Below are 89,217 nucleotides of genomic sequence, written 5' to 3'. Positions count from 1 at the left end.
CCATAGTAGTGTTGACCATCGTGCCTCTCCTTTGTCTCTCAGTTACTCCTTTGAGAAAAGGATGGCACGGTGGTCCTTGCTTTGCTAGAGGGTTTTCGGTTTATACACCACTACCGGGGACTCTAACGTAACCTTCTGCCATATAGACTTTTGATGCAACCTTGTAGTTGCCCGACACAGAGTACCCCCACCAACCATTAGTGTTCCACCTATAAGTAGCTTGTTCAAATTGCATATGACGAATCCCGGTATTATCCGAATCAAAATGCCATAAGGACATCACACCCGGATCGCCATATGGGCTACCATATGAAATTGTTCCCCTTCTAGCTGGTTGCTGGAATTCCCCTAAATCAATACCAGAGGGTATCAAGAACAAGTCTGAAGCATAAACAGTCCCATTATATTTTAAATACTGGCATTGGCCTGGCAATGGAATATACTTATCATAATTCACCGCAGAAATATAGCTAACAGCCGTATATCTAGGAGTACTCATGCCAGCCGCGAAACACCTCTGGCTTCCTGGCGATGGTTCGACATCTGGCATGTAGTCTAACGCCCCCAGGGGATCTCCCTCGCTGGTATGCATATAATATGGCCCATAACTTGTTCTTTCTGCGCAGAATTTGTTGCTAGACCATAAGCGAGTAGCAAATGACTTCCCATCACCGACATAGTTATTTACATATATTGTTCTCCTGCTGTATGGCAGGACGTTTGTTATTGGAAGGTCACCATAAGGAGGCGGGCCAGTACATCCATCTTCGGTAACAAAACGTGCATGTATCGTTATCGTGTTTTGGGTACAATTCTGAAGCGCAATGTAGCAATGATGCCCATTCGCAGAATCGACATAACCTTCCGCAAGGCAATGGACATATAGTCCATCCTCACCGGGATTTGCACAGCATCGAGAGGATGAACCTTCATTTCCTTTATAAGTCGTTCTTTCTGCTGCCACATTATAGTTGCCGCTAACTCTTGTGCAGAATTCTAAATTTGCATATAGATATGAATTTGGGCTAATAGTACGACGGCCCCGGGGCTCCAAAGTAAGGGTAACCGTCCTGTTCATATATCCGTTGCAATCATAGAAGCGCACATAGACGGTGTTTGCATTTACATCGTGCACATTATTGAGAGCAATATAGCTAATGTATTCGGCACCCGTATAACCTTCTGCGAGAAAAACGTTAGTTGACGTTACGCCATTCCCCGAAGTTGCATGGGCACCATGCGCCGTTTCCGGTGGAGATGCATGAACATTATCAATTGGACTGCCAACTAGCAACAGGAATAGCAGAGAGATGAAGACAAGAACGATAGACCACAGAACCCTATCCTTTTTCATCATAACCCCCAAGTGAATAGATGAACGCATTCAACACGGAATCATGTGCTTTTTGCGTCCCCATACGCCCCTTATGCATCGACTGCCGGAGCAAACCGACCGCTTTGAAGTTAAATATATATATATATATGGGGGGGTGGTGTCAAGGGCTCTTGAGTAGAATATCTTGTTATCGCATTGGGGAAAATTATCTGACTACAATCGGTCTGTCCTTCTATCCGCAGGTGGCCTCGCACCCGTGGCAACCCTGCTCCGGTTTCCCATCCACCCAGATGCGGCGGGCGAGCTGGTAGGAGGGGCAGCGGGCCTTCCATGGCGTGGTGGCCGTGCGGGCGCAATGGTGGCAGGAGACCAGGAGCTGCGTGGCGAACTGCGCCGCGAAGAGGGCGGCGTAGGCCGCGAAAAGTCTCCTGTCGCCCCAGGCGGCGGTGAGGGGCAGCGCCATCATGCCCCCCATGGACAGGCCCTCCGCGGCATAGCCCACCTGGGTGAGGGTGCGGTCGGGCTGGGCGGGAAACATGCGTGCGGCCAGCACGCCCAGGTTGTAGAACTCGCACTTCTTCCCGTAGTGTTCGCAGCGGGTGCAGATGAGGTACTTGCAGAGGGTGAACCAGGAGACGGTGGCGGCAGCCCACAGTGGAAAGAGCTTACGGCGGTAACGGGCCATGAGGTAACCGCCGGTGGCGATGGCGGCCAGCCCCGCCGCGCCCTCCACCGCGATGGCCGCCGGAGAGACCTCGCACCATTCCTTGACCGGGACTACCTTTATCTCGGCCCCCTTTCCATTACTGCCTTCTCGCCCCGATGGGGACGATCTCATCAGGGCCAGCGCCATCCGAAAACGGCAAAGCCGTGATCAAACCGGTTTCGCGCGCGGCCGCGCGCGGCCGTGTCATGCTCACCCGTTCAACGTCTCCAGTGCCCGGCGCATACGGTCAAGGGATTCCTTTTTGCCCAGCACCGCCAGGAGATAATGCAGGCCCGGTCCCCTGTCCCTGCCCGTCAGTGCCACCCGCAGGGGCATGAAGATCTCCTTGGGCTTCAGGTCCCGGTCCGCGAAGTGCTGTTTGATCCCACTGATGGCGTCGTCCGCGTCCTCGACGCTGCCGATGCTCATGCCCTCCATGACCTCGACCGCCTCGGCGATGACCCTCGCCGCCACCTCCCCGCGCATCCATTCCGCCGCGCGCCCCTCCGGCACGGCGGGCGGCCCGTAAGGCTCCAGGTAAGTGGGAAGGTCGCCCAGGGTGGTCAGGTTGTCCAGCACGGACTCGACCATGACCGGGAAGCGGGGGCCGCCGGACCAGTCCGGCGCAAAGGCAGCCGCCGCCTCCAGCAGGTGCTCCAATGGCATACCGCGCAGGTGCTTTCCGCTGAGCCAGTCCAGGCGCTGCTTGTCGAAGACGGCCGGGCTGGAGGAGAGGTCGCCGATGTCGAAGAGGTGCAGCAGCTCGCCCGTGTCCAGCACCTCCCTGCCCTCCGGCGGCGACCACGAGAGCAGGGCCAGGTAATTGGTGACGGTCTGCGGGAGGTAGCCCATCTCCCGGTACTCGCGCACGGCGGTGGCGCCGTGGCGCTTGCTCATCTTGGAGCCGTCGGGCCCCATGAGCAGGGAGTGGTGGAGAAAGATGGGCACCGGGTACCCCAGGGCGTCGTAGAGCATGACGTGGCGCGCGGTGTTGGTGAGGTGGTCCTCGCCGCGGATGACGTGGGTGATGCCCATGGTTGCGTCGTCAACCACCACCGTGAAGTTGAAACCGGCGCTGCCGTCCGAGCGGACGATGATGAAGTCACCCACCACGCCGGGGGGGAAACGCACGAAGCCGCGCAGCAGGTCCTGGAAGGCCACCTCTCCCTCGGCGGCCCGGAAACGCAGCGCCGGCAGCCTCCCCTCGGCCTCCCGCGCCTCTCTCTCCCGCGGCGTGAGGCCGCGGCAGGCGCCGTCGTAGATGGGGGTGCGCCCCTCCGCAAGCGCCCTACGCTTGCTCTCCTCCAGCTCCTCGGGGGTGCAGTAGCAGGGGTAAGCCCGGCCCGCTTCCCGCAGCCTTGCGGCATGCTCGCGGTAGATCTCGCCCCGCTCGCTCTGGCGGTAGGGGGCGTGCGGCCCCCCCATATCCGGCCCCTCGTCCCAGTCCAGCCCCAGCCAGCGCAGGTCGTCGAGGATGGCCGCCTCCAGGTCGCGGCTGGAGCGGGTGGGGTCGGTGTCCTCTACGCGCAGCACCATCACCCCGTCCTGTCCGCGCGCGAAGAGCCAGTTGAAGAGCGCCGTGCGCGCGGAGCCGAGGTGGAGCATGCCCGTGGGCGAGGGAGCGAACCTTACCCTGATCATCATGCCGCCTTCATCTCGATATCTGCGCTGTGCCCCATGCGGCGATTCTATCACAAGTGATGGGTCGTCCATGCGCCGCGCGGCTTCAGCATGGAATCGTCCGGGGGGTTATGCGGGGAACACCTCGACCTCGAGGTCGCCGTCGTCCTTGAGCTCCCATTCCACTTCGCTCTCGATGTCGAAAGCCTTTTCGTAGAGCCCCTGGGTCGAGCCCACCACCAGCAGGGGCAGCGCGACGTTCTCGATGCGCGCCCGCACTCCTTTCTTCCCCATCTTCAGCTCCCTGAGGTTGCCCAGGCCCCTGAGGGCCATCTGCACGCGCATGTTCTCCTCGCTGACGACCTCGGAGACGCCGACGAAGCCGGAGCGGATGAAGCGCTTCTGGGCCTCCACCACCACGCGCGGTATGGTGTCGCCCAGCTCCTCCTCCAGTTCGTCGAAGATGGGGTCGATCATGGAGGGGCCGGTCAGGACCATCCTGCGGCCGCTGGCCGTGCTGCGGATGGAGCCGTTCTCCTGGTCCCACTTGTATTCCCCCAAAGCGGTGGGTGCGCCGCAGCCGGCGCACTTCTCGAAGGCGATATCCCCCGATTTGTATTCCTGTTCGTAGCCCTTCCACATCAACCTCTCCTTGAGGTCGGGCGGGTTCTCGGCCTCGCGGATGGTTATCCTGTACACCCCCGGCTTCGTCTCCTCGTATTCGATGCCCGGCTCCAACCCTATGATCGCTTCGATGGAACCCGCGAAGTTACCCACGGAAAGGGGAACGGAGTACGGACGTTCGGCGAGCACGGAGATGAAATCGGCATCGTCGTGCATGTAGCGCACGTCCTCCAGGGAGAGCTTGCCGTACCCCATGGCCCGCCAGATGAGGAAAGTGGAATCGAAGACGATTTTCAGGTCCATGTCCCCCGACCGGATCAGGTCCTTCAGGTCGTCGGCCACGATGCGGTCCATGTAGCTGCGGGTGGAGCGCCGCGAAGCGTCGACGACCAGCCGCTGAATGGGCGTGCCTATCAGGTCGGCGATGCCTTCGAAGAGGGGGTCGAGGTTGCCGCTCTCGAAGAGCACCAGGCGGTGCCTCGACTCCCGGCTGGCCTGGATGACGCCGCTCTCCATCCAATCGTGCTGGCTGCTGATGTACAGCGGTATGCCGCACTGCGGGCAGACATTGATATCGGCCATTACGCAGCTCCTGTTACCATAGAATATCCATGGTGCCGGTGGTTTTGACGCCCCTGGCGAAATCCTTCTCTATTATTTTCGCCCATTCCGGCCCCGATATTGAGCATGGCTGCTTCTCCAGGTCTTAGAAGTCGCACATCACATTTCCAGTGCGGCGTTATCAAGGTTTATTTAGTGAGCGTGCACATAAGCTGGTCAATGGAATATTACATTACCCGCTGGAAGCGTACAAGCTTGTCTTTTTATCAGCCCAATACGTCTAGGGGACAATCACCCATGTCGCGCGGCCGCGACACCACCGAGGACGAAAATGCTGGTCGCTATTTTCAGGGCAGGTCCTGGATTTCAAATACCATAATGTGGTATGGATTCTGAAGAAGCTGCAAACGATGGAGTATATTTTCGCATCGATCACCGAGATACCGTGGTATCCAATATCCAAGACCCTAGGTCGGGCTTATGGTGCCCTCGACCATGAAGCGCACGTGCTCGCCGATGTCCACGGCGTGGTCGGCGATGCGCTCGAAGAAGCGGGCCACCATCACCACCCGCACCGCCACCTCCAGGTCCTCCTCGCGCCCCCGGTCGAACTCCTTGAAGAACTTGCGGTTGAGCTTGTCCACGGCGTCGTCCATTGCGTCCAGCTCCAAGGCCATCTCCACGTTGCGGTCCTTGAAGCATTCTATGGAACGCTCCACCAGGCGGATGGCGCGGCGGGCCATCTCGTCTATTGCCTCGCGGATCCAGGCGCTGAGGTAGTCGGCGGGGATGTGCTTTACCGCAACGGCGATGTCCTCGCAGAGGTCGGCCATGCGCTCGAAGTGTTGAGCCATGCGCATGATGACGATGATCATGCGCAGGTCCACCGCCACCGGTGCCTGGCGGGCGATGAGCTCGAGGCCCCCCTCCTCCAGGCGGTCGATGTAGGCGTCGAAGACGTCGTCGCCGACGATGATCGCCTCCGCCAGCTCCCGGTCCAGGTCGACGAAACACAAGCGGGTCTTCTCGATGGTCTCCAGCAGGTCGCTGCCCATGCGCAACGTCTCCGCGTAGAGCTCATCCAGTTGTTCGTGGAAGCCCTTTCTTATCTCCAAGTCATCACCCCATCATGCCTATCCGAAGCGTCCCGTTATATAATTCTCCGTCCTCTTATCGGACGGGTTGGTGAACATGGTGTTGGTATCCCCGAACTCAACGATGCGGCCGGGCTGTCCCTGCTCCTCCACCAGCATGAAAGCGGTGTAGTCGCTCACCCTTGCCGCCTGCTGCATGTTGTGGGTCACGATGACCATGGTGAAGTTCTTCTTCAACTCGGCCATGAGGTCCTCGATCTTCTGGGTGGAGATGGGGTCGATGGCCGAACAGGGCTCGTCGAAGAGGATCACCTCCGGCTGCACCGCGATAACCCGCGCGATACACAGCCGCTGCTGCTGCCCGCCGGAGAGGCTCTGCCCCGAGCGGTTGAGGATCTTCTTCACCTCGTCCCACAGCGCGGCCCGCTTCAGGCTGTCCTCCACGATATGGTCGAGCTTTTCCTTCTCCACCTTGCCCGCCAGCCGTGGCCCGTAGGCCACGTTGTCGTAGATGCTCTTGGGGAAGGGGTTGGGCCGCTGGAAGACCATGCCCACCCGCCGCCGCAGGCCTATGACGTCGTACCCGGGCCTCAGGACGTTCTCGCCGTCGAGGGTTATCTCGCCCTCCACCCGGCTGCCGTCTATGAGGTCGTTCATGCGGTTCAGGCAACGCACAAGGGTGCTCTTGCCGCAGCCCGAGGGGCCGATGAGGGCGGTGATGCAGCAGGAAGCGAAGTCCAGGGATATGTCCTCCAGGGCCATGAAGTCCCCGTAGTACATGGTCAGGTTCTTCACCTGCATCTTATAGCCGTTGGCGCTGCCTTCCAATCTCAACCTCCCAGTGACTTCCTCTTACTGTAATACTTCGACAGCCACCTCGTCCCGAAGTTTATCGCGAAGAGCAGGATGAGCAGCACCGCCGCGCCGCCATTGACGATGGCGCGGTAGTCGGGGACGATGGCCTCGCTCTGCACGTACCAGATATATCCCGCCAGGGGCGCAGCCGGGTCGAAGGGACTGATGGGGATGGTGCGTACGAAGACCCCCACGGTGAAGATGACCACCGCCGACTCGCCCATGATCCTCCCCAGGGGGAGGATGGTGCCGGTTATGATACCCGGCCAGGCGGTGGGTAGCACGACCTTCCTCACCGTGGTCCAGCGGCTGGCCCCCAGGCTCATGGAGGCCTCGCGGTAGGTGCGGGGTACCAGGCGCAGGGCCTCCTCGGAGCTGCGCAGAAGCACCGGCAGGTTGAGCAGGGCCATGGTCAGGGCCCCCGCCAGCAGACAGGTCCTCCAGTCCAGGTAGAAGAGGAAGAGGGTCATGCCGAAGAGGGCGAAGACGATCGAGGGCACGGTCCCCAGGCTGTCCAGGCAGAAGCGGATGAAGCGGGTGAAGCGCCCCTCGCGCGCGAACTCCGACATGTAGATTGCCGCCCCCACGGAGACGGGAAGCGCTATGAGCATGGTCAGGAAGGTCAGGTAGATGGTGGAGACGATCATGGGCCCGATGCCGCCCCCCTCCTTCAGGGCCTCGGGCTTGCCGGCGAAGAAGGACGGGTTGATTGCGGTCATGAAGCCGCGGATAAAGATCTCGATGACGATGAAGGCGAGGATGCCCAGGGCGACGACGCCGACGGCCCAGAAGACGGCGGTGGCGATGCGGTCGGCCCTCCTGGCGTCCACCCTACGCCTCCTTCTTGCGCGTGATGAACCTGATGGTCAAGATGAGGACCATGGCCAGGACCAGCAGTACCAGGGCCTGGGCGAAAAGCGCGGCCCGGAAGTCACCCACCGCTTCACCCATGTTGGTGACCAGGTTGGAGGTGAGGGTGCCGGTGGGCTGGAAGAGGTTGAAGGTCAATTGGCTCGAGTTGCCCACCACCATCTGCACCGCCATGGTCTCGCCGATGGCCCGCCCCATGCCCAGGATTACCGCCACAAGGATGCCCTCCCTGCCCGCGGGCAAAAGCACCTTGCGGATGGTCTGCCAGCGCGTGGCGCCCATGGCCACGCTGGCCTCCTTGAGCTCGATGGGCAGCGAGCGCAGGGTCTCCGCGCTCAGAGCGGTGATGGTGGGGAGCACCATCACCGCGAGCACCACCGAAGCCGCGGCGATGCCGTAGCCCGCGGAACCCGTTACGCTGGCGATGAAAGGCACAAGGATGATGAGCCCGAACCAGCCGATGACTACCGAGGGGATGCCCGCCAGCAGCTCCACCCCCCGGCGGATGGCGCTGGCCACCCTCGGGGGGGCTATCTGGTCCAGGAAGACCGCGGTGCCGATGCCCAGGGGCGCCCCCAGCAGCAGGCCGCCCAGGGTGGTGAGGACGGTGCCGACGAAGAAGGCGGCCATGCCGTACTGGCCTTTGTCGGGGTTCCAGGAAGCGGAGAAGAGGTTGGTGATGCCGATATTGGTGAAGGCGGGCAGGCTCTCCTTGAAGATGAAGAGGAAGATGAGCAGGATGGCCAGGAACGACATGGAGGCGCAGACGATGAGCAGCATCTTGATATATCTCTCTCGCGCCATGCCTACCCCTATTCGTCGTCAAGCTCGATGACGGGGATGTATTCCTCCGCCACCACCCCCAGCTGGAACTCCTCCGAGAGGATGAAGTCGATGAACTCCCGCGCTGACGGCTCCGGCTCCCCGTGAGTGTACATGTGCAGGTAGCGCGAGAGGCTGTAGCTGCCGTCCCTGGCGCTGTCGGTGCTGGCGATCACGCCGTCGTAGCGCAGGGGCTTGATGCTGTCGTTGACGTAGCCGATGGAGAGGTAACCGATGGAGTTGGGGGTGGCCGCCACCGTCTCGCGCACGATGCCGTTGGAATTGCTCTCGATGGCCGACTTCACCACTTCCTCTCCTTCCAGGGCTTCCTTGTCGAACATCTCCCGCGTGCCGGAAGCCCTGTCTCTCACCACCACCAGGATGGGTTCGTCCTCGCCGCCTACCTCCCGCCAGTTGGCGATCTCGCCGGTGAAGATCTTTCTGACCTGCTCGGCCGAGAGGCCGTCCACCGCGACGCCGGGATGGACCACGATGACGATGACGTCGAGGGCTATGGGGAAGTCCAGCATGGTGCCGTCGTCTTCCTCCGGCTTGATGTCGCGGGAGCTGTTGGCGATGTCCACGATGCCCTCCTTGGCCTGGGCGATGCCCACGCTCGAGCCCCCGCCCTGCACCAGCACCGTCTTCTCGCCGTGGAGGTCCATGAAGCGGTCGGCGCCCTCCTGCACCAGCGGGAGCAGGGTGGTGGAACCTGATATCCTCACCACGTTGGTTCCCCATACGCTGCAGCCCCCGAGGAGCACGGGGGACATGAGAAAGAGGCTGGCTGCGGCTGCCGCGATCGACTGAAATGAGGTTATGCGCCCCCGCCCGAAAACCACAGCATTTCCTTTCAAGCCGCATACCGGGACACGAGATTATGCTATCGTTCGGCGCCGAAATCCCATCGGCTCGGGTCTCAACCGAGACAAGTTTATCCCGAGGTAATGACAAGGTCAATTCGTCGAGATTACCACGGCGCAGGTTCGATCGGAGCCGCTAGAGACCGATGCCATTCCCGTGCATCGTTCCTGCTCATATATGCCGCTGCCGTGCCTTGAGGGAGCGAGCCGGGACGGATAGAGCATGGTATGTACAGGATGTGTGGCGGAGTCGTTCCGGTTCTGGAACTCCTTGATCAGGGGTTGATGGTTCCCTCGACCATGAAGCGCACGTGCTCGCCGACGTCCACGGCATGGTCGGCGATGCGCTCGAAGAACCTGGCGATCATCACCACCCGTACCGCGACTTCCAGTTCCTCCTCCCGCATGCGGTCGAACTCCGTGAAGAAGCCCCGGTTCAGTCTGTCAACGGCATCGTCCATGGCGTCCAGCTCCCCGGCCATCTTGACATCGCGGTCCTTGAAGCACTCGAGCGAGCGCTCTACCAGGCGTATCGCCCTGCGCGCCATCTCGTCGATGGTGCCCCGGATCCAGGAGTGGACGCTGTCGGCGGGGATGTTCCTCACCGCCGTGGCTATGTCCTCGCAGAGGTCGGCCATGCGCTCGAAGTGCTGGGCGACGCGCATGATCACGATGACCAGGCGCAAGTCGACCGCCACCGGCGCCTGGAGGGCGATGATCTCCAGGCCGCCTTCCTCGAGGCGGTCGCGGTAGTCGTCGAATATCGCGTCGCCGGCGATGAGCTCGTCCGCGGTCTCACGGTCGAGCTTGAGGAAGCACAGCCTGGTCCTCTCGATGGTCTCGAGAAGGTCGCTCCCCATGCGCAGCAGCTCGGCGTATAACCCGTCCAGCTGTCCGTGGAAATCCCTCCTTATCTCGAGCTCCATGCCGCCTTCCCCTCCTCGCCCTATCCGAACCTGCCGGTGATGTAGCGCTCCGTCCTCTCATCCCCGGGTTTGGTGAAGATGGTGTTGGTATCGCCGCACTCGACGATCTTCCCGGGGTCCCCCTGTTCCTCGATCATGAAGAAGGCGGTAAAGTCGCTCAGGCGCGCCGCCTGTTGCATGTTGTGGGTGACGATGACAATGGTATAGCTGGCCTTCAGTTCAGACAGCAGGTCCTCGATCCTCTGGGTGGCGATGGGGTCCAGTGCCGAGCAGGGCTCGTCCAGGAGTATGACCTCCGGCTGCACCGCCAGCACCCGCGCGATGCACAGCCGCTGCTGCTGACCGCCGGATAGGGCCAGGGCGGAGGTGCGCAGCTTGTCCTTTACCTCCTCGAAGAGGGCGGCGCTCTTCAGGCTCTCCTCGACGATCCCGTCCAGGACCTCGCGGTCCCTGATGCCGTACAGCCGAGGCCCGAAAGCGACGTTGTCGTAGATGGTCTTGGGGAAGGGGTTGGGTTTCTGGAAGACCATGCCCACGCGCTTGCGCAGCCCCACCACGCTGTAGTCGCGGTCGTATATGTCGTCACCGTCCAGGGCGACGCGCCCCTCGATGCGGGCCCCCTCCACCAGGTCGTTCATGCGGTTGAGACAGCGCAGGGCCGAAGATTTACCGCACCCGGACGGACCTATGATGGCAGTGATACAGCATTTCCTTATATCCAAGTTGACACCTTCCAGGACCTTGAAATCGCCATAGTACAGGTCCATGTCCTTGAGCTCGAACTTATAGCCGTTTTCAGACATCCTATTTCACCATTCCCAATCTCTTCTGATACATGCGCGCGATCAGCCTTGCCCCCAGGTTTAAGACCAGCACCACCAGCAGCAGGAAAGCCGCCTCTCCATTGGCCACGCGCATCCAGTCGGAGACAAGAGCGCCTTCCGTGTACATATGCCATATATTGGCGGCCATGGGAGCCGCGGGTTGCAGGGGCGAGACCGGAACCTTCCTCACGAAGAGGCCGACGGTATAGATGACCGCCGCGCTCTCTCCCACGATCCTGCCCATGGTCAACACCACACCGGTGGTGATCCCCGGCATGGCGCTGGGGAGCACTATCTTCTTCACCGTCTCCCAGCGGCTTGCCCCCAGCCCCATGGCGGCTTCGCGGTAGGAGTAGGGCACGGCCATTATCGCCTCCTCGGTGGTGCGCATGACCGTGGGCATGTTGAGGAGGGCGAGGGTCAGGGCCCCGGCCAGCAGCGAATAGCCCAGGCCGAAGTAGATGACGAAGAGGACCATGCCGAATATCCCGAAAACAACCGACGGCACGGTGGCGAGGGAATCGGCGCCGAAGCGTACTATCCCGGTTATCCGTCCCTCTCTGGCGAATTCGGTCATATAGACCGCCGCCCCGATCCCCAGGGGGACCACCACGGCGATGGTCAGTAGGGCCAGGTAAAAGGAGGATACGACCATGGGCCAGATGCCGCCCCCCTCCTTCATGGCCTCCGGTTTGCCGAAGATGAATCCGGGGGTGAGCGCCGTGGCGATGCCCCGGTAGAGGATGACGAAGATGATGAAGGCCAGTATGCCCAGGCCTGCCAGCGCTAGCGTCCACACGACAGTGGTCGCGACGCGGTCGTATATCCGCGCTTTTTTTTCGTTGCGGGCGATGCTCCCCTGGATGATCTTCTCAACGCGGTCGTCCTTGAGCTCACGGACGTATCCGGCGACCTCCACTTCCGGTCCTTCGATCTCCACTTCGGACTCCAGGTCGATGCTCACCGCGCCGCTTCCCTCTGCCGCGTTACCGCCCTCACCAGCAGGATGAGCAGCATGGCCAGGAGCAGCAGCACCAGCCCCATGGCGAACAGCGACGAGCGCTGGACCCCCGTGGATTCACCCATCTCGATGAGTATCTTCGTGGTCATGGTATGGGTGGGAGTGGTGAGGGACGTGGGGAAGGCGGTGGCCGGTCCGATGACCAGGGCCACGGCCATGGTCTCCCCGATAGCCCTGCCCATGCCCAGGATGATGGCCACCAGCAGGCCCGGCCTGGCCGCCGGGAGCAGCACGCGCCGGATCATCTGCCACCTGGTCGCCCCCATGGCCAGCGCCGCCTGTATGTGGGACTCGGGGACCGCCTCCAGCGCGTCCTTGGATATGGTGGCTATGGTGGGGATGACCATGATGGCCAGGATGATGGAGGCGGCCAGGACGCCTGTGCCGGTGCTGTTGGTCGCGCTCCTGATCCACGGCACCATGACGGTGAAGCCCAGCCAGCCCAGGACGATGGAAGGGACGCCGGCCAGAAGTTCGACACCCCTCGTGGCTATCGACCGAACCCGCCGGGGGGCCATCTGGGTCAGGAACAATGCCGAGCCGATGGCAAGGGGGGTACCCAGGAGCAGCCCCCCGACGGTGGTCGCTAGAGTGCCCGCGAGAAAGATGAGCATGCCGTACTGGCCGCTCTGGGGATTCCAGGTGGCGCTGAAGAGGTTGGCGGGGCCTGCCTCGGTGAAGGCGGGAACCGACTCCCTGGCCACGAAGAAGATGATGAGGATTATCCCGAGCACCGTAATCATGGCCAGGACGAAGAGCGTCTTCTTGACGATCCATTCCCTGTCGATCACACCCTGCAAAGCAAGCCCACCTCGCCCTTTATCGTGTGCGGTCGGAACCCCTGTCGAATGCCGAGGTCCCCTAGATCTCGGTCATTGGTATGTACTCCTCCGCCACTACCTCGTTCTGGAACTCGTCAGAGAGCACGAACTCGATGAAGGCCTCGGCCAGGCCGGTTGCGCTTCCCTTGGTGAACATATGCAGGTAGCGGGAGAGCGGGTAGGTCTTGTCGACCGCGGTCTCCTTGCTTCCCTCGACGCCGCCATACTCGAGAGCCTTGACCGAGCTATCCAGGTACCCCAGGGAGATATACCCGATGGAATACGGGGTCGAGGACACGGTCTGCCTCATGATGCCGTTGCTGTTGGTCTCGATGGCACCGGCCATGGGCACTTCCTTCTTGAGGGCTTTCTCGTCGAACATCTCCCTGGTTCCGGAGGCCTCGTCGCGCACGACCACGTTGATGGTCTGATCGGGGCCGCCGACGTCCTTCCAGTTGGTGACCTTGCCGGTGAAGATGTTGTAGACCTGATCCGCGGTGAGGCCCTCCAGGGGCACGTCCTTATGCACGATGACCACGATGACGTCCAGCGCTATCTCGTGGTCCATGAGGCCGAGGTCCTTCTCCTCGTCCTTGAGCCCGCGGGACGCGTTGCCGATGTCGACAACGCCCTCGGCGACGTTGGAGATACCCACGCTGGAGCCGCCCCCCTGCACGTTGACGGTCACGTCGGGGTTTTCGTCCATGAACATGTCCGCGGCTTCCTGCGCCAGGGGCAACACGGTCGTGGACCCGGAGAGCTCCAGGGTCCCGGAGAGTGCTGGCTTCTCCGGCTCGGCGGGCTCCTCACTATTGTCACCGCAACCCGCAGCGGCGAGCATCAATGCCAGGGCTACCGCCAGCGAGACCGCCATGATAAGGCTTAGTCTCTTCTTCGTCATTCCTTTCCTCCTTTTTCATTGCTTCTTGCATACCTCGACACGTTTAATCCTGATGCCTTACGATTTATCTGAAGGCGCCGCTCGCAAGCATCGTAACGCTCGCACACGGAACATAGGGGATCGAGAAAACGCGATACCGGCCCTTCGATACCCCCCATGATGGACGATCCTCCATCGCCCCACCATATGTCCCTGATAACCTTTCCAAGCATCACCGTTGCCCTGTGATCTTCTGCTCCAGCTCGGCATCTCATCGTGTAACCGGAATTCCTCATTACACCAACTATTGAAAAAGCCACGGATTAAAAACGGGTACAATATCGTTAAATTCTTGGCGAACGGGAAGTTAAATCGAGGTAAACTGGCAGCTCAAGGGCAGATATATGCTCGAGTCGCATGCGTTTCCGTCATCCGGCCCGATATCGATCACCCCACCGTGCAGATCCGCGATGTGTATTGCCAGCGACATGCCGGGGTGTAGACATTTCGGGCTATTGCCACCATCTCGAGGCGCGTCGACGAGCACACGCCCGACGCCGGCAGTGATGCGCTTATGAGCGCCTCCTCTCGGTTTGGAAACGCTGATGATCACAGCGTCTCCGTCAGTGCGTTGAGAGATGAGGACCCTTTTTCCACTGTTCTTCTTGATGGCATCGTCTATAAGGTTGCTCAGGGCCACCCTCAAGAGGCCCCGGTCGCCCCGCAGGGAGACACCTGGGTCGTTCATATGGGTCTCCAAGGTGATACCGAACCTCTCGGCGAGGAGGGATTTTATCGCCAGGGACTCCTCCAGGAGCTGGTGTACCGGGATATCTTCCAGTATCGTTCCCATTCAGACCCCACATCTCTCGCGGATAGGTGGCTCTGCCGGGCTTGCAGGCAGATGTTCACGTATATGAATATAAAGCCGGTAGATGAAAGAGGGGTAAAAAATAGGAGAAATCTTCCTTAACGGAAGATTAACTCCCGGTTAAGCCACGACACGCTGTCGACGAGGCAGGTGCAGGGTAAAGGTGGAACCCTCGCCCTCCATGCTGCGCACGCCTACTCTACCTCCGTGCAGGTCCGCGATGTCCTTGACCACCGACAAGCCCACAAACTCGGCGTCGATCTCTTCGACATCGTGCATGCCGGGGACTCGCGAGCGGCAGAAAAGGTCGCGTATGCTGCGCAGATCCTCGTAGGGTATCCCCCTGCCGTTATCGGTCACGACGAAGGTTTCCCTGCTGGGGTCGCTCTGATAACCTATCGTAACCTTTCCCCCCGGACGGTTGTTCCGGATGGCTGTCTCGATAAGGTTTGTCAAGGCAGCCCTCAGTAGCCGGCGGTCTCCGCATATGATGGCCCGCGGGTCATCGAGTTCCGCCTCCAGGGTGACATCATGGTCACTCGCAGCCGTGCTCTTGAAGTCCAGGCAATCCTCTACGAGTTCCCCTACTGCTATCTCCTCTATAAGCATCTTCTTCCCTCCTTTCCTTTGCTTTCTCGGTTGTCGGCCCGGTCGCATACCGAGGCGTCCTCCTACAGACCATTTAGACGCATGGTTGTTAATAACAGGTTCAAACCGTGGAAAATGTAGGTTAATTTACCGTTAAATCGGGGTAAACCGCGCTTTTAAGTATCCGGGAGAGATATGGTAAAGGTCGAGCCTTCTCCCTCCACGCTGGCCACGGTGACCGTGCCACCGTGGAGCTCGGTTATGTGCTTGACGATCGATAGGCCCAGTCCGGTGCCGCCGGTCTCTCTCGAACGGGCCTTGTCGATGCGGTAGAACCTCTCGAAGACCCGGGGGAGGTCCTCGCGAGGTATTCCCAGCCCGTTATCCTCGACCTCTATCTTCACGCCGCCATCCGCTTGACCGGCAAGCATACCCACCACGACTCTGCCACCGGACCGGTTGTACTTGATCGCGTTATCGATGAGGTTGTTCAGGGCGGTCCTCAGCAGCCTGCGGTCTCCTTCTATCCTCACGTCCTCCATATCCGGCCTGATCTCCAGCGCCACTCCGTACTCCTCGGCTAGTTTCTCCTTGGAGTCCAGGGATTCCTGCAGGAGCTCGAGCAGCAGGAAGCTATCGACCTTGATGGTCGCTTCCCCCGCCTCCAGCCGGCTCAAAGTGAGCAGGTCCTCGATGAGTTGCGAGAGACGGGTGGCCTCGAGGTCCAGGTTCCTGAGGAAATGCTCCGCCTTGTCCTTGTCCTCAACCGCCCCGACAAGGAGTGAATCGGTGAGAGCCCGGATGGTGGCGACCGGGGTCCGCAGTTCATGCGAGACGTTGGCCACGAAGTCCTGCCTTATCTGGTTCAACCTCTTGAGCGCCGTGATGTCCTCGATGGCGCTGACGGTTGCCACAACATTGCCCTCCGATCCTTTCACGGGATTTGATTTGAGGTGAAGCGAGATCCGCCGGGGATATATGAGCTCTATCTCCTCGTCCACGCTTTCCCCAGCGACCGCACGCGCCACTGCAATGTCCAGTTCGCGGCTGGACAAGGCTTCGATGATGCGGCGACCCACGGCCTTCGCTCCCTCCGCACTGAGGATCCTCTCGGCTGCCGGGTTGAGCAGCACTATCCTGCTGTCCGCATCGGTGACCATCACCCCCGCCGAGATGTTGGAGAGCACCGCTTCCAGTTTTCCGCTCTCCTCGACCGCCTCGTCGATGCGGCGGCGCACCTGCTCGGCCATGGCATTGAAGTCCCGTGCCAGCTCCGATAACTCCTCGATGTCCGGCTCGGCCACCCTGCGATCCAAGTTCCCCTGTGCCAATCCAGAAGCCGCCCCTTTCATTTCGTTGAGGTCCGCGCTAACAGTCCTCTCCGTCCATATACTCACTGCTACGATAACCAGGAGTACCACGCCAAAGGCGGCGAGGAAGATCAGCCATACCTGGGTCACCACGGGCATGAGGTCCTCTTCCTCTACGGCGACGCGGGCGGCTCCAGCTATCTCTCCGTCCACGACGATGGGAGCGGCTGCATAGATGTAATCTTCATCGAGGGTACGGGATTCCCGCCGCGTCGATTCCACCCGGCCTTCGAGCGCGCCCGCGACCTCCGGGCGACCGGCATGGTTCTCCATCTCCGAGGCCGGCACCTCGGAGTCGCCCAGCACCACGCCAGCCGTATCGATGACCGTCAGCCTCGTCGGCAGGTCCTCCGCCAATCCCTTTAGATGGGTATCGATATCATTGAGGGCTGCGTCGTCGTCGAAGTAGACCGCCATCTCGCGGGCGAAGATGGTCGCCTGCCTCTCGAGGTTTTCCTGCTCCCTCGAGATGGTATACGAACGTATGGGTATGATGACCAGGAGGCCTGCAGCGATGAGGACAGCTGCGATGAGGAAAGCATACCTGAATATCAGAATGCGCCTGAGGCTTTTCATCAAACCTGCCCGCCAGCCTCGAAACGGTACCCGATGCCCCGTACCGTGATGATGCGTTCCGGATTGGCCGGATCCTTTTCAATTTTCTCTCTTAGGCGGCGTATATGCACGTCCAGGGTCTTGGTCTGGCCGTAAAAATCGCCCTCCCAGGCTTTATTGAGGAGGTACTCGCGGGCCAGGGCCTTGCCGGGATTGCGCAGGAAGAGCTCCAGGAGGCGATACTCCATGAGCGGCATTTCCACTACCTTGCCTTCCACCACGACCTCGTGTCTTTCTTTGTCGATGACGATGTCCCCGACCTCCAGGCGTTCGCCCGTCCTCTCGGGATCATCGGTCTTGACGCGCCGCAACACCGCGCGCACGCGCGCGATCAGCTCGCGCATATTAAACGGCTTCGTGACATAGTCGTCCGCTCCCATCTCCAGGCCCAGGATCTTGTCCACATCGGAGTCCTTGGCGGTGAGCATGATAACGGGGACCGTGCTCTCTCTCCTGATCGCACGGCATAACTCCATCCCGTCCATACCAGGTAGCATGAGGTCCAGCAGGATGAGATCATAGCCGCCCCTCTCGCACATGCGCCAGCCGGTCTCGCCATCCAGGGCTATATCCACCTTATAACCCTCTTTTTCCAGGCTGAACTCGACCGCCTCAGCCAGCGGCTTTTCGTCCTCGATGATCAGGATCCTCTTCAAACACTCACCTTTCATGCCGGCGCTTTCCGTCCTTAATATTATCCCACTTCGCTCATTTTCAGGCTTTGTCCTTCCAGGGCACCCCCGGCCTGCAACGCTCCAGTGGCCATGCGAACCGAGAACGAAAATGGAAGAAGGGGCTTTTCAGCCCCTCCTTCATGTGGGAGAAAGCGGGCTACCTGAGCAGCCCTGAGATCATCCTGGCTATCTCGGTGTTGTCGATGTAACAACCACGTACCCGATCGTACTCATCTGCATAGCAGCGGAACAGATGAGATGCCATGCCCTTGGCATAGAACGGGATGAGTGCATTCGTGTGGTCACCGCTGTTCCACTCTACTCCCGGCACGTTGCTGGCTCCGTTGTTGACGACAGGCTGCATGTGCTGGGCGGCCGCTGAGCCTGGACCACAGAGGTAGCCGGTCTCGTGGTCACCGGTGACGATGAGCAGGGTCTCGCCCCAGTTGCTATTGCACCGTACCCACTCCATGACCGCTTCCACGGAATTGTTGAAGTCTATCTCCTCTTCGATCAGGCGGCCGGTCTGGTTGGCATGGCCCGCCCAGTCGACCGCGCCCCCCTCGATCATGAGGAAGAAGCCGTCTTTATCGTTGTCCAGGATATTGAGGGCGCCCCTGGTCATCTCTACCAAAGTGGGTACGCTCTGGTTGAGGGGGACGGCATAAGGAGCGGCCTTACCGTCGCCGCCGCGGGCCTGCTGGAGGGTCGTATATGCCTGGGCAACCCCACAGACACGCTTCGGGGCCCTTCCCTTCATCAAGGCCTGGAACTCGGCGCGGGTCTGGATAAGCTTCCAGGCATCGTCCATCTTGCCGTTGTGGTCCGCGTCGATGCCGCAGCCGGCGGTTCCCGCCACCAGAGCATCCCAGACGGCCTGCCCTCCGACGTACCTGTAATCGTTCGGGGAGACTTTAGGTTGTCCGTTGTCGTCGAACCAGGGGTGGCCACAGCCCATAATGACGTCGGTAGCACTGCTTACGATCATCTCCTGGCCAATGGCGGCATAGTTATTACGGGAAGCGTTGTGGGCGACGAATCCAGCAGGGGTGGCATGGCTCCATTCCACGCTGGTGATGACTCCGGTAGCCATCCCCAGCTCCTCGGCTCGCTGGGCGGTATGCTCTAGCTGGACACCGTTTATATCCACACCGATGGCGCCGTTATAGGTCTTGGTGCCCGTGGACATGGCCGTAGCGGCAGAGGCGGAATCGGTGGAGTTGCCTTTCACGTAGTTGAAATCGTTCCATGCAAGCTCCGAATCGTAGCCGGGGAGACTGTACGGGCCTCCTGCGGGTCCCTCGTACTCGTAGGTGCTCATGCCGACCCTCACCGGGAAGTGCTCGTAAGCCTGGGCTTTCTTCCTGCCAGCCTCGTAATAGTCCGTTGCCTCGATCTGATTGTATCCGCAGCCGTCGCTGATCATGACGATTATGTTCTTGACCTTGCTGCATCTTCCGCCCATGGCCTGCGTTTCCTCGAGCGGCATGGTCACAGCGAGGGCCGCCAGGAAGATCACCATGGCCAGGGCAAGAGCCACAATGATGCTGGCGGTCTTCATGGTTCTCCCGTGAGAATACATCTGGATCTCTCCTTCCACATCTGGGATTATCTCTTCGTGCCGATCGCGCATATGTGCCAGGCATCACCCCTTTCAACTTTTTGTCCCACTCGAACACCACCAACTTAGGAGGCCCAGATTAATCCTGGGTGTAGCCCTGGTTACGTTTTGTTAAAGAACGGTGAAAGCACAAGTGAAGCCACACTTCAGGCTGCTTCGGACATCGGAGAGGGCGGTGCCATACGGAAGCTGAACGAGCTCTGAAGCTGACGCGGCATCTATTGCGGAGGCGCTATCGCGGTGGACAAAGGGCGCCATGCGGCACGCCCTTGTGGAGGAATCAACTTTTCAACAAGAATTTAAAGCCAATTTACCTCCCATATACCCATATTTAATCTCGCAATGCTGGACTAGGGCTGATGGAGATGGCCCGACGATTCGAGAAGGAGGTGAGAGTTGAGGATGGAGGAAGGGCTGTTCGATTACATCGATGATAACCTGTCCGAGCGGCCGGACCCGGAGACTCAGGAAACACACGAGCATTCCCAGCACTGGCTGGACGGCTATTATCCGTTCAAGGATCGCGACCGTGGAGAAGCAGAGGAACAGTACGAGGAGTACGGCGTAGATATCCTGGAGAAACCTGGGATCAACGGTTTCAACGACGGGATGATAGATAGGGCTGTAGGTGAATAAGGAGAAGTGGAGAAGGACGGACGATCATGGTGAACATGCCGCAGAAGGCAAGGGCCTCGGCTCCCATTGTGGAAGGAGGAATGAGATGACGAAAGAATATCTGAGGGCTTCATATTTCGTACAGGAACTCGAAGAGGCGAACGGCAACATGCACTGCGATCTTGTTAACATGGCCAGGTATGCGAACATATCCCTCGGTATTATGGCTAAGACGTCCTCGAGCCAGGACCTGGATATCGATCTCTATTTCCATATCCGCAGGACCCTGGATAAACTGCAACGCGAGGCGAACCGCCAGAGCGGACTTCTCGATGCGATGAAGAAGGAACTGATGCATGCAAGGGATGATGATCGCAGCGTCGTTCCGCCATGCGTATTGTTCGATTACGAAAAAACGGGAACGGGCTAAGGACTGGCGGCAGGCCCCCGGTCCGCTTGAAGCGCGGCGATGGCCCCGTCCCACCACCGCGGGTCGCGGACGATCCAGGCCGCCGCGTCCTCATCTCCCCTGTCGTTGATGAAGTCCACGCGAAGCAGGTCCCTGGCCTTGGTCTTCTTCAGGAACCAGCGGGGATGGGAGACGGCGCGTACGGATCCGCGGGGTATGAAGAGAGTGCGCTGGGGGGCGAGCATGCGGAAACGGATACCCCCGGAGGTCAGCGCCAGCAGCCCGTTTCCCCTCACCTGGGCCAGGCCCTCCGAGAGCAGGCCGAAGTAGTTGCAGTCAGCCACGTGATACACCTTTTCCCCGGCGGTGTCGGAACGCAGGGCGGCGACCGCCCTTGCCCGCAGCCTCCTTATGAGCAAGAAGGCGACGGCGTATATGACCGCGAGGATGACTATGCACAGCGCGAGCACCAGGAGAACGATCTTTAGGGCCTGCATATTCATCACCCATGTTTGTATCGTTCAGAGCACGATAGAAATGAAGGATGTTTATGTCTTTTCGTAAGAAGAAAGGAGGGGCGGGAGGACCCACCCCTCCTTACCGAGGCTACTTTATACTTTTTCCCACAGGGTGGCGTTGCCGTTGCCGAAGCCCCCGCAGAGGGTAGCGATGCCGCGCTTGGCGTCGGGGAAATCGGTCTTCATGATGTTGTTGAGGGTGATGACGATGCGGCATCCCGACTCACCCAGGGGATGCCCCAAGGCCAGCGCGCCGCCCCACACGTTGATGTTGTCGAAGGGCGCGTTCTCGCCGATGCCCAGCTCGCGGATGACCGCCAGGGACTGGGTGCCGAAGGCCTCGTTCAACTCCCACAGGTCGATGTCGTTGACGGTGAGGCCCTTGCGCTCCAGCAGCTTCTTCACCGCCGGCACCGGGCCGTACCCCATGACCGTGGGGTCGCATCCCGCCATGACGCCCCCTCCGTAGCGGAGGTGATAGGATAGGCCTAGCTTGTCCGCCCTCTCGCGGCTCATGAAGAGGGCGGCGCAGGCTCCCGCCGTCAACGGCGAGCTGATGGCCGCGGTGACCCTGCCGTCTGGTTTGAAGGCCGGGTTCATGCTCGCCATCTGCTCCAGGCTCGGGTTGTCGCGGATCCACTGGTCCTTGTCCGCCATCCATTCGTTACCGTCATCGTCAAGGGCTTTGACCGGCACGATCTCGGCCGCGAACTTGCCCGCGTCCCTGGCCGCGGCAGCCTTGAGGTGGCTGTGGTAGGCCATGAGTTCCGCGTCGGCGCGGGAGATGTCGTAGAGCTCCGCTATCTTCTCGGCCGTGGGCCCCATGGGCAGCTCGGCGGGGTTGTAATATTCCGCGATGCGGGGCGGGAAGTCCATGCCCATGGCCATGGGCACGTTCATCATGTCCTCCACACCCGAGGCGATAAAGATGTCACCCTCGTCGGCCATGATGGCGCGGCAGGCGTGCTCGATGCAGGACATCCCGCTGGGGCACTGCTGGTTCACGCCGTTGGTGGCCACGCTGTCCGGAAGTCCGCTGGCCAGCCAGCCCAGGCGCGCGATGTCGTTCTGCATGCCGGTCTGGTTCGCCGTGCCGCAGAACACCGCCTCCACGTCCTCCGGCTTTACCTGGGGATTGCGCTCGAAGAGGGCCTTGTAGACGTAGGTAAGGAGTTCGTCGGGGCGCAGGTTCCTTGCCCAGCCCTTCTCGGCGTGGGCCCTGAAGTTGGGGGTCCTCACGCCATCAACCAGGACGGCTTCTTTGATCTCTGCCATGTCTGATCTACCTCGCTTTCCGCTTTTCCTACGGCCTGTTGCAACAAGCCATGGCCTGATGATTTACTCCTCTGGTTACCGAAAGGTAGCGCTATTATATCAGATTTGCGGGCCGCGATTTACACTTATTGAGTTATGGGTCTACGCTAAGAATACAGGGCCCTGCGCTCTTCCTCCATGGCCTCGAAGGCGGCCCGCGCCTCCTCGGCCGGGAGGGCGTAGAGCTCGCCGTCCGGCCGCTGCAGCACGCATCCCGAGCTGTGCAGCAGCCTTACGTTCTCCCTCGTCTCCTCCCTGTTCCCCCAGCATATTATCTGGCAGCTGCCGCAGGTCATGTACTGCCTGGTCTGACCGAGGGCGACATGCTGGTAGCCGCCGGGCATCTCCGGACGGCGGTAATAGAGCTCGACAGCCCGGAAGAACTCAGCCAGCAACTTCTCATGGTCCTCGGGGCCGGGGACCTCGAAACGGCCCGGGGACCAGGTGGACCATTTGCCCGACCTCGCAAGACCATTGAAACCTCCGCAGGTGAACTCGCAGAGCATCTGGTCCCTGCGGGCGGCGTGGGTGAAAGTGACCCCGCCCAGGGTCACGGACATCTCCTGTTTGTTGTCGAACATGCCCAGGGCACAGCTCTTGTAGCAGAGCTTGCACATGTCGCAGAATCCCTCTTCCTCGGGGATGGGCTCGGTCGGATCGAGCTCAGCGTCTGTGACGGTGGTACCCAGGATGATGGCGGTCCCGTGTCCTTTGATACCGACGTTTCCGGACCATCCGAAGGAGCCCAGACCGGAGCGCACGGCGATATAGCGGTGGCTGATGTCCGGGTGCAGCTTCACTTCCCAGCCCTCCTCGTCCTGGCGGTACTTCATGTTGGCCGCAGTGCCCTTTGCCTGGAAGCCCTCCTTCTTCAGCATCTCCGCCAGCTCCCAGGAGAGGTCCTTGGAACGGATGTTGGTGGAGAGATTGTCCTCCTCGTGGGGAACGCGGTCCTGCTTGGCCAGGAAGGCGCGGACATGATCGCGGTCCAGGGGCAGGGCAAAGCCGACCGCGGAGCGAGCCCCCTCCATGCGGTAGGTGATATCCGAGCTGGGCGGACCGCCCGCGAGCGTCTCCGTGGTGGCGATACCCACCGCCAGCGCCCCGCGTTCCTTAAGGAACTCCTCGATCAAGGATTCCAGTGTCATGGCCGCCTCCCCTCTCGTGCCGGATACCCACTTGATTATGCGCTAACCACCCTCACTTTACCAAGGTCAACGATGAAACCAGCCGTCCCTTGCCCTTTCAAAAACATGCGTTAATGTGCGGTGGGAGTCCGCCGGGACGGCCGCCGGCGGCGGGTCAAGTTTGCTGCGTGCGCGGTCGATTTCAACCTTAGCTCATGTAACGGAGGGGGTCGATGACTTGAACATAAGCTTATGTCCTGAATGTGGGGTCCCGGAGCAGATCACCACGAACTACCAGTGGCTCAACAGTGGGGTCATGGTCCAGCGCAACGACATCTCGCGGCGTGTAGGTTTCCTGGAGAGCGAGAACCTCGACCCCCTCTACACGGGCATAGGAAAGATCATAGGCATGCCCATCGACCGCCTGGTCATCGACATCTCCCGCAGGGGCACGGTCGAGTATTTCAATACCCTCATCCCGCCCGAGGCGAGGGGGATGGTTCGGGGTGAGAGCCTCGGACCGGACTCCGTAGCAGCGTTCATGACCACCACCGGCCAGCTCAACGGCTTCGGAAAGTACGAGATCGTTGATATCCGCTATATAGGGAACGCAGACGACCACACCGTCATCAACGTGAGTGAGCCCTTCTCCCTCCTGCTCATCGCCGGTACCCAGGCCGGGGGCTGCGAAGTCGTATCTGGCAGTCCGCACGAAGCTTCCTTCCGTGAAGTGTCCCCTGGCGTCTACGAGGTGACCGCCACCGTATCCTCGCGGGACGAGCGGCTCGACGAGCGCATGCCGATAAAGGAATACCGCCACCGCGAGGGTGATATAGAGTTGGAGAAGTGCGCCACCTGCGGAGGGCCAGTCGCCCTGGCGGGGTTCAGGTGGCTCCTGGACCGCGGCATCATCTCGAACGTCCATACCCGCAGGCGCATGGCGATGATGGGCCCCGAGGTGCAGGACCCGCTCTTCGAGGAACTCGAGAGGGAGCTGGGGGATACGGTGCCGGCGGTGGTGGTGGAGGCGCAGAGGCGCTTCGTGAAGACCGGCTTCTACTCCATCGAAGAGATCGGAGACGAGGGCGACTTCCGCACCCAGCTGGCCCTACGCGGCTTCGGTAACCTGCGGGAGATCAGTGTGAGAGCCAGGGGCATGCGCATGCGCGTGGACAACGCCGCGTGCTACCTCATGACCGCGGGCATCGCCCAGGGGCTCTTCGAGATGGCCTTCGACGTGGATTCCTACGTGGAATGGGAGCTCTCACGGGATGGCGACCTCGAGATCGAGGTCACACCACACGGAGTGAAGCAGACGGTGGAGGTCTGATCCACCGCCGCGAGGGGGACGTGGAGAGATGGCGATCGATACCTGTAGTGAGTGCAGGGTCCCCAGGTACATCACCTCAGACCACCGCTGGCTGAGCAGTGGCGCCATCGTCCAGGCCAGCGCCGAGAAGACCCGCCCTTATTTCCTGGAGTGTGAGAACCTGGATCCGCTCTTCGGCGGCATCGAGGGGATCATCGGCGAACCCATCGAGCCCATAGTCATCGCCGTAAAACAAATGAACGTAAAGACCTATATCGAGGGGATGCTGCCGGAAGAGACCAGGGAGATGCTGTGGCGGCGCGAGATAGACTGGAGGCCCATCAACGACACCCTGAGGCTGGTGGCGCGCCTCACCGGATACGGCCGGTACGAGGTGGTCGACTACCAGAGCTTAGGCGCCGACGACGATTTCATAACCGAGTCCATCTCGGACCCCCTGTCCATCCCCTATGCGTGCGGGACCATGGCCGCCGCCTTCGAGATCCTTTTCGCCAGGGAGCTGGGCGTCCTCTACAGGAAGGCCTCCCCGGACCTCATCGAGATAATATGTTTTCCCGAGGGGCACGCAGAGGAATACAAGGGCCGGTTTCGGATGGATTCCTACGGGCAACGTGAAGGCGCCATCGAGCTGGAGAGGTGCGCGTCATGCGGGGGTCCGGCGGCCCTCACCGGGTACAAGTGGTATACGGACCGGGGCGTGATCAAGAACACCCATACCGGCAAACGCATGGCTGTCTTAGGCTCAGAGACCGACGCCATCTTCGCTGAGCTGGAGGAACGGTTCGGTAAGATCATCCCCCGCGCGGTTGTGGAGGCGCAGCGGCGCTTCGTGAAGACGGGCTTCTACTCCATAGAGGAGGTCGGCGACGAGGGCGACATCCGCACCCAGCTGGCCTTGCGCGGCCTCGGTGAACTGCGCGAGATCAGGATGGGGAAGCGTGGCGTGCGTATGCGCCTGGACAACGCCGGTCTTCACCTCATGGTGGTGGGGCTGGTGCAGGGCCTCTTCGAGATGGCCTTCGGGATCGAGTCCAGCGTCGAGTGGGAGCTTTCCACAGACGGCGACCTGGAGGTGGAGGTCATCCCCAGGCGCGCGAAAACAGACTTCCTCGACCCCGCCACCCTGTAATGGGGTCAGCCCCTGACATGTGACATTTTTCGATCTGACAAGATTGAAGAAGATACCGCTATTAGAAATGTCACATGTCAGGGGCTGACCCCATCAGCGGGTGCGCATGGGGATGAGGGAGCGTAAGAGCGCCCTGTCCTCGAGGTCGAAGGTCCGCAGCGCCAGCAGCGCCGCGACATAGACGAGGAGGAATGCGCTGACCATCTGCGGCAGAGGGAGCACGTTGCGCAGCGGCAGCATGCCGGCGGCGGCGATGAGAGACGCCAGCAGCGGCTTCCAGAAGTTGAACGTGCGCGGGTGTATTCGGAGGTGCCTCCAGGAGAAGAAGATGGTGATCCCGAAGAGGCACGCCTCGGCGACCAGGGTGCTAACCGCGGCCCCCACCACCCCCAGCAGCGGCGCCAGCAGCAGGCACATCCCGGTGTTGATGGCCGCGCAGAGCAGGATGGCGATGACCGAGAAGCGCTGCTTGTATTGCGAGTTCATTAGGTCGATCAACGGTATGTAAGCGTAGCTGAACAGGGGGATGGCGGCCAGTATCCACAGGGCGGTGCTGGCGCCGCTATACGACTTCCCATAGACCAGCGAGATTATCTGGGGCGCGCAGATGGCGAGCAGCGCCGCGAAGGGCAGGCTCAGGCAGGTCAGGTACTTCACCACCAGGCGGATGGCGTCCCGGTGCCTGCCGTCCTCCGATTTACCCACCCTGGCCAGGAAGGGGAAGATAGCGGTCATGCAGGTAGCGGGGATGATGGCCGTCATCCAGATCACGCGGTAGGCGGAGCTGAAGAGGCCTGCCTGTTCGTCCCCCTTGAAAAAAGAGAGCAATACCGTGTTGGAATACCCGAAGAGGAAGGTTAGGACCCCGATGACGCCGAAGGGCAGAGCCCCCAGTGCCATCTTCTTCCAGAACGCGAGGTCGAAGGAGAAGACGGGCTTCCCAAGCTTGCGGGTGAGGATGATGAAGTCCATGGCCATGGAGATGGTGGCCCCCACCATCATGGCGAAGGCGATGCCCATGAGTCCGTAACCGTTGAAGAGCAGTGCCGTTCCCACACCGAAAGTGAGCAGGATGTCGACCATGTCCACCAGCGCCTGGTATTTCATCACCTCGAAGGCCTGAAAGATGGCGTCGAAGAAGCGCCTGAGGCCTGTGAACACCAGCAGGCTCAAACCGATGAGGAAGAGGGGGATACGCGTGTCCGAAGCCCGGGGTGCGAAGACCAGGATCATGGCCACGATTCCCATGCTCGCGAGGCCGGTGATGAGGCGAAGGACGCTGAGGTCGCCGATGTATTTGGCCACGTCTTCCCGGTGGTTGGTTAGCTCCCTCACCACCATCTTTGGCAGGCCCATCTCCCCTACGATGACCAGGATGGACGCCAGGGCCAGGGCGAAGGAGAAGGCGCCGAAGCCCTCGGTGCCCAGTTCCCTGGCGATGAAGATGGTGAAGAGGGGCATGAGGACGGCCCGGAAGACCCCACCCCCGGTGATCAGGGCTATGTTCTTGGCGATCCTTTTCGCGTCGCTCAGCGTATTTCCCTTCGTCTCTTCGCGGTTAGCCGGTTCACGCGGAGCGCGCAAGCCCTGACTCCCGATTGTCCGTCTCGTCCTCCCGGCCGACCCGGCCGGTGCGTCCCATAACTATGGGCGCATGGGTCTTCTCTGTCAATCGGAAGAATCATGAGAAACCATTAGGGGTCGTATCCCCCCTCGACCCCACATCTCTCCTCGAGCCAGTCCGCGATGCGTGGGAACACCTCCTCGCGGGCACGCAGCCCCAACAGGAGATCGATATGGCCGTATCCCTTGCAGCAGATAAAGTCCTTTACCATGCTGGAGACGCGCTGGAAGCCGTAGTCGTGGACGGTCCTGGGGTTGACCGCGTCCTTCTCCCCTGTAACGAAGAGGACCGGTGCGCTCACCAGGTGGATGCTGCGCGTGTAGTTATGGGGCTCGCCCGGAAAATCCCCCAGGATGGCCCTGCTCTCGAGGAAATCCCCCGTGAGGGCGGCATCCACGAACTGGTAGGCCTCGTTCATGGAGATGTCGCTGATGCCGGAGAGCGCGGTCTCCAGGAAGGTCTCGTCGCTGAGGTTGCGCATGTTGGCGAAGAACGAGAAAAGGATCCTGAATAACCTGGGTCCCAGGCGTGGCATGCGCTGGATCAGCCCGACCGTCGCTTCCTCTGCCCGCACCTGCTTCCTGCTCGCGGCAAGACGCCAGAGCGCCATCCTGATACCCCGCAGCCACATCCTGGTGAGGGGATTGCGGATTGCCCAGAAATGCCAGCAGTCCCTGGGCCAGCGGAAACAGGGCGGCCCGCCCATGGAGATATGCGCCACCACAGCCTGGTTGTGCTCCGCGGCCAGGGCGGGGTCCGGGACGATGCGCCTGCAGCCGTTCTCCTCCCGATAAGAGACGCCCATGAGGTAGACGAAGGACACCACCGAACCCATGCTGTGCCCGACCAACACCGGTTTTCGCCCCGTCTCGCGCGCTGCCGTATCGACCAGGGCCGCCACGTCGTATATCCCCTTGTCCTGCACGCAGTGGGAGAAGTCCCCACCGTCGCTCTTGTAGGGTTCCCGTCCCGTCCCTCTCAGGTTGCTCACCCAGACGTCGTATCCGCGGCGGGCGAAGTAGAGGGCGAAGTTGCATTCCTCGAAGGCGAGGTCGTACTGGAAGCCGTTGGAGCAGATGCCCGCGATGAGGATGAGGGGGACGGCCCCGGGATTGGCGTAGCGCTTTCCCCGCAGGATGATCCCGTCCGCGGTCTCCACCTCGAAGAGCCGGGGAGTGAAGTCCCCGGGGGAGAATCCCGGATAGCGTGCGACCGGCGAGGCCATGGCAGTTCACTTCCCGGTGGCGAAGCCGGTCAGGAAGGCGACCAGCCGGCGCATGAAACCGGGGAAGAAGCGGTGCAGGTAGTAGAGGATATACGCCTCGCGCCCCGTGAGCAGGAGGAACTTGTCCCGGGCGATGGCCTCCACGACCAGGCGCCCCGCCTCCTCGGCGTCCATGCCCTTGTCCTCCAGCAAGCGCTCGAACCTCTCGGTGACCTTCTGCTGCCTCTCGTTGCTGGCGTAGGCGCGGGTACCCTCCGCGATATTGGTGCTCACCGCCCCGGGGCAGACCAGGGTCACCCCGATGCCGTGGCGGCGCACCTCCGACCACAGCGCCTCCGAGAAGCCGCCGATGCCGAACTTGGTGGTGGCGTAGGCGATGTGGAAGGGAAGGATCACCAGGCTGGAGAGGGAGCCGACGTTGACCACGTGGCCCTCGCCCCGCGCGATCATCTGCGGCAGGAAGAGTCGGGTTCCGTAGATCTCGCCCATGAGGTTGATGCCCGTGATCCACTCGATGGTGTCCAGGGGGATATTGACCAGTTCTCCCCCCACGCCGACCCCGGCGTTGTTCACCAGGATATCGACCCGGCCCCACTCCGCGAGTACCTCCTCCGCCATCCTCTCCATCTGCGCGCGCGATGAGACGTCCACCTGCCTGGTGATGCATCTCGCCCCCATGCCCTCGATGGTGGACGCCACCTCGCGCAGGCGGTCGGCGTTGAGGTCCACTAGCACCAGGTCGCAGCCGGCGGCGGCCAGCGCGAGGGCCGTGCCCCGCCCCAACCCCGAGGCGCCGCCGGTGACCAGGGCGACCTTGCCGCGGAACCATTGCGGGCCCCTGGCGCGGGACGGCCTTTTCTTAGACATATCGCACCTCCGTTCGTATCCCGTGTCTTCACGTCACGGCAACAATACAAACCCGAACAAATTTGTCTTCAGTATTCGGCTTGCTCCTGTTAAGCTAGGTACGGAGTTTTTCGCAAACCGGCGCGGCGGCCTCCGCGCGCAAGGATGTAAGGAGCGTCTCCCATGGCCACAAGGAAGATATTCTTCACCGGTTATCCCGGCTTCATCGGTCGTTGGCAGGTGAGGAGCATCCTCGCGGACGACCCGGACGTGGAGTTCATCTTCCTGGTGCAGGAGAAGTTCATGGCCCGCGCCGCCGAGGACATATCCGAGCTGGAGAGGGAGGGCTCGGCCGAACGGGGCAGCCTGCGCGCCGTGGTGGGCGACGTCACCGACCCCCACCTGGGCCTGAGCGCGGAAAGTTATGAGTCCCTCGCCGCCTGGGCCACCGAGGTCTGGCACCTCGCGGGGGCCTTCGACCTCTTCGTCCCCGAGGGCATCGCCCGCAGGATAAATTACTGGGGAGTGCGCCACATCGTCGATTTCTGCAAAGCCTGCGGCGACCTCTCTTTTCTGGTCCACTTCAGCTCGGTGGTGGTGCATGCCGAGAGGGAGGGGCTGATCACCGAGGACGAGCTGGACGCCGGGCAGGACCTCATCAATAACTACTTCATGACCAAGTTCTGGGGCGAGGTCGAGGTGCGGCGGGCCATGGAGGAAGGCCTGCCAGCCATCATCATCCGGCCGGCCGGGGTGATGGGCGACTCCAGGACGGGGGAGACGGACAAGTTCGACAACATCTATCTGACCTTTGGCGTGCTCGCCCTCCTCGGCAAGTACGGCATACCACCCGTGTACCTCGGCAAGGGCACGACGCGGCCCAACTTCGTCCCCATCGACTATATCGTGGATGCCGTCACCGTGATCACCCGCAATCCCGCCGCCGTGGGCAGGTGCTTCCACGTCGTGGACCCGGACCCCCCCACGGCGAGGGAGATGTTCGACGTGATCTACGAACTGACCGCGGGCAAAAAAGCGAGGATCACCGTACCCACGAAGGTGGTGGACTTCATGGCGAACAAGCTGGGATGGATGTTCAAGCTCTTGAACATCCCGCCCGATTCCATGACTTACGTCAATCATGTTGGCCTCTTCGACGCCAGCAACACGCTGGAGATGCTGCGGGGCTCGGGTATCTCCTGCCCGCGCATCCGCGATTACTACCCCAGGCTCTACGAGTGGTGGCTGGCCAACCGCGACCGCCCGGACATGTCTCCAAAAATGTAAGCGGTCAGGTCTTGGGTGTTGGATTCTGGTGTATTACAACGATGCTGGTAAATACCGCTGTTCTTTACTTAAAATACTTCGGTATCCAAAATCCAAGACCTGACCCCATAGACTAGAACTTCCGCGGGTATGCCAGGTCCCCCTTGTGCAGGGCCTTGTAGAAGTACCCGAAGTCGTAGGGCACGCTCACCCTGATGGCGCCCCGCTTGCACATGGCCTGGCAGTCGTTGCAGGCCATGCAGTCGGGCTGCACCTTCTCGATCATGTGCGCCTTCCTGTACTTGCCGACCCCGGCCACGTAGAGGCTGTTCGCCGGGCAGATGAGGGCGCAGTTGCCGCAGCCGTTGCACTTCTTTTCGTCGATGACCACCCAGCCGGCGGTGCCATGCGCGGGGTTGTCGTAGGTGGGTATGGTCATCCTCTCTTTAAAGGTAAGGTATGCCATCTTTCAACCTCCCTTAGAACACGGTCCGCTTGCGGCCGTCTTCCCACCAGTCGATCTCCCGCAGCTCGCGCTCGACCATGCCGTCCGGGTTTCCCACCGGGTAACCCAGGGCGATGCCCTCGACCAGCTTGTACGGGAAAGAGACGCCCAGCTTCTTGTTCCACTTGGTGCCGAACTTGAAGACTTCAACGAAACCCACCCAGCAGGTGCCGAGGCCGAGGCTGTGTGCGGCCAGCACCATGTTCTGGCCGCAGATGCCCACGTCCACCGGGGGTTTGGCCGCCCCCCGCTTGTCCATGAAGATGAGGATGACGGTGGGGGCGCCGTGGAAGAGCTTGAGCTTGCCGTCGGCGATGAGGGCGGTGGCGCCGAAGGGGATGGGGTGCATGAGGTTGGGCAGGATGCGGGCCCCGATCTGGGAGTACAGCCACGCCAGCCTGCCCAGGGGGCTCTCCTGCCAGTTGAGGAAGAACTTGAGCACGCGGCAGCGCAAGCGCACGTACTTCTCCATGCTCTCGATCATGTCGCGGTCGCGCACCACCACGAACCTCCAGGGCTGCGAGTTGCCCGCCGAGGGGGCGAACCGGCCCGCCTCCAGGATGCGCCTCACGAGGGCCTCGGGCACCTGCCTGTCCTTGTACTTGCGCACGCTGCGCCTCTCCAGGATGACCCTCTCCACCGGGTTCCAGTCCATGCCCTCGTGCCAGCTGTACATCTCCGCGTACTCTGACGACCTGGCTGGGGCCTTCTCCTCCAGGTCCGCACTCACGTCCATGGTCTCGGTCATGTCTCCCCCTTTCCTATTCCTCGAAAACAAGCGCCTCGGGAGCGGCGGGCGCCACCAGGCACTTGAATAGGTTCAGCCGGTTGAGCTGGTTGGTGCCCTCGTATATCTGCAGCAGCTTGGAGTCGCGCAGGAACTTCTCCGCCCGCATGTCGTGCCGGATCCCCGCCTCGCCCATGAGCTCCACCGCCAGGTGGCAGTTCTTGATGCCCAGGTCGGTGGCGGCGAACTTGGAGAGGGAAGCCCAGCCGGAGGCGCGCAGGGCGTCCTCCTCCTTCTGCCGGTCCATGATGATCTTGCGGAAGGCCTGCTGGACCGCCGCGAGACGGTTGGCGAAGGGCATGACGCGGTCTAAAAGCGCGGTGGGCATCATCTTCATGTAGTAGTACATGGGCTTCAGGTTGAGCAGAGCGGCCATGCCGTAGAGGCCGGTGATGTGGTTGCACTCCATGTAGGTGAGGCGCGCCAGGGCCGCGTTGGCGTACATCTCCGCCAGCAGGCACTGCGCCCACTCGTGGTTCACGAGCAGCTTCCCACGCACCTCCGTCTCGCGCGCGAAGGCCAGGGCCTCCTGGAAGGCGCCGCGGGCCACGCCGGCGCCCATGGCCCCCACGCCGGGGCGGGTGAGGGTGACCACGAAGTCGATCACCTGCTGCGCCGTCTCCCTGGGGGAATGCTTGAGCTTCTTTATCTGCTCCGCGTTGATGATCACGTCCTCGTCGGGGATGAAGCAGTCCTCGAAGATGATCTCGCTGGCGGGGCAGCCCTTTTGGCCCATCTTCTTCTCCATGCGGCCGTAGACGAAGCCCTTGGCGTCATTGCGCACCGCGAAACACATCATGGTGTCCGCCGGGCGGCTGGTGTCCTCGAAGGCGGTGGAGATGTGCCAGGTGGAGACGTGGCCGTTGGAGATGAAGACCTTGGTGCCGTTGACCACGTACCCCCCGTCCACCTTGCGCGCCAGGCACCTTACCCGCGCCTTGTGGAGGAGTTCCGTCTCCTCCGCGTCGGTCCCCGCCCCCGGCTCGGTGACCAGCCCGGCGATGAGGCAGGGCTCGCCGCTCTTCTCCCCCGCCACCACATCGCGGCACACTTTGTCGGTGATGCGCGTGTTCCAGCCGGCGAAGAGCACGGACATGCCGAAATACTCCACGCCCATGAGGTTGCCGATGCCGGCGCACTCGGAGCACAGCTCCTCGACCACCGGGATGAGGGAACCCAGGTTCCACCCCCTGCCCCCGTAGATCTTGGGGATCCAGTTGGTATAGAAGCCCCAGCGGTTTATCTCCTTGACGATGTCCCACGGCACGTAGGTGGGGTCCTCATGCATCTTGCGGTCCAGCTCCAGGGCGTAGGGACGCGCCACGGACTCGTTGAAGCGGCGGGCCAGGGCCACCGCCTGCCGTATCTCGCCGCTGACGCCGCTGGGCATCTTGCCCACCGTGTCCAGGCTGCACATGATGTCCTCGAGCCTGGGGTGCTTTTCCAGCAATGTCGATGAGGTCAATCCTTCGATCATCTCTCTACCCCCTTATCCTCACCACGCCGCTTCGCCGTCCACGACGCGCTGGATGAATTCGAGCCGGCGCATGTGGGTGATGCCCAGGAGCGACTGTATCTGCTTGGCGTCACGGAACCTCTTCTCCTGCGGGTAATCCTTCATGTAGCCGTAACCGCCCAGCGCCTGGATGCCGTCGGTGGTCGCGTCCGTGGCCATCCCGCCTACCACGAGGGCAGCTGCCCGCGATTGCTGCTGCCAACCCGGTTCCTCCCTGTCCACGGCGCCGGCGGCCTTCTCCACCAGCATGTCCGCCGCCCGGGCTTTTACCGCCATGTCCGCGAGGATTATCCGCAGGCCCGACCAGTCCACGATATGCCTGCCTCCCTGCTCCCTTTCTTTGCTGTACTCGAAGGCCCCCGTGAAGGAACCCTTCATCGTCCCCGCGGCCATGGCCGCGGCCGCCACCGAGAGGCGGTCGACGGCCGCCTCGTAATAGGCACTCCCTTCACCCTCCGTGCCCACCAGCGTGCCGATAACGCCGCCGAGGGCGAGGTCCACCGCCGGGCATGAATGCATGCCCAGGCTGAGCACGGGCTCGCTCACCTCCACGCCCTGCGACTTCAGGTCCACCAGGAAGAAGGAATACCCGTCCGGCCCCTCCGTCTTCGCCGGCAGCAGGGCGCGGTTCACCACGCCGCCGAGGACCACGTATGGTACGTCGCCGCTGAGTTCATAGCCGCCGGCGTCCCTGGCCGCCCTGGCGCAGTGGTCCACCTCACCCGGGTTGTTATAGGAGGGGAATGCGATGAGGCTCTGCTGGAAGGAACCGTCCTCGGAGGCCATTTCCGCGAGGAGGCTGGCGCCCCCCGCCTGCCTTATTATCTCCTGTGCCAGGGCATTGGTGAAGATGGTCGCCCCCAGGCTGGCGTCCGCCTGGCAGATCTCGTCGAGCACCAGGCACAGGGCTGAAACCGGTTCCGCCGATCCCCCCGCTTCCTCCGGCAGCATCACCGCGAAGAAGCCCACCTCCAGCGCCTTGGACAGGACGCTGTCGTAGAGCGGCGCGAAGGGGAACCTGTCGTGCTCCTCCCGCTCGTCCACCAACTCCTTCGCCGCGAAGTCCCGCGCCATCTCGTCGAGCAGCTTCAGTTCCTCGCTCACATCCGCTTTCATTCCATCTACCCCCTTCGTTTATCTCCCCACGCATGCGTGCCGCTGGTGCGCAGATCACGCGTGCCAGGCCTTGACCTCGCTATGCTCGCTTCACGCTCGCTCCGTCTCCTTCAAGGCGACTGGCACCGTGCCGCCGCCCTCCGGGCGTCGTTATATACGTTCGAGGATGTGGACGCACATCGCCGCTTCCCCCATGCCCAGGAACCCGCCGCCGTTCTCGGCCAGGGCGATGCGGGCCCCCTCCACCTGGCGCGGCCCGGCGGCTCCCCGCAACTGTTGTACCAGTTCGTAGACCTGGGCCAGGCCGGAAGCGCCGATGGGGTGGCCACGGCATTCCAGCCCGCCCGAGGGATTGACCGGCAGTCTGCCGCCCAAGGAAGTGGCGCCCGACTCGGCGAAGGGGCCGCCTTCGCCCACCGGGCAGAAGCCCATGGATTCGTACTGCGCCAGCTCTCCGAAGGCGGTGGCGTCATGCACCTCGGCGACATCGATGTCCTCGGGCCCCAGGCCCGCTACCTCGTAAGCGCGCTTGCTGGCACGCTCCCCGATGCCGGCGATGCCGCTGTCGGGAAGAGAGCCTGAGACCAGCACCGAAGCGCGGATGCGCACAGGCCTGGCGCCGGGGAACCTCGCGAGGGCCCGTTGGGAGCAGATGATGGCCGCGGCGGCGCCGTCCCCGATGGGGGCACACATGGCCCGCGTCAGGGGGTAGGCGACCTGGTAGTCCTCCAGTACCTCCTCCACGGTCATGTCCATCTGGTACTGGGCCATGGGGTTCATGGAGCCGTTGTGGTGGTTCTTGGCCGCGATCACCGCCAACTGCCGCTGGGTGGTGCCGTAGGCCTTCATATGCATGCGCGCTCCCATGGCGTAGATGTCCATGAAGGCGGTGTGGCCTCCGCCCTCTTTCTTCCCCTTCTCCTTGCCCTCCGCCTCGGCCTCGGCGGCTTTTTTGGCGGCGTCGGCCTGGAATGCGGCGATCATGCCGTGCACGAACTCGACGTCCGCGCCCGAGGCGAAACCCTCGAACATCTTGGCCTTGTCCTCGGGGAAATAGACCTTCTCCGCCCCGACCGCCAGAACCAGGTCGTAGAGGCCGGCCTTCACCGCGGTCCACGCCCCGTGGATAGCGGTGGAGGCGCCGGCGCAGGCGTTCTCCACGTTGGTGATGGGGATACCCTGTATGCCCAGGGGGGAGAGGGCCACCTGGCCCCGGATGCAGTGCTGCATCTGGCTCATGCCCCATCCCGAGTTGGAGAACCACGCGGCCTCTATGTCTCCCTTGTCCGCCTGGACGTCCTCGAGCAGGGCCTGCACGGCCTCCGCGGTCAGCATCTTGATGGTCTTCTCCGGGTATTTCTTGAAGCGGATCATACCGGTGCCTAGGATGTATACGTCATCTGCCATGTCAGCCCGCCTTCCTTTCCCTGTCGTAGGTATCCGCCGTGACGCCCAGGTTTTCCAGTTCCTTCTTGATCACGCGGTGGGTCTCAGTCTTGGGGAGTGCGTCGATGACGCGGTAGTATCGCGGCACCGCGAACTTGGCCAGCTCGCTCGCGAGGAAGTCAGGCAGGGTGGCGGGGTCGATGCTCTTCCCCTCCACCGGCACCAGGGTCACCATGATCTCGTCCTCGGCCAGCTCGGAGGGGACGGCGTAAACCGCGCACTCCAGCACGTCCGGGTGCTTGAGCACGGCCTGCTCCACCTCGTAGGCGGAGACGTTCTCCCCTTTCACCCGCATGGACTCGGTGTTGCGGCCCACGAAGTAGACATATCCTTTCTCGTCCCTGTACACCAGGTCGCCGGTGTACAGCCATCCGTCGCGCATCTTGTCGCTGGTGGCTTCGGCGTTCTTGTAATATTCCACCGCGCCCTTGCGCTCCCCCACGTAGCAGATGAGCTCGCCCGGGGTATGGGGGGGCACGTCACCGCCATCGCTGTCGATAACCCTGATCTTGGCCCCCAGGGGCTTGCCCATGGAGCCCACGGGGGCGGTCTCGAAGTTGACGATGAGCACCCCGCCGCCGTCCACGGCGCCGTACCCCTCGTAGATCTTGACCCCGAAACGCCGTTCGAAGTCCTCCCACATGTCCGCGGGACAGCCGGCGGAGAGGATGAAGCGCACCTTGTTGTCGTCATCGTCGGCCTTCTCCGGCTGCTTCATGAGTATGGGCATCACCGCCCCCAGGCCGTTGAAGGTGGTGGCCCCGAAGCGCCGAACCTCTTCCCAGAAGCGGCTGGCGCTGAACCTCTCGCCCAGGGCTACGCTGCCCTCGCAGTGCATGGCCGGCGTCACCGTAAGGAAGAGCGCGTTGGCGTGGAAGAGCGGGTAGCAGGTGTAGGCCACATCGCTCTTGTTGGTGAGAAGGCGCCCCACTATGGAGATGGCCTTGACGTTGGTGTTGTTGTAGCGGTACACGACCCCCTTGGGCAACCCGGTTGTGCCCGAGGTGTACATGAGCACGCAGAGGTCGTCCGGGTCGTATCTCTCCCTGGGGGTGGAGGCGTCCGAGCCCGGGCCGTAGGCCGTCGCCAGGTCCTCCATGCCCCCGGGCAACTCGAAGTCCGCGGGGGCGCCCTCGCCGTTGACGATGACCTTCTCTATCTTTGGAAGCTTTTCCGCCACCGCCTGGTAATAGGGGAGCAGATCGTGGTCTATGACCACCATGGAGGCGTCGGAGTTATCGATGACGTGGGCCAGCTGATCGCCGCGGAGGGCCACGTTCACCGGCACCGCGTACATGCCCAGCTTCTGCTGGCCGAAGAAGACGTCCAGCCAGCGGGGGGAGTTCTTCATGATGATGGCCAGGCCCCCGCCCGGACCTCCGCCTTTGCTCCTCAGATAATTGGCCACCCGGTTGGCGTTGAGGTCCATATCGCGGTAGCTGATGACCTGGTCCCTGAAGTACAGGAACGGCCGGTCACCGAGCTTCGCGGCCTTTTCCTCAAGCAGCTCCGCGTGGGACATGTCCCGCGCGATGGAGAGGCCCTTCGCCTCCCTGATACTGCGCAGGTTCTCCTTGAGGGTACCCCTGCGGCGTTCGTCCGCTAAGAATAGGGCGAGGGAGCGCAGCAGCCGCCATCCCACCCAGGCCCTCTTCAGGTACATCTTCCGCTCCTCCGGGGTCATGCCATCACCTCTTTCCAGGACGATTATTTTTCCGATGGGCCCCGTCCATCCCTTTCCGTGGCACGTACGGGCCCGATATCCTTCAAGGCCGTGAAGGGGCCGTCCTCGTTCGGCGCGTCCATCCCTTTGGGCGCCTCACCCACTGGCCCTCTTACATCCGCCAGTTGCAGCATGTTCGCGTACTTCTCCACGAACATGGGGTCATCTATCTCCGCCGCGTCCATCTCGGCCATGAGGATGAGGGTGAAATATGCCCCCACGTAGAACCAGGCCACGATGCGGGGGTCCACGTCCTTCCTTATCTCCCCCATCTCCTGCCCTTTCCTGAGCATGTGCTCGGTGGCCCTGATGTTCAGGTTGATGAAGTCCTCCAGTTCGCGGCGGAAATCCTCGTCGAAGACGTTGTTGAGGACGAAGGCCAGGAACCTCCGCATGCTGGGGTTCTCGCGCACGAAATCGATGTAGCTGCTCGATACGCGCTTGAGATATTCGAGCGGCTCGTTCCCGTGTTCCCTGTAGATCACTTCGTAGCGGGCGATGAGGAGGTCCTCGATGTAGCGGCAGCAGGCCAGGAAGAGCTCTTTCTTGCTCGGGAAGTACTTGTAAAGGGTCCCCTCGGCTACGCCCGCTTCGCGGGCCAGGAGCGCGGTGGTGGCTTTCTCGTAATTGGTTCGCGAGAAGGCGTCAATGGACGCGAGGATGATGTCGCCAGTGCGGTTGCCCTTTCCCATACCGTCCGCTCCATCCCTGCCTGGGTAGAGGTCTCCCTTTTCAGGAGAGGAAAAATGTCTTCGAACCTCGAAAAAGTGAGCGCTCACCCGCCTAACAGCCGTACCTATTTATACAACAATGACCGGACCCTGTCAATACACATAAGTATCTTGGTGTATGGAAAACGGGCGATGCCGGGATATATTAATATATGCAATAGCGGCGGGGTCACTGCGGCAAGAGAGGGGAGAGCATGGAGAGAGAAGAAGCCCTGGAGCTCCTGCTGGCCAACCTGAAGGCTGAGAACCTGCTCAAGCACTCATACGCCACCGAGGCCGTGATGAGGAGGATGGCGGTGGAGAAGGGTGAGGACGAGGACCTGTGGGGCCTTACCGGACTGCTGCACGACCTCGACCTGGAGATAGTCGGCGACGACATGTCCGTTCACGCCGCCACCGGCGCCCGCATGCTGGAGGACAGGGGGGCTCCCGACGAGATGGTGAGCGCGGTGCGCATGCACAACGCCGAGGGCCTGGGACTGGGCGAGAGGACGACGGTCCTGCAGCACGCCCTGGCGTGCGGAGAGACGGTCACCGGCTTCATCGTCGCCGCGGCCCTGGTGCGGCCGGACAGGAAGCTGGAGGGGGTCAAGGTGAGCTCGCTGCGCAAGCGCATGAAGGAGAAGGCCTTCGCCCGGGGAGCGCGCCGGGAAGTGATCCTGGAATGCGAGCAGGCCGGCTTCGAGCTGGACGGATTCCTGGCCCTGGCCCTGGAAGCAATGCAGGGCATCTCCGACGAGCTCGGCCTCTAGGTGGTCTCCAGCAGGACGGTGGCGATGGCGGCGATGCCCTCGCCGCGGCCCGTGAAGCCCATCCCTTCCGTCGTGGTCGCCTTCACGCACACCCGCCCCGTCTCTATCCTCATGGTCGCGGCCAGGAGAGAGGCCATGCCGCCGGTGTAGGGCGCCAGGCGCGGTTCCTGGGCCACTACCACACAGTCGGCGTTCACCACCCTGTAACCCTTCTCCCTTACCAGGCCGACGACTTCCTCCAGGAGGACGATGCTGGAGATGCCCTCGTAGGCGGGGTCGGTGTCCGGAAAGTGCGCACCGATATCGCCCGCTGCGCAGGCCCCCAGCAGAGCGTCCATGAGCGCGTGCACCAGCACGTCCGCGTCGGAGTGTCCCTCGAGGCCACGGTCGTGCGGCACCTCCACCCCGCCCAGCACCAGTCTCCTTCCGGCTGCGAAGGCGTGGGCGTCAAATCCCAGGCCTATCCGGTTCTGCAACCCCCAGACCTCCCTTCAAGAGCAGGGCTTCCGCCAGGACCAGATCGCTGGCGTAGGTTATCTTCAGGTTGGTAAGTTCCCCTTCCACCACCCTGACGCGGTAGCGGTATCTCTCCAGCAGGGCCGCGTCGTCGGTGGCCCACACCATCTCCCGGGAAGCGCGTTCGTGCGCGTCGAGGAGCGCCGCTGCGCGGAAGCACTGTGGCGTCTGGACCGCCCAGAGGCGCTGGCGGTCGGGGGTCCTGAGCACCCACCCCCCCTCGACCTCCTTCACCGTATCCACCACCGGGACGGCGGAGATTATCCCCTCGCAATCGCAGTCGCCCAGGGCTTTTATGACCCGCTTGAAGAGCGCCGGGGAGGCCAGGGGCCGCGCGCCGTCGTGCACGATGATGATGTCCACCGGCGCGGAGAGGGCACGCAGGGCGTGCAGCACCGACTCCTGTCTCCGCTCCCCCCCCTCAACGACCCTGACCGCTTTCTTTCCCCCGTAGGGTGCGGCTATTTCCTCGCTGGCGCGCCCGATATCATCGGCGTTGACCACCAGCACGATCTCCTCCACCTCGGGGACGGAGGCGACGTTCAGGAGGGAGCGCGCCAGGACCGGCGTTCCGTCCAGCACCAGGAATTGCTTGCCCTCTTTCCCGCCGACCCTCTCCCCGCGCCCCGCACCCGCGATGACCGCGGCCGCTCTCATCGCCATGCTCAGTTCTCCTTGAGAGCGGCGAAGATCATCCTCCCCGCCGGGGTCTGCAGGATGCTGGTCACCAGGGTCTCGACCTCACGCCCGATATGTTTCTTGCCGCCCTCGACCACCACCATGGTCCCGTCGTCCAGGTAGCCCACACCCTGGCCCGACTCCTTGCCCTCCTTGAGCACCGTGAGCACCAGCGGCTCCCCGGGCAGAACGACGGGTTTGAGCGAGTTGGCGAGCTCGTTTATGTTCAGGACCCGCACCCCCTGGAGCTCGGCGACCTTGTTGAGGTTGAAGTCGTTGGTCATCACCGGCTGGTTCAGAAACTTGGCCAGGGCCACCAGCTTGGAATCCACCGCGGAGAGCTCCGGGAAATCCTGCTCCTCGATGCGCACCTCCACGCGGTCCTGCCTCTGCAGGGCGTTGAGCACGTCCAGGCCGCGGCGGCCGCGGTTGCGTTTCAACGGGTCCTCGGAATCGGCGATACCCTGCAGCTCGTTTAGGACGAAGCGCGGCACCACCAGTTCGCCCTCCAGAAAACCGGAGTAGCAGATATCGGTGATGCGGCCGTCGATGATGACGCTGGTGTCGAGTATACGGGCGGGGGCGGTCGCGGGAGCCTCGTCATCCCCCGGTGGACGCACGCGGGAGGGCTTGAAGAAGTTGAGCAGGTCTTCCTTCTTCTGCACCGCTATGACGTACCCGATGACCCCGCAGACGGCGTAGACGATCAGGGCGAAAGTCCACCCCCAATCGGAGAACCACCCCCAATCGGAGCGGAAGAGGATGACCGAGGGGAGGAAGGCGACCAGGAACCCGGCGATGACGCCGACGGTCCCCATGAGGAGGTCGGTGCCGGGGACGTCCTGGATAGCGTGCTGGAAACGGTTGAGGAGCTTCGCGACGTATCTTCCCGCGGCCCCCCCGAGGACGAACCCCAGTCCCACACAGACGAATATGGAAACGATGAAGCCGATAATATAATAAGTGGAACTGTAATCCGCCAGGTACGTCTCTTTGAACAGCTCTCCCAGTGCGTATCCCCCGACTCCCCCGAGGATCATGAAGATGATTCGGACGAGCAGGACAACCATGAGATCCGTGTTTCCCTCTTGGCTGGGGCAACCCTCCTTTGGCCTTTATTTCGCCGGGGGATGATGAAAGATGATAAACCCGACGATTGCTATTGATTATAGCTTCAAGGGGCGAAAGAAAACAGCCTCAAGATGTAGGAGAGAAGACCTCCTCGATCATGCGCACTGCCTCGTCTACCTCGACCTCGACCGCGTACATCAGCTCGCTGGCCAGTATATCCCGGGCCTGGGTGAGCATGCGCTTCTCCCCCGAGGAGAGGCCTTTCTCCATGTCCCGGAGGGTGAGGTTCCTCACCACCTCCGCCACCTGGAAGATGTCCCCGCTGCGGAGCTTGTCGCGGTTCTTCTTGTAGCGGTGGTTCCAGTTGGTGGGCATCGGGCTCTGCTCTTCCCCGAGGACGCAGAGCACCTTCTCGACCTCGTCCCTTTCGATGATGTTGCGCAAGCCCACTTGCAGGGAGCTGTCCGCGGGGACCATGACCTTCAGGTTCCCCTGGCACATGCGCAGCACGAAGTACTTTTTTGTCTCTCCCTCCACGTCCTTCTCGGAAATGCCCTCGATGACCCCCGCTCCATGGTGAGGATAGACCACGACGTCTCCTACACAAAACATCCTCATCACCTCTCATATCCGGCGACAGCTCCGCGGTCCTCTCCCGCAGATGGAAACATCTCTCTGATATCAGGGTGGTTATGCGTGAGGTATCATCTCACAGGCCACTGCTGACGTATGACTCTACCGGCTGTCTTCGAAAAACATCGTCCGTTCTTCCGGGGTTCGCCGCATAATATCAACCATGCGCTCAGGTAAGGCTGTAGACGCCCAGGGTGTTGATACGGTCGTTCTCCCTCTCCAGAACGCATTTGAGATCCAGTCCCAGCAGGCAGCAGGTGGCCGCCAGATAGAACATTGCGTTTCCCAACTCCGTTTCGATGACGTCCGCGCAGTTGGGGCAGAGCTCACCCTCGATATGGCTCTTCACGTAATTCGATACCTGGGAGAAATTTACATCGTCGGGGAGTTCCTGCTTGCTGGCGTCCACGCTCAGGCACCCACAACTGGTCACCGTCTTGGCCAGGGCCCGGTTGACCCTGGTGGCGGCGTCCTGGAGTTTGGTCATCACGTCGAGGATGCTGCGATTGCGCACGAGATACTCGGAAACGGTCTTCTGGAATTCCGCGCAATCCGCTTCTCGCATCTCGATAACCTCCGTCCCTTTCGACTAAATCAATTATAGGTTCGGGTCTGCGCGAGGTCAAACGCCGGTGCGGGCCTGTGAATCATACAACCTTTCTACTTACCATAATATGGGTGAAAAGCACGGGGCGACGGGCGTCGCTCGAGCGATCCCGTCGCGGCTCTATATGTACCTCTCGACCAGGGACGATTCGGCGATACGCCGCAGCCCCTCCTTGATGGCGCGGGCGCGCGCCTTGCCCACTCCCTCGACCTCGTCGAGCATCTTCTCCGAGGCCTGCATGATGTTCTGCACGTTGGAGAAGTTCCTGACCAGTTTCTCCACGATGGAGGCAGGCAGGCGTGGTATGCGCTCTAGGATACGGTAGCCGCGCGAGGACAGCGGCCGGTCGAGCTCATCGTGGGCACCCGAGTAGCCGAGGGCCTGAGCCACGTTGGTCAGCTGTAAGAGTTCCTCGTCGCTGAGCCGGGCGAGGCTGCGCTCTACCGCCTCCAGGGACTTACCCCGTTCCTCCACACGGAAATCGCGGATGACGTTCCTCTTCTCGCGCTCCACCCCCGACATCAGCTCCTCCATCTGGAGCTCGATGAGGCGGCCTTCCGTTCCAAGCTCCGCCAGGTACACCTGGATCTCGGCTGCTATTCGGTGCATCATCTCCGCCCTCTGCAGCACACTGACCACGTCCTGCAGGCTCACCAGGTCCTCGAACTCGAGGGCGCTGAGGGTGGCCGATACCTGGTCCAGGCGGGCCTTGTATTTCTCCATGGTCTGCAGGGCCTGCCCCGACTTGCTGATGAGCACGCGCACCGAGAGGATGACGTGGACCCAGTCGTTCTTGTACATGGTCACCCGGTTCATGCGCTCGGATACCGCTATCACCAGCTTGCCGGTCTGCCGCGCCACCCTCTCTGCGGTACGGTGACGTGTCCCGCTCTCCGAGGTGGGAATGGAGGGGTCGGGCACGAGGTGGACGTTGGCGAACCTTATCTTTGTCAGGTCCTTGTCCAGCACCACCGCGCCGTCCATCTTGGATACCTGGAAGAGGTTGGCGGCGGAGAAATCCCAGTCTACCTCCACTCCCCCGTTGACGATCTCCAGCACTTCGCTGCTGTCGTCCACCACTATCAGCGCTCCGAGGTGAGAGGCCATGAGGCGGTTCAGGGCATCCCGCAGCTCCGAGCCCGGCGCGACCAGCCGCAAGACCTCGAGATATTCCATGTCACGCAGATAATCCTCCAAGTCGGAACGCTCCCTTGTTGATGCGGAATCACCTTAAATCCTTTTCCCCGGCCCCTTCTATATTAAACAAAGAGAGCGGACCGTTCCAATGCCGCCGGGGCGAGGCGCCGGTCAAGCTATGGCGAGGATGCCCAGGGCCTGGCTCACGTCCCTCACCTTCACCAGCTCGAGGCCCGGGTGGACCTCCAGGGGTTTCGCCTTGTCGGAGATGAACATGACCCCGGATCCCAGGCGCGCCGCCTCCTGCATCCTCTCCGCGGCCCTGGAAACCGGCCGCACCTCGCCGGTGAGTCCCACCTCCCCCACGAAGACCGTCCCGGGGGAGATGCTCTTGTCCCGCCGGGAGGAGGCGATGGCCATGCACACACCCAGGTCGAGGGCGGGCTCGCTCACCCTGAGGCCGCCGGAGATGCCCACGTAGACGTCCCGGTCCGAGAGATTGATCCGGGCCTTGCGCTCCAGCACCGCCACGTCGATGGCGAGCCTGCGGTGGTCGATCCCCGTGGAGACCCGCTTGGGGGTGGGAAGCCGCGAGGGCACCACCAGCGCCTGCACCTCCACGAGCAGGGGGCGGCGGCCCTCCATGACCACCACCGTCGCCGTCCCGGACACCTCTTCCTCGCGGCTGTCCACGAAGAGGTGCGATGGGTCCTCCACCTCGCGCAGGCCCTTGTCGGTCATCTCGAAGATGCCCAGTTCGCTCACGGACCCGAAGCGGTTCTTCACCGCCCGCAGCAGGCGCAGGGAGTCGAAGCGCTCGCCCTCGAAATAGAGGACGCAGTCCACCATGTGCTCCACCGTCCTGGGGCCGGCCAGCACGCCCTCCTTGGTGACATGACCGACCAGGAAGACCACGGCATCGATCTCCTTGGCCAGGCACTGCATGCGGGAGACGCACTCACGCATCTGGTTGACGCCTCCGGGCACGGAGTCGATGCCGGGGCTGCGCATGGTCTGGATGGAATCCACGATGAGCGCCTGGGGCCCGATACGGCGTGAAGCATCCGTGAGGACGTCCACATCCGTCTCGCACAGCAGCGCGAGGTCGGGGCTGAGGGAACCGGTGCGGCGGGCGCGCCCCCCTATCTGGGCCGCCGATTCTTCGCCGCTCACCAGCAGCACCCCCACCCCCTGCCGCGCCAGCGACGAGGCCGCCTGCAGGAGCAGGGTCGACTTCCCGATGCCGGGCTCGCCTCCCAGAAGAACGAGGGAGCCAGGCACCGCTCCTCCCCCCAGCACGCGGTCGAACTCGGCGATGCCGGTGGAAAGGCGCGGCCGCTCCTCCTCGACGTCGCCCAGGCGCCGCGGTTCCACCGCCGCTCGCGCGGCCCCGGAGCCCGCGGCCTCCCTGCTCTCCTCCCGCATGGCGCCGAAGGTCCCGCAGGAGGGGCAGCGGCCCAGCCACTGCACCGAGGCCTCTCCGCACTCCTCGCAGACGTAATGGGACCGCTCCGCCTTCACCACAGCACCTCTCGAGAATAACCCGGCCTGCGCCGCCGTAGTGATTATACTTCCCGGCACCGTCAAACCCCGGCCCGGGCACGTCCGGGGCCTACCATCGGCCCGCGCCACCACGCATCACCCAGCGGTATGCTTACATAAAACAGCACTACAATAGCAAGTTTACATATGTATTACTTTATGTTAGCCTGGGAGGAGAGGAGGATGACCATGAACGGTCGGGGCAGCCACGCGAGGGGGGCAAAGACGGTCGTTTCCATAAGGATCGACCAGCACACGCTGTCGCTACTGGACGAGTATTCCAGATCGATCAACGAGAAAATGTCCTCCGTGGCGCGGGGATTCATCGTCGAGGGACTGGAACGTGCCGGCATGGGAATATCGTCCGGCGAGCTGCACGAGCTGACCAGGCTCCGCATGAAAGAGGAGCTGGCCCGGCCAGCGGGGAAGATCGAGCTGGAGGTCCGCAAGGGGAGCCTCAAGGACCCGCGGCGGGCGCGTCAGGACCTCACCTTCTGGCTCGGCCGTCCGGCCGAGGAACGCGTCGCGGCCGTCGACCACCTGAGAAGGCAGCGTCATGGAAGTGGAGAACGATTTCAAAGAGTTGCTCGTGTCGTTCAACGAGCATGAAGTGGAATACGTGATCGTGGGGGCATACGCCCTGGCATATCATGGGGTTCCACGCTACACGGGAGACATGGACATCCTCGTCCGCCCTTCGCCCTCCAATGCGGAAAAGGTCCTGTCCGCGCTGGAGGATCTCGGGTTCGGTTCCCTGGGCCTGCGAGCGGGCGACTTCCTGAAGCCGGACCATGCGGTCCAGCTCGGCGTCTCCCCGGTGCGTATAGACATCCTCACCTCGCTGACCGGCGTCTCCTGGCGGGAGGCCTCCGCGGGGAAGGTCGAGGGATCGTACGGCGGCATCGCCGTGCATTTCCTCGGACGGGAACAGATCATCGCCAACAAGCGGGTGCTGGGCCGCAAGCAAGACCTCGCCGACCTCGAAGCCCTGGGCGAGGAGTGACCGTGCCGGATAGATCAGTGAAGATAGAATCCCAGCCCAGGGAACTACCGGGTCGGTCTCCGAGAGGCTTTGCGAGCGGGACCGTTACCCGGAGGCCCCGGGCCGGAAAAGCATCGGTGGCAAACGCCTTTACCCCCGTGCTCGGGACACTCAAGTGGTCTGCAAGAGGTCGGCGCCGCTCTCGGGTGCTTCCACCTTCTCGAAGGTGATACGGCCCTCGTCGGCGGCGGCGATGAGGATGGTCGATCCCGGCATGTACTCCTTGCCCAGGACCTTCTCCGAGAGCGGGTCCTCGATGAGCTTTTGGATGGCGCGCCGCAACGGGCGTGCGCCGTACATCGGGTCGTAACCCTCCTTCAGCAGCACTTCCTTGGCGTCGTCGGAGAGGATGATATCGATCTCCTGCTCGGCCAGCTGGTCCTTCACCCGCTGCATAAGCAGATCCACGATCTGCTTGATCTCGCCGTGGCTGAGCTCGTGGAAGACGATGACGTCGTCGATGCGGTTGAGCAGCTCGGGGCGGAAGGTCTTCTTCAGCTCGGAGAGCACGCGGTCCTTCATCTTGTCGTAGTCCATGCCTCCCTCCGTCCGGGTGGTGAAACCCAGGGAGGTGCCCTTGCTGATGTCCCTCGCCCCCAGGTTGGAGGTCATAATGACGATGGTGTTGCGGAAGTCCACCTTGTGCCCCTGGGAGTCGGTGAGCCTGCCGTCCTCCAGGATCTGCAGCAGCATGTTGAAGGCGTCGGGGTGGGCCTTCTCTATCTCGTCCAGGAGCACCACGCTGAAGGGCTTGCGGCGCACCGCCTCGGTGAGCTGGCCGCCCTCCTCGTATCCCACGTAACCGGGAGGGGAACCCACCAGGCGCGACACCGCGTGCTTCTCCATGTACTCCGACATGTCGATCTGGATGAGGGCGGACTCGTCGCCGAAGAGGAACTCCGCCAGGGTACGGGCCAGCTCGGTCTTGCCCACGCCGGACGGCCCCAGGAAGATGAATGAGCCCCCGGGGCGCTTGGGGTCCTTGAGCCCCGCCCGGGTGCGACGGATGGAACGCGACACGGCGATGACCGCCTCGTCCTGCCCCACCACCCTCTCGTGCAGGGCGTCCTCCATGCGCAGCAGCTTGCTGCTCTCCTCCTCGGTGAGCTGGCTGACGGGTATGCCGGTCCAGGAGGAGAGGATGTCCGCGATATCGTCGTCGGTGACCTGCAGCTGGTGAGAGCCCAGGGGGATCTTCCAGTCCTCCTCCAGCTGGTCCATCTCGTTGATGATGTCCTTCTCCCTGTCGCGCAGGCCGGCTGCCTTCTCGAACTCCTGGCTCGCGATGGCCGCCTGCTTCTCCTGGCGTATCTGCTGCAGCCTCTCCTCGAGGTCGCGGAAGTCGGGCGGCGCCGTCATGGCGTGGATGCGCAGCCGCGAGGCGGCCTCGTCGATGAGGTCGATGGCCTTGTCCGGCAGGAAGCGGTCGGAGATATAGCGGCTGGCCAGGCGGGCCGCCGCCACCAGGGCTTCGTCGGTGATGGCAACGCGGTGGTGGGCTTCGTAGCGGTCGCGCAGCCCCTTCAATATATCTATGGTATGGTCCACCGTCGGCTCCTCCACCAGCACCGGTTGGAACCGCCTCTCCAGTGCCGCGTCCTTCTCCAGGTGCTTGCGGTATTCGTCCAGGGTGGTTGCGCCGATGGTCTGCAGCTCGCCCCGGGCCAGCGCCGGCTTGAGGATGGAGGCGGCGTCTATGGCGCCCTCCGCCGCCCCGGCACCCACCAGGTTGTGCAGCTCGTCGATGAAGAGGATGATGTCGCCGCGGCTGCGGATCTCCTTCACCACCTTCTTCAGGCGCTCTTCGAAATCGCCGCGGTAACGTGAGCCGGCGACCAGGGCCCCGAGGTCGAGGGTATAGAGCTGCTTGCCCCCGAGCATGTGCGGGACCTCGTTGTTGACTATCTTCTGGGCGAAGCCCTCGACCACCGCAGTCTTGCCCACCCCTGGCTCGCCGATGAGCACGGGATTGTTCTTGGTGCGGCGGGCGAGCACCTGCATCACCCGTTCTATCTCCTTGTCCCTGCCGATGACCGGGTCCAGCTTACTCTGGGAGGCGAGCTGGGTGAGGTTGCGCCCGAACTGGTCCAGGAGCAGGTTGCCCTGGGCGGGCGCCTCTCCGGAAGGGGCCACCTCCTTGGTGCCCGCGGCGCCCGTGAGCAACTGCACCACCTGGTTGCGCACGCGGTCCAGGTCCGCCCCCAGCTTGGTCAGCACCTGAGCCGCCACGCCCTCGCCCTCGCGGATGAGGCCGAGGAGGATGTGCTCGGTGCCGATATAGTTGTGCCCCAGCTGCAGGGCCTCGCGCAGGGAGAGCTCCAGCACCTTCTTGGCCCTGGGAGTGAAGGGGATGTGGCCCGTGGGGGCCGAGCTGCCGCGTCCTATGATCTCTTCTACCTGGTTTCGCACGGCCTCCAGGCTGATGTTCATGGACTCCAGGGCCTTGGCGGCGACGCCCTCCCCCTCCTGGATAAGCCCCAGCAGGAGGTGCTCCGTCCCGATATAGTTGTGGTTGAGCATGCGGGCTTCTTCCTGGGCCAACACCACGACCCTGCGAGCCCGGTCCGAGAACCTCTGAAACACCTTGTATACCTCCAAAAACGTATTCTAGACTTTGATTATCACACCTATTCTCGGTCTTTTCAAAGCCGTTTCGCCATGTGATATCTCATGTCCCGCGGCCGCCGGCGCGATCCCCCGGGCCCGCGCCGCACTACCCTCCGTTATGGAATCGTCAACGCCGTCCACAACCTTGAAGGCCCCCGGGCAGGCCGCGCATGTCCCTCCTCCGAGTCAATTATTCCCCGCGCGCGGTCCAAGGCCTTCAATGCCTATGACGCCGCTCCCCCCGCACGAGGTCCCGTGCCTGGCGGGGCCGTGCAGGGGGAAACGGATGCGTGTTTCCGCGTCCGGCTGCATGGGCCGGTTTCAGGCCTCGGACCGGAGGTGTGGGAAGAGGATGACCTCGCGGATGGAATGGGAGTCTGTGAGCAGCATGACCAGGCGGTCCACCCCCAGGCCCAGGCCGCCCGTGGGCGGCATGCCGTATTCCAGGGCGCGCAGGTAGTCGTAGTCCACCAAGTGGGCCTCCTCGTCTCCCCCCTCGCGCTGCCGCGCCTGTTCCTCGAAGCGCTCCCGCTGGTCGATAGGGTCTATGAGCTCGGAAAAGGCGTTGGCCAGTTCGCGTCCCGCGGCGATGAGCTCGAACCTCTCGGTGAGCAGCGGGTCGTCGCGGTGGATACGGGCCAGCGGGGAGACCTCGCGCGGGTAGTCCATGACCAGGGTCGGTTCCCACAGGTTGGGCTCGACCAGTTTCTCGAACAGCTCGGTGGCGACCTTGCCGGGGCCCCACCCTTTCTCCAGGGGCACTTCGCATTCCGCCGCCAGGGCGCGCAGCTCCTCCTCGGGGGTATGGGTGCCGACCTCACGCCCCACCGCCTCGCCCACTGCGTGCATGAGAGTGACGCGTCGCCAGGGCGGCGCCAGGTCCAGGGGCCTTCCCTGGTAGTCGAAGGCCAGGGCGCCCTTGACCTCCCGCACCACTTGCGTGAGCATCTCCTCGAGGAGGTCCGCGAGGTCGTGATAGTCGGCGTAGGCCCAGTAGAACTCGAGCATGGTGAACTCGGGGTTGTGCTTGTAAGAGATACCCTCGTTGCGGAAGTTGCGGTTGATCTCGTACACCTTCTCCAGACCCCCCACGATGCAGCGCTTGAGGTAGAGCTCCGGCGCGATGCGCAGGTACAGGTCCTGCCCCAGCGCCTGGTGGAAAGTGACGAAGGGCCGCGCGGTGGCCCCCCCGGGGATGGGCTGCAGCATGGGGGTCTCCACCTCCATGAAACCCCGGGCGTCCAGGAAGCGGCGCAGCGCGGCGATGGTCTCGACCCTGGTCTCGAGGTTGCGCCTGACCGCGGGGTTGACCATGAGGTCCAGGTACCTCTGGCGGTAGCGCAACTCGACGTCCTTGAGCCCGTGCCATTTCTCGGGCAGCGGGCGCAGGCTCTTACTCAGCAAAGCGAAGGAAGCGACGCGCAGCGTTATCTCGCCCCGCCTGCTCTTGAAGACCTCGCCTTCCACTCCGATCCAGTCACCGATATCCAGTTCCTGAAAAAGCCCGTAGGCGGGTCCCCCCAGGGAGTCCACGGAGGCCATGAGTTGCATCCGCCCCCCACGGTCCTCGATATCGGCGAAGCAGGCCTTGCCGTGGCGGCGCAGGGCCATGATCCTCCCCGCCAGGGACGCGGTATGGCCGCTGTCCTCGCCATCGGCGAGCGAGTCGAAGCGCTGGTGGACCTCGGAGGCGGACTCACGGCGGTCGTACCTGAGCGCGTAGGGGTTGATGCCGCGGGCGCGCAGCTCGTCCAGTTTCTCCAGGCGCCTCCTGACCAGTTCGCCCTCGGCCTCCAGGGCCGCGGTCAAGCCGTCGTCGGTACCCCTCCCGCCACTAGTGTTCGCATCCACGGCGTTAACACCCCATGCCTTTCAGATCATCTTCGGCTTGCCAGCTGAACCGCCTGCGACTCCGCGAGAGGCTCGCGCCGGGCCGCCGGCCGCACCAGCGTGGCGGCGGGCACCGCCGTGCGCGTTCCATGCGCGGATCAGCGCTCGATATGAAGGATTCGGTATTTCAGCGCCCCGGAGGGTACCTGCACCTCGACGATATCGCCTGCCTTGTGCCCCATGATGGCCCTGCCCACCGGCGACTGGTCCGAGATGCAGCCCTGGTCCCCCCGCGCCTCCGCGGCGCTAACCAGGCGCAGGCGCATCTCCTCGCCCCTCTCCAGGTCCTCGAGGCTCACCGAGGAACCGATGGCCACCACAGAGAGGTCGATCTCGGAGTCCTTGACGATGCGCGCGTTGTCGAGGATGTTCTCTATCTCCTTGATGCGCCCGTGCACAAAGGCCTGCTCGTGCTTGGCGTCATCGTACTCGGAGTTCTCCATGATGTCGCCGAAAGCCCTGGCCTGCTTGATGCGCTCGGCCACCTCCCACCACTTCACGTTCTTGAGGTGATCCAGCTCCTCCTGGAGTTTCTGGTAGCCGTGCTGGGTGAGGACGATGTCGTCCTCCCTCTCCTCGCGGTACTCGCCTAGGACCGGCCTGTCTATTCTCTCATCCATGTTCCGTCCTTGTCCTGTCTTGCATATGGGTAGGATAATCACTGTTCGGGGATGACAAAAAGCTATTATATGCCAGCCCGCGATGGCAGTCAAAGCACCGGACCCTCTCTCCGGCCACAGCCCTGTCCTCGCCGCGGCGCGGTCCCGGCTATGCCGCATAAACGAAGAGTGTGACGGGTATAATGTCTTCGGGAATGAACAGACGTACCGAAGGAGCGATCAAGCTGCTCGACGAACTCTTCCGCCCCTCCGCCCTGGCGGTCGTCGGGGCCTCGGACAAGCCCGGCAAGGTGGGCCGAGTGGTCCTGGAGAACATCATCGATTCCGGATACCAGGGCGCCGTCTACCCCGTGAACCCGTCCTACGAGGAGGTCTTCTCCCTCAAGTGCTACCCTTCCGTGTCCGACCTGCCCGAGGCGCCGCAACTGGCGGTGATCATCATCCCCGCGGCCGCGGTGCAGAAGGTGATGGAGGAATGCGGTGCGCGTGGGGTGAAGGCGGCGGTGATCATCTCCGCCGGCTTCAAGGAGTCCGGCCGGGACGGCTACCGCCGCGAGACGGAACTGCGCCAGGCGGCGGAGCGCCTCGGCATCGCGGTCCTGGGGCCGAACTGCCTGGGCATCGCGGACACCTCCACGCCCCTCAACGCCACCTTCGCAACCAAGGCGCCATTTCCGGGCAAAGTGGCCTTCATGTCGCAGTCCGGCGCCCTGTGCACCGCCGTCCTGGGGTGGTCGGAGGAGAACCACCTGGGGTTCTCCCGCTTCATCAGCCTGGGCAACAAGATGGACCTAAATGAGAGCGACATGCTGGAGGCCCTGGAGCATGACGATAACACCTCGGTCATCGCCGCCTACCTGGAGGGCATATCCGAGGGCGAGAGGTTCCTGAAAGTAACCACGCGCGTCAGCCGCTCCAAGCCCATCCTGATCTTCAAGGCGGGGGTCACCCAGGCGGGCGCGAGGGCGGTCTCCTCCCACACCGGCACCCTGGCCGGTTCCGAGAACGCCTATGCGGCCGCCTTCCGCAAGTGCGGCGCGCTGCGGGCGAACACCGTGGAGGACCTCTTCATGCTGGCCCAGGGTTTCGCCTCCCAGCCTCCCCCCGCCGGCCCCAGGGTGGGCGTGATCACCAACGCCGGCGGCCCGGGCATCATCGCCTCCGACGCCCTGGAGCGGGCCGGGCTCAGCCTGGCCGCCTTGAGCGAGGCGACCACGCAGGCCTTGCGCGAGAAGCTCCCGGAGGCCGCCAGCGTCTACAACCCGGTGGACGTCCTGGGTGACGCGGGCGAGGACCGTTACCGCCTGGCCCTGGAAGGGGTGCTGGCGGACCCGGGGGTGGACGCCCTGCTCGTCATCCTCACCCCCCAGGCCATGACCAGGGCCACTGAGACCGCGCGCGTGGTGGCGGAATGCGCGCATGGAGCGGGGAAGACGGTCTTCGCCGTGTTCATGGGAGGACTCGAGGTCAACGAGGCCGAGGGGATCATGCGGGAGGCGGGCATCCCCAACTTCCAGTTCCCAGAGGAGGCGGTGGAGACCCTGCGCAACATGAAAGCCTACACCGATTTCCTCTCCCGCCCCCGGCAGACGAACGTGCGCTTCGACGTGGACAGGGAAAGGGTGCGCGGTATCTTCGAGACCATCCGAGCGCAGGAGCGGAACGAGCTCATCGAGGCGGAGGCAAGGGACGTGCTGGACGCGTACGGGCTGCCGGTGGCCCGCACCGTCCTCGCCACCAACCTCGAGGAATGCATCAGGGCGGGGCGGGAGATAGGCTACCCCGTGGTGGTCAAGATCGCCTCCCCCCAGATCCTGCACAAGACGGACGTGGGGGGAGTGGTCGTGGGCATAGAGAACACCGACGAGCTCATCTCCGCCTACGAGGGGGTGACGGCCAACGCCCGCAAGTTCTTCCCGCGCGCCGATATCTGGGGGGTGCTGGTGCAGGAGATGCTGCCTCCATCACGGGAACTCATCGTGGGCATGAACCGCGACAGCCAGTTCGGCCCCTTGCTCATGACCGGCCTGGGCGGCGTCTACGTCGAGGTGCTGAAGGACGTCAGTTTCCGCCTCGCCCCGGTGAGCGAGGAGGACGTCATGGACATGTTGCGCGAGTTGAAGAGCTACTGGCTGCTCAAGGGAGCGAGGGGGGAGCCGCCCGCGGACATAGACGCGGTGATCGAAGCGGTGCTGCGCGTTTCCCAGCTGGTCACCGACTTCCCCGAGATCAACGAGATCGACATCAACCCCCTGCGGGTTTTAGAGGACGGCAAGGGCTGCCTGGCCGCGGACGCCAGAATCGTTCTGGAGGAGTGAGGGATATGGTCTGTATCTACTTTGCCTCGCAGGTCGGCCTCTCCGGCCTGCACACCACGTGCATAGGCCTGGGGCGCCGTTTCCAGGAGGAGAAGCTGAAAGTCGGTTATATGAAGCCGGTGGGCCATCGCTATTTCACCGTGGAGGGGCGGGTTACCGACGAGGACGCCGCCTTCATGCAGCGCACCCTGGGACTCGAGGAGGACCTGTCCGACATCTGCCCCGTGGTCCTCACTCCGCAGGTGGTCAACGCCGCCTACATGGAGGGCACGAAAGACCTGCTCGAGCAGGTGAAACAGGCCTTCGGCCGCGTCAGCGCCGGCAAGGACGTGGTGCTGGTGCAGGGCGCCTACACCTCCCAGCAGGGACGCTTCCTGGGCCTGTCGGCCTACCAGCTGGCCCCCGTCTTCGACGCCCGGGTCATCCTGGTAGAGCGCTTCGACGACGCCTTCCAGGCCGACAATGTGCTGGCCGCCAGGGACGATTTCACGGGCAACCTCATGGGGGTCATCTACAACATCATCCCCTCCAACCGGGAAAGCTTCGTCGCCGACATCCTCGCGCCCAGCCTGGAGAGGCTGGGCATTCCCGTGCTGGGGCAGATCCCCTTCGACCGCCTGCTCTCCTCCATCAACGTCGGAGACCTGGCGGAACTCCTGGACGGGCGCGTCCTCGCCGGCGAGGCCAACCTGGACAACCTGGTCGAGGACATCGTGGTGGGCGCAATGAGCCAGGAACACGCCCTTTCCGTGTTCCGCAAGCTCCGCAGCCCGTGCGTGGTCACGGGGGGGGACCGCAGCGACATAATGCTCGCGGCCATGGAGGCCAAGGCACGCTGTCTCATCCTCACGGGCAACCTCTATCCCTCCAGCATCATCCTGGGCAAGGCGGAGGAGCTGGGCATCCCCGTGATCATGGTCGGCATGGACACCTTCACCACCGCCGAGCGCGCGGACATGATCATCAGGAGCGCCCGTACGCATGAAGCGAAGAAGCTGGAGAGGCTGGGAGAGCTGATCGACTGCTGCGTGGACCTGCCGCGCCTGCGCGAACTCGCCGGCATCTAACCCCTGATGGCCACCAGTAGGGGGTAGGGGTTGACGGCGCTGCCGCCGCCGGGGTGCCACTCGAAGTGGAGGTGGGGGCAGCCGCGCGCGTTTCCGGTGTCACCCACGTAACCCACCACCTCACCAGCGCTGACCCGGCCCGAGGCGCCGTAGTCCTGCAGGTGCATGTAGTAGTAGAGGTGCCCGTTGTCTCCGTAGAGGAATATGTACAGGCCGGCGTTGCCGCCGCTGCGCTGCACCACCGTGCCGCTGGTGATGGCCACGCAGGGGGTGCCGTAATCGGCCATGATGTCGCAACCCTTGTGGGTGCGACCCACGGAACGGGGAGCGCCCCAGTCGTTGGTGAAGCTGCAGGGGCCGGCCACGGGGAAATAAAGGCCGTTGACCGGGCCAACGCTCCAGTTCCCGCCGCCGCCGCCGCTGTAACGGCTGCTCAGCATGGAGGCGACCTCGGAATCGATGCCGGCCAGGAGGGCCTTCTGTTCGTTGAGCTTGCTCTGGATGGAGTTCCGCTGGCTCTGCAGGCTGCTCGAGTATGACTGGTAGGCGGCTTTGTCGCTCTCCAGTTGTGCCCGCTTGGTCCTGATCTCCGCCATGAGGTTCTGGGTAGCCACGATGGCCTCGGCGTCATGATTGCCGATGCGCGCCATATAGTCGTAGGAGTTGACGAAGGTATCGAAGTCGTCGCATTCCAGCAGGACGTCCAGGGCGCTGACGTTGCCCTCCTTGTACATGGACACCAGGCGGTCGGCGAGTATGCCCTGCCAGCGTTGGTACTCGGCCTCCGCCGCGTTCAGCTGCGCCTGGTTGGCCTCGATGTTCGCCTCCAGGGTGGCGAGGCGGGACTGGGTCTGGTTGAGCTCCGACGTGAGCCGGTTGAGTTCGGACTGCAGGGAGTTGAGCTGCGACTGTACCTGGCGAGCCTGCTCCTTCTTGTCGCTGATGGAGTCCGCCCCCGCCGGGGGCATGGACTGTCCGAGAAGGAGTATCAGGACGGCGAGCAGGAGTACGGAGCGGAGGTAGGTTGTGAGAGTCCTTGTCGCCCTCACCCTGCCTGTATGATCCACGCGAAAACCACCTTACTGGACAACTCTACATTGATATTGTAGGAAACCTCCCGCGAGGCCGTCAAATGACCCCTCCATCCATATGGGGGCCGATTATCAATATCTTGTTATCCTCTTCCGTTCATACTATCAATATATTGTTATTCCAGGGTGCCATCCGCCTCCTCCCGTGGAGGAAAGCGGCCGCGCCCGTTCGGTCATGAGACCCGTTTCGCGACGGGTTTGTTCCGGTTGGGGGCCAGGTAAGGCTCGCGCCCCGGCGTGTAACCAGATGGTCTTCCCATACCGCTCCGTCTTTACCCCGTAGGGCGTGGGCCAGCATTTATACCGGCCCCAGCCGCCACCGCGTAAGGTTGGCTCCAGGCCTTCAGATATCCGAACGGCATAGCAGACCCATGCCACCAGGGCCACGCTCTCTGAGCGTCTTGGAGGTCAGATCCCCATCTCCACCATGCGGGGGCGGCCGTTGAGGTCGGGGTGGACCTGCGCCGACTCGTACCCCAACTCCGCCGCCACGCGTGCCAGCTCGTGCACCTGGTCCTCCGCCCCCTCCATGAGCAGGCGGCCGCCGGGGGCCAGCCAGCGCGGCGCTTGGGCCATGAGCCGCAGGTGCACCTCGGTGCCGGCGGGACCTGCCACCAGGGCGATGCGGGGCTCGTGCAGCCTCACCTCCGGCGGCAGGGAGCGGTAGTCATCCTCACGGATGTAGGGAGGATTGCAGACGATGAGATCGATGGTGCCGGCGAGCCCGCCATCGAGGGCGTCCAGCAGGTCCCCCAGGTAAAAAGAGACCGCCTCCCCCAGGCGCAGGCGCCGGGCATTCACGCGCGCCGCCTCCAGCGCTTCCGCGCTGATGTCCGTGGCATGCACGGTGGCGTGCGGGCACTCGCTCGCCAGTGAAAGGGCGATGCACCCGGAGCCCGTACCCACGTCCACCACCACCGCGCGCCCCGGCAATGCCATAACGATATCCATGGCCCGGCCAGCCAGCATCTCCGTCTCGGGGCGGGGGATGAGCACGCGGCGGTCTACCGCCAACTCCAGGTAGCGGAACCCCTTGCTGCCGATAATGTACTGCAGCGGCTCGTGTGCCGCTCGCCGGCGCAGCAGCGCGGCATAGCCCTCTCTCTCCTCCCTCGAGACGGGCCGGTCATAGTGGGCGTAGAGGTCGGTGCGGCCGCGGCCGGTGCAGTGGGCGAGAAGGTGCTCGGCATTGAGGCGCGGCTTCACGATCCCGCTATCCTCGAGGTAGCGGGCGGCCCAGGTGATGAGCCCCGGGATATCGGCCCCGGCGGGTACCTCCGTGATCAATCTCCGCCGCCTATCTCCGCCAGCCTCTCGGCCCGGTCGGCGGAGGCCAGCGTATCTATGATCTCCTCCAGGTCACCGTCCAGCACGTCCTCCAGGCGGTGGACGGTCAGGCCGATGCGGTGGTCGGAGATGCGACCCTGGGGAAAATTATAGGTACGGATGCGCTCCGAGCGGTCACCGGTCCCCACCTGGGAGCGCCTCTCCTCCGCCTGTTCCCGCTGCTGGCGCTCCTGCTCCGTTCGCAGCAGGCGGGCGCGCAGGATGCGCAGCGCCTTCTCGCGGTTCTGCAGCTGGCTCTTCTCGTCCTGGCAGGAGACCACCACCCCGGTTGGGATATGGGTGATGCGCACGGCGGAGTCGGTGGTGTTTACCGACTGCCCTCCCGGCCCCGTGGAACGGAAGACGTCCACGCGCAGGTCGGCGGGGTCGATGGTCACCTCCACCTCTTCCGCCTCCGGCAGCACGGCGACGGTGGAGGTGGAGGTGTGGATGCGCCCTCCCGACTCCGTCACCGGGATGCGCTGCACGCGGTGTACGCCGGATTCGTATTTCATCCTGCTGTAGGCGCCCTTGCCGCGCACCGAGAAGATAATCTCCTTGAAGCCCCCCAGCTCGGAGGGGCTGGAGGAGAGGACCTCGGTCTTCCAGCCGCGCCGGTCGGCATAGCGTGAATACATGCGGTAAAGGTCCCCCGCGAACAGGCCCGCCTCCTCGCCGCCCGCCCCGGCGCGCACCTCCATGATCACGTCCTTCTCGTCCCGGGGGTCCGGCGGCAGGAGCATGACCCTTATCTCCCGCTCCAGCTCCTCGGACCTGCCCTCGGCCGCCTGCAGGGAATCGCGCAGAAAGTCGGCCATCTCGGGGTCCTGCTCCTCGCGCAGCATGTCGCCGGCTTCCCGGGCTTCCCTCAGGGCTTCGCGGTACTCGCGCAGGGCCGTCACCACCTCGGTGAGTTCGGAGTGGCTGCGCGCCAGCTCGGCGTAGCGCTGACGGTCCGCGTAGACCTCCGGCTGGGCCAGTTCCCTTTCCAGGTCCTCGTATTTCTTCTCTATCTCCTCGAGCCGTTCCATGAAACCCATGCCATCACCCTTGCGCCTTCAGGTCTTCCTGCTCCAGCAGCGCTCCAAGGGCCGCCAGGGCCACCTCGGCCTGTTCGCGGTCGGGGCGGCGCGTAGTGAGTCTCTGCAGCGCCATGCCCGGGGCCACAAGGGCCTGGGTCCAAGGAGACCTGTTGCGGTCCGCGTATTTCATTATCTCATAGGAGACGCCGGCCACCAGTGGGATTAGGGCTATCCTCTCGACGACGCGCAGCCACACGGGGGGCTTGCCGAGGAAAGAGTAGGCGATGACCGTTATCACCAGGACCAGGAGGAGAAACGAAGTGCCGCAACGGATATGGTCGGTGCCCTCGCGCAGCGCCCATTCCGGCTCCAGGGGATAGTTGTTCTCCAACAGGTGTATGGACTGGTGCTCCGCGCCGTGATACTCGAAGACGCGGCGCATCTCCCGCGAGAGGGAGACCAGGAGCAGGTAGGCGACGAAGAAAGCCAGGCGCAGCACTCCCTCCACGATGTTCCAGAGCCATACCGGGCTGTCGTGCCCCACCATACGGGGGGCGAGCCAGGTGGGCAGGAGTATGAACAGTCCTACGGCCAGGATCACGGCCATGGCGATGGACAGCGATTTCTGGACCCACCCGATGCCCTTGCCCTCGGTCTCCTCCTCCAGGGCGATGTCAGCCGAGGCCGAGAGGGCCCTCCAGCCCAGGACCAGGCTCTCCCACAGTACGAAGATGCCCCGGAGGAAGGGCTTGTCATAACCGGGATGGCGCACCAGGAAGGAGTCAAGGGGTTCCGCCTGGGTATGGATACTGCCGTCGGGCTTGCGCACCGCCAGCGCCCAGAACCGCCGGCCCCGCATCATCACTCCCTCGATAACCGCCTGGCCCCCCACCCTGAGGTCATCATGGGGACTTGGAGCGGGCGCGGCGTCACCAAGGGCGGAGGGATCGGTGGAAGGCATCTCAGGAACAGCCGTGGTGGACCCTAGTCCTGCGTTTCGGCCTTCTTGCCTTTATCGTCCGTGGTCTTCTTACGCTGGGGCCTGGCCTTGCCGTAACGGCGCTCGAAGCGCTCGACCCGGCCACCCGTGTCCACGAGCTTCTGCTTGCCTGAGTAGAAGGGGTGGCACTGGGAACATATCTCCACGCGCAACTCCGGCTTGGTGGAACGGGTGCTGAACGTGTTGCCGCACGAGCAGGTCACCGTAGCCTCCACGTAATCCGGGTGAATTCCCTTTTTCATTCCTCTCTTACCTCGTCTTTCTTCCGCACAACCCACTCAGTATAGCAACACATATTGCCCTTGAACAGGGTTTCAGGTAAGGCGCCAGCACTAGAGCGGCGGAGCGCAAAAGCAGTCCCGCCCGTGCGCCGCCGTCCTGTCCCTAGGAGATGGGCGACCTCGCTATCTCGCTCAGGAACTCCGCGTTGTTCCTGGTGTTGCGTATCTTGTCTATGAGCAGCTCGATGGCCGCGCTGGGGTCGAGGGCGTGCAGTACCCTGCGGAGCTTCCAGACCACCTGCGCCTCCTCCGGCGACATGATCAGCTCCTCCTTGCGGGTACCCGACTTGTCGATCTCGATGGCCGGGAAGATGCGCTTGTCCGCCAGCTTGCGGTCGAGGTGCAGCTCCATGTTGCCGGTGCCTTTGAACTCCTCGAAGATCACCTCGTCCATGCGTGAGCCCGTCTCCACCAGGGCGGTGGCCATGATGGTCAGGCTGCCTCCGTCCTCGATGTTCCTCGCGGCGCCGAAGAAACGCTTGGGTGGATAGAGCGCGGTTGAATCGACCCCACCCGAAAGGATGCGCCCGCTGGTAGGCGTCGCCAGGTTATAGGCCCGGGCGAGCCTGGTGATACTGTCCAGCAGGATGACCACGTCGTGGTTGTGCTCGACCAGCCTCTTGGCCCTCTCCAGCACCAGCTCGGCCACCTGGATATGGTTGTCCGACGGTTGGTCGAAGGTCGAGCTGTTGACCTCGCCGTTCACCGAACGCTCCATATCCGTGACCTCCTCGGGGCGCTCGTCCACCAGGAGCACGATGAGCTTCACTTCGGGATTGTTATAGGTGATGCTGTTGGCGATCTGCTTGAGGATGGTTGTCTTGCCCGCCTTGGGGGGAGATACAATGAGTCCCCTCTGGCCTTTGCCGATGGGAGCGATGAGGTCGATGATGCGGGGGGCCGTCACCTCCTCCGGGGTCTCCAGGCGCAGCCGCTGCAGCGGGAAGAGCGGGGTAAGTTGCTCAAACTGCTTGCGGTCCCTGCATACCTCGGGGTTGTCGTCGTTCACCTTCTCTATGCGCAGCAGGGCGTTGTACTTCTCGCTGTCCTTGGGCGGCCGTACCTGTCCCATGATCTCGTCGCCGCGCTTGAGATGGAAGCGCCTTATCTGCGACAGGGAGACGTATATATCGTCCTCGCTGGGCAGGTAGCCGCGGGTGCGTAAAAAGCCGTAACCCTCGGGAAGGATGTCTAGTATGCCGGTGCGGATGAAGAGCCCCTCGTCCTCCACCTTGCGGTTGAGGATGTTCTCGATGAGCTCCTGCTTGCGTAGCCCGGTTATCCCGGTAAGCCCTATCTCCTTGGCTATTCCCTGCAGGTCGACCAGGAGCATGGATTCCAGGTTGTTCCGGTCAAGTGTCTTTTCCAAATTCTCACCTCCTCCCCTGCTTCCGTTTGCCGTATCCTCAAAGGTCCTTGATCTTTTCATAATCCTCCAGGAATCTCTTGATCCCTATGTCCGTCAGGGGATGGCGCGCCATCTTCAGCATGACGTCGTAAGGGATGGTGGCGATGTGGGCTCCGGCCAGCGCGGCTTCGGTCACGTGCATGGGATGGCGCAGGCTGGCCGCGATGACCTGGGTGGTGATGGAATGGAGGTCGAATATGTCCACGATCTCCCCTACCACGGCCATGCCCCTGTTGCCGATATCGTCCATACGGCCCACGAACGGGCTGACGTACGTGGCGCCGGCCGCCGCGGCCAGCAGGGCCTGGTTCGCGGAGAAGACCAGGGTCACGTTGGTCTCGATACCTTCCGCGGAAAGGACGCTCACCGCCGCCAGGCCTTCCGGGGTCATGGGTATCTTGACGTTGATGTTCGGCGCGATGGCCGCGAGCTCGCGTGCTTCCTTCAGCATGCCCCCTGAATCCATGCTCATCGCTTCCGCGCTGATAGGGCCGCTGACCATGCCGGCTATCTCCACCAGGCAGTCCCGCATGCAGCGCCCCTCCTTGGAGACCAGGGAGGGATTGGTGGTCACGCCGGCGAGTATGCCCCAGCCGTTGACCTCCCTTATCTGCTCGACGTTGGCGGTGTCAAGAAACAGTCTCATCGGTAACCTCCATGCGCGGGACTTCAGATAAGCTGAGCCGCCTCCTGGCCTACCCTCTCTTTTCTCGCCATCTCGTAGGCCGCGTTGATGATGTAGTCCACCACCTCGGAAACGGCGGCATCCAGGTTGACGCTCTCGACCGTCTTCACCCCCGTAACTTTCGCCAGGTGGATGATATAGTCCTGTATCTTCCTTATGTTCTCGAAATGCTCGACGTATCTCTGGAAGGGGCGCGTACCCTGCGTCTCTACCTCCCGGATGTAGAAGTGGCTGCGGTGCATCTTCTCGTCATCCACCGTCACCAGCAGGGGGATGATCAAGGCGTCGGGGAACTGTTCGGGCATGATGAACCCGGGTACGATATGTGCGCCCTCGATGATGATGTGCGTCCCTTCCTTGAGGGCGCGGTTGATGATGGCCCGCACGCCCACGAGAACGGACAGGCTCTGCTCGCGGAATCCCGCCACCACCGGGTCGACGTGGGCCGGCAAGGGATGTATGAGCGCCGACTCCGCGTCAAAGGAAGAGGTATGGATGGTGGGCATGAGTTCGCGGGAGAAGAAGGCGCGCATCACCTCCCGGATGGCGTCCGTGGACACTATGCGCACGATGCTCAGGCGCGTGGCCAGCATGGTCGCTATGGTAGATTTTCCCACTCCGGTGGAACCCCCCACCAGTATGACCATCGGCTTGTTCATGCTGCTGAAGGAGATATAGCGCCAGTAATTGACCGCGTAGTGTTCGCCTATCTTCTCGGTGAGGAAATTGTAGATCAGCTTGCGCAACTCGTTGGCCTGGATCTCCAGTTTGCCCTCGGAGATGAGGTGCTCCTCGATGTCCGAGGCCACGTAATACGCCCGCCCCGGGGCGAGGCCGGAAGCCATGATGGCGTTGGCCGTCAGTCCCTTGGAGAAGGGCACGCGGTGGTGTTCCTCGTCGAGGATGGTTATCCTTTTCTTATGTTTTCCCTCATCTGCCATGATCATCGCCCCATGACCCTGTCCCAGACGGTGGCGAAAAACTCCTCCATGGCCACTTCACCCGCGAGCGGCACCGGGAGGTTGTGGAAGAACACTAACTCTTTTCCACTGGCGCGAGCGAAACGCGCCACCACGTCGATCGCGGCCGCCTTCAGCTCCGTGAGCAGGATATCAGCTGCCGCCGCCCCCCGCAGTTCCTTCTCCAGGTACCTGCGGTCCGACAGGTGGCAGCTGCTCCCCACCACGACGCAGCCTTCCTCCTCCTCCATGTAGTCCCTCAGCAGGGGACCTGCTTCCTCCGGAGCGGTGGCGACAAGAAAAACTCGCTTGTCACGGACGGGTTTCAAAGGATGTGGCCTGAAAATCGTTTTCAAGACAACGATATCGTCATTTATCCTTTTTATCCTCTCGCTGAGCTCCTGGATTTTAAGGGGAGATGCGAACGGTCCTTCAGCCATTGTAATGATAACCCCATCGGAAATCAAGAGCCGGTAGGCGCCCAGAAATCCCAGCGCTTCCTCTATCTCCTGGGCGGCGCTGATCACGCACACGGCCGCGTCGGTGGCAACGGGCGGGATGCTCGATCCGCTTCCCTCCATGACCACCACCTCCGCCGCGAGCGCGTCCGCCACCCGCGCGGCATCGACGCAATTGGTCACGTAGGGCTCACCCGCCAGGCCTCCCCCGCAGCGTCGGGATCCCACGGTGAGTACCCCTGAGACCATGGCGTCCTCGTAGTGATCGGAAGCCGCATGCAGACCTTTCTCCAGCTCCGAGAGGAGGAAGTCCTCTCCGATATCCGGGTTCTCGACGACATACGGTTGCGGCGGTCCACCTCTTCCCATGGCCACGACCACCGGTCGCCTCCCCGTGCGTGCGAGCCACCGTGCCATCTCGGCGGAAACCGCCGTCTTACCGCAGCGCTTGCCCGTGCCGATGACGGCGCACGACGGCTTTGAGAGCACTTCTTCCCGCCGAGGCGGGCGGAACTCGAAGTCGGCGCCGCGGTACGTACAGCCGTACGCAAGTGCGGTGGCGGCCAGCCTCAGCCGCATCGCCGGACCCAGAACCGGCAGATCGCTCAAGTCCGCGACCAGGCGCGGTTGCAACCTCCGCAGCACGCCCGGCAGCTCCGCAACGGGATCGGCGGGGACGACGAGTTCCACCCCTGCCGCCGCCAGCTCCGAGACGTCCCGCAGCTTCTCCGTCCCCCCGAGGAAGTAGAGGGCCAGCGCCTGCAAGCCTTCCTCTTCCTCCAGGAAGTGCACGGAATCCACGATGGTCGCTGGATGATGCTCCCCATCGACTAGAAACAACGTCGGGATCATAACCATTCGTCCGTTCGGCACCGTTGCGCCGCCCTGCGGGCGGCCCAATCGCTTTCGCGTATCTACTATCGATTCGTACACGTGCCAGGCCTTGCGCTCGCTTCGCTCGCTCCAGGCACAGGCACCGTTGCGCCGCCCTGCGGGCGGCCCAATCGCTTTCTCGATGCATGCTCTCGAGCGCGGGTTACACCAACGTCACGTACTGTAGGCCTCACATCCTCGCACCACGCACGTAGGGTTATAAATCCGTACCGATTATCTCGCGCATGACACCGGAGAGGTCTCGCTGGGTCTCGCTCACTCCCACGCCGAACTGGGCTATGACGTCGCGCCCGCCGAAAGGATATTTACGGAAGACCTTCACCAGGTCCTCCCGTATCTCGATCACGTTGTAGCATGGTTTGGTGTGCCCGCGCAGGCGCAGGGAGGAGATGGTGCCGGCGTTGACCACGTACATATCCTCCAGCCTCCAGACATAGGGAACATGCTTGTGTCCGGTCAGCACCAGGTCCACCCCGGAATAAATCAGGAGTTCCAGGATGTCTCCGGCGTCGGTGACGATATTCCTCTCGCGACCGGTGCCGGGGACGGGGAGGAGATGGTGGTGCAGCGCGAAGATCTTGAAACCCTCTACGGAATGGAAGTTATTTACAATGCGCGAGTATTTCTCCCTGCCGATCTGGCCGGAATCGAGATCGGGTTCACTGGAATCGACGCCCATGATGAACACGCCCTCCATCTCCATGTCCTGGAAGAGGGGTCCGAACAGTTCCTGGAAATGCAGGTAACCCACGTTGCGGGAATCGTGGTTCCCGGGTATCACCAATACATGTTCGCAGTCCAGGCCGTCGAGGTAAGATTTTGCGGTCACGTATTCCTGGCGAAAACCTTCGTTGGTCAGATCGCCTGTGACCACCACGATATCCGGTTTCATCTCGTTGAGCTCGAGAATGGTCCGGTTCATGAGGTTTGCCACGAAATGGTAGGAGCCGATATGGAAATCGGAGATATGGGCGACCACCATGGGGGTCTTACTGAGCGGGTAGATCCTCTGCGGCATGATCTTTACTCTCCAACGGTTGATGTTCCGTGGCACTCAAACGGGGTTCGCATCCTGCTTTCGTGCGTTGTTCGATCTCTCATGAATAATATAACATACGCTTCGCCAGTTATGGCTTGGCCGATTTCTCAATGAGCAGGTCCAGCAACTGCCAGGCGGGGAACTCCAGGTAGCTCCCCCCGGCCATCCCTCTCTCGCTGAAAGCCTTCCCCCCATCGGCCACTGCGTGCGGGTAGTATATCGCGAAGGGGACCGGGTCCGGCACGTGGGTGCGCACCTCCAGGGGTGTGAAATGATCGGGCATGAGCAGGAAGGCGAAATCCTCGCCCGTACGCACCGTCTCGTCCAGGAAGGCCCCCACTATCATAGCGTCGAATCTCTCGAGCGCTTCCACCTTGGCATCCCAGTCGCCCGCATGGCCAGCTTCGTCCGATGCCTCGACGTGCACGTACACCAGGTCGGCGCGGCGCAGGCTGTCAAGGGCATAGCTCGCCTTTCCCCCGTAGTCGGTATCGTAATACCCGGTCGCCCCGGGGACCTCCACCACCTCCATGCCCGCCTGTATGCCCAATCCCTTGATAAGGTCGACCGCGGTGATGATCGCACCCTCGAGTCCGTACCTCTCTTTCAGGGTCGGCAGGGCGAGCAGCCTTCCCTGGCCCCATGGCCAGATCATGTTCGCGGGCTTCAATCCCCTTTCGGTCCTCCACAAGTTCACCTTGTGGCCTGTGAGCATGCGCCGCGAGACGCGCATCAGGGCGGCCAGCCTCTGCGCGTTGGGCCCCTGGGGCATGACCTCCTCGACCCTCCTTCCCACCACATCATGGGGCGGGACGCAGCGGTCCTCCAGGTATTTCAGTCCCTTGAGGACCAGGAGGTGGCGGTAGCCCACGCCGGGGTAGAAGGTGGTGTACGCGTCCTCCAGCTTCTCCGACAGCGAGGCGATGATCATCCTGGCTTCCTCGGTGGTGACATGGTCGGCGCAGTAGTCGAGGAGAAGGCCGTCACCCTCCGTCACCAGGTTGCAGCGGAAGGCCACGTCCTCCGGTCCCAGCGACACTCCCATGCTCAACGCCTCCAGGGGCCCCCGCCCCGTATAGTACTGGCGCGGATCGTAGCCCAGGATGGAGTAGTTGGCCACATCGCTTCCGGCGGCCATCCCCGCGGGGACGGTCACGGCCGTCCCGCCGATGCCCTCCCTGGCAATAAAGTCCATGTTTGGGGTGCGGGCCGCCTCCAGGGGTGTCAGGTCGCCGCGGGACTCCACGGCATAGTCAGCGGCCCCGTCCGGGACCAGGATCACGTATTTCATCCCCACCTCTCTTCGCTGACCGGGAAACCGCGTCCGCCTGGTTTAGAGGCCCAGTTTCTCCAGTATCGTATCCATGCTAGGAGGCACCGCCTGCGGCTCCTCCACACATCTTACCGCCAGATCGGGGTCTTTGAGGCCGTGGCCGGTAAGAACACACACCACCAGGGAGCCGCGGGGCAGCTCTCCGCGCCGGAATGCCTTGTAGAGGCCCGCCACCGAGGCCGCGGACGCCGGCTCCACGAAGACGCCCTCGTGATCGGCAAGCAGGCGATAGGCATCGAGGATCTCTTCATCGGTCACCATGTCTATCCTTCCCAGCGATTCCTCCGCCGCCCGCACCGCCCTCTCCCAGCTGGCGGGATTACCGATGCGGATTGCGGTGGCCAGGGTCTCGGGGCTCTCGACGACGTGTCCCCTCACGATGGGCGCCGCTCCTTCCGCCTGCCATCCCATCATCCGCGGCAGGGAGTCGACCTCGCCGGCCTCGTGGTACTCGCAGTAACCCTTCCAGTATGCGGTGATGTTGCCGGCGTTGCCCACGGGTATGAAATGGTAGTCGGGGGCCCGGCCCAGTGCATCGCAGATCTCGAAGGCCCCGGTCTTCTGGCCCTCGATACGGTACGGGTTCAGGGAGTTCACCAGGACGATGGGATGGTCCTCGCTTATCTTGCGCACCAGCTGCAGCGCCTGGTCGAAATTGCCCTCCACTGCGATCACTCTGGCGCCATGGATCAGGGCCTGTGCCAGCTTGCCCAGGGCGATGGCCTTGCTCGGTATGAGCACGACGCAGTCGATGCCGGCGCGGGCCGCGTAGGCGGCGGCCGAGGCGCTTGTGTTACCGGTGGAGGCGCAGATCACCGCCTTCGCGCCCTCCTCTACCGCCTTGGACAGGGCCATGGTCATGCCGCGGTCCTTGAAGGAACCTGTGGGGTTCAGACCTTCGTACTTCAGCAGCACCCTGGACCCCAGCTGCCCGCTGATATAAGGGGCCTCCACCAGGGGGGTGTTGCCCTCGAGAAGGGTCACCACGGGCGTGTTCTCATCCACCGGGAGGTACTCCCGGTAGGTCTCGATGACGCCCCTCCATGCCCTATCCAAATCCATCCTCCACCCTTCAGCTCTCTTCCACCGCGGGGTCCTCCACCCTGATCACGCTGACGATGCGGTTGACCGCCTCCGTCTCCTCCAGCCCATCGACCGTGGCTCGCAGGCTCTCCTCCCGCACGGCGTGGGTGATGAGGACGATGCGCGCTTCCCTTCCCGTGCCGTGCTGGATCACCGACTTGATGCTGACCCCGTTGTCGCCGAAGACGCCGGCGATCCTGGCCAACACCCCCGGCCGGTCCGGCACGTCGAAGATCATGAAGTAACGGCAGACCACGTCCGCCATATCCATGACCGGCTTCTCGGAGAAGCAGGTGCATCCCACCAGGTGCCCCCCCGAGAGCATGTTGCGGGCGATGGAGATGATGTCGCCGACCACGGCGCTGGCTGCCGGCAGCGACCCCGCTCCCTTGCCGTAGAACATGAGCTCGCCGACGGCGTCGCCGGAGACGAAGATAGCGTTGTTCTCGTCCCGCACCGTGGCCAGCGGGTGATCGGTCGGGATCATGGTGGGATGCACGCGCACGCTGATGCCCCGCGCGTCGTCTTTGGCCACGGCCAGCAGTTTGATGACGTAGCCCAGGTCCCTCCCGAAGGCGATGTCGTCTGGCGTGATGCCCTCGATGCCCTCGGCGTAGACGTCATCCAGGGTCACGCGCGAGTTGAAGGCCATGGAGGCCAGGATGGCCAGCTTGGCGGCGGCGTCCTTCCCCTGCACGTCGGCGCTGGGGTCCGCCTCGGCGTATCCCAGGGACTGGGCCCTGGAGATGGCCTGCTCGAAGGAGATCCCCTCCTCGCTCATGCGCGTCAGCACATAGTTGGTGGTGCCATTGACGATGCCCAGGACCTGGTCTATGCGGTTCCCGGCCAGGCTCTGTTTCAGCGGCAGAAGGATGGGGATCCCTCCCCCGACGCTGGCCTCGTAGGCGACGTCCACCCCAGCCCTTTCCGCCGCTTCCAGGATCTCTCCGCCATGGGTGCTCATCAGCTCCTTGTTGGCCGAGACCACGTGCTTACCGGAGCCTAAAGCCTCCAGGACGAAAGTGCGGGCGGGTTCGATCCCTCCCATGACCTCCACTACGATGTCCACCTCCGGGTCTTGGAGCACCTCCGAGGCGTTGGTGGTGAGCGTGTCCTCGTCCACCTCCACGTAACGCGGGTCCGCGAGGTCCTTAACCGCGACTTTCTTCATCCGTATCTCGCACCCCGTGCGCCTGGAGATGACCTCCGCGTTCTCCGCTAGGACGCGGATGACGCCCGAGCCCACGGTTCCGCAGCCGAGCTGCCCGACGGTGATGGTCTTTCTCTCCTCCGACATGTGCGCCTCCGACTCCCTTTTCACCGATTGATAACGATATTCTACCAGGAAGCAAGGTGGTTGGCGCTACGCAGCTCTACGAAACGCCGGCCCCGGTAAATCGGGTCTGCTACCCCGTTTGGGGATCCAGGGATCCAACCTCCATCATATGTAATGACGACTGGGGCCAGTATAAATGCTGGCCCACACCCTACGGGGAAAAGACGGAGCGGGAAAGGAAGACCAGCGGGTTACAGATCTGTACGTAAGTCCGGCTAGAGCAAGCTCCAGGCATAGTAACGGCTGGCAATAGAGGAGCCCGCCCGGGTGTCGCCTATATAAACCCATCCTGTCCGAGCACCGGGGTCGGTCGAAGCGCCTTCGTCTGCGCCGCCCCTTGCCCGGCGAGCAAGGTGCTCGGAGGAGCTTGCGACGACGACCAGCCTTGTCGCCGGGCTCGAAAAAGCACCTTAAGCGAAGACCCTTAACCCCAGGCTCGGGCACCACAATCAATGTTATAATCCAAGCTATGAAACCTAAGGAACCCGTACTTCAGGTAGCCCTCGATTTCCTGGACCTCGAGAGGGCCATCCAGGTCGCCGGGGAGGCAGTGGCTGGCGGCGTGGACTGGATCGAGGCCGGGACCCCGCTGATCAAGAGCGAGGGGCTCAACGCCGTGAGGGAACTGCGGCGCCACTTCCCCAACCAAGTCATCGTCGCGGACATGAAGACCATGGACGCGGGCAGGGCGGAGGTGGAAGCCGCCGCCAAGGCCGGCGCGAACATCATCGACGTACTGGGGGCGGCATCGGACGCCACCGTCAAGGAATGCGTGGAGGCGGCCAATAACTACGGCGCGGAGATCGTGGTGGACCTCATAGAGGTCGGCGACCCCGTTGACCGGGCGCGGGCCGCCGAGGCGGCCGGCGCGGATTATATCGCCGTACATACCGCCATCGACGTGCAGATGCGTGGTGGCGACCCCTTCGAGAGGTTGAAGGTGGTGGCCAACGCCGTAAACATCCCCATCGCCGTGGCCGGGGGTATCAACTCGGAGACGGCGGCGAAGGCGGTGGAGAGCGGCGCGGATATCGTCATCGTAGGCGGCGCCATCATCAAGAGCAAGGACGCCCGCAGGGCGGCGGAGGAGATAAAGCGGGCCATGCGCACAGGAGAAGCGGTGAGGACGGACCTCTATAAGCGGGTCGACCTGGAGAACGTCAGGGAGGTCCTGCTCCGCGTATCCACCCCCAACATCTCGGACGCCATGCACCGCTCCGGCGAACTCGAGGGCATCTTGCCCATAAGCCCGGGCTTGAAGATGGCGGGACCCGCGTTGACCGTACGCTCATACCCGGGCGACTGGGCCAAACCCGTGGAGGCAATCGACCTGGTGGAGGACGGGGACGTCATCGTCATCGACGCCGGCGGCATGGGCCCGGCACTGTGGGGCGAACTGGCCACCCACAGCGCCATCCAGAAGAAAGCGGCCGGGGTGGTCATAGACGGCGCCATCCGCGACACCGTGGATATCAGGGCCCTCGGTTTCCCCGCCTTCTCGCGCCTCATCACTCCCACCGCCGGGGAGCCCAAGGGCTTCGGCGAGATAAACGTCCCCGTCAAGGTGGGGGGAAGGCGCGTGTTCCCCGGCGACTGGATCGTCGGTGACGACGACGGAGTGGTGGTCATCCCCCGGGACAAGGTGGTGGAGGTGACCAACAGGGCCATGGGCGTGCTGGAGAACGAGAACCGCCTGCGTGGGGAGATAGAGGCCGGCTCGACCCTGTCCCAGGTAGCCTACCTGGAAAAGTGGGAGAAGAAAAAGTAAGGGGTCATTCCTTACGCCTGCGCCACTTGCTCAACCATTGACGCTTGGCCAGCTCCGCGGAGCTTTCCTCGTCCCGCTCCTCCCCGCCCGTATCCTCCCCGGGTTCCGGCGCCCTTGCAAGCGTCTCGTCGGTGAGTAAGGCCGCCCCCTCGTAATTGGGGACTTCCCAGATAAGGGCGGTGATCGGGCCTCCTGCTCCCTTGCGTTCGGCGATGGCCGAGAGGAACAGCGCGGCCTTGGCGGGATCGGACGCGCGGCGCAGGATAAGGGTCACGTCGCGCGGCCCTAAGACCCTGGACACGATGGGATCGCACAGCACCGCGATGTCCCCGGGCTGGATACGCGCCGCTTCCACCTCGATGCTCTCCGGGGGGGCGCCGGCAGTCGAGGATACGCCCTCGACGCCACCCTTGAAGACGGCGCGCGCCTCACCCTCATGGAAGATAAAGCACCCTCCGTTGCCACTGCGCGCGGCGAAGACCGCTTCGATATCGGCGATCATCACCACCAGGTCGAAGGCGATCTCCTGCCCGGGCCACTTCTCTGCGATGTTGCGGTTGATATGGTGGATGGTCCTCCGGAGCATGCGGCCATAATCCTGGACTTCGAGTCCGCGTCCCTTCTTCCTGAAGAACTCGCGCAGCAGCTCCACGGCGTACCGCCTGGCCTCCCCTTCTTCCAGGCCCGCGACCTCGGAGCAGACCCCCGCTGCGAAGATCAGCCCGGAGGGGGCACCGTCCTCCCTCAACTCCAGTACGAAGAAAGGGGCGTCCGAGGTATCCCTCCCGCCGCTGCGGGCGATGCCGACATTGGATCCTCCCTCTATAATGGCCTTTCACCTCCCAAAGCCGCCGTTGCCTCAGCCAGGCGCCCCTCCCGGTTGCTCATACCCAGACCCGCTCTCCGCGCACCAGGTCCTCGTAATCCTCCCGCTCGCGTACCACCTCGAAGCGGTCCCCGTCGACCATCACTTCGGCGGCGCGGCGCCGGGAGTTGTAGTTCGACGACATGGCGAACGCGTAGGCGCCCGCGCTCATCACCACCAGCAGCTCGCCTGGCTCGGCGCGGGGGAGCGCCCGCTCCTTAGCCAGGAAATCCCCGGACTCGCACACGGGACCGACTACGTCCACTATCTCATCACCGCGCTCGGTTTTCCACGCCGGAAGTATCTCGTGGTAGGAGCCGTATAGGCTGGGGCGGATGAGGTCGTTCATGGCCGCGTCCACCACCAGGAACCCCTTCTCGCCGGTGCTCTTGCGATAGAGCACGCGCGTCGCCAGGATGCCCGCGTTGCCGACGATCATGCGCCCTATCTCCAGTATGACCGCACAGCCGGACTCCCTGAGCACGGGCTCCAGGGCCTGCGCATAATCGCGCGGGTATGGCACCTCTTCCTGGCGATAAGGTATGCCGAATCCGCCCCCGATGTTAATATAGCGGATGTCCAGGCCGTTCGACTGCAGTCTCTTCACCAGCTCACCGATGATCGCAAGGCTCTCCCTGAAAGGTTCGACGCTGGTTATCTGGGAGCCGATATGCTGATGGACCCCCACGACCTCCACGTTGAGCAGCGAGGAGGCGCTCTCGTATACCGACAGCGCTTCCTCGATATCGATGCCGAACTTGGCCTCCTTGAGCCCGGTGGCGATATAGGGGTGGGTGTTCGCATCCACGTCGGGGTTCACCCGCAGCGCGATGCGCGCCTTCACGCCCATCTCTCCCGCGACCCTGTCGAGGGTGGACAGCTCCGAGGTGGACTCGACGTTGAACATCAGGATGCCGGAGCGCAGCGCATAGGCCATCTCCTCCTCGGTCTTGCCGATACCCGCGTATACGATCCTGTCGGCCGGAATGCCCACTTTGAGGGCGCGGAACAGTTCTCCGCCCGAGACGATATCCGCGCCCGCTCCCTCCGCGGCCAGGGTCGCCAGCACCGCGAGGTTTGAGTTCGCCTTGACCGAATAGCATATGGTAACGGCGAGGCCCGAGAAGGCCTCTTCCAGCCGGCGGTAGTGATCGCGCAGGGTACGCCGGCTGTAGACGTATAGCGGCGTTCCAACCTCCTCCGCGATGCGGCGAAGCGGCACGTCCTCACAGAAGAAATCGCCGTTCACATACTTGAATTCATGCATCGCCTTACCAGCACCCGCCCTTATTCCCCGATGACCGTGATGACGAGGGTCCGGGACCTGGGGACCTCGTCGAAATCGACGAAGACCACCTGCTGCCAGGTCCCCAACAGCAGCGCCCCCGCCTCGAAGGGCACCGCAAGGGAGGGTCCGAGCAGCCCCGCGCGTACGTGGGAATGGCCGTTGCTGTCCACCCCACGCCGGTTGTGATGGTAATCCCTCTCCACGGGGGCGATGAAGTCGAAGAGTTCACGGAAATCGTGGCAGACACCGGGCTCGTGCTCCAGGGTGGTGACGGCCCCGGTGGCACCAGGAACGAATACGTTGACTATCCCGTTTTCGAGGCCAGTGCTCTCGAGCATGCCGCGGACCTCCGAGGTGATCTCCACGATGTGGGCATCGCCCTTGGTCTCGAACTTTATCCGCCTGTGCATCACGGTCATGATCGTCTTCCTTTCTCCGCTATTCATTATAATCACAAGCGGGAGCAAGGTCGCATATTTTCCCGCATAATACGGGCGTTGGACATCTACTCCTGCCGGCGGCCCAGATAACGGGCGGACCATCGCCCTCAAGTCCCCGCGGCCAGGGCACGCAGCAGCCGCAGGTTCTCGCGGTCCTTGTCCGCAGACGCACCGGGAGTCTCAAGGACCCACGGCAGGTCGCGCAGGGCGGGATGGCCGGCCATGAGGGCGAAGGCCTCCATGCCCAGCTCCCCCTCGCCGATGTGCTGGTGGCGGTCGAGGCGCGAGCCGAGGCCCCCCTTGCTGTCGTTGGCGTGGACGAGTTCGAGGCGTTCGAGGCCAAGCTCGCGGTCCAGTTCGTCCAGGGTGTCCCGCAAACCCCGCGGGGTGCGCAGCTCGTACCCCGCCGCGAAGGCATGGCAGGTGTCGAGACATATACCGGGTCTCTCCTCAGACGGCAGGGCTTTCACTATCCGGCCCAGCTGGGAGAAGTAGTGGCCTACGCTGTGACCCGACCCCGCTGTCGTCTCCAGGAGCACACGGACTCCCTCCACGCAACGCGCATGCGCCGCATGCAGGGCACGCACGATCCTCTCTATCCCCGCTTCTTCACCCTCGCCACCATGGCTGCCGAGGTGGGTGACCACCGCGGCGGCCCCCAGAGCGGCCGCGGCCTGGATGTTCATGACCAGCATATCCAGGGATTTTTCCCAGATTTCGGGTGAGACGGCTGCCAGGTTGACCAGATAGGGAGTATGCACGAACACGGGCTCGATGCCCTCCTTCCGGCAGCGGGCCCGGAACTCGACGGCATCTCCGGGGGGGATATACGAGGGCTTCCATCCCCGGGGATTGGAGGCGAAGATCTGCATGGTATCGCAGCCGCGCTCCACCGCCCGCTCCACCGCCCTGGGCACGCCGCCCCCGATACCGACATGGAATCCCGCTCTCATAACATCATTGTAGGCCATGGCTCTCCCCCCTCACATGACCGCCGATGGGCTACCCGGGTTTTGCTCTTTTTCGCGCGCGAATACATAATGCTCCTAGGGGGTGGCCGAAAAGGAGGCAAAGGGATGAAGCCTTTCAAGATAACCGAGGGCGTATTCCAGGTAGGCGGACCGGAGATGTCCGCGCCCGAGGATTGCTGCTTTTTTCTCGTGGACGCGGGACGGCCCGTACTCATCGATACGGGCGCGGGAACGGCGCCGCGCAAGCTGCTGGCCAACCTCGATCACCTGGGCTACTCCCCCCGCGACATCAAACTGGTCATCCTGACCCACTGCCACATCGACCATGTGGGAGGGGCGCCGTTCCTGGTCGAGAAGTTCCGCCTGCCCCTGGCCATCCACGAACTCGACGCCCCCGCCCTGGAGGAGGGGGACAACCGCCGCACTGCCGCGACCTGGTACGGCGTGGACATGACCCCTACCAGGGCCAAGATACATCTCAAGGGGGAAAGCGGGAGCGTCGACGCGGGCGCATCGTCCCTGCAGTGGCTACATACGCCGGGCCACACCCCGGGCTCGATAGCTTTGCTCTTCGACAACGGCATGTACAAGGTCCTCTTCGGGCAGGACATCCACGGGCCTTTCTATGCCTCCTTCGGTTCCGACCTCGACGCCTGGGGCGAGTCGATGCACAAACTGTTGGCGCTGGAAGCGGACATATTGTGCGAGGGCCATTTCGGCATCTATAGGCCCGCCTCGGAGGTCAGGGACTATATCGAGGGTTACCTGCAGAACTACGGCAAACCCTGATCTCCTCCCGTCCGGCCACCCCGAAATCCGCCTCTGAGGGTAAATAAAACACAATATATGGGGCTTGCAGGATATTGGGACATGCATTAATATATCGAATTGATATATCGAAATGATATATCGAAGCGATACTTAAAGCGGCTTACACGCGACAGATTATATGCACGGGCCTGGAGGATGTAAAGTGCTGGAACTCGCTATCCTGGGAGCGCTCAAGGAAAAGCCCATGTACGGCTACGAGCTGAAGAAGCGCCTCTCCTACCTTCTCGGGCACCTCTGGAAGATAAGCTATGGTTCACTCTATCCGGCGCTTAAGAGGCTCGAGGCGAAGAAGGCGGTGGAACGCGCCTACACCGTCAAGGCCAAGACCCGCAACCGCTACGTGTACCGCATAACCCCGGAGGGAGAGGAGACCTTTCAGAGACTGCTGGTCGATACGCGCAAGAACTCCGAGATAACCGACGGCGACAAGTTCAGCATCAGGCTGGCCTTCTTCCAGTATATGGAACCAGAGATGAGGCTCTGGCTGCTGGAACGGCGGAAGAACTATCTCGAGGAGAGGCTGACCGAGCTGAGCGGGAGTGGAAAGGGACGCGACAAGGATTCAGACAGTTACCGCCAAGGCCTCTACCGCCACCGCCAGGAACTGCTGAAGAGCGATATAGTCTGGTTGCAGGAGATGATCGATCAGGAAAGACAGCACATCCAGGAGAACAAGGAGGCCCTTGCGGCCCCCGTTCAGGAGAATAAGGGGGGTGAGGACCTGGTCATAGAAGACGCTCCACTTAAGAACATGACGCCGATGCAGGCTTAGTCGATACGGTATTTACCCCACTTCGGGGGGGGAGGATATAGGGTTTACAGGAGGTCTTGAGATGCGGAATATACGAGTGGCCATAGTGGGAGTAGGCAATTGCTCTTCCTCTCTGGTTCAGGGTATAGAATATTACAAAGACGCCAAGGAAGGCGACCTGATACCGGGGCTCATGCATGTGGGCATAGGGCCTTACCACGTAAAGGACATCGACATCGTATGCGCCTTCGACGTGGACGCGAGCAAGGTCGGCAAGGACGTGAGCGAGGCCATAAACTGCGGCAAGAACAATACCATCAAGATCTGCGACGTCCCCTACCTGGACGCGCCGGTGTTCAGGGGACATACCCTGGACGGCATGGGAAAGTACTATCGCGCCACCATCGAGGAGGACACCTCCCAGCCGGTGAACGTGGCAGAGGTCCTTGCCCGGCACGGCGTGGACGTACTCGTCAACTACCTCCCCGTGGGCAGCGAGAACGCCACCCACTTCTATGTGGAAGAGGCGCTCAAGGCCGGCTGCGGTATCGTCAACTGCATCCCGGTCTTCGTGGCCAGGGAGGAAATCTGGCAGGGTAAGTTCCGCAAGTACGGCCTGCCCATCATCGGAGACGATATCAAGTCACAGGTGGGGGCGACCATTCTCCACCGCGTACTGGCCAAGCTCTTCAACGACCGCGGTGTGATGCTGGACCGCACTTCCCAGTTGAACATCGGCGGCAACATGGACTTCATGAACATGCTCGAGCGCGAGCGCCTGGAATCGAAGAAGATATCCAAGACCGATGCCGTCGTCTCGCAGCTGAACCACAGCATCGACAAGGATGACGTGCATATCGGCCCCAGCGATTACGTGGCCTGGCTCAATGACCGCAAGTGGGCCTATATCCGGCTCGAAGGCCGGGAATTCGGCGACGTCCCCATGTCCGTGGAGTTCAAGCTGGAGGTCTGGGACTCCCCCAACTCCGCCGGGATCGTCATCGACGCCATCCGCTGCTGCCGGCTGGCCATGGACCGCGGCATGTCAGGAGCCCTGCTGGGCCCCTCGGCATACTTCATGAAATCGCCGCCGGTGCAGTACTCGGACGACGTGGCCCGGCAGATGGTCGAGGACTTCATAGCCTCGGCGCCCGCGGGGATGTTGACCACTGCCGATTTCGGCAACGGCAAGGACCTGGAGAGTTCCGAGAAGCTTGCCCAGTCCCCCCCCAGCCACATGCGGGATTAGGCAAGCGGCAAGCGGCCCGCATGCCGCCCTGACACCGGGGACTTGATTTGAGTACGCATTGTGCTATATTTACGTAAGCATACGATTTACGTGCAATTTGTTCGGGAGACTCGGTTAAATGGACACGGGCCTGAAATCATCCATCATCTCCGAGGTCGCGGATCACCCAGTGGAAGTCAAGTGCTACTCCGGTTTCAAGGCCAACGAGAGACCCTCGAGCTTTACCCTCAGCGATCACGAGTACGCGGTCATGGACATCGAGGGGAGCTGGTTCGAGGAGGACGCCGCGAGCCGAGCGAGGAAGGTATGCTTCCGGGTCCGCGCAGACGACGGCGACCTCTATCTCCTCAGTTGCGACGAGAGGTCCGGGGACTGGGTACTGCGCCGTATCTGGAGGCTGGGGAGCTTTAGCTGACAGGCTTCTCTTTGACTATGAACGTGGCCATGGCTTTAGCTACCAGCCTGCCCTCCCCGTTGAATACGCTCGACTCCCCGACCGCCACCGATCTGCCCTTCTGGATGATCCGCGCCTCGCAGACGATATCCCCCCCGCGCACGGGAGCGATATAGTTTATCTTCATCTCCACGGTAGCGATGGCCTCGCGCTCGGGATCCACCAGGGTCGCCAGCGCCGCCGCCACGGCAGCGTCGGCAACGGACGCCAGCACGCCGCCGTGCACCACGCCCCCCGCGTTAAGGAAATGGGGCGAGGCGGTCATGGTGAAACGCGAGCTGCCTTCCCCCAGTCCCTCGAGGCGCATGCCGAGATGGGCGTAGTAGGTCGAGGGGTCATGGCGGGAGCGCATGATCTCGCGGTAGCGTGCCTCCCTGTCCTCTTCCTTCGGTCCGCCCCCTAGGCCGGGTCCAGCTGGAACCACTCCACCACCCTCCTCAGGCCGGTCTCGAGTTCCACTTCGGGCCTCCAGCCCAGGATGGTCATGGCCTTGTCAAGCCGGGGCCGGCGCCTCTGGGGGTCGTCCTCCGGCAGGGGCTGATAGGTGATGGTCGAGTCCGAGGCGGTGATGCCCTTGATCCTCTCCGCCAGCTCGAGTACGGTCATCTCCTCGTCATTTCCCAGGTTGATCACCTCTCCCACCGCCGCGTCGGTGACCAGTGCCCGGTAGATCCCCTCGACCAGGTCGTCGACATAGCAGAAACTGCGTGTCTGGCTCCCATCTCCGTACACGGTGAGGGGCTTGCCGGCCAGGGCCTGCAGTATGAAGTTGGGGACCACCCTGCCGTCCTCGCGGCGCATACGCGGACCGAAGGTGTTGAAGATGCGCAGGATCACCACCCGCAGGCCGTAGATACGGCGATAGGAAGAGGTAAGTGCCTCGGCGAAGCGTTTGGCTTCGTCGTAACAGGCGCGTGGACCTATGGGGTTGACGTTGCCGAAATAGCCCTCCTCCTGCGGGGTCTGCAGGGGATCGCCATAGACCTCAGAGGTGGAGGCCAGCAGAAAGCGCGCCCCGTTCTTGCGGGCCACCTCCAGCGCCTGGAAGGTGCCAAGGGAGTTGACCTGCATGGTCTCCACCGCCAGGCGGCTGTAATCGACGGGGCTGGCCGGGCTGGCCAGATGGGCCACCGCGTCCACCTCGAGGGTGATGGGCGAGGTGGCATCGGCCAGGACGAAACGGAACCTGGGATCGCCCTGGAGCTGCGCGATGTTACTCAGCGCGCCGGTGCACAGGTTGTCGAGGCAGATTACGTCATCACCCTGCGAGACCAGTCGTTCACAGAGGTGGGAGCCGATGAAACCAGCGCCTCCAGTCACCAGGACTTTCACCCGACCGTTCCTCCTTTTTCGGCCATCGGAGACACAATTATATCAACAGTATTATCGGCGTGACCACGGCTGCTCTTTCACTTTCCAGCCCGTCTGCCGGCTTGCTCTATTTCCTCTCCCACCATGACGCGCAGGCCGGTGTGGCGCATCCACGCCATGACCGTGGGGCGGTCCAGCACATCGACGGGGGCGTAGACCCCCGGATCCCAGGCCTTCGCGAACAGCTCGCGCGCGGCTGCGACCATTACCAGGCCGGAGATGCGGTAGTAATCCCCAACCACGCACAGCGTCCTCGCATCGGGCACCCCCTGCCTGGTCCCGCTACACGTAACCCGCAGGGCGGTGATGCTGGGACCAGCGCTGCGCCGGGCGAGGAGAGAGGCGGCGGCACTTAACGCCGCACCCCACAGCTCGGACTTCTCTCCCCATGCCAGACGCGCCAGCGAACCCAGGAGCAGCCCCGCCGTCCTGTTCCCCACTCCCGCCTTGAACCACGCCTCACGGGCCCTCGCGGCCGCACCGGTCGGGGCGACGGGCTCGGGGTGGGAAAGATGCGCGACCATCCGCGTGCCCACGGGAGACGGAAACTCCACCGCTTCCTCCCAGCTTCCCGCCCTCGCCTCGCGCATATTGCCCCCACAGCGGACGGGCGCCTTACCGGCGGATGAGCGTAGCAGGTGCTCGATGGTGGCCATCCCCAGGTGGGGACCCAACTCCAGAAACCATGCAAACGCTACACTATCAAGGTGGTCCAGGCGCGAAGCGGCGCGGCTCGCCAGCAGATCTGAGAGGCCGGGGGTCAGCCCGCAGCCGCAGAGCACCCTGATCCCCGCGCGCGCGGCCTCCAGCCCCATGGCCGCAACCTCTCGCAGCGCAGCGGGGTCGTCGCAGAGGGAGATGTAATCGCGGCCTGTCGCCATGGCTGCCTTCACGATGCGCTCTTCGTAGAGGTGAAACGGGCCCAGGCACCCCAGTACCAGGTCTGCTTCCTCCATCCTGCTCGCCAGGGAGTCCTCATCCCAGGCCTCGATATAGCGCATGCCCACCGGCAGATGGGCCAGGTCGGCCGCACGCTTGCAGAGAGCCTCGGCATTGCGGTCGGCAAGGTAGACGCGCTGGAGCTCCGGCAGGAAGCGCAGGTAGTAGAGGACCGCAGCCCCGGCCTTGCCTGCCGCCCCCAGGAGGAGGACTTTCACGGTCGGGCCTCAGAAAAGTTCCGCCTCATCGGCTTCCCTCCAGGCCATGCGCGGGTCAGAGTCGGGCGCGTCCTGGTTCAGGCCCCTCCATGCCAGGAAGACCAGGAGCACGGCCGCAAAGAGGACCGCTGATGGCACGACTGCGCGTGATCTGAATCCGGACATGGTCAGATTATAAACCATCGTCCGGTGCGGCCGGGAATCGAGACCTGACGCACGGGTGCCGGGCCTCGACGCCCGGAAGGATACCCGGCCCCGCCTACTCCGCCTTCGTCTCCGCCAGCTTCTTCTTCTCCTCTTCGACCAGCACCCGCCGCAATACCTTCCCCACCATGGTCTTGGGGAGTTCGGCGCGGAACTCCACCGCCGTCGGCACCTTGTACTTGGACATCTTGTCGCGGCAGAACTCGATGATCTCCTCCTCGGTCGCGGTCTCCCCCTGCTTCAACACGACGTAGGCCTTCACCGTCTCGCCGCGCCTGGGGTCCGGGACGCCCGCCACGGCCACGTCCTCCACTTTGGGATGCTCGAAGATGACCTCCTCCACGTCACGAGGGTAGATATTGTATCCCGAGGCGATGATCATGTCCTTCTTGCGGTCCACGATATAGAAGAACCCCGCGTCATCGACGCTGGCGATATCGCCGGTGTACAGCCAGCCCTCCCCGTCCATGACGTTCTCGGTCTCCTCGGGCATGTTCCAGTATCCCTTCATCACCTGTGGGCCCTTGACGGCCAGCTCTCCGATCTCGCCCGGGGGCAGTTCCTTCGTGCGGTCCTCGACATCGACTATCTTAACCTCGGTGTTGGGGACCGGCATGCCGATGCTTCCCGCCTTGCGTATCCCCTCCAGGGGGTTGGCATGGGTGACCGGGCTAGACTCCGACAGGCCGTAACCCTCCACCAGTTTGCCCCCGGTGAGCCGCTCGAACTCCTGCTGCACCTCCACCGGCAGCGGCGCGGCACCGGAGAGGCAGGCGCGGATGGAGGTCACGTCCATCTTCCCGCTCTGGACGTCGGGGTTGTTGATGAGGGCTATATACATGGCCGGGACTCCCGGGAAGAGCGTAGGCCGGTGCTTGACGATGGCCTTGAGCACCATATGCAGGTCACGCGGGTTGGGTATGAGCACCAGGGAAGAGCCGGAGAGGACACCGAAGTTCATGTCCACGGTCATACCGTAGGAGTGGAAAAACGGCAGGGTGCAGAGGATGACCTCCTTGCCCAGCTTGACGTCGGGGAACCACGCCAGGCACTGGTGAACGTTGGAGACCAGGTTGCGGTGGGTGAGCATGGCGCCCTTGGAGACGCCGGTGGTGCCCCCGGTGTACTGGAACACCGCCAGGTCCTCCGCCGGGTCGATCTCCACCGCGGGCCTCCGGGTCGATGCCTGCGCCATCATCTCCCTCAGTTCGTGCATCCCCTCCAGGCCATGTGACGACGCGTCCATGTCCACCTCGACGAAGGTCCCCTCCTTCTTCGCCTTGATGGGCTGTAGCAGGTTGAGTGGGAACTTGAGGTAATCCTTGACGTGGGTGACTATGAGGTGGTCGGGTTTCGCGCCCTCCAGTGCGGCCTTGACCATGGGCCACATCAGGTCGAGGATGAGCATGACCTTCGCGCCCGAGTCACGCAGCTGGTGTTCTATCTCGCGCGGGGAGTACAGCGGGTTGAACATCACCGCTACCGCGCCCAGCTTCACCGTGCCGTAGTAGGCGAAGACCAGCTGGGGGGTGTTGGGCATGTGCAGGGCGACGCGGTCGCCCTTTCGCACCCCCAGTTTCTCGAGCACGCTGGCGAAACGGTTGGCCATCTCGTCAAGCTGGGCGTAGGTGATCTTGTTGTTTATGAAGACCACGGCCACGTTGCCGGGATATTTCGCCGCAGACTGCTCCAACATCTGCCCCAGGCTGATGTCGGGCAGCTCCACTTCCTTCGGAACCCCGGCGGGATAGTTATCCAGCCAGATCTTTTCCATACTACTCCCTCCTTGGTTGCTTGCGGTTACGTAGACCCGGGCGCGGAGCCCCGGGGTCTTTGAACTCATGGCCGGGCGGGATGCGGCCGCTGGTCTACTTGGAGAGGAGGTCTTCCTCTACCTCCAGGCCTAGCTGCTTGACTGCCAGGCTGAAGTCGTGCGGGCTGGTCGAAGCCGAAACGGCCGTCTTGAAGTCCACCAGGCCATATCTGTACAGGTCCACCAGGGACTGGTCGAAGGTCTGCATGCCATAGAACTCGCCCTCCGCGATGATCTCCCGCATGACCGTGGTCGGCTCCTCGCCGATGAGCGCCTCGGCCATGCGCCCGGTCATCACGAAGACCTCCACCGCAGGGACGCGGCCGCTGTGGTCCTTGAGGGACAGCAGACGTTGGGAGATGACCCCCTTGAGCACGCTGGCCAGGGTCAGGCGTATCTGCTTCTGCTGTTGAGGCGGGAAGAAATCGATGATGCGGTTGACCGTCTCGGTGGTATCTATGGTGTGGAAGGTGGAGAGGACGAGGTGGCCGGTCATGGCCACGCTCATGGCCGCCGTTACCGTCTCCGGGTCCCTCATCTCCCCGATGAGGATGACGTCGGGGTCCTGGCGAGTGACGTATTTGAGTGCGTCTTCGTATCCGTCCGTGTCGGTACCGATCTCTCTCTGGTGCACGATGCTCTTCTTGTCCACGTGCAGCACCTCGATGGGGTCCTCGATGGTGATGATGTTCACCTGTTCGGTGGTGTTGATGTGGTCGATTATCGCCGCCAGGGTGGTGGTCTTGCCGGAACCCGCAGGGCCGGTCACCAGGATGAGGCCGCGCCTCTCCATGGCAAGACGGCGGAGCACGGGAGGCAGCCCCAATTCCTCGAAGGTCGGCACCGAGGTGGTCAGGACCCGCCGGATGGCGATGCCCACCGTTCCCCTCTGCTTGAAGATGTTGGCGCGGAACCTGCCCAGCCCCGCTATGCTGTAGGCGAAATCGACCTCGTTCTGCTCCGCGAACTTCTTCGCCTGCTTCTCGTTCATGAGGGCATAGGCCGCTTCCACGGTGTCCGTGGGTGAGAGGCGGGGGAAGTCCGGCTTGACCAGCTGTCCGTCAACTCGGAAATATGGAGGGCCGCCCGCCTTGATGTGCAGGTCCGAAGCCTGCTTGTCGACCATGTATTGCAGCAGATTCTGGACGTCCATAATCACCCTCCAGCAGCATTTCGTCGTTGGTCCACAGCACCACTACAGCACATTAAATATACCACAGAAGCCCTGTCGAAGCCGGTCAGAGCGCCCCCGGGCATAGTTGCGGCTTGTAACATCAGGAATCGGCCCGGGTGTCGCCTATACAAAAACCGCAGCCCGGGGACGCGCGGTGTTCGGGCGTCTCCCGTCTGCGCTGCCACTCGCCCGAGAACTACCAGGTCGGTCTCCGTGAGGCTTTGCGAGCGGGACCGTTACCTGGAGGCTCGGGCCGCATATGCGCTCAAGCCCGAGCACATGATGCCCCGGGCCAAACACAAAAACCGCAGCCCGGGGACGCGCGGTGTTCGGGCGTCTCCCGTCTGCGCTGCCACTCGCCCGAGAACTACCAGGTCGGTCGGAGCCTGCATCTGCTCTGCTGCCAGCCCAGGAACTACTGGGTCGGTCGGAGCAACCATACCGTGCATAGAAGTGGCTGATAGAGAGCCTGAACGGCCCGGGTGTCGCCTATACAAAAACCCCAGCCCGATCTCGACTGGGTTGCTTTGGGCGATCGTCTGCGCTGCCCCCAGCCCGGGGATGTGCGGTGTTCGGGCGGCTCCCATCTGCGCAACCACTTGCCCGAGAACTACCAGGTCGGTCTCCGTGAGGCTTTGCGAGCGGGACCGTTACCTGGAGGCTCGGGCCGTATATGCACTCAAGCCCGAACACATATTGCCTCGGGCGGGAAAAACTGCTCAGAGCGACCAATAGTCGGAGAGGGCTTCCCGGGTGGACTCCACGATCTCCATGCCCCTCCGGGACGAGGGATGTATGGTCTCGCTGTCGATGTCCTCGTCGACACGTATATCCACGCCCGCCATGACCGCGATGGTGTCGGTGATGGATATGGCGATGCCCACGAGGTTGTATCCGCCCTCGAGCGCCGCCATCATCTTGCCGCCGCAGGACTCCTCGGCCAGTTCCTTGAGGCGTATGGCCATCTCCGCGTAAGAGCTTCCGCGCAGCAGCATTGAACAGAGCAGGTCGCTGAAGTGGCCGTCGTAACCGGCGGAGATGAGCACCAGCTCCGGCTGGTAAGCGCGGGCGATGGGCAAGATCACCTGGTCGAAAGCCGCCAGGTAGATCTCCTCCCCGCTGCGCGCCGGCAGGGGGAAATTGACCGTGTAGCCCTCGCCGGCGCCGATCCCCACCTCGCCGGTACTCCCGGTGCCGGGATAATGGGGATACTGGTGAAGCGAGACGTAGAGGACCTTGTCGTCATCGTAGAAGATGTCCTGCAGGCCATTGCCGTGATGGGCGTCCCAGTCGAGGATGAACACCCTCGATACGCCGAACTCCTGTATGGCGAACCTGGCCGCGATGGCGTTGTTGTTGAAGATGCAGAACCCCATGCCGCGCTCCGCGGTGGCGTGATGGCCCGGCGGACGCACCAGGCAGAAGGCGTTGTCGATGTCGCCCGAGAAGATCCGTTCCATCCCCTCCAGCACCGCGCCTGCCGACTTGAGCGCGGCGTCGTAGGAACGTGCGCCGACGTGGGTATCGGGATCCAGCCAACCGCCCCCGGACTCGGCCACCCTCTTCACCTTCTCGATGTGGCTCTTGGGATGCACCAGCCCTATCTCCTCGACGCTGGCGTCGCGGGGGGAGATGATGCGGACCTGTTCCGTAAGCCCTACCCCCTCGAGCATCTGCATGGTCGTCTGCAGCCGCTCGGGACGCTCGGGATGGCCATAGCCGGTATCGTGCTCCATGTAGATGGGATCGTAGAAAACGGCGGTAGTGCTCATGTCGGACCCCCGGTGGCCGCTGGCGGCCTGTCTGAGGCTTGTCGCCTCAAGCCTCCGTTCAGTAGTTTATACGGACCGCGCCGCAGAAATCTCTGCGCACTCCCAGGTTGGCGATGCGCACCACGTCCCCGGTCTGGGGAGCGTGGATATACTGACCGCCGCCGATGTACATGCCTACGTGCCCGTAACCGTGGAAGAAGACCAGGTCGCCCTGCTGCAGGTCCGCGTACGAGACCGGGGTCCCGCAGCGCGCCTGCATGTACGAACTGTGCGGCAGGCTGACCCCCACCTGGGCGTAACAGTACATGACCAGCCCCGAGCAGTCGAAGACGTTCGGCCCCGAGCCCGCGTACTGGTAAGGCTTCCCCAGCTGCGCGTAGGCCACCTGCACCACGGCCGAGGCGTACGGCGGCGGGGGAGGAGGGGGAGTACGGGGGGTGGTCACCCGGTTCTGCCTGGGGGTGGCGACGGCCTGGTTCGCCTCCTGGGCGATGAGGGCGTTTACCTCGGCCTCGACCCCGCTCATCACGCTCTGCCTGCGCGCCAGGTCGGCCTCGATCTGGTTCTTCTGGGCGGCCAGTTGAGATACCGCCGCGTCCAGTTCGGCCTTCTCGGCCTCTATCCCGGCCTTGGCGGCCTCGATCTCCTCGCGCGAGGCCAGCACCGAAGCGATGATATCCACGTCGCCGCCGCCGATGCGCTGGGCGCGGTCGAGGTTGGTGTACAGATCGTCGACGCTCTTGCACTCGGTGATGACCTCTAATATGTCCGCGTTGCCGGACTTGTAGATCTCCCGCAGGCGATCCCCCAGGATGTCCTTTCTCTGCTCCAGCTCGGCGTTGAGCTCGGCCAGTTGCTGCTCCTTGGCGGCGATGCGGTCCCGGGCCTGCTCCACCCGGAGGCTGGTCAGGTTGTACTGCTCCGTCACCGCCTCCAGCTGGGCGTCTATCCTCTGGACCTCGCTCTTTATCCTGTCCAGTTCGCTCTTCTTGTCCTGCACGGGATCGGCATACACCGACCCGCTCATCATGAGCAGCATCGCGATGAGCATGGCGCTCAACGCCGCCGCTACCGTCTTCCTGGCCATAACCGCCTCCATATATGGTCCCCGGGCCCGGGCCAAGTCCCCGGCCCACACCGGGAAACTATCCTCATAACGGATAATTCATGCTAAATGATAGCATACCCTTTTTGGTTTTGGTTGCTTGGACGGGGCATGTGGCGTTTTGTTCCACCCTATCTCCGGCTATGCGCTGGGGCCTGGCCCGGGCCCGCCTGGCCACATGAAGAGCCGGTCCGGCCTCAGCGGTCGACGCTGAAGACCAGTGTCGCCTCGTTTCCTTCCCGGTTAAAGCGCAGCTCATCGGAGTAGTGCCGCACGATGAGCAGTCCGCGCCCCCGCTCCGAGAGGACATCCGGCACTTCGCCGCCGGAATCCATGATGCGGGCGAAATCGAACCCCTCGCCCTCGTCGCGGACGCGGATGGTGGCGCGCAGTGGTTCGGACTTGACCGTGATATATACCTTCTTCGAGACATCGCAGCGGTTGCCGTGCTCCATGGCGTTATGCAGCAGCTCCTCCAGGCACAGGCGCAGGGTGATAGGGTCCTTCAGGCCCTCGAACCCCTGCAGCGTCTCCAGCACGCTGTTGATGACGTAACGGATCTGCAGCACGTCGGTCCCCACGGTCATGGTCAGGTCGTACAGGTCTTCCAGCTCCAGGACCATCACGGCGATATCGTCCGGTTGGGGGGCATCGCCGGAGAAGAGCATGATCTCATCGGCCAGGGCGTCGATGAAGGCCTCTATGTCCTGCCCGGCAAGGGACCTCACCAGCTCCACCAGTCTCTTCCTGCCCAGCACTTCCCCCTTGGTGTTGAGGGCTCCCGTAAGGCCGTCGGTATAGAGGAGTATGCGGTCTCCACGCTCCAGTTTCACCGTCTTCTCCTGGTACTTGCCGTCCTCCATGAGCCCGATGGGAAACCCCTCCCCCTCGAGGTAGTCGAACTCGCCGCCCTTCCCGCGCAGCAGCAGGGGCGGCTCGTGCCCCGCCTTCACGTAGGTGAGGGTGTTATCGCTGTTGTCGTAGAAGGCATAGAAGAGGGTCGCGAAGCCGTACTGCGACTCGTTGAAGAAACGCCGGAAGGCGGCGTTGGCCTCCCCCAGTATGGTGCGGGGCGAGATATGGTGCCTTCCCACCTCGTAGAGTATGGTGGTCAGCACGGACATGATCAGCGCCGCCGGCATGCCCTTGTTGGCCACGTCTCCGATCATCACGCCGAACTTGTTGGGGCAGAACTGGGTGCGCAGCCTCTGGCAGCGGTCCTGCGTCTCGGACGAGCAGTAGAAGCAGAAGCGCGAATCGCGGTCCAGCGGGATGACGCTGAAGAAGTCTCCGCCAACCGCGGATGCCGGCATCAACCGGGACACCATGCGCATGGACGCACACGGCACGTGGGTGGAGATGATGGAGCGCTGGATGCGGCTGGCCATGAGCAACTCTTTCTCCAGGTGCTCCTGGTCCTTACGGAGCGCCTGGTAGAGCCGTGCGTTCTCGATGGCCACCGCCGCCATGTCCGCGAAAGAACTCAGGTGGTCAAGGTCGGAGTGGTTGAAGCGGCGCTTGCGGGCGGTGTTGGAGATGTTGAGGACCCCGATGACCCTCCCGTCCGCGCGCAGGGGCACCGCCAGCGCGCTCTTGATGCTGGGATCGGTGCCCACGAAACGGCGGTCCGAGACCACGTCCTGCAGCACCAGGGGTTCACCGCGGGAGGCCACCCATCCCGCGATGCCCTCGCCCATGGGCACGCGGAAATCGAGCGCCGAATCCAGGCCGCGGGAAGCCCTGACCACGAGCTCACGGGATTCATCGTCAACGAGCATGATGCTCCCGCGGTCCGCCTCTAGCAGCTCTATGGCCTGCTCCACGACACGGTCAAGGCGCGTGGTCAGGCTGAGGGTGGTGGCCAGCATGCGACCTATACGGAAGAGGTCTCCGTTAGGTATGGCTCCTTGTGATGGATTCCTCGCTTCTCCCTGCAACCCGTCTAACATATCGGTGCTCACCTGAAGCTCCCGATGGCCTCCTCTTCGTTCTCGTAGATGCCGATGATCTTGGTGAATCTCACCACGTCGAGGAGTTCCTTGATGGCGTCGCCAGCCCTCAGGATCTTCAGCCCCCCTTTGTTCTGGCTCGATTTTTTGTAGGCGTCGGCGATGATGCTCAATCCCGCGGTGTTGATGTAGGTCAGTCCATCGATATCCAGGATGATGTTGTAGCAGTTCTCCTTGAAGACCCCCTCGACGGTCTCTCCGAACAGCTCCACCGTTTCGGAGTCGACCACCCCCGATACTTTCACGACGGCGATCTCCTGCATGTCTCCGGCACGTGACACCGCTATCTCCATGAACCTACCTCCTCTCCGAGCACCTGGATTAACTGCGACAATGAAGGTATCGGCACAACCTCGCCGTCATTTAAATGACTATATATGGTGTTGATTAGCTGAAAAAATTACTATATATTGTATTAAAAAGACGGAAGGGCGGCTGTATGAAACAGGGCTTTTTCCTCTATCCGTTCTCTGCCATCGTGGGGCAGGCGAAAATGAAACGGGCGCTGCTCATCAACGCCGTCGACCCCGGCATCGGCGGACTGCTGATCAAGGGCGAGCGGGGCACGGGAAAGTCCACCGCCGCACGCGCCCTGGCGGACCTGCTCCCGGAGATCGATACCGTAGCCGGGTGTACCTTCTCCTGCGATCCCCACAACCCGGAAGAGATGTGTGAAACGTGCCGCGCGAGCTGGGAGGCGGGACAGCCGCTACCCGTCCTCACCAGGCCCATGCGCTTCGTGACTCTTCCCCTGAACGCCAGCGAGGACCGTGTAGTCGGGTCCCTTGACCTGGAAAAGGCGGTAAGGGAA

The 89,217-nt window shown here is 62.9% G+C and carries 84 protein-coding genes (1 of these 84 cut by a window edge); 16 read left to right on the top strand and 68 right to left on the bottom strand.

Annotated features, from left to right (window positions below; translation table 11 throughout):
• Positions 1–100: 100 nt before the first annotated feature.
• From AB1384_06505 to AB1384_06415, 19 genes are all read right to left on the bottom strand, one after another.
• The gene (locus tag AB1384_06505) at positions 101–1,354 is read right to left on the bottom strand and encodes a hypothetical protein (GenBank protein ID MEW6553919.1); all 1,254 of its coding nucleotides are present in this window, start codon (positions 1,352–1,354) and stop codon (positions 101–103) included.
• Between the two features lie 214 nt (positions 1,355–1,568).
• Positions 1,569–2,174 carry a hypothetical protein gene (locus AB1384_06500; protein ID MEW6553918.1) on the bottom strand — a complete coding sequence of 202 codons (606 nt, stop codon included), beginning with the start codon at positions 2,172–2,174 and terminating at the stop codon, positions 1,569–1,571.
• A gap of 78 nt (positions 2,175–2,252) precedes the next feature.
• Positions 2,253–3,683 (bottom strand): glutamate--tRNA ligase, encoded by a 1,431-nt coding sequence (gene gltX / locus AB1384_06495; GenBank protein MEW6553917.1) that lies wholly within the window; start codon positions 3,681–3,683, stop codon positions 2,253–2,255.
• 108 nt (positions 3,684–3,791) lie between these two features.
• Positions 3,792–4,868 carry a hypothetical protein gene (locus AB1384_06490; GenBank protein MEW6553916.1) on the bottom strand — a complete coding sequence of 359 codons (1,077 nt, stop codon included), beginning with the start codon at positions 4,866–4,868 and terminating at the stop codon, positions 3,792–3,794.
• 446 nt (positions 4,869–5,314) lie between these two features.
• A complete protein-coding gene (gene phoU, locus AB1384_06485) occupies positions 5,315–5,962 on the bottom strand; it encodes a phosphate signaling complex protein PhoU (GenBank protein ID MEW6553915.1) in 648 nt (215 codons plus the stop codon).
• An 18-nt stretch (positions 5,963–5,980) separates the two neighbouring features.
• Positions 5,981–6,742 carry a phosphate ABC transporter ATP-binding protein PstB gene (pstB, locus tag AB1384_06480; protein MEW6553914.1) on the bottom strand — a complete coding sequence of 254 codons (762 nt, stop codon included), beginning with the start codon at positions 6,740–6,742 and terminating at the stop codon, positions 5,981–5,983.
• A 29-nt stretch (positions 6,743–6,771) separates the two neighbouring features.
• Positions 6,772–7,626 carry a phosphate ABC transporter permease PstA gene (gene pstA, locus AB1384_06475; GenBank protein ID MEW6553913.1) on the bottom strand — a complete coding sequence of 285 codons (855 nt, stop codon included), beginning with the start codon at positions 7,624–7,626 and terminating at the stop codon, positions 6,772–6,774.
• Between the two features lies 1 nt (position 7,627).
• On the bottom strand, positions 7,628–8,470 hold the full coding sequence (gene pstC / locus AB1384_06470; protein ID MEW6553912.1) for a phosphate ABC transporter permease subunit PstC: 843 nt from the start codon (positions 8,468–8,470) through the stop codon (positions 7,628–7,630).
• A gap of 8 nt (positions 8,471–8,478) precedes the next feature.
• Positions 8,479–9,261, bottom strand: coding sequence for a phosphate ABC transporter substrate-binding protein (locus AB1384_06465; GenBank protein MEW6553911.1), 783 nt, complete (start codon positions 9,259–9,261; stop codon positions 8,479–8,481).
• Positions 9,262–9,626: 365 nt separating this feature from the next.
• On the bottom strand, positions 9,627–10,277 hold the full coding sequence (gene phoU / locus AB1384_06460; protein MEW6553910.1) for a phosphate signaling complex protein PhoU: 651 nt from the start codon (positions 10,275–10,277) through the stop codon (positions 9,627–9,629).
• Between the two features lie 20 nt (positions 10,278–10,297).
• Positions 10,298–11,080, bottom strand: coding sequence for a phosphate ABC transporter ATP-binding protein PstB (gene pstB / locus AB1384_06455; protein ID MEW6553909.1), 783 nt, complete (start codon positions 11,078–11,080; stop codon positions 10,298–10,300).
• A gap of 1 nt (position 11,081) precedes the next feature.
• Positions 11,082–12,065 carry a phosphate ABC transporter permease PstA gene (gene pstA / locus AB1384_06450; protein MEW6553908.1) on the bottom strand — a complete coding sequence of 328 codons (984 nt, stop codon included), beginning with the start codon at positions 12,063–12,065 and terminating at the stop codon, positions 11,082–11,084.
• The gene (pstC, locus tag AB1384_06445; protein MEW6553907.1) at positions 12,062–12,913 is read right to left on the bottom strand and encodes a phosphate ABC transporter permease subunit PstC; all 852 of its coding nucleotides are present in this window, start codon (positions 12,911–12,913) and stop codon (positions 12,062–12,064) included. The genes pstA (AB1384_06450) and pstC (AB1384_06445) overlap by 4 nt, the downstream gene beginning before the upstream one ends.
• 70 nt (positions 12,914–12,983) lie before the next feature.
• Entirely contained in the window at positions 12,984–13,844 is an 861-nt protein-coding gene (locus AB1384_06440) for a phosphate ABC transporter substrate-binding protein (protein ID MEW6553906.1), read from the bottom strand.
• Positions 13,845–14,190: 346 nt separating this feature from the next.
• Positions 14,191–14,676: a hypothetical protein gene (locus AB1384_06435; GenBank protein ID MEW6553905.1), complete on the bottom strand. Its 486-nt coding sequence runs from the start codon at positions 14,674–14,676 to the stop codon at positions 14,191–14,193.
• A 138-nt stretch (positions 14,677–14,814) separates the two neighbouring features.
• Positions 14,815–15,303, bottom strand: coding sequence for an ATP-binding protein (locus tag AB1384_06430; protein ID MEW6553904.1), 489 nt, complete (start codon positions 15,301–15,303; stop codon positions 14,815–14,817).
• 155 nt (positions 15,304–15,458) lie between these two features.
• Positions 15,459–17,228 carry an ATP-binding protein gene (locus tag AB1384_06425; protein ID MEW6553903.1) on the bottom strand — a complete coding sequence of 590 codons (1,770 nt, stop codon included), beginning with the start codon at positions 17,226–17,228 and terminating at the stop codon, positions 15,459–15,461.
• Complete coding sequence (locus AB1384_06420; GenBank protein MEW6553902.1) at positions 17,228–17,923, bottom strand: response regulator transcription factor; 696 nt, start codon at positions 17,921–17,923, stop codon at positions 17,228–17,230. The genes AB1384_06425 and AB1384_06420 overlap by 1 nt, the downstream gene beginning before the upstream one ends.
• 175 nt (positions 17,924–18,098) lie before the next feature.
• A complete protein-coding gene (locus tag AB1384_06415; protein ID MEW6553901.1) occupies positions 18,099–19,502 on the bottom strand; it encodes an alkaline phosphatase in 1,404 nt (467 codons plus the stop codon).
• A 456-nt stretch (positions 19,503–19,958) separates the two neighbouring features.
• Between AB1384_06415 and AB1384_06410 the strand changes: the two genes are divergently transcribed.
• A complete protein-coding gene (locus AB1384_06410) occupies positions 19,959–20,198 on the top strand; it encodes a hypothetical protein (protein MEW6553900.1) in 240 nt (79 codons plus the stop codon).
• A gap of 85 nt (positions 20,199–20,283) precedes the next feature.
• On the top strand, positions 20,284–20,607 hold the full coding sequence (locus AB1384_06405; protein ID MEW6553899.1) for a hypothetical protein: 324 nt from the start codon (positions 20,284–20,286) through the stop codon (positions 20,605–20,607).
• Here the strand turns inward: AB1384_06405 and AB1384_06400 are convergent.
• From AB1384_06400 to AB1384_06390, 3 genes are all read right to left on the bottom strand, one after another.
• Positions 20,604–21,083, bottom strand: coding sequence for a hypothetical protein (locus tag AB1384_06400; GenBank protein MEW6553898.1), 480 nt, complete (start codon positions 21,081–21,083; stop codon positions 20,604–20,606). The genes AB1384_06405 and AB1384_06400 overlap by 4 nt on opposite strands.
• 114 nt (positions 21,084–21,197) lie before the next feature.
• Positions 21,198–22,379: a thiolase family protein gene (locus tag AB1384_06395; protein MEW6553897.1), complete on the bottom strand. Its 1,182-nt coding sequence runs from the start codon at positions 22,377–22,379 to the stop codon at positions 21,198–21,200.
• Between the two features lie 146 nt (positions 22,380–22,525).
• Complete coding sequence (locus tag AB1384_06390; GenBank protein ID MEW6553896.1) at positions 22,526–23,566, bottom strand: epoxyqueuosine reductase; 1,041 nt, start codon at positions 23,564–23,566, stop codon at positions 22,526–22,528.
• Between the two features lie 217 nt (positions 23,567–23,783).
• On the opposite strand from AB1384_06390, the gene AB1384_06385 reads away from it, so the two are divergent.
• Together AB1384_06385 and AB1384_06380 are read left to right on the top strand one after the other, a co-directional pair.
• On the top strand, positions 23,784–24,875 hold the full coding sequence (locus AB1384_06385) for a hypothetical protein (GenBank protein MEW6553895.1): 1,092 nt from the start codon (positions 23,784–23,786) through the stop codon (positions 24,873–24,875).
• 28 nt (positions 24,876–24,903) lie between these two features.
• Entirely contained in the window at positions 24,904–26,004 is a 1,101-nt protein-coding gene (locus AB1384_06380) for a hypothetical protein (GenBank protein ID MEW6553894.1), read from the top strand.
• Positions 26,005–26,097: 93 nt separating this feature from the next.
• Here AB1384_06380 and AB1384_06375 read toward each other — a convergent pair whose 3' ends face one another.
• The 3 genes from AB1384_06375 to AB1384_06365 form a co-directional block, all read right to left on the bottom strand.
• Positions 26,098–27,588: a flippase gene (locus AB1384_06375; GenBank protein MEW6553893.1), complete on the bottom strand. Its 1,491-nt coding sequence runs from the start codon at positions 27,586–27,588 to the stop codon at positions 26,098–26,100.
• Between the two features lie 110 nt (positions 27,589–27,698).
• A complete protein-coding gene (locus tag AB1384_06370; GenBank protein ID MEW6553892.1) occupies positions 27,699–28,853 on the bottom strand; it encodes an alpha/beta fold hydrolase in 1,155 nt (384 codons plus the stop codon).
• A 6-nt stretch (positions 28,854–28,859) separates the two neighbouring features.
• Positions 28,860–29,720, bottom strand: a complete 861-nt coding sequence (locus tag AB1384_06365; protein MEW6553891.1) for an SDR family NAD(P)-dependent oxidoreductase — start codon at positions 29,718–29,720, stop codon at positions 28,860–28,862.
• A 162-nt stretch (positions 29,721–29,882) separates the two neighbouring features.
• On the opposite strand from AB1384_06365, the gene AB1384_06360 reads away from it, so the two are divergent.
• Positions 29,883–30,986, top strand: a complete 1,104-nt coding sequence (locus tag AB1384_06360) for an SDR family oxidoreductase (protein ID MEW6553890.1) — start codon at positions 29,883–29,885, stop codon at positions 30,984–30,986.
• Positions 30,987–31,098: 112 nt separating this feature from the next.
• Here AB1384_06360 and AB1384_06355 read toward each other — a convergent pair whose 3' ends face one another.
• The 7 genes from AB1384_06355 to AB1384_06325 all read right to left on the bottom strand — a co-directional run bounded on the left by AB1384_06355 (position 31,099) and on the right by AB1384_06325 (position 38,750).
• On the bottom strand, positions 31,099–31,431 hold the full coding sequence (locus AB1384_06355) for a 4Fe-4S dicluster domain-containing protein (GenBank protein MEW6553889.1): 333 nt from the start codon (positions 31,429–31,431) through the stop codon (positions 31,099–31,101).
• Positions 31,432–31,444: 13 nt separating this feature from the next.
• Positions 31,445–32,218, bottom strand: a complete 774-nt coding sequence (locus AB1384_06350) for a nitroreductase (protein MEW6553888.1) — start codon at positions 32,216–32,218, stop codon at positions 31,445–31,447.
• A gap of 13 nt (positions 32,219–32,231) precedes the next feature.
• Positions 32,232–33,734: an acyl-CoA dehydrogenase family protein gene (locus tag AB1384_06345; GenBank protein MEW6553887.1), complete on the bottom strand. Its 1,503-nt coding sequence runs from the start codon at positions 33,732–33,734 to the stop codon at positions 32,232–32,234.
• 18 nt (positions 33,735–33,752) lie between these two features.
• Positions 33,753–34,889: an acyl-CoA dehydrogenase family protein gene (locus AB1384_06340; protein MEW6553886.1), complete on the bottom strand. Its 1,137-nt coding sequence runs from the start codon at positions 34,887–34,889 to the stop codon at positions 33,753–33,755.
• Positions 34,890–35,039: 150 nt separating this feature from the next.
• The gene (locus AB1384_06335) at positions 35,040–36,296 is read right to left on the bottom strand and encodes a thiolase family protein (protein ID MEW6553885.1); all 1,257 of its coding nucleotides are present in this window, start codon (positions 36,294–36,296) and stop codon (positions 35,040–35,042) included.
• A 1-nt stretch (position 36,297) separates the two neighbouring features.
• Positions 36,298–37,998 (bottom strand): AMP-binding protein, encoded by a 1,701-nt coding sequence (locus tag AB1384_06330; protein MEW6553884.1) that lies wholly within the window; start codon positions 37,996–37,998, stop codon positions 36,298–36,300.
• A gap of 44 nt (positions 37,999–38,042) precedes the next feature.
• Complete coding sequence (locus AB1384_06325) at positions 38,043–38,750, bottom strand: TetR/AcrR family transcriptional regulator (protein ID MEW6553883.1); 708 nt, start codon at positions 38,748–38,750, stop codon at positions 38,043–38,045.
• A 233-nt stretch (positions 38,751–38,983) separates the two neighbouring features.
• Here AB1384_06325 and AB1384_06320 point away from each other — a divergent pair, with 233 nt between their 5' ends.
• On the top strand, positions 38,984–39,541 hold the full coding sequence (locus tag AB1384_06320; protein MEW6553882.1) for an HDIG domain-containing metalloprotein: 558 nt from the start codon (positions 38,984–38,986) through the stop codon (positions 39,539–39,541).
• Here the strand turns inward: AB1384_06320 and ispF are convergent.
• From ispF to radA, 7 genes are all read right to left on the bottom strand, one after another.
• Complete coding sequence (ispF, locus tag AB1384_06315) at positions 39,538–40,017, bottom strand: 2-C-methyl-D-erythritol 2,4-cyclodiphosphate synthase (GenBank protein MEW6553881.1); 480 nt, start codon at positions 40,015–40,017, stop codon at positions 39,538–39,540. The genes AB1384_06320 and ispF overlap by 4 nt on opposite strands.
• A complete protein-coding gene (ispD, locus tag AB1384_06310; GenBank protein MEW6553880.1) occupies positions 39,989–40,720 on the bottom strand; it encodes a 2-C-methyl-D-erythritol 4-phosphate cytidylyltransferase in 732 nt (243 codons plus the stop codon). The genes ispF and ispD overlap by 29 nt, the downstream gene beginning before the upstream one ends.
• A gap of 2 nt (positions 40,721–40,722) precedes the next feature.
• Positions 40,723–41,805 (bottom strand): PIN/TRAM domain-containing protein, encoded by a 1,083-nt coding sequence (locus AB1384_06305; GenBank protein ID MEW6553879.1) that lies wholly within the window; start codon positions 41,803–41,805, stop codon positions 40,723–40,725.
• Between the two features lie 127 nt (positions 41,806–41,932).
• On the bottom strand, positions 41,933–42,418 hold the full coding sequence (locus tag AB1384_06300; GenBank protein ID MEW6553878.1) for a CarD family transcriptional regulator: 486 nt from the start codon (positions 42,416–42,418) through the stop codon (positions 41,933–41,935).
• Between the two features lie 190 nt (positions 42,419–42,608).
• On the bottom strand, positions 42,609–43,004 hold the full coding sequence (locus AB1384_06295) for a DUF1573 domain-containing protein (GenBank protein MEW6553877.1): 396 nt from the start codon (positions 43,002–43,004) through the stop codon (positions 42,609–42,611).
• A gap of 162 nt (positions 43,005–43,166) precedes the next feature.
• Positions 43,167–44,243, bottom strand: coding sequence for a DNA integrity scanning diadenylate cyclase DisA (gene disA / locus AB1384_06290; protein MEW6553876.1), 1,077 nt, complete (start codon positions 44,241–44,243; stop codon positions 43,167–43,169).
• A 111-nt stretch (positions 44,244–44,354) separates the two neighbouring features.
• Positions 44,355–45,704, bottom strand: coding sequence for a DNA repair protein RadA (radA, locus tag AB1384_06285; protein ID MEW6553875.1), 1,350 nt, complete (start codon positions 45,702–45,704; stop codon positions 44,355–44,357).
• A gap of 210 nt (positions 45,705–45,914) precedes the next feature.
• Here radA and AB1384_06280 point away from each other — a divergent pair, with 210 nt between their 5' ends.
• Together AB1384_06280 and AB1384_06275 are read left to right on the top strand one after the other, a co-directional pair.
• A complete protein-coding gene (locus AB1384_06280; protein MEW6553874.1) occupies positions 45,915–46,334 on the top strand; it encodes a hypothetical protein in 420 nt (139 codons plus the stop codon).
• Positions 46,282–46,728 carry a hypothetical protein gene (locus AB1384_06275; protein ID MEW6553873.1) on the top strand — a complete coding sequence of 149 codons (447 nt, stop codon included), beginning with the start codon at positions 46,282–46,284 and terminating at the stop codon, positions 46,726–46,728. Before AB1384_06280 ends, AB1384_06275 begins: the two co-directional genes overlap by 53 nt.
• Before the next feature lie 150 nt (positions 46,729–46,878).
• On the opposite strand, the gene AB1384_06270 is transcribed toward AB1384_06275, so the two are convergent.
• The 3 genes from AB1384_06270 to greA all read right to left on the bottom strand — a co-directional run bounded on the left by AB1384_06270 (position 46,879) and on the right by greA (position 51,884).
• On the bottom strand, positions 46,879–49,350 hold the full coding sequence (locus tag AB1384_06270; GenBank protein MEW6553872.1) for an ATP-dependent Clp protease ATP-binding subunit: 2,472 nt from the start codon (positions 49,348–49,350) through the stop codon (positions 46,879–46,881).
• Between the two features lie 345 nt (positions 49,351–49,695).
• On the bottom strand, positions 49,696–51,183 hold the full coding sequence (gene lysS, locus AB1384_06265) for a lysine--tRNA ligase (GenBank protein MEW6553871.1): 1,488 nt from the start codon (positions 51,181–51,183) through the stop codon (positions 49,696–49,698).
• A gap of 179 nt (positions 51,184–51,362) precedes the next feature.
• Positions 51,363–51,884, bottom strand: a complete 522-nt coding sequence (gene greA / locus AB1384_06260) for a transcription elongation factor GreA (protein MEW6553870.1) — start codon at positions 51,882–51,884, stop codon at positions 51,363–51,365.
• Between the two features lie 194 nt (positions 51,885–52,078).
• On the opposite strand from greA, the gene acs reads away from it, so the two are divergent.
• Both acs and AB1384_06250 read left to right on the top strand, forming a co-directional pair.
• Complete coding sequence (acs, locus tag AB1384_06255; GenBank protein MEW6553869.1) at positions 52,079–54,202, top strand: acetate--CoA ligase alpha subunit; 2,124 nt, start codon at positions 52,079–52,081, stop codon at positions 54,200–54,202.
• A 5-nt stretch (positions 54,203–54,207) separates the two neighbouring features.
• Positions 54,208–55,269, top strand: coding sequence for a phosphotransacetylase family protein (locus AB1384_06250; GenBank protein MEW6553868.1), 1,062 nt, complete (start codon positions 54,208–54,210; stop codon positions 55,267–55,269).
• Here AB1384_06250 and AB1384_06245 read toward each other — a convergent pair.
• The 13 genes from AB1384_06245 to AB1384_06185 all read right to left on the bottom strand — a co-directional run bounded on the left by AB1384_06245 (position 55,266) and on the right by AB1384_06185 (position 69,145).
• On the bottom strand, positions 55,266–56,336 hold the full coding sequence (locus tag AB1384_06245; GenBank protein ID MEW6553867.1) for a peptidoglycan DD-metalloendopeptidase family protein: 1,071 nt from the start codon (positions 56,334–56,336) through the stop codon (positions 55,266–55,268). The genes AB1384_06250 and AB1384_06245 overlap by 4 nt on opposite strands.
• Positions 56,337–56,768: 432 nt before the next feature.
• The gene (gene prmC / locus AB1384_06240) at positions 56,769–57,647 is read right to left on the bottom strand and encodes a peptide chain release factor N(5)-glutamine methyltransferase (protein ID MEW6553866.1); all 879 of its coding nucleotides are present in this window, start codon (positions 57,645–57,647) and stop codon (positions 56,769–56,771) included.
• Positions 57,644–58,726: a peptide chain release factor 1 gene (gene prfA / locus AB1384_06235; GenBank protein ID MEW6553865.1), complete on the bottom strand. Its 1,083-nt coding sequence runs from the start codon at positions 58,724–58,726 to the stop codon at positions 57,644–57,646. Before prfA ends, prmC begins: the two co-directional genes overlap by 4 nt.
• 4 nt (positions 58,727–58,730) lie before the next feature.
• Positions 58,731–59,669, bottom strand: coding sequence for a DUF1385 domain-containing protein (locus tag AB1384_06230; GenBank protein MEW6553864.1), 939 nt, complete (start codon positions 59,667–59,669; stop codon positions 58,731–58,733).
• Between the two features lie 23 nt (positions 59,670–59,692).
• Entirely contained in the window at positions 59,693–59,950 is a 258-nt protein-coding gene (gene rpmE, locus AB1384_06225; protein MEW6553863.1) for a 50S ribosomal protein L31, read from the bottom strand.
• Between the two features lie 142 nt (positions 59,951–60,092).
• A complete protein-coding gene (gene rho / locus AB1384_06220; protein ID MEW6553862.1) occupies positions 60,093–61,322 on the bottom strand; it encodes a transcription termination factor Rho in 1,230 nt (409 codons plus the stop codon).
• Positions 61,323–61,395: 73 nt separating this feature from the next.
• Positions 61,396–62,043 (bottom strand): fructose-6-phosphate aldolase, encoded by a 648-nt coding sequence (gene fsa, locus AB1384_06215; protein MEW6553861.1) that lies wholly within the window; start codon positions 62,041–62,043, stop codon positions 61,396–61,398.
• Between the two features lie 23 nt (positions 62,044–62,066).
• Positions 62,067–63,023, bottom strand: coding sequence for a zeta toxin family protein (locus AB1384_06210; protein MEW6553860.1), 957 nt, complete (start codon positions 63,021–63,023; stop codon positions 62,067–62,069).
• Positions 63,024–63,025: 2 nt separating this feature from the next.
• On the bottom strand, positions 63,026–64,339 hold the full coding sequence (locus AB1384_06205) for a 2,3-diphosphoglycerate synthetase (GenBank protein ID MEW6553859.1): 1,314 nt from the start codon (positions 64,337–64,339) through the stop codon (positions 63,026–63,028).
• A 250-nt stretch (positions 64,340–64,589) separates the two neighbouring features.
• Positions 64,590–65,411, bottom strand: a complete 822-nt coding sequence (locus AB1384_06200) for a metallophosphoesterase family protein (GenBank protein MEW6553858.1) — start codon at positions 65,409–65,411, stop codon at positions 64,590–64,592.
• Positions 65,412–65,520: 109 nt separating this feature from the next.
• Complete coding sequence (locus AB1384_06195) at positions 65,521–66,723, bottom strand: cofactor-independent phosphoglycerate mutase (GenBank protein ID MEW6553857.1); 1,203 nt, start codon at positions 66,721–66,723, stop codon at positions 65,521–65,523.
• Between the two features lie 42 nt (positions 66,724–66,765).
• Positions 66,766–67,827, bottom strand: a complete 1,062-nt coding sequence (gene thrC / locus AB1384_06190) for a threonine synthase (protein ID MEW6553856.1) — start codon at positions 67,825–67,827, stop codon at positions 66,766–66,768.
• 10 nt (positions 67,828–67,837) lie between these two features.
• Positions 67,838–69,145: a homoserine dehydrogenase gene (locus tag AB1384_06185; GenBank protein MEW6553855.1), complete on the bottom strand. Its 1,308-nt coding sequence runs from the start codon at positions 69,143–69,145 to the stop codon at positions 67,838–67,840.
• A 508-nt stretch (positions 69,146–69,653) separates the two neighbouring features.
• Between AB1384_06185 and hxlA the strand changes: the two genes are divergently transcribed.
• Positions 69,654–70,952: a 3-hexulose-6-phosphate synthase gene (hxlA, locus tag AB1384_06180; protein ID MEW6553854.1), complete on the top strand. Its 1,299-nt coding sequence runs from the start codon at positions 69,654–69,656 to the stop codon at positions 70,950–70,952.
• A 4-nt stretch (positions 70,953–70,956) separates the two neighbouring features.
• On the opposite strand, the gene AB1384_06175 is transcribed toward hxlA, so the two are convergent.
• The 4 genes from AB1384_06175 to AB1384_06160 form a co-directional block, all read right to left on the bottom strand.
• Positions 70,957–71,700, bottom strand: coding sequence for a hypothetical protein (locus AB1384_06175; GenBank protein MEW6553853.1), 744 nt, complete (start codon positions 71,698–71,700; stop codon positions 70,957–70,959).
• A gap of 136 nt (positions 71,701–71,836) precedes the next feature.
• Positions 71,837–73,084 (bottom strand): diaminopimelate decarboxylase, encoded by a 1,248-nt coding sequence (gene lysA, locus AB1384_06170; GenBank protein MEW6553852.1) that lies wholly within the window; start codon positions 73,082–73,084, stop codon positions 71,837–71,839.
• 20 nt (positions 73,085–73,104) lie between these two features.
• Positions 73,105–73,524, bottom strand: a complete 420-nt coding sequence (locus tag AB1384_06165; GenBank protein MEW6553851.1) for a secondary thiamine-phosphate synthase enzyme YjbQ — start codon at positions 73,522–73,524, stop codon at positions 73,105–73,107.
• Between the two features lie 128 nt (positions 73,525–73,652).
• Complete coding sequence (locus AB1384_06160) at positions 73,653–74,516, bottom strand: deoxyribonuclease IV (protein MEW6553850.1); 864 nt, start codon at positions 74,514–74,516, stop codon at positions 73,653–73,655.
• 105 nt (positions 74,517–74,621) lie between these two features.
• On the opposite strand from AB1384_06160, the gene AB1384_06155 reads away from it, so the two are divergent.
• The 4 genes from AB1384_06155 to AB1384_06140 all read left to right on the top strand — a co-directional run bounded on the left by AB1384_06155 (position 74,622) and on the right by AB1384_06140 (position 77,762).
• Positions 74,622–75,305 carry an MBL fold metallo-hydrolase gene (locus tag AB1384_06155; GenBank protein ID MEW6553849.1) on the top strand — a complete coding sequence of 228 codons (684 nt, stop codon included), beginning with the start codon at positions 74,622–74,624 and terminating at the stop codon, positions 75,303–75,305.
• Positions 75,306–75,489: 184 nt separating this feature from the next.
• Entirely contained in the window at positions 75,490–76,119 is a 630-nt protein-coding gene (locus AB1384_06150) for a PadR family transcriptional regulator (GenBank protein MEW6553848.1), read from the top strand.
• Positions 76,120–76,180: 61 nt separating this feature from the next.
• Positions 76,181–77,347 (top strand): inositol-3-phosphate synthase, encoded by a 1,167-nt coding sequence (locus AB1384_06145; GenBank protein MEW6553847.1) that lies wholly within the window; start codon positions 76,181–76,183, stop codon positions 77,345–77,347.
• A gap of 118 nt (positions 77,348–77,465) precedes the next feature.
• Positions 77,466–77,762: a DUF6504 family protein gene (locus AB1384_06140; GenBank protein MEW6553846.1), complete on the top strand. Its 297-nt coding sequence runs from the start codon at positions 77,466–77,468 to the stop codon at positions 77,760–77,762.
• Here AB1384_06140 and AB1384_06135 read toward each other — a convergent pair.
• The 9 genes from AB1384_06135 to AB1384_06095 all read right to left on the bottom strand — a co-directional run bounded on the left by AB1384_06135 (position 77,755) and on the right by AB1384_06095 (position 88,699).
• Entirely contained in the window at positions 77,755–78,225 is a 471-nt protein-coding gene (locus tag AB1384_06135; protein MEW6553845.1) for a PaaI family thioesterase, read from the bottom strand. The genes AB1384_06140 and AB1384_06135 overlap by 8 nt on opposite strands.
• Positions 78,201–79,133, bottom strand: coding sequence for a UDP-glucuronic acid decarboxylase family protein (locus AB1384_06130; protein ID MEW6553844.1), 933 nt, complete (start codon positions 79,131–79,133; stop codon positions 78,201–78,203). Before AB1384_06130 ends, AB1384_06135 begins: the two co-directional genes overlap by 25 nt.
• A 77-nt stretch (positions 79,134–79,210) precedes the next feature.
• Positions 79,211–80,329 carry a saccharopine dehydrogenase NADP-binding domain-containing protein gene (locus tag AB1384_06125; GenBank protein MEW6553843.1) on the bottom strand — a complete coding sequence of 373 codons (1,119 nt, stop codon included), beginning with the start codon at positions 80,327–80,329 and terminating at the stop codon, positions 79,211–79,213.
• 259 nt (positions 80,330–80,588) lie between these two features.
• Positions 80,589–82,307, bottom strand: coding sequence for a long-chain fatty acid--CoA ligase (locus tag AB1384_06120; protein ID MEW6553842.1), 1,719 nt, complete (start codon positions 82,305–82,307; stop codon positions 80,589–80,591).
• 94 nt (positions 82,308–82,401) lie between these two features.
• Positions 82,402–83,499, bottom strand: a complete 1,098-nt coding sequence (locus AB1384_06115) for a type IV pilus twitching motility protein PilT (protein ID MEW6553841.1) — start codon at positions 83,497–83,499, stop codon at positions 82,402–82,404.
• Between the two features lie 740 nt (positions 83,500–84,239).
• Positions 84,240–85,292: a histone deacetylase gene (locus AB1384_06110; protein ID MEW6553840.1), complete on the bottom strand. Its 1,053-nt coding sequence runs from the start codon at positions 85,290–85,292 to the stop codon at positions 84,240–84,242.
• A 58-nt stretch (positions 85,293–85,350) separates the two neighbouring features.
• Positions 85,351–86,379, bottom strand: coding sequence for an NlpC/P60 family protein (locus AB1384_06105; GenBank protein MEW6553839.1), 1,029 nt, complete (start codon positions 86,377–86,379; stop codon positions 85,351–85,353).
• Between the two features lie 215 nt (positions 86,380–86,594).
• Positions 86,595–88,346 carry a SpoIIE family protein phosphatase gene (locus AB1384_06100; protein MEW6553838.1) on the bottom strand — a complete coding sequence of 584 codons (1,752 nt, stop codon included), beginning with the start codon at positions 88,344–88,346 and terminating at the stop codon, positions 86,595–86,597.
• A gap of 8 nt (positions 88,347–88,354) precedes the next feature.
• Complete coding sequence (locus AB1384_06095; GenBank protein MEW6553837.1) at positions 88,355–88,699, bottom strand: STAS domain-containing protein; 345 nt, start codon at positions 88,697–88,699, stop codon at positions 88,355–88,357.
• 146 nt (positions 88,700–88,845) lie between these two features.
• Here AB1384_06095 and AB1384_06090 point away from each other — a divergent pair, with 146 nt between their 5' ends.
• Positions 88,846–89,217, top strand: partial view of a VWA domain-containing protein gene (locus tag AB1384_06090; GenBank protein ID MEW6553836.1) — the beginning only. The gene runs 1,629 nt beyond the window's last position; 372 of the gene's 2,001 nt are visible here — the first part of the coding sequence; it begins with the start codon at positions 88,846–88,848; the stop codon falls past the right edge of the window.

This window comes from Actinomycetota bacterium, from assembly GCA_040757835.1.
GTDB lineage: Bacteria > Actinomycetota > Geothermincolia > Geothermincolales > RBG-13-55-18 > SURF-21.
The sequence above is the reverse complement of the archived record's forward strand: the minus strand, read 5'-3'. Positions and strand labels throughout refer to the sequence as shown.

Coding starts and splice junctions, on each gene's coding strand:
- phoU (MEW6553910.1), bottom strand. CDS start 10,277: ATGGAGCTCGAGATAAGGAGGGATTTCCACGGACAGCTGGACGGGTTA.
- AB1384_06365 (MEW6553891.1), bottom strand. CDS start 29,720: ATGTCTAAGAAAAGGCCGTCCCGCGCCAGGGGCCCGCAATGGTTCCGC.
- AB1384_06500 (MEW6553918.1), bottom strand. CDS start 2,174: ATGAGATCGTCCCCATCGGGGCGAGAAGGCAGTAATGGAAAGGGGGCC.
- AB1384_06110 (MEW6553840.1), bottom strand. CDS start 85,292: ATGAGCACTACCGCCGTTTTCTACGATCCCATCTACATGGAGCACGAT.
- AB1384_06275 (MEW6553873.1), top strand. CDS start 46,282: ATGGAAGTGGAGAACGATTTCAAAGAGTTGCTCGTGTCGTTCAACGAG.
- AB1384_06300 (MEW6553878.1), bottom strand. CDS start 42,418: ATGTTTTGTGTAGGAGACGTCGTGGTCTATCCTCACCATGGAGCGGGG.
- AB1384_06415 (MEW6553901.1), bottom strand. CDS start 19,502: ATGAAGACCGCCAGCATCATTGTGGCTCTTGCCCTGGCCATGGTGATC.
- AB1384_06280 (MEW6553874.1), top strand. CDS start 45,915: ATGAACGGTCGGGGCAGCCACGCGAGGGGGGCAAAGACGGTCGTTTCC.
- AB1384_06330 (MEW6553884.1), bottom strand. CDS start 37,998: ATGTACCTGAAGAGGGCCTGGGTGGGATGGCGGCTGCTGCGCTCCCTC.
- AB1384_06195 (MEW6553857.1), bottom strand. CDS start 66,723: ATGAAATACGTGATCCTGGTCCCGGACGGGGCCGCTGACTATGCCGTG.
- AB1384_06140 (MEW6553846.1), top strand. CDS start 77,466: ATGGACACGGGCCTGAAATCATCCATCATCTCCGAGGTCGCGGATCAC.
- thrC (MEW6553856.1), bottom strand. CDS start 67,827: ATGGATTTGGATAGGGCATGGAGGGGCGTCATCGAGACCTACCGGGAG.
- gltX (MEW6553917.1), bottom strand. CDS start 3,683: ATGATCAGGGTAAGGTTCGCTCCCTCGCCCACGGGCATGCTCCACCTC.
- AB1384_06320 (MEW6553882.1), top strand. CDS start 38,984: ATGGAGAGAGAAGAAGCCCTGGAGCTCCTGCTGGCCAACCTGAAGGCT.
- AB1384_06145 (MEW6553847.1), top strand. CDS start 76,181: ATGCGGAATATACGAGTGGCCATAGTGGGAGTAGGCAATTGCTCTTCC.
- AB1384_06505 (MEW6553919.1), bottom strand. CDS start 1,354: ATGAAAAAGGATAGGGTTCTGTGGTCTATCGTTCTTGTCTTCATCTCT.
- AB1384_06405 (MEW6553899.1), top strand. CDS start 20,284: ATGACGAAAGAATATCTGAGGGCTTCATATTTCGTACAGGAACTCGAA.
- lysA (MEW6553852.1), bottom strand. CDS start 73,084: ATGCATGAATTCAAGTATGTGAACGGCGATTTCTTCTGTGAGGACGTG.
- AB1384_06360 (MEW6553890.1), top strand. CDS start 29,883: ATGGCCACAAGGAAGATATTCTTCACCGGTTATCCCGGCTTCATCGGT.
- AB1384_06250 (MEW6553868.1), top strand. CDS start 54,208: ATGGTCTGTATCTACTTTGCCTCGCAGGTCGGCCTCTCCGGCCTGCAC.
- fsa (MEW6553861.1), bottom strand. CDS start 62,043: ATGAGACTGTTTCTTGACACCGCCAACGTCGAGCAGATAAGGGAGGTC.
- AB1384_06395 (MEW6553897.1), bottom strand. CDS start 22,379: ATGGCAGAGATCAAAGAAGCCGTCCTGGTTGATGGCGTGAGGACCCCC.
- AB1384_06155 (MEW6553849.1), top strand. CDS start 74,622: ATGAAGCCTTTCAAGATAACCGAGGGCGTATTCCAGGTAGGCGGACCG.
- greA (MEW6553870.1), bottom strand. CDS start 51,884: ATGGATGAGAGAATAGACAGGCCGGTCCTAGGCGAGTACCGCGAGGAG.
- AB1384_06305 (MEW6553879.1), bottom strand. CDS start 41,805: ATGGTTGTCCTGCTCGTCCGAATCATCTTCATGATCCTCGGGGGAGTC.
- AB1384_06325 (MEW6553883.1), bottom strand. CDS start 38,750: ATGGGAAAGGGCAACCGCACTGGCGACATCATCCTCGCGTCCATTGAC.
- AB1384_06120 (MEW6553842.1), bottom strand. CDS start 82,307: ATGGAAAAGATCTGGCTGGATAACTATCCCGCCGGGGTTCCGAAGGAA.
- pstB (MEW6553914.1), bottom strand. CDS start 6,742: ATGCAGGTGAAGAACCTGACCATGTACTACGGGGACTTCATGGCCCTG.
- AB1384_06115 (MEW6553841.1), bottom strand. CDS start 83,499: ATGGACGTCCAGAATCTGCTGCAATACATGGTCGACAAGCAGGCTTCG.
- AB1384_06345 (MEW6553887.1), bottom strand. CDS start 33,734: ATGATCGAAGGATTGACCTCATCGACATTGCTGGAAAAGCACCCCAGG.
- AB1384_06160 (MEW6553850.1), bottom strand. CDS start 74,516: ATGGCCTACAATGATGTTATGAGAGCGGGATTCCATGTCGGTATCGGG.
- AB1384_06210 (MEW6553860.1), bottom strand. CDS start 63,023: ATGGCAGATGAGGGAAAACATAAGAAAAGGATAACCATCCTCGACGAG.
- AB1384_06435 (MEW6553905.1), bottom strand. CDS start 14,676: ATGGGAACGATACTGGAAGATATCCCGGTACACCAGCTCCTGGAGGAG.
- rpmE (MEW6553863.1), bottom strand. CDS start 59,950: ATGAAAAAGGGAATTCACCCGGATTACGTGGAGGCTACGGTGACCTGC.
- AB1384_06295 (MEW6553877.1), bottom strand. CDS start 43,004: ATGCGAGAAGCGGATTGCGCGGAATTCCAGAAGACCGTTTCCGAGTAT.
- AB1384_06230 (MEW6553864.1), bottom strand. CDS start 59,669: ATGCCTTCCACCGATCCCTCCGCCCTTGGTGACGCCGCGCCCGCTCCA.
- AB1384_06350 (MEW6553888.1), bottom strand. CDS start 32,218: ATGACCGAGACCATGGACGTGAGTGCGGACCTGGAGGAGAAGGCCCCA.
- hxlA (MEW6553854.1), top strand. CDS start 69,654: ATGAAACCTAAGGAACCCGTACTTCAGGTAGCCCTCGATTTCCTGGAC.
- ispD (MEW6553880.1), bottom strand. CDS start 40,720: ATGGCGATGAGAGCGGCCGCGGTCATCGCGGGTGCGGGGCGCGGGGAG.
- AB1384_06400 (MEW6553898.1), bottom strand. CDS start 21,083: ATGCAGGCCCTAAAGATCGTTCTCCTGGTGCTCGCGCTGTGCATAGTC.
- AB1384_06490 (MEW6553916.1), bottom strand. CDS start 4,868: ATGGCCGATATCAATGTCTGCCCGCAGTGCGGCATACCGCTGTACATC.
- AB1384_06185 (MEW6553855.1), bottom strand. CDS start 69,145: ATGTCGGAGGAGAGAAAGACCATCACCGTCGGGCAGCTCGGCTGCGGA.
- acs (MEW6553869.1), top strand. CDS start 52,079: ATGAACAGACGTACCGAAGGAGCGATCAAGCTGCTCGACGAACTCTTC.
- AB1384_06380 (MEW6553894.1), top strand. CDS start 24,904: ATGGCGATCGATACCTGTAGTGAGTGCAGGGTCCCCAGGTACATCACC.
- AB1384_06105 (MEW6553839.1), bottom strand. CDS start 86,379: ATGGCCAGGAAGACGGTAGCGGCGGCGTTGAGCGCCATGCTCATCGCG.
- AB1384_06390 (MEW6553896.1), bottom strand. CDS start 23,566: ATGACACTGGAATCCTTGATCGAGGAGTTCCTTAAGGAACGCGGGGCG.
- AB1384_06200 (MEW6553858.1), bottom strand. CDS start 65,411: ATGCCGCAGAGGATCTACCCGCTCAGTAAGACCCCCATGGTGGTCGCC.
- AB1384_06370 (MEW6553892.1), bottom strand. CDS start 28,853: ATGGCCTCGCCGGTCGCACGCTATCCGGGATTCTCCCCCGGGGACTTC.
- AB1384_06465 (MEW6553911.1), bottom strand. CDS start 9,261: ATGTCCCCCGTGCTCCTCGGGGGCTGCAGCGTATGGGGAACCAACGTG.
- rho (MEW6553862.1), bottom strand. CDS start 61,322: ATGCTCCTGGTCGACCTGCAGGGAATAGCCAAGGAGATAGGGCTTACC.
- prfA (MEW6553865.1), bottom strand. CDS start 58,726: ATGGGTTTCATGGAACGGCTCGAGGAGATAGAGAAGAAATACGAGGAC.
- pstC (MEW6553912.1), bottom strand. CDS start 8,470: ATGGCGCGAGAGAGATATATCAAGATGCTGCTCATCGTCTGCGCCTCC.
- AB1384_06355 (MEW6553889.1), bottom strand. CDS start 31,431: ATGGCATACCTTACCTTTAAAGAGAGGATGACCATACCCACCTACGAC.
- AB1384_06100 (MEW6553838.1), bottom strand. CDS start 88,346: ATGTTAGACGGGTTGCAGGGAGAAGCGAGGAATCCATCACAAGGAGCC.
- AB1384_06440 (MEW6553906.1), bottom strand. CDS start 13,844: ATGACGAAGAAGAGACTAAGCCTTATCATGGCGGTCTCGCTGGCGGTA.
- AB1384_06095 (MEW6553837.1), bottom strand. CDS start 88,699: ATGGAGATAGCGGTGTCACGTGCCGGAGACATGCAGGAGATCGCCGTC.
- AB1384_06335 (MEW6553885.1), bottom strand. CDS start 36,296: ATGGCAGATGACGTATACATCCTAGGCACCGGTATGATCCGCTTCAAG.
- AB1384_06425 (MEW6553903.1), bottom strand. CDS start 17,228: ATGAAAAGCCTCAGGCGCATTCTGATATTCAGGTATGCTTTCCTCATC.
- AB1384_06340 (MEW6553886.1), bottom strand. CDS start 34,889: ATGAAAGCGGATGTGAGCGAGGAACTGAAGCTGCTCGACGAGATGGCG.
- pstB (MEW6553909.1), bottom strand. CDS start 11,080: ATGTCTGAAAACGGCTATAAGTTCGAGCTCAAGGACATGGACCTGTAC.
- AB1384_06165 (MEW6553851.1), bottom strand. CDS start 73,524: ATGACCGTGATGCACAGGCGGATAAAGTTCGAGACCAAGGGCGATGCC.
- AB1384_06430 (MEW6553904.1), bottom strand. CDS start 15,303: ATGCTTATAGAGGAGATAGCAGTAGGGGAACTCGTAGAGGATTGCCTG.